The organism is Rhizobium sp. BR 314 (genome assembly GCF_047445805.1).
GTDB classification, from domain to species: Bacteria; Pseudomonadota; Alphaproteobacteria; order Rhizobiales; family Rhizobiaceae; genus Rhizobium; species Rhizobium lusitanum_B.
This window is the reverse complement of record NZ_JARWLA010000019.1, coordinates 1-111,975: the sequence shown is the minus strand read 5'-3', so window position 1 is coordinate 111,975 and position 111,975 is coordinate 1. Positions and strand designations below refer to the sequence as shown.

Annotated in this window: 109 protein-coding genes, 3 tRNA genes and 1 riboswitch (1 of these 113 only partly in view); of the genes, 59 read left to right on the top strand and 53 right to left on the bottom strand. The window is 60.6% G+C overall.

Annotated features, from left to right (window positions below; all coding sequences use genetic code 11):
- The 3 genes from QD461_RS22245 to dapD all read right to left on the bottom strand — a co-directional run.
- On the bottom strand, nt 1-63 hold the start of the coding sequence (locus tag QD461_RS22245; RefSeq protein ID WP_414089693.1) for a hypothetical protein. The gene continues 537 nt to the left of window position 1, outside the view; the window shows 63 of its 600 coding nt (coding positions 1-63); its start codon is at nt 61-63; its stop codon lies beyond the left edge, outside the window.
- A complete protein-coding gene (gene dapE / locus QD461_RS22240; protein ID WP_414089692.1) occupies nt 50-1,243 on the bottom strand; it encodes a succinyl-diaminopimelate desuccinylase in 1,194 nt (397 codons plus the stop codon). Before dapE ends, QD461_RS22245 begins: the two co-directional genes overlap by 14 nt.
- Before the next feature lie 158 nt (nt 1,244-1,401).
- On the bottom strand, nt 1,402-2,259 hold the full coding sequence (dapD, locus tag QD461_RS22235; protein WP_414089691.1) for a 2,3,4,5-tetrahydropyridine-2,6-dicarboxylate N-succinyltransferase: 858 nt from the start codon (nt 2,257-2,259) through the stop codon (nt 1,402-1,404).
- A gap of 215 nt (nt 2,260-2,474) precedes the next feature.
- Here dapD and QD461_RS22230 point away from each other — a divergent pair, with 215 nt between their 5' ends.
- A complete protein-coding gene (locus tag QD461_RS22230; protein WP_184706552.1) occupies nt 2,475-3,362 on the top strand; it encodes an LOG family protein in 888 nt (295 codons plus the stop codon).
- 116 nt (nt 3,363-3,478) lie between these two features.
- Here QD461_RS22230 and QD461_RS22225 read toward each other — a convergent pair whose 3' ends face one another.
- Nucleotides 3,479-4,123: a calcium-binding protein gene (locus tag QD461_RS22225; protein WP_414089690.1), complete on the bottom strand. Its 645-nt coding sequence runs from the start codon at nt 4,121-4,123 to the stop codon at nt 3,479-3,481.
- 113 nt (nt 4,124-4,236) lie between these two features.
- A complete protein-coding gene (locus tag QD461_RS22220) occupies nt 4,237-4,941 on the bottom strand; it encodes a pyrimidine 5'-nucleotidase (RefSeq protein WP_414089689.1) in 705 nt (234 codons plus the stop codon).
- A gap of 216 nt (nt 4,942-5,157) precedes the next feature.
- Here QD461_RS22220 and QD461_RS22215 point away from each other — a divergent pair, with 216 nt between their 5' ends.
- Nucleotides 5,158-5,928, top strand: coding sequence for an isocitrate lyase/PEP mutase family protein (locus QD461_RS22215; RefSeq protein WP_414089688.1), 771 nt, complete (start codon nt 5,158-5,160; stop codon nt 5,926-5,928).
- Here the strand turns inward: QD461_RS22215 and QD461_RS22210 are convergent, their stop codons facing one another.
- Complete coding sequence (locus QD461_RS22210) at nt 5,929-6,825, bottom strand: LysR family transcriptional regulator (RefSeq protein ID WP_414089687.1); 897 nt, start codon at nt 6,823-6,825, stop codon at nt 5,929-5,931.
- A 145-nt stretch (nt 6,826-6,970) separates the two neighbouring features.
- Here QD461_RS22210 and QD461_RS22205 point away from each other — a divergent pair, with 145 nt between their 5' ends.
- Nucleotides 6,971-7,813 (top strand): oxidoreductase, encoded by an 843-nt coding sequence (locus tag QD461_RS22205; RefSeq protein ID WP_414089686.1) that lies wholly within the window; start codon nt 6,971-6,973, stop codon nt 7,811-7,813.
- A gap of 62 nt (nt 7,814-7,875) precedes the next feature.
- On the opposite strand, the gene argB is transcribed toward QD461_RS22205, so the two are convergent.
- Entirely contained in the window at nt 7,876-8,763 is an 888-nt protein-coding gene (gene argB / locus QD461_RS22200) for an acetylglutamate kinase (RefSeq protein WP_004120889.1), read from the bottom strand.
- 179 nt (nt 8,764-8,942) lie between these two features.
- Here argB and QD461_RS22195 point away from each other — a divergent pair, with 179 nt between their 5' ends.
- The 3 genes from QD461_RS22195 to QD461_RS22185 all read left to right on the top strand — a co-directional run bounded on the left by QD461_RS22195 (nt 8,943) and on the right by QD461_RS22185 (nt 10,859).
- Complete coding sequence (locus QD461_RS22195) at nt 8,943-9,485, top strand: sigma-70 family RNA polymerase sigma factor (RefSeq protein WP_414089685.1); 543 nt, start codon at nt 8,943-8,945, stop codon at nt 9,483-9,485.
- Nucleotides 9,482-10,195 (top strand): anti-sigma factor domain-containing protein, encoded by a 714-nt coding sequence (locus tag QD461_RS22190; RefSeq protein WP_414089684.1) that lies wholly within the window; start codon nt 9,482-9,484, stop codon nt 10,193-10,195. Before QD461_RS22195 ends, QD461_RS22190 begins: the two co-directional genes overlap by 4 nt.
- Before the next feature lie 106 nt (nt 10,196-10,301).
- Nucleotides 10,302-10,859 carry a fasciclin domain-containing protein gene (locus tag QD461_RS22185; protein WP_414089683.1) on the top strand — a complete coding sequence of 186 codons (558 nt, stop codon included), beginning with the start codon at nt 10,302-10,304 and terminating at the stop codon, nt 10,857-10,859.
- 79 nt (nt 10,860-10,938) lie between these two features.
- Here the strand turns inward: QD461_RS22185 and yihA are convergent, their stop codons facing one another.
- Nucleotides 10,939-11,598 carry a ribosome biogenesis GTP-binding protein YihA/YsxC gene (yihA, locus tag QD461_RS22180; RefSeq protein WP_184706570.1) on the bottom strand — a complete coding sequence of 220 codons (660 nt, stop codon included), beginning with the start codon at nt 11,596-11,598 and terminating at the stop codon, nt 10,939-10,941.
- 172 nt (nt 11,599-11,770) lie between these two features.
- On the opposite strand from yihA, the gene QD461_RS22175 reads away from it, so the two are divergent.
- Nucleotides 11,771-12,601, top strand: coding sequence for an AraC family transcriptional regulator (locus tag QD461_RS22175; protein WP_414089682.1), 831 nt, complete (start codon nt 11,771-11,773; stop codon nt 12,599-12,601).
- Between the two features lie 105 nt (nt 12,602-12,706).
- Entirely contained in the window at nt 12,707-13,663 is a 957-nt protein-coding gene (locus tag QD461_RS22170; protein WP_414089681.1) for an alpha/beta hydrolase family protein, read from the top strand.
- 99 nt (nt 13,664-13,762) lie between these two features.
- Here the strand turns inward: QD461_RS22170 and yidC are convergent, their stop codons facing one another.
- From yidC to rpmH, 3 genes are read right to left on the bottom strand one after another with little or no spacing between them, the layout of a single operon-like run.
- Nucleotides 13,763-15,565: a membrane protein insertase YidC gene (gene yidC / locus QD461_RS22165; protein WP_184706704.1), complete on the bottom strand. Its 1,803-nt coding sequence runs from the start codon at nt 15,563-15,565 to the stop codon at nt 13,763-13,765.
- Entirely contained in the window at nt 15,565-15,966 is a 402-nt protein-coding gene (gene rnpA / locus QD461_RS22160) for a ribonuclease P protein component (RefSeq protein WP_414089680.1), read from the bottom strand. The genes yidC and rnpA overlap by 1 nt, the downstream gene beginning before the upstream one ends.
- A 25-nt stretch (nt 15,967-15,991) precedes the next feature.
- A complete protein-coding gene (gene rpmH / locus QD461_RS22155; protein ID WP_041677194.1) occupies nt 15,992-16,126 on the bottom strand; it encodes a 50S ribosomal protein L34 in 135 nt (44 codons plus the stop codon).
- Nucleotides 16,127-16,528: 402 nt separating this feature from the next.
- Between rpmH and QD461_RS22150 the strand changes: the two genes are divergently transcribed.
- The 3 genes from QD461_RS22150 (at nt 16,529) to QD461_RS22140 (ending at nt 20,431) form a co-directional block, all read left to right on the top strand.
- Nucleotides 16,529-18,538: a methyl-accepting chemotaxis protein gene (locus QD461_RS22150; RefSeq protein ID WP_414089679.1), complete on the top strand. Its 2,010-nt coding sequence runs from the start codon at nt 16,529-16,531 to the stop codon at nt 18,536-18,538.
- Between the two features lie 170 nt (nt 18,539-18,708).
- A complete protein-coding gene (locus tag QD461_RS22145; protein ID WP_414089678.1) occupies nt 18,709-20,229 on the top strand; it encodes an ATP-binding protein in 1,521 nt (506 codons plus the stop codon).
- A gap of 125 nt (nt 20,230-20,354) precedes the next feature.
- Nucleotides 20,355-20,431: transfer RNA gene (locus tag QD461_RS22140), tRNA-Arg, on the top strand.
- A 108-nt stretch (nt 20,432-20,539) separates the two neighbouring features.
- Here the strand turns inward: QD461_RS22140 and QD461_RS22135 are convergent.
- From QD461_RS22135 to QD461_RS22125, 3 genes are all read right to left on the bottom strand, one after another.
- The gene (locus QD461_RS22135) at nt 20,540-20,881 is read right to left on the bottom strand and encodes a YciI family protein (protein WP_414089677.1); all 342 of its coding nucleotides are present in this window, start codon (nt 20,879-20,881) and stop codon (nt 20,540-20,542) included.
- Nucleotides 20,882-21,016: 135 nt separating this feature from the next.
- Nucleotides 21,017-22,573 (bottom strand): MDR family MFS transporter, encoded by a 1,557-nt coding sequence (locus QD461_RS22130; RefSeq protein ID WP_414089676.1) that lies wholly within the window; start codon nt 22,571-22,573, stop codon nt 21,017-21,019.
- Nucleotides 22,570-23,019, bottom strand: coding sequence for a MarR family winged helix-turn-helix transcriptional regulator (locus QD461_RS22125; protein ID WP_414089675.1), 450 nt, complete (start codon nt 23,017-23,019; stop codon nt 22,570-22,572). Before QD461_RS22125 ends, QD461_RS22130 begins: the two co-directional genes overlap by 4 nt.
- Nucleotides 23,020-23,158: 139 nt before the next feature.
- Between QD461_RS22125 and QD461_RS22120 the strand changes: the two genes are divergently transcribed.
- Nucleotides 23,159-23,623 (top strand): BA14K family protein, encoded by a 465-nt coding sequence (locus QD461_RS22120; protein WP_414089674.1) that lies wholly within the window; start codon nt 23,159-23,161, stop codon nt 23,621-23,623.
- Nucleotides 23,624-23,679: 56 nt separating this feature from the next.
- Here the strand turns inward: QD461_RS22120 and QD461_RS22115 are convergent, their stop codons facing one another.
- Nucleotides 23,680-23,832, bottom strand: a complete 153-nt coding sequence (locus QD461_RS22115) for a hypothetical protein (protein ID WP_414089673.1) — start codon at nt 23,830-23,832, stop codon at nt 23,680-23,682.
- Between the two features lie 190 nt (nt 23,833-24,022).
- Nucleotides 24,023-24,625, bottom strand: coding sequence for an SDR family NAD(P)-dependent oxidoreductase (locus QD461_RS22110; RefSeq protein ID WP_414089672.1), 603 nt, complete (start codon nt 24,623-24,625; stop codon nt 24,023-24,025).
- 227 nt (nt 24,626-24,852) lie between these two features.
- Between QD461_RS22110 and QD461_RS22105 the strand changes: the two genes are divergently transcribed.
- From QD461_RS22105 to QD461_RS22085, 5 genes are all read left to right on the top strand, one after another.
- Nucleotides 24,853-25,551 carry a class I SAM-dependent methyltransferase gene (locus QD461_RS22105; protein WP_184706596.1) on the top strand — a complete coding sequence of 233 codons (699 nt, stop codon included), beginning with the start codon at nt 24,853-24,855 and terminating at the stop codon, nt 25,549-25,551.
- Between the two features lie 11 nt (nt 25,552-25,562).
- Nucleotides 25,563-26,216, top strand: coding sequence for a TetR family transcriptional regulator (locus QD461_RS22100; protein WP_414089671.1), 654 nt, complete (start codon nt 25,563-25,565; stop codon nt 26,214-26,216).
- 232 nt (nt 26,217-26,448) lie between these two features.
- On the top strand, nt 26,449-27,330 hold the full coding sequence (locus QD461_RS22095; protein ID WP_414089670.1) for an aldo/keto reductase: 882 nt from the start codon (nt 26,449-26,451) through the stop codon (nt 27,328-27,330).
- Between the two features lie 591 nt (nt 27,331-27,921).
- Nucleotides 27,922-29,226 (top strand): alpha/beta hydrolase, encoded by a 1,305-nt coding sequence (locus tag QD461_RS22090; RefSeq protein ID WP_414089669.1) that lies wholly within the window; start codon nt 27,922-27,924, stop codon nt 29,224-29,226.
- 275 nt (nt 29,227-29,501) lie between these two features.
- A complete protein-coding gene (locus tag QD461_RS22085) occupies nt 29,502-30,539 on the top strand; it encodes a 4-hydroxyproline epimerase (protein ID WP_414089668.1) in 1,038 nt (345 codons plus the stop codon).
- Nucleotides 30,540-30,745: 206 nt separating this feature from the next.
- Here QD461_RS22085 and QD461_RS22080 read toward each other — a convergent pair whose 3' ends face one another.
- Both QD461_RS22080 and QD461_RS22075 read right to left on the bottom strand, forming a co-directional pair.
- The gene (locus tag QD461_RS22080) at nt 30,746-31,180 is read right to left on the bottom strand and encodes an RbsD/FucU family protein (protein ID WP_414089667.1); all 435 of its coding nucleotides are present in this window, start codon (nt 31,178-31,180) and stop codon (nt 30,746-30,748) included.
- Nucleotides 31,164-32,411, bottom strand: coding sequence for an ROK family transcriptional regulator (locus tag QD461_RS22075; protein ID WP_414089666.1), 1,248 nt, complete (start codon nt 32,409-32,411; stop codon nt 31,164-31,166). Before QD461_RS22075 ends, QD461_RS22080 begins: the two co-directional genes overlap by 17 nt.
- 246 nt (nt 32,412-32,657) lie before the next feature.
- Here QD461_RS22075 and QD461_RS22070 point away from each other — a divergent pair, with 246 nt between their 5' ends.
- The 6 genes from QD461_RS22070 (at nt 32,658) to QD461_RS22045 (ending at nt 38,866) form a co-directional block, all read left to right on the top strand.
- Nucleotides 32,658-33,683 carry a sugar ABC transporter substrate-binding protein gene (locus tag QD461_RS22070; RefSeq protein ID WP_184706610.1) on the top strand — a complete coding sequence of 342 codons (1,026 nt, stop codon included), beginning with the start codon at nt 32,658-32,660 and terminating at the stop codon, nt 33,681-33,683.
- A gap of 172 nt (nt 33,684-33,855) precedes the next feature.
- A complete protein-coding gene (locus tag QD461_RS22065) occupies nt 33,856-34,920 on the top strand; it encodes an ABC transporter permease (RefSeq protein WP_184706612.1) in 1,065 nt (354 codons plus the stop codon).
- A complete protein-coding gene (locus QD461_RS22060) occupies nt 34,896-35,705 on the top strand; it encodes an ATP-binding cassette domain-containing protein (RefSeq protein ID WP_414089665.1) in 810 nt (269 codons plus the stop codon). Before QD461_RS22065 ends, QD461_RS22060 begins: the two co-directional genes overlap by 25 nt.
- On the top strand, nt 35,702-36,334 hold the full coding sequence (locus tag QD461_RS22055; RefSeq protein WP_414089664.1) for a nucleoside triphosphate hydrolase: 633 nt from the start codon (nt 35,702-35,704) through the stop codon (nt 36,332-36,334). The genes QD461_RS22060 and QD461_RS22055 overlap by 4 nt, the downstream gene beginning before the upstream one ends.
- A 142-nt stretch (nt 36,335-36,476) precedes the next feature.
- A complete protein-coding gene (pyrC, locus tag QD461_RS22050; protein WP_414089663.1) occupies nt 36,477-37,517 on the top strand; it encodes a dihydroorotase in 1,041 nt (346 codons plus the stop codon).
- Nucleotides 37,518-37,714: 197 nt separating this feature from the next.
- Nucleotides 37,715-38,866, top strand: coding sequence for a GGDEF domain-containing protein (locus tag QD461_RS22045; protein ID WP_414089702.1), 1,152 nt, complete (start codon nt 37,715-37,717; stop codon nt 38,864-38,866).
- A gap of 46 nt (nt 38,867-38,912) precedes the next feature.
- On the opposite strand, the gene QD461_RS22040 is transcribed toward QD461_RS22045, so the two are convergent.
- Both QD461_RS22040 and QD461_RS22035 read right to left on the bottom strand, forming a co-directional pair.
- Entirely contained in the window at nt 38,913-39,392 is a 480-nt protein-coding gene (locus QD461_RS22040) for a DUF1772 domain-containing protein (RefSeq protein WP_184706619.1), read from the bottom strand.
- Nucleotides 39,389-40,219, bottom strand: a complete 831-nt coding sequence (locus tag QD461_RS22035) for an NmrA family NAD(P)-binding protein (protein WP_414089701.1) — start codon at nt 40,217-40,219, stop codon at nt 39,389-39,391. Before QD461_RS22035 ends, QD461_RS22040 begins: the two co-directional genes overlap by 4 nt.
- Before the next feature lie 105 nt (nt 40,220-40,324).
- Here QD461_RS22035 and QD461_RS22030 point away from each other — a divergent pair, with 105 nt between their 5' ends.
- The 3 genes from QD461_RS22030 to QD461_RS22020 all read left to right on the top strand — a co-directional run bounded on the left by QD461_RS22030 (nt 40,325) and on the right by QD461_RS22020 (nt 42,793).
- Entirely contained in the window at nt 40,325-40,975 is a 651-nt protein-coding gene (locus QD461_RS22030; protein ID WP_414089662.1) for a TetR family transcriptional regulator, read from the top strand.
- 115 nt (nt 40,976-41,090) lie between these two features.
- Entirely contained in the window at nt 41,091-41,789 is a 699-nt protein-coding gene (locus QD461_RS22025) for an orotate phosphoribosyltransferase (protein ID WP_184706622.1), read from the top strand.
- 77 nt (nt 41,790-41,866) lie between these two features.
- Nucleotides 41,867-42,793 carry a carbohydrate kinase family protein gene (locus QD461_RS22020; RefSeq protein WP_414089661.1) on the top strand — a complete coding sequence of 309 codons (927 nt, stop codon included), beginning with the start codon at nt 41,867-41,869 and terminating at the stop codon, nt 42,791-42,793.
- A gap of 79 nt (nt 42,794-42,872) precedes the next feature.
- Here QD461_RS22020 and pgi read toward each other — a convergent pair whose 3' ends face one another.
- Both pgi and QD461_RS22010 read right to left on the bottom strand, forming a co-directional pair.
- Complete coding sequence (pgi, locus tag QD461_RS22015) at nt 42,873-44,498, bottom strand: glucose-6-phosphate isomerase (protein WP_414089660.1); 1,626 nt, start codon at nt 44,496-44,498, stop codon at nt 42,873-42,875.
- A gap of 174 nt (nt 44,499-44,672) precedes the next feature.
- Entirely contained in the window at nt 44,673-46,370 is a 1,698-nt protein-coding gene (locus QD461_RS22010; RefSeq protein ID WP_414089659.1) for a long-chain fatty acid--CoA ligase, read from the bottom strand.
- A 348-nt stretch (nt 46,371-46,718) separates the two neighbouring features.
- Here QD461_RS22010 and QD461_RS22005 point away from each other — a divergent pair, with 348 nt between their 5' ends.
- Nucleotides 46,719-47,111, top strand: coding sequence for a PRC-barrel domain-containing protein (locus QD461_RS22005; RefSeq protein WP_184706630.1), 393 nt, complete (start codon nt 46,719-46,721; stop codon nt 47,109-47,111).
- A gap of 60 nt (nt 47,112-47,171) precedes the next feature.
- Here QD461_RS22005 and QD461_RS22000 read toward each other — a convergent pair whose 3' ends face one another.
- Nucleotides 47,172-47,567 (bottom strand): VOC family protein, encoded by a 396-nt coding sequence (locus QD461_RS22000; protein ID WP_414089658.1) that lies wholly within the window; start codon nt 47,565-47,567, stop codon nt 47,172-47,174.
- Nucleotides 47,568-47,779: 212 nt separating this feature from the next.
- Here QD461_RS22000 and QD461_RS21995 point away from each other — a divergent pair, with 212 nt between their 5' ends.
- Nucleotides 47,780-48,163 (top strand): YciI family protein, encoded by a 384-nt coding sequence (locus tag QD461_RS21995; protein ID WP_184706634.1) that lies wholly within the window; start codon nt 47,780-47,782, stop codon nt 48,161-48,163.
- Nucleotides 48,164-48,212: 49 nt separating this feature from the next.
- Here the strand turns inward: QD461_RS21995 and QD461_RS21990 are convergent, their stop codons facing one another.
- The 4 genes from QD461_RS21990 to QD461_RS21975 form a co-directional block, all read right to left on the bottom strand.
- On the bottom strand, nt 48,213-48,962 hold the full coding sequence (locus tag QD461_RS21990) for an ABC transporter permease (RefSeq protein WP_414089657.1): 750 nt from the start codon (nt 48,960-48,962) through the stop codon (nt 48,213-48,215).
- Nucleotides 48,959-49,897: an ABC transporter ATP-binding protein gene (locus QD461_RS21985; RefSeq protein WP_414089700.1), complete on the bottom strand. Its 939-nt coding sequence runs from the start codon at nt 49,895-49,897 to the stop codon at nt 48,959-48,961. Before QD461_RS21985 ends, QD461_RS21990 begins: the two co-directional genes overlap by 4 nt.
- A 5-nt stretch (nt 49,898-49,902) precedes the next feature.
- Complete coding sequence (locus tag QD461_RS21980; RefSeq protein WP_414089656.1) at nt 49,903-51,069, bottom strand: ABC transporter permease; 1,167 nt, start codon at nt 51,067-51,069, stop codon at nt 49,903-49,905.
- 123 nt (nt 51,070-51,192) lie between these two features.
- The gene (locus tag QD461_RS21975; protein WP_414089655.1) at nt 51,193-52,101 is read right to left on the bottom strand and encodes an ABC transporter substrate-binding protein; all 909 of its coding nucleotides are present in this window, start codon (nt 52,099-52,101) and stop codon (nt 51,193-51,195) included.
- Between the two features lie 171 nt (nt 52,102-52,272).
- Here QD461_RS21975 and QD461_RS21970 point away from each other — a divergent pair, with 171 nt between their 5' ends.
- The 3 genes from QD461_RS21970 (at nt 52,273) to QD461_RS21960 (ending at nt 54,370) form a co-directional block, all read left to right on the top strand.
- Nucleotides 52,273-52,575: a hypothetical protein gene (locus QD461_RS21970; RefSeq protein WP_414089654.1), complete on the top strand. Its 303-nt coding sequence runs from the start codon at nt 52,273-52,275 to the stop codon at nt 52,573-52,575.
- Complete coding sequence (locus QD461_RS21965; RefSeq protein ID WP_414089653.1) at nt 52,551-53,777, top strand: LysR family transcriptional regulator; 1,227 nt, start codon at nt 52,551-52,553, stop codon at nt 53,775-53,777. Before QD461_RS21970 ends, QD461_RS21965 begins: the two co-directional genes overlap by 25 nt.
- Before the next feature lie 215 nt (nt 53,778-53,992).
- Complete coding sequence (locus QD461_RS21960; RefSeq protein WP_414089652.1) at nt 53,993-54,370, top strand: hypothetical protein; 378 nt, start codon at nt 53,993-53,995, stop codon at nt 54,368-54,370.
- Between the two features lie 82 nt (nt 54,371-54,452).
- Here the strand turns inward: QD461_RS21960 and QD461_RS21955 are convergent, their stop codons facing one another.
- Nucleotides 54,453-54,752: a putative quinol monooxygenase gene (locus QD461_RS21955; protein ID WP_414089651.1), complete on the bottom strand. Its 300-nt coding sequence runs from the start codon at nt 54,750-54,752 to the stop codon at nt 54,453-54,455.
- Between QD461_RS21955 and QD461_RS21950 the strand changes: the two genes are divergently transcribed.
- Nucleotides 54,744-55,031, top strand: a complete 288-nt coding sequence (locus QD461_RS21950; RefSeq protein WP_414089650.1) for a hypothetical protein — start codon at nt 54,744-54,746, stop codon at nt 55,029-55,031. The genes QD461_RS21955 and QD461_RS21950 overlap by 9 nt on opposite strands.
- A gap of 559 nt (nt 55,032-55,590) precedes the next feature.
- Here QD461_RS21950 and QD461_RS21945 read toward each other — a convergent pair.
- From QD461_RS21945 to QD461_RS21935, 3 genes are all read right to left on the bottom strand, one after another.
- Complete coding sequence (locus QD461_RS21945; RefSeq protein WP_414089649.1) at nt 55,591-55,911, bottom strand: GCG_CRPN prefix-to-repeats domain-containing protein; 321 nt, start codon at nt 55,909-55,911, stop codon at nt 55,591-55,593.
- A 341-nt stretch (nt 55,912-56,252) separates the two neighbouring features.
- Nucleotides 56,253-56,328 (bottom strand) — tRNA-Thr (locus QD461_RS21940).
- A gap of 137 nt (nt 56,329-56,465) precedes the next feature.
- Entirely contained in the window at nt 56,466-57,425 is a 960-nt protein-coding gene (locus QD461_RS21935) for an NAD(P)H-dependent flavin oxidoreductase (RefSeq protein WP_414089648.1), read from the bottom strand.
- A 313-nt stretch (nt 57,426-57,738) separates the two neighbouring features.
- Between QD461_RS21935 and QD461_RS21930 the strand changes: the two genes are divergently transcribed.
- Nucleotides 57,739-58,989, top strand: a complete 1,251-nt coding sequence (locus QD461_RS21930; protein WP_414089647.1) for a hypothetical protein — start codon at nt 57,739-57,741, stop codon at nt 58,987-58,989.
- 26 nt (nt 58,990-59,015) lie between these two features.
- Here QD461_RS21930 and ppk2 read toward each other — a convergent pair whose 3' ends face one another.
- On the bottom strand, nt 59,016-59,897 hold the full coding sequence (gene ppk2, locus QD461_RS21925; RefSeq protein ID WP_414089646.1) for a polyphosphate kinase 2: 882 nt from the start codon (nt 59,895-59,897) through the stop codon (nt 59,016-59,018).
- A 277-nt stretch (nt 59,898-60,174) separates the two neighbouring features.
- Between ppk2 and phoR the strand changes: the two genes are divergently transcribed.
- The 7 genes from phoR (at nt 60,175) to phoB (ending at nt 67,800) form a co-directional block, all read left to right on the top strand.
- Entirely contained in the window at nt 60,175-61,395 is a 1,221-nt protein-coding gene (gene phoR / locus QD461_RS21920) for a phosphate regulon sensor histidine kinase PhoR (RefSeq protein ID WP_414089699.1), read from the top strand.
- Between the two features lie 185 nt (nt 61,396-61,580).
- Nucleotides 61,581-62,615, top strand: a complete 1,035-nt coding sequence (locus QD461_RS21915) for a substrate-binding domain-containing protein (protein WP_414089645.1) — start codon at nt 61,581-61,583, stop codon at nt 62,613-62,615.
- Nucleotides 62,616-62,677: 62 nt separating this feature from the next.
- On the top strand, nt 62,678-64,159 hold the full coding sequence (gene pstC, locus QD461_RS21910; protein WP_414089644.1) for a phosphate ABC transporter permease subunit PstC: 1,482 nt from the start codon (nt 62,678-62,680) through the stop codon (nt 64,157-64,159).
- Nucleotides 64,156-65,490, top strand: a complete 1,335-nt coding sequence (gene pstA, locus QD461_RS21905; RefSeq protein WP_414089643.1) for a phosphate ABC transporter permease PstA — start codon at nt 64,156-64,158, stop codon at nt 65,488-65,490. Before pstC ends, pstA begins: the two co-directional genes overlap by 4 nt.
- 14 nt (nt 65,491-65,504) lie before the next feature.
- Nucleotides 65,505-66,320: a phosphate ABC transporter ATP-binding protein PstB gene (gene pstB, locus QD461_RS21900; RefSeq protein ID WP_184706671.1), complete on the top strand. Its 816-nt coding sequence runs from the start codon at nt 65,505-65,507 to the stop codon at nt 66,318-66,320.
- Nucleotides 66,321-66,371: 51 nt separating this feature from the next.
- Nucleotides 66,372-67,085: a phosphate signaling complex protein PhoU gene (phoU, locus tag QD461_RS21895; protein ID WP_184706673.1), complete on the top strand. Its 714-nt coding sequence runs from the start codon at nt 66,372-66,374 to the stop codon at nt 67,083-67,085.
- 31 nt (nt 67,086-67,116) lie between these two features.
- Complete coding sequence (phoB, locus tag QD461_RS21890) at nt 67,117-67,800, top strand: phosphate regulon transcriptional regulator PhoB (RefSeq protein ID WP_004128368.1); 684 nt, start codon at nt 67,117-67,119, stop codon at nt 67,798-67,800.
- Nucleotides 67,801-67,892: 92 nt separating this feature from the next.
- On the opposite strand, the gene QD461_RS21885 is transcribed toward phoB, so the two are convergent.
- Nucleotides 67,893-68,417 (bottom strand): GcrA family cell cycle regulator, encoded by a 525-nt coding sequence (locus QD461_RS21885; protein ID WP_184706675.1) that lies wholly within the window; start codon nt 68,415-68,417, stop codon nt 67,893-67,895.
- 425 nt (nt 68,418-68,842) lie between these two features.
- Here QD461_RS21885 and QD461_RS21880 point away from each other — a divergent pair, with 425 nt between their 5' ends.
- The 3 genes from QD461_RS21880 (at nt 68,843) to QD461_RS21870 (ending at nt 72,168) form a co-directional block, all read left to right on the top strand.
- Nucleotides 68,843-70,042: an aspartate aminotransferase family protein gene (locus tag QD461_RS21880; RefSeq protein WP_414089642.1), complete on the top strand. Its 1,200-nt coding sequence runs from the start codon at nt 68,843-68,845 to the stop codon at nt 70,040-70,042.
- A gap of 171 nt (nt 70,043-70,213) precedes the next feature.
- Nucleotides 70,214-71,131: an ornithine carbamoyltransferase gene (gene argF / locus QD461_RS21875; RefSeq protein WP_414089641.1), complete on the top strand. Its 918-nt coding sequence runs from the start codon at nt 70,214-70,216 to the stop codon at nt 71,129-71,131.
- A 47-nt stretch (nt 71,132-71,178) separates the two neighbouring features.
- Nucleotides 71,179-72,168: an Hsp33 family molecular chaperone gene (locus QD461_RS21870; protein ID WP_414089640.1), complete on the top strand. Its 990-nt coding sequence runs from the start codon at nt 71,179-71,181 to the stop codon at nt 72,166-72,168.
- 82 nt (nt 72,169-72,250) lie between these two features.
- Here QD461_RS21870 and apaG read toward each other — a convergent pair whose 3' ends face one another.
- The gene (gene apaG / locus QD461_RS21865) at nt 72,251-72,643 is read right to left on the bottom strand and encodes a Co2+/Mg2+ efflux protein ApaG (RefSeq protein WP_092843006.1); all 393 of its coding nucleotides are present in this window, start codon (nt 72,641-72,643) and stop codon (nt 72,251-72,253) included.
- A 611-nt stretch (nt 72,644-73,254) separates the two neighbouring features.
- Between apaG and QD461_RS21860 the strand changes: the two genes are divergently transcribed.
- Complete coding sequence (locus QD461_RS21860; RefSeq protein WP_414089639.1) at nt 73,255-73,968, top strand: DNA helicase; 714 nt, start codon at nt 73,255-73,257, stop codon at nt 73,966-73,968.
- Between the two features lie 80 nt (nt 73,969-74,048).
- Here the strand turns inward: QD461_RS21860 and QD461_RS21855 are convergent, their stop codons facing one another.
- On the bottom strand, nt 74,049-75,236 hold the full coding sequence (locus QD461_RS21855) for an O-succinylhomoserine sulfhydrylase (RefSeq protein ID WP_184706685.1): 1,188 nt from the start codon (nt 75,234-75,236) through the stop codon (nt 74,049-74,051).
- Between the two features lie 42 nt (nt 75,237-75,278).
- A riboswitch (SAM riboswitch) is annotated at nt 75,279-75,357 on the bottom strand.
- A gap of 171 nt (nt 75,358-75,528) precedes the next feature.
- Here QD461_RS21855 and QD461_RS21850 point away from each other — a divergent pair.
- Together QD461_RS21850 and QD461_RS21845 are read left to right on the top strand one after the other, a co-directional pair.
- Nucleotides 75,529-76,623, top strand: coding sequence for a 2'-deoxycytidine 5'-triphosphate deaminase (locus QD461_RS21850; protein WP_184706687.1), 1,095 nt, complete (start codon nt 75,529-75,531; stop codon nt 76,621-76,623).
- A 57-nt stretch (nt 76,624-76,680) separates the two neighbouring features.
- A tRNA-Gly gene (locus QD461_RS21845) sits at nt 76,681-76,754 on the top strand.
- A 44-nt stretch (nt 76,755-76,798) separates the two neighbouring features.
- Here QD461_RS21845 and QD461_RS21840 read toward each other — a convergent pair.
- A complete protein-coding gene (locus QD461_RS21840) occupies nt 76,799-77,986 on the bottom strand; it encodes an IS481 family transposase (protein WP_414089638.1) in 1,188 nt (395 codons plus the stop codon).
- A gap of 186 nt (nt 77,987-78,172) precedes the next feature.
- The gene (locus tag QD461_RS21835) at nt 78,173-79,081 is read right to left on the bottom strand and encodes a LysR family transcriptional regulator (RefSeq protein ID WP_414089637.1); all 909 of its coding nucleotides are present in this window, start codon (nt 79,079-79,081) and stop codon (nt 78,173-78,175) included.
- 101 nt (nt 79,082-79,182) lie between these two features.
- Between QD461_RS21835 and QD461_RS21830 the strand changes: the two genes are divergently transcribed.
- Entirely contained in the window at nt 79,183-80,406 is a 1,224-nt protein-coding gene (locus QD461_RS21830; RefSeq protein ID WP_414089636.1) for an MFS transporter, read from the top strand.
- 159 nt (nt 80,407-80,565) lie between these two features.
- On the opposite strand, the gene QD461_RS21825 is transcribed toward QD461_RS21830, so the two are convergent.
- A complete protein-coding gene (locus QD461_RS21825; RefSeq protein WP_414089635.1) occupies nt 80,566-82,569 on the bottom strand; it encodes a methyl-accepting chemotaxis protein in 2,004 nt (667 codons plus the stop codon).
- Nucleotides 82,570-82,993: 424 nt separating this feature from the next.
- On the opposite strand from QD461_RS21825, the gene QD461_RS21820 reads away from it, so the two are divergent.
- A complete protein-coding gene (locus tag QD461_RS21820) occupies nt 82,994-83,869 on the top strand; it encodes a transporter substrate-binding domain-containing protein (protein ID WP_414089634.1) in 876 nt (291 codons plus the stop codon).
- A 50-nt stretch (nt 83,870-83,919) separates the two neighbouring features.
- Here QD461_RS21820 and QD461_RS21815 read toward each other — a convergent pair whose 3' ends face one another.
- The 4 genes from QD461_RS21815 to QD461_RS21800 all read right to left on the bottom strand — a co-directional run bounded on the left by QD461_RS21815 (nt 83,920) and on the right by QD461_RS21800 (nt 87,100).
- Nucleotides 83,920-84,333 carry a tellurite resistance TerB family protein gene (locus QD461_RS21815; protein WP_414089633.1) on the bottom strand — a complete coding sequence of 138 codons (414 nt, stop codon included), beginning with the start codon at nt 84,331-84,333 and terminating at the stop codon, nt 83,920-83,922.
- A 77-nt stretch (nt 84,334-84,410) separates the two neighbouring features.
- Nucleotides 84,411-85,763, bottom strand: coding sequence for a hypothetical protein (locus tag QD461_RS21810; protein WP_414089632.1), 1,353 nt, complete (start codon nt 85,761-85,763; stop codon nt 84,411-84,413).
- Nucleotides 85,764-85,778: 15 nt separating this feature from the next.
- Entirely contained in the window at nt 85,779-86,444 is a 666-nt protein-coding gene (locus QD461_RS21805) for a helix-turn-helix transcriptional regulator (protein WP_184709310.1), read from the bottom strand.
- A 227-nt stretch (nt 86,445-86,671) separates the two neighbouring features.
- Nucleotides 86,672-87,100 carry a hypothetical protein gene (locus QD461_RS21800; RefSeq protein ID WP_414089631.1) on the bottom strand — a complete coding sequence of 143 codons (429 nt, stop codon included), beginning with the start codon at nt 87,098-87,100 and terminating at the stop codon, nt 86,672-86,674.
- 105 nt (nt 87,101-87,205) lie between these two features.
- Between QD461_RS21800 and QD461_RS21795 the strand changes: the two genes are divergently transcribed.
- Together QD461_RS21795 and QD461_RS21790 are read left to right on the top strand one after the other, a co-directional pair.
- On the top strand, nt 87,206-87,562 hold the full coding sequence (locus tag QD461_RS21795) for a DUF952 domain-containing protein (RefSeq protein WP_414089630.1): 357 nt from the start codon (nt 87,206-87,208) through the stop codon (nt 87,560-87,562).
- Nucleotides 87,559-88,647 carry a quinone-dependent dihydroorotate dehydrogenase gene (locus QD461_RS21790; RefSeq protein WP_414089629.1) on the top strand — a complete coding sequence of 363 codons (1,089 nt, stop codon included), beginning with the start codon at nt 87,559-87,561 and terminating at the stop codon, nt 88,645-88,647. The genes QD461_RS21795 and QD461_RS21790 overlap by 4 nt, the downstream gene beginning before the upstream one ends.
- Here QD461_RS21790 and QD461_RS21785 read toward each other — a convergent pair.
- From QD461_RS21785 to QD461_RS21775, 3 genes are read right to left on the bottom strand one after another with little or no spacing between them, the layout of a single operon-like run.
- Nucleotides 88,623-89,972, bottom strand: coding sequence for an MATE family efflux transporter (locus tag QD461_RS21785; protein WP_414089628.1), 1,350 nt, complete (start codon nt 89,970-89,972; stop codon nt 88,623-88,625). The two genes, QD461_RS21790 and QD461_RS21785, sit on opposite strands and share 25 nt — an antisense overlap.
- Nucleotides 89,973-89,989: 17 nt before the next feature.
- Nucleotides 89,990-90,493, bottom strand: a complete 504-nt coding sequence (locus QD461_RS21780; protein WP_414089627.1) for a CAP domain-containing protein — start codon at nt 90,491-90,493, stop codon at nt 89,990-89,992.
- Nucleotide 90,494: 1 nt separating this feature from the next.
- Entirely contained in the window at nt 90,495-90,761 is a 267-nt protein-coding gene (locus QD461_RS21775; protein ID WP_184709320.1) for a DUF6460 domain-containing protein, read from the bottom strand.
- Between the two features lie 266 nt (nt 90,762-91,027).
- Here QD461_RS21775 and QD461_RS21770 point away from each other — a divergent pair, with 266 nt between their 5' ends.
- Both QD461_RS21770 and QD461_RS21765 read left to right on the top strand, forming a co-directional pair.
- A complete protein-coding gene (locus QD461_RS21770) occupies nt 91,028-91,972 on the top strand; it encodes a methyltransferase domain-containing protein (protein WP_414089626.1) in 945 nt (314 codons plus the stop codon).
- 107 nt (nt 91,973-92,079) lie between these two features.
- Nucleotides 92,080-92,715, top strand: a complete 636-nt coding sequence (locus QD461_RS21765; RefSeq protein ID WP_414089625.1) for a YitT family protein — start codon at nt 92,080-92,082, stop codon at nt 92,713-92,715.
- Between the two features lie 25 nt (nt 92,716-92,740).
- On the opposite strand, the gene QD461_RS21760 is transcribed toward QD461_RS21765, so the two are convergent.
- Entirely contained in the window at nt 92,741-92,932 is a 192-nt protein-coding gene (locus tag QD461_RS21760; RefSeq protein ID WP_184709326.1) for a DUF2735 domain-containing protein, read from the bottom strand.
- A gap of 439 nt (nt 92,933-93,371) precedes the next feature.
- Here QD461_RS21760 and QD461_RS21755 point away from each other — a divergent pair, with 439 nt between their 5' ends.
- Nucleotides 93,372-94,412, top strand: coding sequence for a glutamine synthetase beta-grasp domain-containing protein (locus QD461_RS21755; RefSeq protein ID WP_184709328.1), 1,041 nt, complete (start codon nt 93,372-93,374; stop codon nt 94,410-94,412).
- An 85-nt stretch (nt 94,413-94,497) separates the two neighbouring features.
- Here the strand turns inward: QD461_RS21755 and QD461_RS21750 are convergent, their stop codons facing one another.
- Together QD461_RS21750 and QD461_RS21745 are read right to left on the bottom strand one after the other, a co-directional pair.
- Entirely contained in the window at nt 94,498-94,959 is a 462-nt protein-coding gene (locus QD461_RS21750) for a carboxymuconolactone decarboxylase family protein (RefSeq protein WP_184709330.1), read from the bottom strand.
- A gap of 30 nt (nt 94,960-94,989) precedes the next feature.
- On the bottom strand, nt 94,990-95,493 hold the full coding sequence (locus QD461_RS21745; RefSeq protein ID WP_184709331.1) for an RrF2 family transcriptional regulator: 504 nt from the start codon (nt 95,491-95,493) through the stop codon (nt 94,990-94,992).
- 95 nt (nt 95,494-95,588) lie between these two features.
- Between QD461_RS21745 and QD461_RS21740 the strand changes: the two genes are divergently transcribed.
- Nucleotides 95,589-98,099 carry a ligase-associated DNA damage response DEXH box helicase gene (locus tag QD461_RS21740; RefSeq protein ID WP_414089624.1) on the top strand — a complete coding sequence of 837 codons (2,511 nt, stop codon included), beginning with the start codon at nt 95,589-95,591 and terminating at the stop codon, nt 98,097-98,099.
- A gap of 20 nt (nt 98,100-98,119) precedes the next feature.
- A complete protein-coding gene (gene pdeM, locus QD461_RS21735) occupies nt 98,120-98,863 on the top strand; it encodes a ligase-associated DNA damage response endonuclease PdeM (RefSeq protein ID WP_414089623.1) in 744 nt (247 codons plus the stop codon).
- On the opposite strand, the gene QD461_RS21730 is transcribed toward pdeM, so the two are convergent.
- Nucleotides 98,860-99,420, bottom strand: coding sequence for a dihydrofolate reductase family protein (locus tag QD461_RS21730; RefSeq protein ID WP_414089622.1), 561 nt, complete (start codon nt 99,418-99,420; stop codon nt 98,860-98,862). The two genes, pdeM and QD461_RS21730, sit on opposite strands and share 4 nt — an antisense overlap.
- A 109-nt stretch (nt 99,421-99,529) precedes the next feature.
- Here QD461_RS21730 and QD461_RS21725 point away from each other — a divergent pair, with 109 nt between their 5' ends.
- Nucleotides 99,530-100,033, top strand: a complete 504-nt coding sequence (locus QD461_RS21725; RefSeq protein ID WP_414089621.1) for a winged helix-turn-helix transcriptional regulator — start codon at nt 99,530-99,532, stop codon at nt 100,031-100,033.
- Here QD461_RS21725 and QD461_RS21720 read toward each other — a convergent pair whose 3' ends face one another.
- The 3 genes from QD461_RS21720 to QD461_RS21710 form a co-directional block, all read right to left on the bottom strand.
- A complete protein-coding gene (locus tag QD461_RS21720; protein WP_414089620.1) occupies nt 100,034-100,843 on the bottom strand; it encodes a TIGR02186 family protein in 810 nt (269 codons plus the stop codon).
- Entirely contained in the window at nt 100,840-101,763 is a 924-nt protein-coding gene (locus QD461_RS21715) for a sulfite exporter TauE/SafE family protein (protein ID WP_184709343.1), read from the bottom strand. The genes QD461_RS21720 and QD461_RS21715 overlap by 4 nt, the downstream gene beginning before the upstream one ends.
- Nucleotides 101,764-102,055: 292 nt before the next feature.
- Nucleotides 102,056-105,724 (bottom strand): peptidoglycan-binding protein, encoded by a 3,669-nt coding sequence (locus QD461_RS21710; RefSeq protein ID WP_414089619.1) that lies wholly within the window; start codon nt 105,722-105,724, stop codon nt 102,056-102,058.
- Between the two features lie 480 nt (nt 105,725-106,204).
- Here QD461_RS21710 and QD461_RS21705 point away from each other — a divergent pair, with 480 nt between their 5' ends.
- The 3 genes from QD461_RS21705 to QD461_RS21695 are packed head-to-tail and all read left to right on the top strand — an operon-like array spanning nt 106,205 to nt 111,468.
- Nucleotides 106,205-108,001 (top strand): acyl-CoA dehydrogenase C-terminal domain-containing protein, encoded by a 1,797-nt coding sequence (locus tag QD461_RS21705; RefSeq protein ID WP_414089618.1) that lies wholly within the window; start codon nt 106,205-106,207, stop codon nt 107,999-108,001.
- 35 nt (nt 108,002-108,036) lie between these two features.
- Complete coding sequence (locus tag QD461_RS21700; RefSeq protein WP_414089617.1) at nt 108,037-109,245, top strand: acetyl-CoA C-acetyltransferase; 1,209 nt, start codon at nt 108,037-108,039, stop codon at nt 109,243-109,245.
- Between the two features lie 12 nt (nt 109,246-109,257).
- Nucleotides 109,258-111,468, top strand: coding sequence for a 3-hydroxyacyl-CoA dehydrogenase NAD-binding domain-containing protein (locus tag QD461_RS21695; protein ID WP_414089616.1), 2,211 nt, complete (start codon nt 109,258-109,260; stop codon nt 111,466-111,468).
- Between the two features lie 108 nt (nt 111,469-111,576).
- Here QD461_RS21695 and QD461_RS21690 read toward each other — a convergent pair.
- On the bottom strand, nt 111,577-111,975 hold a 399-nt coding region (locus QD461_RS21690; protein ID WP_414089615.1), incomplete at its 5' end, for a transposase.

The window sequence follows — 111,975 nt, the reverse complement described above, 5'->3', positions numbered from 1 at the left end:
ATCCATGCGGATCAGCAGCCATAGGCCGGACAGGTAGTATTGGACTTCCTTAAAGGTCGGCATTCTCGAACCAGCGCTTGATGAAGGTCTGGTAGATCTCGGTCAGCGTTTCGAGATCCGAGACTGCGACGCGTTCGTCCACCATATGCATGGTCTTGCCGACCAGGCCGAATTCCACGACCGGGCAATAGTCCTTGATGAAGCGGGCGTCCGAGGTGCCTCCCGTCGTCGAAAGCACAGGCCTTTGACCTGTTGTGTTTTCGATGGCGGAAGAGAGCGAGGCGATCAGCGCATTGTTGCGAGTCAGGAAGACGTGGCTGGGCCGTTCCGACCAGGTAATGTCGTACTTTGCCGGCGCCCGCCCGGGCCGCAGCGTTTCATCGGCGGCTGCCGCGTCGAGACGGGCGACAATCGCGGCCTTCAGCGCCTCGGCCGTCCAGGTGTCGTTGAAACGGATGTTGAAAGCAGCGGTCGCCCTGGCGGGGATAACGTTGGTCGCGGCGTTGCCGACATCGATCGTCGTCACTTCGAGGTTGGACGGCTGGAAATTATCGGTGCCGGCATCGAAGGGCGGGTCGAGCAGCGCCTCGGTCAGCTTGACGATGCTGCGCACCGGATTGTCGGCAAGGTGCGGATAGGCCGCATGGCCCTGAACGCCGTGAACCGTAATGAAACCGGAGATCGAGCCTCGGCGGCCGATCTTGATCATGTCGCCCAGCCGGTCCGGATTGGTCGGTTCGCCGACGAGCGATGCATCCCAGGTCTCGCCGCGTTCGGCGGCCCATTGCAGCAGCTTGACCGTGCCGTTGATCGCCGGCCCTTCTTCATCGCCTGTTATCAAAAAGGAAATCGAGCCGGCGGGCTTGCCGTGCTTTTCGATATGACGCGCCACGGCGGCCACGAAGCAGGCGATACCGCCCTTCATGTCGACAGCGCCGCGGCCGAAAAGCTCTCCGTCTGCGATGTCGGCGGCAAAGGGCGGATGGCTCCAGGAGGCGGCATCACCGACCGGGACGACATCCGTATGCCCGGCAAACATCAGATGCGGCCCGTCCGTGCCGAGGCGTGCATAGAGGTTTTCGATATCGGGCGTTCCCGGTTCGGTCGCCGTCATGCGGTCGACCTTGAAGCCGAGCGGCGACAGCATGTCAGCAAGTGCGGTCAGCGCCCCGCCTTCGGCAGGCGTGACGGAAGCACAGCGAATGAGGGTCTGCAGATTGGTGACGGGATCGGTAACGGTCATCGGGGACAATTTATCCGGCGGGAAATGGCAAAGCGATGGCAAAGGGTCGACGACGAGCCGAAATTCTTTGCTGCGATTCCAGCAATCGCACAGGCATGCTTACCCGGCAAGCATAAGGGAAGCGCGATGTGGCAACCGCGCTTCCAAAAGTTTCAAGATCAGTCGCGCAGCAGCTCGTTGATGCCGGTCTTCGAGCGGGTCTTTTCATCAACGCGCTTGACGATGACGGCGCAATAGAGGCTCGGGGCCGGTTGGCCGTTTGCCATGGTGTTACTGCTCGGCAGCGAGCCGGCGACGACCACCGAGTAAGGCGGAACTTCGCCATAGGTGATCTCGCCGGTAGCACGATCGACGATCTTGGTGGACTTGCCGATGAAGACGCCCATACCGAGCACCGAACCTTCGCGGACGATGCAGCCTTCGACGACTTCCGAGCGGGCGCCGATGAAGCAATTATCTTCAATGATCGTCGGGCCTGCCTGCATCGGCTCCAGAACGCCGCCGATGCCGACGCCGCCGGAGAGATGAACATGCTTGCCGATCTGCGCGCAGGAGCCGACGGTTGCCCAGGTGTCGACCATGGTACCTTCACCGACATAGGCGCCGAGATTGACGAAGGACGGCATCAGGATGGCGTTTGGAGCGATATAGGCGGAGTGACGCACGACTGCGTTCGGCACGGCACGGAAGCCGGCTTCGCGGAAGCGATTCTCGCCCCAGCCTTCAAACTTTGAGGGAACCTTGTCCCACCAGGTGGCATTGCCCGGGCCGCCTTCGACGACCTTCATGTCGTTAAGGCGGAAGGAGAGCAGAACCGCTTTCTTGAGCCACTGATTGACGGTCCAGTTGCCGTCTGCACCGCGCTCGGCGACGCGAACCTTGCCGCTATCGAGGAGGTTGAGTGCTGTCTCGACGGCGTCGCGGACTTCGCCGCGCGTCGCGGTGTTCACATTGTCGCGATTGTCGAAGGCAGCCTCGATGGACTTTTCGAGGGAGGCGAGATCGTTAGCGCTCATGGGAATTCCTTAAAACGTCAGTGCCTATCGTGTTTTCCGGCAGCGGCTCCGGATATGGTCGATTGGTCCTATAGCATGGAGCCTGAAAATGGAATGTCTTTTCGGCGCCGATTGAGCTTGGAATCAAGGCGTTGTAGGGGCATATGCAAGAGCTTGGCTATTCGCGCCTTCGCGCGAGAATGGCTCGTCACGATCGATTCGAAAGGCATGAATAGATGAGCAAGTCGAAGAACGGCAGGCTGCGGCGCAAGGATGGGGTATGGGACCCCTTGAAGACGAGCTCGGCGGACAAGAAGCGCGCAGAATCCGTGCCGCGCACGCCACAGTCGATGTCGCCCTCCTACCGGCTTGCCTATGCCGATGAGGATTTTCTGTGTCGCGAGGAGTTGCGGCCGATCCGTCTGCAGCTGGAATTGCTGAAGACCGAGATGTCTTTGACCGAGAAGGGCATCAAGTCGACCGTCGTGATGTTCGGCGGCGCCCGTATCCCTGCACCCGGCACCAATGCCTGGGCCGCGCGCAACGACGTGCAGCGCGCCAATCTCGAGGCCGCATCGGTCTATTACGAAGAGGCGCGCAAGTTCGCGCGGCTTTGCTCCCGCTATTCGGCTGGCTTCGATTTCCATGAATATGTCGTCGTCACCGGCGGCGGCCCGGGCGTGATGGAAGCCGGCAATCGCGGCGCAGCCGAAGAGGGCGCCCCTTCGATCGGCCTCAACATCGTCCTGCCGCACGAGCAGGCGCCGAATGTCTACGTGACGCCGGAACTGAGTTTCAATTTCCACTATTTCGCGATCCGCAAGATGCATTTCATGGTGCGCGCCAAGGCGATCGCGGTGTTCCCGGGCGGCTTCGGCACGATGGACGAGCTGTTCGAATGCCTGACGCTCATCCAGACCGGCCGGATGGAGCGCCTGCCGCTCATTCTCTTCGGCGAAAAATTCTGGCGCAGCATCATCAATTTCGATGCGCTTGCCGAATTCGGCACCATCGCCCCCGACGACGTCAACCTAATCAGCTTCGTCGATACCGCGGAAGAAGCCTGGAAGATCGTCGCGGATTTCTACGAGCACGACAACGGCCACAACGAAAACGGCCATTGAAAACGAAAGGCCCGCCGTCGCATGAGCGAGGGCGGGCTTTTGCTATGACATTTCGGTCAAAGCGCGAGCCGTGAAATGCGATGGCATTCATTCCGGATCGCTAGAGATCAGTCGGCCTACAGCAGCGGCCGGTTCGGCATATCGTCCAGCGAGATCACACCGTCATGGTTGCGGTCCATTCGGTCGAAGAGCTTGTTGGCCGCATCTTCGGCCTCCTGCTTGCTGATCTGGCCGTTTTCATCCTTGTCGACGCGGTGGAACATCATCAAACCGCGCATCATGCCTGCTTCGTGCATAAAGCGGCCGCGCGGCCGGTGGTGATGCCGTCCGCCGTCGTTGTCCTTGTTGCCGGCATCCGCCTGGTCGCCGTTTGCCTGATCCGGCTTGGTTTGATCGGTCTTGGCCTGATCGTTGCCGTCGGCCTTGGCGCGTTCGGCCTTCCATTCCTTGAAGCGTTCCTGGCGATAGGCGCGCAGTTCGCCGGGCGTAATCTGGCCATCGTGGTTGGTGTCGATCTGGTCGAAGAGCTTGTCGACGCCGGCTTTGACCTCATCCCGCGTGACCTTGGTGTCGCCGGGTTGGCCGAATTGTTTCAGCATGCGCACATAGACGATTTCCGGTGAAAAGCGGGGGCCATGCCAGTGCCTGCCGTGATGACCGCCTCTTGCTTCATCGCCTTGGGCAGCGAAGCTAGCCTGAGCGGCACCGCCCACCAGAAGGGCTGCGGAAAGCCCTGCAAGAAGAATTTGTTTCCCGTTCATCGTTTTTCCTTTCGTGTCGAGGAATGGTCAAACGATACGGCCGGCCGTCAAAAACGACCAATTAAACCTCTGTAACGCTGATGAAACTTTCGTAACCCCAGCCTTATGAATGGTTAGATCAGCGCTTTGAGGAAGGCCGTGAGGTCGTCGGTCACATAGTCGATGTGGTCGTCTTCGCCGGTCGTGCGCTCCCACCATTCGACATTGGTCGCCTCGATGTTTTGAGGCACGAGCAGCACCGTCTTCATACCGAGCGCCTTAGGCACGGTGAGGTTGCGCGGCAGGTCCTCGAACATCGCCGCCTTCTTGGTGTCGACACGATTGAGACTCATGAACTTGTCATAGGTGCTGCCAGCGGGTTTCGGCACGTAATCGGCAGCGACTATATCGAAGATGCCGTCGAAATTGTCGAGAATGCCCAGCGCGCCGGCGGTTGTCTCGGCATGCTTCACGCTGCCGTTGGTGAAGATGAATTTGCGCCCCGGCAGCGCCTTGATGGCGGCGGCCAGCTCGGGCTGCGGCGTCAGTGCCGAATAGTCGATCGCATGTGCCCGCTCGAGAAAATCAATGGGGTCGATGCCGTGATGGATCATCAGCCCCTGCAGGGTCGTGCCATGCTCAAGATAATATTGTTTCTGCAGCTTGCGCGCATCTTCCCGCTCCATCTGCAGCAGGGCCGAGACATAGGCGGTCATGTTCAAGTCGATCTGCGCGAAGAGATCGACATGATGCGGATAGAGAGTGTTGTCGAGATCGAACACCCAATCGCGGATGTCTGAGAAATCTGACGGCTCAGATAGCGTTTTTGGCTGGCTCATGGTCGCGGTTATGACACGCCGCCTCGGCCAAGGAAAAGGAAAAATATTCATGCTGCCGCATATAGGCCTTGCGGACATTGCCGGTTGATCCAATGCCGGCTATGATTCCACCATTGATTTCCGGGGTTTTGCTCTATTTGCTGGTGAGGGAGGGCTTGAGCCCTTTCGGGTGATGGAGAGGAAATTGCCCGGCCGGGCTTTTCGGAAGGGGATGCGATGAGTCAGGTGGAAAAGGCGCAGGAGTTTGCGCGGCTGCACAAGAAGGGCGAGCCGCTGATCCTTTTCAATATTTGGGATGCCGGTTCGGCCAAGGCGGTTACGGAGGCGGGTGCGAAAGCGCTGGCCACGGGCAGCTGGGCAGTTGCTGCGGCCAACGGCTTCGGGGACGGGCAGGCTATTCCGCTCTCGCTGCTGGCGGTCACTGCCAAGCTGATTTCGGTGACGAGCCACTTGCCTCTGTCGGTCGATTTCGAGGGCGGATATGCCGTCGAACCCGAGGAAGTCGCCACCAATGTCGAAAAGATCGTCGATCATGGCGCCATCGGCATCAATTTCGAGGACCAGGTCATCGGCGGGCACGGCGTTCATCCGATCGAGGCTCAGGTCGCCCGCATTCGCGCTATCAGGGAGATGGCTGATCGGCGCGAACTTCCCTTGTTCATTAACGCCCGCACTGATCTTTTCCTTCAGGAAAGCGATACGGCCCACCATCAGATCCTGCTCGACGATGCCTTCAAGCGCGCCGATGCTTTTGCGGAGGCGGGAGCCAGCGGCTTCTTCGCGCCGGGTCTTGTCGATCCGGAATTGATCGGAGCTCTCTGCGAGCGTTCCCCCCTGCCGGTCAACATCATGGTCCGGCCGACGACGCCGGATAACCAGACCATGGCTGATCTGGGTGTCAGCCGCATCAGCTATGGCGCTGCGCCTTATCGCTCCATCATGGGAATGCTGAAGAGCGAAGCCGAGGCGGTCTATCGGCAAGACTGATCACGCAAGCACGACCTTGGTTGCCAGAGCGCGTGCAATGAAATTCTGCACAGCGGCCGAGCGTTCGTCGCGACGTGTCGCGAGTGTCAGCCGTGCGATCGGTCCATTGTCCGAGATGGGAACATAGGCAACGCCCGGAACTCGGATTTGAGCAATTGCCGCCGGTACCAGCGAAACGCCGAGTTCCACGGCAATCAGATTGGCGATCGACGTGATCTGCGGTGCGATCTGTCCGAGGATCGGTTCAAAGCCCGCTTGTCGGCAGGCGGCGATGATCCCGTCGAACAAGCTCGGGCCGGCAGCGCGCGGAAACAGCACGAAGATTTCTTCGGACAGGGCAGAGAGAGGCAGGCTTTCCTTCGCTGCCAGCGGATGGCCCGAGGGCAGGGCGATCATCATGGCTTCGTCGGCAAGTGCGTGTGACCGGAAAGCGGGCGGGTCGGTGTCGCCCGGCCGAATGAAGGCCGCATCCAATTCCTCCGCCTCAAGCCGTTCCAGCAATCGGGTCGTGTGTGCCTCCTCCAACGTCAGGTCAATTTCCGGATAGGCGCGGCGAAAGCTGCGTACGGATGACGGTACGATCGGACTGAAGGCCGCCGAACCGGTGAACCCGATCCGTAGTCGCCCGAGTTCGCCGCGCGCCGCCTTCAACGCCAGTCCTTTGGCTTGCTCGGCCCTTGCCACGATCACCTGCGCTTCAGTTAGAAAGACCTCGCCCGCCTGGGTCAGTTCGACTCCATGCGGCAGGCGGCGAAACAGCGGTGCGCCGATTTCCTCCTCCAGATCGCGGATCTGATTGCTGAGCGGCGGTTGACCGATACCTACCCGTCGCGCCGCCCGCGTGAAATTCAGCTCCTCGGCGACGGCTAGAAAATATTTGAGGTGGCGCAGTTCCATTCATAGCTCTCCAGGTCAGCGGTGGCATATCTTTAAAATATGAACAAAGCCACAGCAATATATTGGACTGGCAGTCATGCCGTCTCCACCTAGGCGAAGTGCGACCACTATCGAGCGTGGGCACGCCAACAAGCAAGGAGACCCCATGAGTTCGAAAGACAGCAAGTTATTCCTGATCACCGGCGTCAGTTCCGGTTTCGGTCGAGCCTTCGCCGAGGCGGCGCTTGTCGCTGGCCATTGCGTTGCCGGCACGGTTCGCGATGCGGATGGCAAGGCGCGATTCGAAGCGATCTCTCCGGAGCGGGCCAAGGCCGTGTTGCTCGATGTCACCGATTTCGGCGCGATCGAGCCCGCGGTCGCCGGCATCGAGGCGGAGATTGGACCGATCGACGTGCTCATAAACAATGCCGGTTACGGCCATGAGGGCACACTGGAGGAATCGCCGCTCGACGAGATGCGGCGCCAGTTCGATGTCAATGTCTTCGGAGCCGTCGCCATGATCAAGGCGGTATTGCCCTTCATGCGCCGCCGTGGTGTCGGGCACATCATCAATATCACTTCGATGGGCGGTTTCATCACCATGCCCGGCATTGCCTATTACTGCGGCAGCAAATTCGCGCTGGAGGGCATCAGCGAGGTGTTGGCGAAAGAGGTGAAGGGCTTCGGCATCGACGTGACCGCTGTCGCGCCCGGATCGTTCCGCACCGATTGGGCTGGGCGCTCCATGGTGCGCTCCGGCCGCAGCATCGCCGACTACGATGAGCTGTTCGATCCGATCCGGAAGGCACGCGAGCAAAAGAGCGGCAATCAGGCCGGCGACCCGCATAAGGCAGCTGCCGCCATATTGGCGCTGGTCGCGTCCAAAAACCCGCCCGTCCATCTGCTGCTCGGGACCGACGCGCTGAATTTGGTGCGGGAGAAGCTCGCCGTCTTCAGCGAGGAGATCGCTGTCTGGGAAGATCTGACCCGCTCAACCGATTTCGGTTGAGCGCATCGCATCGGGCAATGAAAAGATACGCCCTTACCCCGCTCGGGGAGGGCGCATTGTCCCTAAGGAACGATCAGCGTGCCGGCGCCGCGCTCGGTGAAGATTTCGAGCAGTACCGAGTGAGCCGTCTTGCCGTTGAGGATGACGACGCCCTGAACACCGGCCTTGATGGCGTCGATGCAGGTCTCGACCTTCGGGATCATGCCGCCGGAAATCGTGCCGTCAGCGATCAGGGCATGTGCCTGGGCGACGGACAATTCCTTGATCAGCTGGCCCTGCTTGTCGAGGACACCCGGAACGTCTGTAAGGAACAGCAGGCGCGTGGCGCTGAGCGCACCGGCGATCGCACCGGCAAAGGTATCGGCGTTGATGTTGTAGGTGGCGCCGTCGCGGCCTGGAGCGACCGGAGCGATGACGGGGATCATCTCCGACTTGGCAAGCAGGTCGAGCAGCGTGCGGTCGACTTCGACCACTTCGCCGACGAAGCCGAGATCGAGCACGCGCTCGATGTTGGAATCCGGATCCTTGATGGTTTTGTGCGCCTTTTCGGCGAAGACCATGTTGCCGTCCTTGCCGCAAAGGCCGATCGCCCATTCGCCGGTCTGGTTGATCAGCGCGACGATTTCCTTGTTGATCGAACCGGCAAGCACCATTTCGACGATCTCGACCGTCTTGGCGTCGGTGACGCGCAACCCGCCTTCGAACTTCGACTCGATGCCCATCTTCGTCAGCATGGCGCCGATCTGCGGGCCGCCGCCGTGGACGACGATCGGGTTGACACCCGATTGCTTTAACAGGGCGATGTCGGCTGCAAATGCCTTGCCGAGCTCGACGTTGCCCATGGCGTGACCACCGTATTTCACAACGATGGTTTTGTTTTCGTAACGCTGCATGTAGGGCAGCGCCTGCGCGAGTAGGCTGGCTTGAAGTTCGCTGTGGGCTTCGGACATGGTGCACCCTTCGAAAATGTTCGCGGCCTTTTATCTCAAGTTTTTGACAGAGGGAATAATGATGTCGGCATAAGTTGATGCTGTGTCACAATAGCGCTGTCAAAATTGATCGCGTCGGCGAGGTTGCCTGGGCGCACTTTTGTCTTAATGTTGGGCCAGGCGTCTGAGTGGGGTGTTGGATGGCGGCGAGCGAGGAGACGGAAGCGCTGATCGGCCATGTCGCCATGCGCGACCAAAAGGCCTTCGCGGCGCTCTACAAACGCACCAGCCCGAAACTCTATGGTGTTTGCCTGCGTATCATAGGCAATAGAACAGACGCGGAAGAGGTCTTGCAGGAAGTCTACGTCAGGATATGGCAGCGTGCCGAGCAGTTTGCCCCTTCCCAGGGGTCGGCTATGCCCTGGCTGGCGGCGATTGCGCGCAATCGATCCATCGATTTCGTTCGTGCCCGTAAGCCTGTTGCCGACGAATTCGACAGCGCATACGATCTCGCCGATACAGAACCAGACCCGGAAGAGCAAGCAATCGCGAAGGGAGAAGGCAGGCGGATTGACAGGTGCATGGAAGAGTTGGAAGCTGATCGCGCCCGGGCTGTTCGCAGCGCCTATGTCGAGGGTTTGAGCTACCAGGAACTCGCCGATCAACACTCGGTACCTTTGAATACCATGCGCACCTGGCTGCGCCGGAGCCTGATCAGACTAAGAGAGTGCATGGACCGATGAGTACGCCCGATCAAAGCAAGGGAGGCCGCTCCCGCGACGAAGTCCTGGCCGGAGAATACGTGCTTGGCGTGCTCTCGCTGGAGGATCGGCAGAAGGTCGAGAGACGCATGCGCAGCGACCGCCAGTTCGCGGCCATCGTCAGCCGCTGGGAGCAGAATCTCTCGGAATTCAACGAGGAATACGAATCGGCAACGCCCGCGAAAGCGGTGTTTCCGAAGATCGAAAAGCGGATTTTTGGGGAAGCCGCGCTTGGCGCCCATCTTTGGAAGTCGCTCGTACTCTGGCGCTCGGTCGCCTTCGGTTCGCTGTTTCTGGCGGCCGGTGTTCTGGTCTTTGCTATCACGAATGAAGCGAGTCTCCGTCCCGCCCCCGGCAAGCAGCTCACCGCATCCCTTTCCGGCCAGAACAGCGCCGTCAATCTTCTTGCCAATTACGATGTCGCCAATGGCCGCTTGAAAGTGACGCCGGTCGCTGCCGGCAAGCCGGATGAGAAGTCGCTGGAACTCTGGCTGATTCGCGGCAGCGATCCCGCCGAGGCTCTGGGTATCCTGCCGCAGACCGGTGAGGGCGAGATCAGCCTGCCGCCGGAGCTTCACAGCAAATTGACCGAAGGCGCCATCATCGCCATCAGCGTCGAGCCTTTCGGGGGCTCGCCGACAGGCAAGCCAACAGGCAACGTGGTTGCCTCCGGCACGATCCAAGTGCCCTGACGAATTCCTCTTCAGAAAACGTCATCGGCTGAAACTCTTCTCCATACGCCTGCGTACCTTCCTTTGACCCCGACTGATCGGGGCAAAAAGAGGAAGAGGACAAGTCATGATCAAGACCGTGATTCGCATCGGCGCGTTGGCAGCAATGGTTTCGGCCGGAGCGAGCCTGGCCTACGCCAAGGACCCCATGGTGGGCGGGGCGGCGATGTACGCAAGCAAGAATATCATTCAGAATGCCGTGAATTCAAAAGACCACACGACGCTGGTCGCTGCCGTGAAGGCAGCAGGGCTTGTGGACACGCTCGAAGGCAAAGGCCCCTTCACCGTCTTCGCGCCGACCAATGAAGCCTTCAAGCAGCTGCCTCCGGGCACGGTCGACAACCTGCTGAAGCCGGAGAACAAGGCAACGCTGGTCAAGGTGCTGACTTGCCATGTCGTCGCCGGTGACGATATGGCCGCCGCTCTCAAGAAATGGGCGATGAGCAAGGGTGGCGAGTACGATTTGAAAACAGTCGGCGGCTGCACCATCAAGGCCATGGAAAAAGGCGGCAAGCTGACGTTGATCGATGAGGCCGGCGGCACCGCTCACGTCACCATCGCCGACGTCAAGCAGTCGAACGGCGTGATCCATGTCGTCGACAAGGTGTTGTTGCCGAAGACGTGATCCTCCGCGGCAACACGGCCGCCGCTCTCGCCAAGCGGCATAGAGCGGCGGCCTCATCGCATGGATTCGAATGAATTGTTCAGACGTCGATGCCGACCGTGAGCCCAATGGCCTCGCGCAGTTCCTGAAGGCCGGCGCCCTTTTCCGAGGAAGTGGCGAGAATGCCGGGATAGGCGGCCGGGCGCTTGCGGATTTTCTCCGCTGTGTCGGCGAGCAGTTTCGGCAGGCCCGCTTCCTTGATCTTGTCGGTCTTGGTGAGCACGATCTGATAGGACACGGCGGCCTTGTCGAGTAGGTCCAGAACCTCCGCATCGTTCTTCTTGATGCCGTGGCGGCTGTCGATCAGCACGTAGACGCGCTTCAGCGTCGTGCGCCCGCGCAGATAGTCGAACACCAGCTTCGTCCAGGCATCGACCTGATCCTTCGGCGCTTCTGCATAGCCGTAGCCGGGCATGTCGACCAGTGCCATCGGCGGCAGGTCGCCGCCTTCGCCGGAAAAGCCGTCTGGAACGAAATAGTTGAGCTCCTGGGTGCGCCCCGGCGTATTCGAGGTGCGCGCCAGGCCCTTATGTCCGACCAGCGCATTGATCAGCGACGACTTGCCGACATTCGAGCGTCCGGCGAAGGCCACTTCGAACGGCCCTTCCGGCGGCAGGAACTTCATCGACGGCACGCCGCGGATGAAGATCCACGGGCGCCCGAAAAGCGGCTTGTCGTCTTTTGTCGTCTGGTCGGCCATGCTCTCGGTCTTTTGCTTGAATGAGTGCATTGGCTTCGGGGTTTTATCCGCGAAAGTCAAGTTTTGATCGCCGAACGAAATCCAGTCGGCACGACGATGCTTGCCGAATTCGATCCAAAATCCGCAATTGCTGCACCGCACGGCCGCGAAAGCCGTGCTAAGGCTCGACGTCATGAAGACTGCAACGGAACATAGCTATCGCCGCCGCATCGCAAGGGTCATCGAAGCGATCATGCTTGATCCTTCGGCGCCGCATTCCATCGAAAGTCTGGCCGCGGTTGCCCATTTCTCACCGTTTCACTTTCATCGGCTCTACCGGGCGATGACGGGTGAAAGCGTTGCGGCCACGATCCGGCGCGTGCGGCTTGCTCAGGCGGCATATCAGCTGGTTGCAAACCCGGTCTCGATCACGGAGGCGGCGCTGGAGGCCGGCTACGATAGCTCACAGAGTTTCGCACGCGCCTTTCGCAGCTTGACGGGCCTCAGCCCGACGGAGTTTCAGATGCAGCAGCAGTCGATTGCGGCAAATCTGCCATCGGTCATGGTTGGCGATCGGCCGCATGTCACAGTACTCGGCCTGTCGCATGAAGGCCCGGCTCAGACGATCCCGCACACCTACCGCCGTCTTGCGCTGAAATTATCGGAGCGAGGACTGGTTTGGAGCGATCTGACGCGGATCGGCATCGGTTCCGGCGATCCAGAGCAGGATGAAGGGTTTCGTTATTTTGCGGGAGTGGTGCTTCCGGCCGATAGTGAGGTGACGGAAGGGCTCGAGCGATACGAGGTGCCGGGTGGCCGTTATGCCTGCTACCGGCTCGTCGGACCCTATGCGCTCATTTCCTCGACCTTCCAAACACTGTTCGGCAGCTGGTTGCCGCAAAGCGGCTTCGAGCCAGATGATCGCCCGGTCATCGAGCTCTATCTCAATCATCCGACCAAGGTGATGGAGCATGAAATCACCACCGATCTGCTGATCCCCATCCGCACCGTCGGCGTCGCCTAGCCACTCTCTATCGCTGACATCTCAGTCCCGAGCGAACGGAAGGCCGTGAGACGGTTCGCCGATGCTTGTTCTTTTGACTTTCATCATCATGTCCGGAGAAGAAAAATGCGCTTTTCGAAAATCGGGTTTCTCATCGTCTTCGCCTTAGCCTCAGTATCGGCTCAAGCCGCGGGCCTGGCGTCGATCAACGTGCCCGCCAGTGACGGTGGCCCGGCTTTGAGCGGTTTCGTCTGGTCGCCCTGCGCGACACCGCCTGGCGAGGTGCAACTGGGACCAGTTGCGCTGCCTGCGGTGCGCGACTGCCCGATCGTGGGCGAGAAACTGCCGTTGGTGATCGTGTCGCATGGACATGGCGGCGGCTCTCTCAATCATCACGATACAGCAGAGATGCTGGCAGATGCGGGTTTTCTGGTGGTCGCGTTGAACCATCCCGGCGACAACTTCTCCGATCTCAGCCGGGCGGGCGATATTTCGATCATGTTCCAGCGACCGGCGGACGTTAAGCGCCTGCTCGATTTCATCCTCGGCAAATGGTACGGCGCCGCAAAGGTCGATCCCGATCGCATCGGTTTCTTCGGCTTCTCGCGAGGCGGCTATACCGGTCTCGTGCTTGCCGGAGCAATGCCTGACTTTCGCGATCCCACGGTGTCTTGTCCTGAACCTGCTCCCATCTGTGGTGAAATTCGCCGCAATGAAATGCCGGCCGAACCGCTTGCCCGCGACGGGCGCATAAAGGCGCTCGTGCTTGCCGACCCGTTGAGCTTCTTTACGGACAAGAAGAGCTTGAAGTCCGTCGCCGCGCCCATTCAGCTCTGGAGTTCCGAGCATGGCGGTGATGGGGTGCTGCCTGAGAGCGTCGCGGCACTGGCCGCCAATCTGCCTGAAAAGCCCGACTTCCATGTCGTGTCGGCCTCAGCACATTTTGTTTTCCTGGCGCCATGTCCGCCTGCCTTGACCGCATTGCAGCCGGAGATCTGCACGGATCAGGAGGAGTTCGACAGGATCTCGTTTCACAAATCGTTCGATGGTGAGGTGCTGGCCTTCTTCCGTCGGCATCTCTGAGCAGGTCAGCATCCCAAGCGCTGTCGCGAACCTGCGCCTCATCTCGACAGCAAGCCGGTTGCGAAAAAGAAAAGCCCCGCCGAAGCGGGGCTTTTGCATTTATTTCGATGGCGCCGGTTTTCGTTTGAAGAGACCCTTCAGATTGTCGAAGAGCTCCACCTTCACGCCATGACGCTTCATGATGATCGACTGCTGGATCACCGAGAGAGTGTTGTTCCAGGCCCAATAGATCACGAGGCCGGCCGGGAAGCTTGCCAGCATGAACATGAATACCAGCGGCATCCAGTTGAAGATCATCGCCTGGGTTGGGTCCGGCGGCGTCGGGTTCATCCGCATCTGGAAGAACATGGTAACGCCCATGATCAGCGGCCAGACGCCGAGATGCAGGAAGGTCGGAGCCGCAAAGGGCAGCAGGCCGAAGAGATTGACGATCGAGGTGGGATCCGGAGCGGAAAGATCCTGAATCCAGCCGAAGAACGCCGCGTGACGCATCTCGATGGTGATGTAGATCACCTTGTAGAGCGAGAAGAAGATCGGGATCTGCAGGAGCACAGGCCAGCAGCCCGCGATCGGATTGATCTTCTCTTCCTTGTAGAGCTGCATGGTCGCCTGCTGCAGGCCCATGCGGTCGTCGCCGAACTTCGCCTTCAGCTCTTCCATCTTCGGCTGCATGCGCTTCATGTTCGCCATGGAGGCATATTGCCGGCTGGCGAGCGGGAAGAAGAGCGCCTTGACGACGATGGTCGTGCAGAGGATGGCGACGCCGAAATTGCCGAAGAAGCGGAAGAAGAAATCCATCAGCTTGAACATCGGCTTGGTGATGAAATAGAACCAGCCCCAGTCGATCAGGCGGTCGAAGCGCGGGATCGAATAGCTGGTTTCATAGCGATCGATGACCGGAACTTCCTTGGCGCCGGCGAAGACGAGATTTTTCAGCTCGATCGACTGGCTGGGAGCGACCGTGATCGCATCCTGCTTGTAATCGGCCTGATAACGCGGCGTGCCGTCGGCGAAATGCGAGAAGCGGGCGTCATAGGCCGTCGACTGCGGCGGCACGACGGTTGCGGCCCAGTACTTGTCGGTCATGCCGAGCCAGCCGCCGGTCGACTTTGCCGGTGTCGTGGCTTCCTTCTCGGTCGAAGCATATTTGGTCTCGATCAGGCCGTCATCGCCGATAACGCCGATGAAGCCTTCGTGCAGAACGTATGCGGAGGGCGTCTCAGGCTTGTTGTAGCGCGTAACGCGGCCATAGCTCGACAGAGAAACCGGAGCCTGGCTGCTGTTGGCGATCTTGTCGGTGATCGTGAACATATAGCGATCGTCGACGGAGATCGTGCGCGAGAAGGTGACGCCCTTGTCGTTGGTATAGGACAGCGTGACCGGCGTCTTGTCCGTCAGCTTGTCGCCGCCTGCGAGCTTCCACACGGTCGAAGGACCGGGAACCGCGCCGGTCGCGTCGTTGCCGACATAGCCGAGTTCGGTGAAGTAGCCGTCCTTGGTGTCGGCAGGGCTGAACAGCGTGATGATCGGGCTGCTCTTGTCGACGGTCTCGTGATAGCTCTTCAGACGCAGGTCATCGAGGCGAGCGCCTTCCAGGTTGATGGAACCGGCAAGCGCGGGCGTATCGATGACAACGCGCGAGGCTGCAGTCTTTTCGACCGACTGTTCGCGGGTAAGGACCGTCGACGTCGTCTGGCCGTTCGCCGGCAGCGCACCGTTCACTGCGGTCCCTGCGGCCGGAGACTGTGTCGTCTGAGCCTGCTGGGTCTGCTGATGCTGCTTGGCGGCCTGCTCGGCCTGGCGCTGCGCCTCGAGGCGCGGGTTCATATAGAAAAACTGCCAGCCGAGAACAATCAGCACGGACAGTGCAATTGCTATGAAGTAATTGCGGTTGTTTTCCATCATACTTTCCTGGAGCGGTCCGTTTCCGACCGCCGATGTTTCGGCCTGTTTTCGATGCGGCTTACGAGTTCGCTTGCCAGTTTTTCGAAAGGTGCGGTCAGCACATCGCGCCGCGCGACAACCACATAGTCGTGTCCGGGCTGCATTGCAAACCCGGCATGAAGACGCACGGCTTCTTTCAGCCTGCGCCGCATGCGATTGCGCTCCACTGCGTTGCCATGTTTTTTGGTAACGGTAAAACCAACGCGGGGTTCGGCGTCGGCAAGCTTGCGGTCCAGCATCTCTAGGAGAAAGAAGCCGCCCTTGCGCTTCTCGCCTTCACGGACTGCAAGAAACTGCGGCCGGCTTTTCAGCCGCCCGACAGTCCTTCTGGGTCGTTCATTCGTCAATTTGCCCGCCATCCTGGATCATCGGGCACTTCGGCCGTTAGGCCGAAAGACGCTTGCGGCCGCGGTTACGGCGAGCGGAAAGAACCGCACGGCCGCCCTTGGTAGCCATACGGGCACGGAAGCCGTGACGACGCTTGCGGACAAGCTTGGATGGTTGATAGGTACGCTTCATTTATTTAAACACCGCGGAGTGCGGCCCTTCTTGAGCTTTGCTTCAATAGCAAGGAGCGTTGTTGATTATGACGAACGGACTTGGCCCGCAAATACAGGCTCCATGACCGAACGTGCGCGGGCTTATAAGGATCAGGACCCCTAAAGTCAATTATACCGGCGCAGATTCCTTGAAATCCGGGATTCCCGCCTGTTGACGCAGGATCCCGGCGGCGTAGGGTCGATTGACGGCGCGCCACAACAATATTCGTAACTGCTGAAATACGACGAAGGAACAAGTATTGATCCACGCATTTTGACTAAAATTGCAGCAAGATAACATTAATGAATTTGGCCGATATCTGGATCCTACTGGCAAAACTCGTCCATTTCTGGCGATGCTGCCGGCCTTTGGGGGGATATCTTGAAAATACGCGGCAAAGTAAATCTGCTTGTACTCGTCATGACTGGGGCGGCGCTGCTGATCGGCGCCACCACTCTTTATGCTTTGCGTCAATACGACCAGAGACTGCAGAGTTACGAGCAGACTGCCAGCCGCGCCTATATGGGCGAGCATCTCAACCGCTATGTAACCGCGGTGGTCATGGAGGCGCGCGGCATTTATGCGGCCGCTTCGGCCAAAGATTCCAAGAGCTTCGCCGATGGGTTGCTGTCCGATCTCGACGAAATCGACAAGGTCCTGGCCTCCTGGTCACCCCTGGTGCCGGAAGCGCAGAAAGCCGACTTCGCCAAATTGCAGGCCCGCGCCCAGGAGTTTCGCGGCTTTCGCACGGAAACCGCCCGTCTTGGTGTGACCGAGGGTCCGGACGCTGCCGGCAAGCAGGGCAACAACGAGGCCAACCGCGCCAATCGCAAAGCCTTCCAAGCTGAGATCGACGCCGTCGTTCAGGCCGACAAGGCGGAACTTGCAAAGGCGGAAGCCGAGATCGCCGTCTTCCACAAGAACATCCTGTGGGTCGTTCTCAGCATCATGGTCGTCGGCATCGGCGCCGGCGTCGGTCTAGGCGCCTATATCGGTACAGTTCACCTGAGCCGCCCGATCCGCAAGGTCACTGACGCGATCAAGAAGGTGGCCGACGGCCAGTTCGATATCGAAGTGCCATTTGCGGGACGCGGCGACGAAATCGGTGAGATGGCCGCCGCCGTCGACGTCTTCAAGGAAAACGGCAATGCCGTGCGCCGCATGAATGCCGAAGAAATGGCGATGCGCGCCAGAAGCGACGAACTACAGTCCAGCATGTCGCTCGCCGTTTCGGCTGCAGCGGCCGGCGATTTCAGCCGCCGCATCGACAAGGATTACGGCGACGCCAATCTCAATCGCTTCGCCACCAATGTGAACGAGCTGCTTGTCAGCGTTGATGTCGGCATCGGCGAAGTCCGCCGCGTCATCGCAAGCCTGGCCGAGGGCGATCTGACCCAATCGATGAAGGGTGAATTCCAGGGCGCCTTTGCGGAGCTGCAGCAGAACGTCAATGCGACGCTTGCTACGTTGAAGAGCACGATGCGCGAAGTGCGCGAGACCACCGGCTCGATCAACTCCAACACCAACGAGCTGCGTCACGCCAGCGACGACCTCTCCAAGCGCACCGAACAGCAAGCGGCAGCGCTCGAGGAAACCTCGGCAGCGCTCGATCAGATCACTTCCGTCGTTCAGAATTCGACCGAGCGGGCACGCGAGGCGAGCGTCATGGTGGGCGAGGCCAAGGACGATGCCGCCCGTTCCGGCACCGTCGTTCGCAACGCGATTGATGCCATGGGCCGCATCGAGCAGGCGTCGGGCGAAATCAGCCAGATCATCGGCGTCATCGACGACATCGCCTTCCAGACCAACCTGCTGGCGCTCAACGCTGGCGTTGAGGCTGCGCGCGCCGGTGAGGCGGGCAAGGGCTTTGCCGTCGTCGCTCAGGAAGTGCGCGAGCTTGCCCAGCGTTCCGCCACGGCCGCCAAGGATATCAAGGCGCTGATCGGCAAATCCGGTGGCGAGGTGCAGGCCGGCGTCAAGCTGGTGCAGGCGACCGGCGAGGCGCTCTCGACCATCGAGGCGCGCGTGCTGAAGATCAACGATCACATCCACTCCATCGCGACGGCTGCACGCGAGCAGGCGACCGGCCTGTCGGAAGTCAACAATGCCGTGAACCAGATGGACGAAGTCACGCAGCGCAATGCCGCCATGGTCGAAGAGACCTCTGCTGCGACCCACCGCCTGGCAGGCGAGGCTGATGGCCTCGTACGGCTGGTCTCCCGCTTCAAGGTCGATGGAGGCAATGTTGCCGCTCCGATGGCGGCTCGCGCCGAAACGCATCGTCCGGCACCATCGCCGGCGCGCCGGATGATCGACAAGGTCGCAACGGCCTTCGGCGGCGGCGCTGGCCGCGCCACGGCCGCCGCCGCGCAGAATTGGGAAGAATTCTGATCTCGTTGCGATAGATGAGAGACGCGGTTGCGCCGGGCGCAGCCGCACTTGCCGTTGGCGCTATAGGGTCCCTTGATCGCGACTCGATTGGAAAAAAACCCACAATCGCCTATTATGCCATTTCGACAAGTCGCCATCAGGTCGCTTTGCGGCGAAGCGGGACATTTGAAATGGACAGTGAGCAGGGCGGAAACGTCGCAAGGGAGGGCAAGGCCGACAAGGTCGGCCTAGCCAGGCTTTGCAGGCCGACCGGCATCTTTGGCGGCCTCTCGGGCAAGCTCCTCATTCTCACGGTCGTTTTCATGTCTTTGGCCGAGGTTCTCATCTTCGTGCCCTCCGTCGCCAATATGCGGCTGCGCTGGTTGGAAGACCGGCTGAGCACGGCTGCTGCTGCTGCCATCGCCATCGACGGCCTGCAGACCGCCGAATTGCCTCGCGCGCTGCAGAAGGAAACACTGATGGCCACCGGCACGCGGGCCATCGTTCTGCGCAAGGACGGCACCTCGCGTCTGCTGGCGACAGCGGAAATGCCGGCCTCGGTCGACGACATGTACGATCTGAGCGATGTATCGCAGCTGACGGCCATCAAGGATGCGCTTCACACGCTCATCTTCGGTGGTAACCGCATCATTCGCGTCTTCGGACCCGTTGGCGGCGATGCCGGCACCGGCATCGAAGTGGTGCTGAAGGACACGCGCCTGCGCAACGCCATGCTTGCCTATTCGCGCAGCGTCTTCCTCGTTTCCATCCTGATTTCGCTCTTCACCGCTACGCTGATCTTCTTTGCGATCAACCGCATCATGATCCGCCCCATCCGCCGTCTCACCGACAGCATGCAGGCCTATTCCGACGACCCCGAAGATCCCGGCCGTATCCTCGTGCCCGATCGGGGACGCGATGAGCTTGCGGTCGCGGGCCGCCATCTCGCCGCCATGCAGACGCAGCTGCAGAAAACGCTGAAGCAGCAGAAGAACCTCGCCGCCCTCGGGCTTGCCGTTTCGAAGATCAACCACGACATGCGCAATATCCTCTCAGCCGCACAGCTGATGTCCGACAGGCTTGTCGATGTCGACGACCCGATGGTGAAGCGATTTGCACCCAAGCTGCTGCGCACCATCGATCGCGCCGTCGGCTATACGACCGAGGTGCTGTCCTATGGCCAGACGTCCGAATCGGCGCCGCGCCGGCGCAAGCTTCATCTCGTGGAGCTGATTGCCGAGGTTCGGGACATTCTGGCGATCGACCCGGAAAGCGGCGTCGAGTTCGTCGAGCAGCTCAATTCTGATCTTGAAGTCGATGCCGATAGCGAACAGCTGTTCCGCGTCATCCATAATCTCTGCCGCAACGCCCATCAGGCGCTGATTGCCTTTAGCGATGCAGAGCCGGGGAGCGTCAAGCGCATCACTGTGTCGGCGCATCGGATAGGAAGCGTCGTCAGCATCACCGTCGACGACACCGGCCCGGGCATGCCTCAGAAGGCGCGGGAGAATCTTTTCACCGCATTTCGCGGTTCCGCTCGTTCTGGAGGCACCGGCCTTGGCCTGGCAATCGCCCGCGAGCTGGTTCTTGCCCATGGCGGCACCATTGCGTTGGTGGAAAAACCGGTTGCGGGAACGCAATTCCGCATCGAGATTCCCGACCGCCCGGTATCTCTCGACGATTACCGCAGCAAAAGCTTGCAAGAAAGCTGATTGTTTTCAAACGCTTGTCACTATCTTGAACAAAAATGGCGATCTTTTTCACAAATCCGCTTGCATTCCCTCAAGGGACCCTTTAGAGAACCGCCCACACCGAACGGTTTCTTCCGTTTCGGCACGCACCCGTAGCTCAGCTGGATAGAGCACCAGACTACGAATCTGGGGGTCAGGAGTTCGAATCTCTTCGGGTGCGCCATTTCTTTCTTTGCAGATTTCTGATGATCGTGAGCGCCAGGTGTGGTCGCTCAAGCGTGCCGCCGGTACGGCTTTGCAGGTCTCATATCGGCGCGACCTTTCTCGGCAATCAGTGAAACTGGCGGACTTCTACCGGCGCGCGGCAGGCAGCCGCGGCCTTGCGTCCCCAGACCAGAGCTTCGTCCTTGTCAGCGCATTCCAGTACCCAGAAGCCGCCCACATGTTCCTTGGTCTTGAGATACGGTCCATCCATCACCAGCACATCGCCATTGGGCTGAGGGCATAGCGACGTCGCGGCGCTTGCCGGGTGCATGCCGCCGACGAAAATCCTGATGCCGGCAGCCTTCATCTCGTCATTGAGTCTGTCGATATCGCTGTGCATCGCTTCGTCCTCCATCACGGATGGGTCGTAGTCGTCCGGATGGTGGATGGCGACCAGATATTGGGTCATGACGTCTCCTATCGAGGTGTCCGAGCAGACCGATTGCCGGCCTTCACCATATGACGAATGCCGGAGCCGTGATCCGACAAGCTGTCGGTCAGATTTTCACGCGCGGACAAAAGCTATACCGCCACGGGAGTCGGTTCAGCCGGGTCGCGGTGCTTCTTGCCGATGATCCGTCGCTAATGGCAATTCCGGCAGGAAGAGCAGCACAATCAGCGCCAGCGCCACAATCGCCGTTCCCGTCGCGAAGGTCATAGCGATGGCGTGGCGGTAAAGTGCGATAGCGGCGGCATGCGCCTCCGGAGAGGCGGTGGCGAGCTGCCTCATGCCGGCTTCGGTGAGTGACGACACATGCACGCCATCCAGCAGTCCGCCGGCGTTCTGTACGCGATAGGCCAGGATGGCTCCCGAGCCGGTAACGCCGATGAGGCCGCCAAGCGAGCGAAAGAAAGCGAGTGTCGCCGTGCCGACGCCGCGATGCGAAAACGGCAGCGCGTTCTGCACCGCAATCGTCATTGTGGGCATAACGAGCCCAAGCCCCAGACCAAGAGCGAAGACGGCGGGCTCGATGATCCAGAAACCCTGGCTGCTGGCGGCGGCCCAGGAAAGGATCGCGAAGGCAACCGTCGCAAGGCAGAGGCCGCAGATCTGTGCGGGCTTGTATCGCCCGAAGCGATGCAGCAGTACGCGGCCGTTGACCATGGAGGAGATAACGACGCCGATCATCAGCGGCCCTGTCAGCAGGCCGGAATGCGAAGCGCTGACGCCCATGACCATCTGGAAGAACAACGGAAAGAACAGGCTCGCGCCGAGCATGCCCATGAAGGTTAATGACAGCACGATGCAGGCGACGACGAACAACCGATTGCGGAAAAGGTCCGGCGGCAGCACCGGTTCGGGTTCGCGCCGGATGTGAAGGATGAAGAGGCCGCAAAGTACCAGGGCGACGGCGGACAGGCCGAAAATCTCCGGCGAATTCCAGGCCCATTCATTGCCACCGAGTGCCAGCACCAGCAGGAAGCTCGTCGTGCAACCCGTCAGCAGCACGGCGCCGAGATAGTCGATGCGGCGGCTCCGAGACTGGTGCGGCCGCTTGAGCGCGCGGCCGATCATGACGAGGGCGAAGGCGCCAATCGGCAGGTTGACGTAGAAGATCCAGTGCCAGGACAGAAGATCGGTGATGATGCCGCCAGCGATCGGGCCGACAACGCTGCAGACGGCGAAGACTGCGGCGATCGAGCCCTGGTTGCGCCCGCGTCTAGCGGGCGGCACGATATCGCCGATGATGATTTGCGCAAGCGGCATCAATCCGCCGGCGCCGATGCCCTGGATCGCCCTGAAGATGATCAGCTGCATCAGCGTCTGCGCCATGCCGCTGAGGACGGAGCCAAGCAGGAAGATCAGGATCGCCGCATAGATCATCGGCTTGCGGCCGTATTGGTCGCTGAGCTTGCCGTAGAGCGGCATTGTGCTGGTGGAGGCGAGCACATAGGCGCTGACGACCCAGGAGAGATGGGTGAGGCCGCCAAGGTCGCTGACGATGCGGGGCAGGGCGGTCGCGACGATGCTTTGGTCGATGGCGCCGAGGCCAAGCACGATCATCAGGCCGAGAATGACTGCGCGGATCTCGCGGCGGTCGGGTGGATCTCCCGCTGCAGGCGTCGCCGGCGGCGCTGCTTGCTGACGCTCTCCGCTCATTGGCCGATCTCCTCAAGCGGTGCGATCGCTGCCCGAATGGCAGCGCGCTGGTCTGCTGACAGTTTGACCAGTTCGGATGCGAGCCAGTCCGTTCGTTTTTGCTTCAGACTTTTTATGAGCTCCTGACCCTTTTCGGTTGCGATCAGGCCGTTGCGCCGGCGATCGCTGGGGTCGGGCGCCGAGCGTATGATGAGACCGTCACGCTCCATCGCCTTCACATGCCCTGATATTGTCGGGCCGCGCAGCTTTTCCATCCGGGCAAGTTCGGCAACACCGATGCCTGGCTGTCGCGTGACGGCGACGAGCAGCAAGGCATGCAGCGGCGACAAGCCTGGATCGTCGCTTTCGCGGCGCAATTGCCGGTAAAGGCGGTGCAGGGCAGGGCGCAGTGCTTCGGCAAGCGCATGGGCTTCTTCCAGCCCGTGATGGCGGTCAGTGTCGATCATGGGCTTCTTGCCTTAATTAAATAGGTAGGCTTCCTATCTATATTCCTGCTATGCATACTTGCGCAAGCGATAATATTATGAAACATTTTCAATCATTACGCGCCGTTCAACAGTAGTACGACTCGAGAGGAGAAGAGCTGTGAAACGACTTCTGACAACGGTAACTGTGACCGCATTGAGTGCCTTGCTGGCGATGTCGTCTTTCGATCCGGCCGTTGCGGGACCGATCCAGCCGATGGTCCAGCCGCTGGTTGCGCAAGGCGGCGGTCAACCCACTGGTCTCATCGTTGCGCAGTATCGCCATCAAAACAGGCATCTTCGCCCCCATTATCGTCCGCACCACCGCCCGCATCATCGGCCGGGCTACTGGCACGGCTATCGCGGCTACAATCATGCCCGACCGGGCTATCGCCGTTACAATGACGGCTGGTGGTATCCGATGGCTGCCTTTACTGCAGGTGCAATCATTGGCGGGGCGGTTGCGCAGCCGCCGCGTGGCAGTGCGCATGTTCGCTGGTGCGCCAGCCGCTACAAGACCTATCGCGCTTCCGATAACACCTATCAGCCGACCAACGGTCCTCGCCGCCAGTGCGTGAGCCCGTAAGCTGCGTCTGAACTGAGTTGCGTGGCCTTCTCCGTATTCGCGGCGAGGGCCTTGTTTTATGCTGCTGAGGGTAGCGGCAGCGTCAATCCGGTCAACTGTTCCGAGATATCCCAAAGTCTGCGCCAAACGACCTGGTCGTGAGCGTGTGGGGCAATCCATGCCTGGACGGGCGGCCCCTTCAGCTCGTAGAAGCCCTTCGGCCCATACATGACGCTGCCTTCCGCCTGCGGCGAGCTGGCAGCAAAGAGCGTCGGCAGTGCGCCTGCCGCGGCTCATTGCGAGAAGAGAGGCTCCACCACTTGTCCGAAGCGCTCGAGAAGCCCGGGGCGGTTGCGGCCCATGCGCGGTCCTGCGCCCTGCACGCCGTGACGGCATAGCCAGGGTGGGCGGCAACGCATTTCAATCTCCAGCCCTCGGCGCTCGCGATGCGGTCGAGTTCCAGACCGAACAGCAGCGTCGCGAGCTTCGATTGGCAATAGGCGCGCCAAGGCCCGTAGTTCCGACGCCACTGCAGGTCGTCGAAATTGATCCTGCCGCTACGATGCGCCAGGCTACTGACGGTGACGACGCGTGGCGCATCGGCGCGGAAGATCTTGGGCAGCAGCCGCATCGTCCAGGCGAAATGGCCGACATAATTTGCCCCATCTGCATTTCGAAGCCGTCTTCGGTCTCGTGCCGATCGGGAATTGCCATGACGCCGGCATTGTTGATCAGGAGGTCGATGCGCGGCACGGCGGCGGCGATGCGCCCAGCCGTGCGCGCGACGGAATCGAGGCTGGCGAAGTCGAGAGGCTCAAACGCAATGTCTGCATTGGGTGTTGCAGCCCGGATTGACGCCATCGCCTCGGCGCCTCTTCTTTCGTTGCGCGAGGCGATGATCACTTTCGCGCCTGCCCCGGTCAGGGCCTTGGCTGCCTCATAGCCGATGCCGCTATTGGGTCCGGTAATGACGGCTATTCGACCTGTCTTCGGCGGAATGTCTTTCACTGTCCAATCTGGCATGGCGACCTCCTGTCGAGAGATTTGGCATCACCCATTGTAGTTGGTAATTTATTGCACTAAATGCAAGTTTGTAATTAGTGAAAATATGCAATCGAAAAATCATGCGTTAGCCCTTGCATATCAACGCTTTTCGGCTGCCTAATGGCGTGGCACGCCTTTGAAATGCCACGCTGCTCGGTCCTCATCGCATACTCATTCGAATCGCAGCCGGAGATTGGATTCGCGGAATGACCACAAAGACATCATGTGCCGATTTCGTGCGGTTTTTCCGCTCCTGGGTCAGCGATCCCATGCGGGTCGCGGCAGTCGCGCCTTCGGGCGAACGGCTGGCGAAGCTAATGACGCAGGAGATCGATCCGTTGGGCGGTCCCGTGCTCGAACTTGGCCCTGGCACGGGTGTTTTCACCCACGCCTTGCTCGCCCGCGGCATTCCGGAAAATGCCCTTACGCTGGTCGAGTTCGGCGAGGAGTTTGCGGTTCGTTTGCGCGGCCGCTTTCCGGAGGCGCGGGTAGTGCGGATGGACGCGGCGCAGCTCGGCGATTGCGGCCTCTTCGATGACGCCCCTTTCGGCGCCGTCGTCAGCGGCTTGCCGCTCTTGTCCATGCCGCCTTCGAAGGTTGCGGCCATTGTCGGCGGTGCCTTCGAATCGATGAAGCCCGGCGGGGCCTTCTATCAGTTCACTTATGGTCCTCGCTGTCCTATTCCGCGGACGATTCTGGAAAGTCTCGGCTTGAAGGGCACCCGCATCGGCGGCACCGTTCGCAACATTCCGCCCGCCGGCGTCTACAGGATATCGCGGCAGAATCCGATGGAGCTCTCGATTAGCGGCTCCAAATATCGTAGCACGGAGGGGAATGTCGGCGTCGGGGCATTTGCGCAGGAAGCCGGCAAGGCCGATACGGGACGGCCCGAAGCCAATGCATAGCGGGGAAACGAATGGCGGATCTGCCTGGCAGCGATAGCGCGGTGAGGGAAGGCCGGCGCGAACGGAAGCGCCGCCGGACCCGCGAGCGCATCGAAACCACGGCATTGAAACTCTTCCTCGCACGCGGCTTTGACGGCACCACCATCGAAGATATCACCGAGGCCGCTGACGTCTCCAAGCGCAGCTTCTTCGACTATTTCCCGAGCAAGGAAGATGTCGTCGCCGCCTGGCAGGATGGCTTTTCGGATGCATTGATCGCAGTTGTCGCTGCCCAACCGGCAGAGGCGTCGCTCGCTGAAGTCATCGAGGCGGCCATCAATGCGGCTCTGCACGCCGCCATTTCCGATCCGCAGCACCTTGCCATTGCGGTCTTGATCCACAACACGCCGGCGCTTCGTGCGCGCGATCAGCTGAAATATTCAAAGCTTGAGAGAAAGCTCGTGGATGCTCTGCAAGCCCGCAGTCGCGGTGGTGACGAGGAGCGGTTTCGGTTGAGCGTGCTTGCCGCTGCCGTCGTCAGCATGCTTCGCATCGGCGGCGAGCGTTGGAATGGCGGGCGGCAAGAGATTTCGCTGGAGCGGTTCGCGCCTGAGATGTTTCGCGAACTTTGGACCACGCTTGCCGATCTTGGCGTACTGGCACGGCAGCATTTGCCCGCCGATTGATCCCCGGAAAAGCCTCTGATCGACCGCTCGTTGCGGCTGCATCGATGGAGGCATGCCGAAAAGATCAGGTCATCAAGCGGCCGTGCATTGCATATGCCGGATAGCAGACCCATCTAGTCTGTGGTCGCGACCTCAATCCCCCCTTCGCGAACAGCTCGATTTTCTCGACAAATCCCGGCCGCTTCGACGCCGGGAACTCCATCTATATTCAGATCAGTAAAGGGACAGAACCATGTCAGATTTCGACGCAGCCAAGTCCGGTCAGTTCAAGATCGGCGGCGACCTTCCCGTCCATCGTCTTGGCTTCGGCGCCATGCGCATCACCGGTGCCGGCATATGGGGTGAGCCGGACGATCATGACGAAGCCGTCCGAACCCTGAAGCGCCTGCCGCAGCTCGGCATCAACTTCATCGACACGGCTGATTCCTATGGTCCGGACGTTTCCGAGCGCCTGATCAAGGAAGCGCTTCACCCCTATGGCAAGGATCTCGTCGTCGCCACCAAAGGTGGCCTGACGCGAACCGGTCCGAATGTCTGGGTGCCGTTGGGTCGTCCTGAATATCTTATCCAGCAGGCACATAAGAGCTTGCGCAATCTCGGTGTCGACCGGATCGACCTCTGGCAGCTTCATCGTATCGATTCCAAGGTGCCGGCCGCCGAGCAGTTTGATGCCGTGAAGTCGCTGCTCGACGATGGCATCATCCGCCATGCGGGCTTGAGCGAAGTCTCCGTTGCCGAGATCGAGGCCGCTTCCAGGCACTTCAAGGTGGTCACCGTACAGAACCGCTACAATCTGGTCGATCGCACCAGTGAAGATGTGCTCGACTACTGCGAAAAGCACGGCATCGGCTTCATTCCGTGGTTCCCGCTTGCTGCGGGCGATCTCGCCAAGGAAGGTTCACTTCTCGACACCATTGCCAAGAGGCATGGCGCCGCACCGAGCCAGATCGCACTTGCCTGGGTGCTGAAGCGCAGCCCGGTCATGCTCCCGATCCCCGGAACGGGCAAGGTCAAGCATCTCGAAGAAAACACGGCAGCCGTCAACATTGTGCTTTCGGATGAGGAGTTCGCGGCGTTGGATGCCGAAGGAAAGAAAGCCTTCAAGGCGGCGTAGAGCGCGTCGCTCCGGCAGACGGAGCTAAAGCAACAAACTGGAGGCGCGGCGCGGAGCACATCTGCGCCGCTTCGTGTATCGACGCGGGATCGAGCCAAGGCTGGCGATCACGCTTATGTGAATCTCCGATCTTCAGTCCGTAGCGGCTTTAAAATAGGCGGCGACGGGCCTGGTTTGCCGGTGCTATGCGGAATTTTCAGTATAGGTGGGTAAAAGCAATGCGTTGGGTGCAATGCTGCATTGCGAAAGATAGTCTATTCACGACTCTCCGGGCGTTATATCTACCCCTTCGAAGGCAGCGCATCTCCTCCTCCCAGCGCGCCTTCATTGATTGGCAACACTCCTCCTCCCAGTTGCCAATCCGGATCAAAGAGCCTGACGCATCCTCCTCCCGCGTCGGGCTCTTTTTTTATCCAGCACCTCCCACTTTCTTCCTGTATCGCATGCTTTCCGTTCGACCATGGCGTTGCGCCTTTGCAATGCTGGTGCGAATTAGCGTTGTTTCATGTGGCCTGGGATCGGTCTCTTTGCTTGCGCCATGGACGCCGATGCGTAGAGTGGCGCGGTAGTAAGGCGTTAAAGAAAGGTTGCATGATGCAGCGTATGGCGAGTTCGGGCCGACGGGGAAGAGTCTTTTTCCGAGCTGTTGCCATTGTCGTGACGCTGTCGCTGGCGGCCTGCGGCCGTCCCGTCGGGGTCATGCGGCCAGTCAGTGAAAACGTGCCTGGAACCTCGAAGGTCGATTTGCTGGTCGCTACAACACGCTTGCCGGACAAGGATCCGGCGATCCTGTTTTCGGGCGAACGCGGTCAGGGGCTGAAGATCGACGCCGTCAGCATCTCTATTCCGCCGGAAGCCAACCGTAAGGTCGGCCAGGTGCAATGGCCGAGCCGCTTGCCCGGCAACCCCTTGAAGAACTTCGTCACCCTTGCGGTCAAGCCGCTCGCGACCGAAGCGGACGGCCGCGGCTGGCTGCATGCGGAATTGCCGAAAAACAAGCGCGTGCTGATCTTCGTACATGGCTTCAACAATCGGTATGAGGATGCTGTCTACCGTTTTGCGCAGATCGTGCACGATTCCCACGCCGAGGTCGCACCGATCGTCTTCACTTGGCCGTCGCGGGCGAGCATCTTCGACTACGCCTATGACAAGGAAAGCACGAACTATTCCCGTGACTCGCTCGAAGAGCTGCTCCGCCGGGTCGCCGCCGATCCCGCTGTCGGCGATATCACGGTCATGGCGCACTCGATGGGGAGTTGGCTCGCCGTCGAATCTATCCGCCAGATGGCGATCCGCAACGGCAGCGTTACGCCGAAGATCAAGAACGTTATCCTGGCTTCGCCCGATCTCGATGTCGACGTCTTCGGGCGGCAGTTCGCGGCGCTCGGTAAGGACAAGCCGCATTTCACCCTGTTCGTCTCGCGTGACGACCGGGCCCTTTCCCTGTCGCGTCGCATCTCCGGCAATGTCGACCGTCTCGGCCAGATCGATCCGGCGGCCGAGCCCTATCGCAGCGAGTTGGAAAAGCAGGGCATCACGGTGCTCGATCTCACCAAGCTCAAGACAGGCGATGGTCTGAACCACGGCAAGTTTGCCGAGAGCCCGGAAGTGGTGAAGCTCATCGGTGCCCGGCTGATTGCCGGCCAGACGATCACCGATTCTGATGTCGGCATCGGCGATGCCGTCGGTGCGGTTGCGCTTGGCGCGGCGCAGACCGTCGGCAGCGTTGCCGGCGCCGCCGTCAGCGCCCCGATCGCTATCTTCGATCCTCGCACGCGTGAGAATTACGGAGAGCAGTGGCGCCGTGTCGGCGCCTCGGCGGGCAATACGGTCGGCTCTCTCGGCGATAGCGTCGAGGCGACGGGCAACAATGTCGGCGAGACATTGCGGCAATAGAGTTCCGATCGCGCATCGGATTCGTTCTCCAAAAGCCGATAGCCAGTCCGCTCAAACTGATATATCACAGAGTCGCGCCATATCGGACATGGCGACACTTTGCGGGCGGGCTTCGGCATGGGCGAAAACAAGCGTACGGTTCTGATGGTCGGCAGCAATACCGCACCGGGCCGGCATCGCGTTGCCGCCGCGAGGAGTCGAGACCCGCAACACAAGGCATTTGTCTTGCTGGTCGATGGCAACATTACGCGACAGGTTTGATTGGAGTAGATGAGATGAGATGGAAGCGCACGATCCAGTTGCTGGATGTCCATTGCGAAGGCGAAATCGGTAAGGTTGCCATCGGCGGCGTGCCGAAGATCCCCGGCAACACCATCGCCGAGCAGCTGCATTGGCTGAACACCGACCCGAAGGGTCAGGAACTGCGTCGCTTCCTCGTGTTGGAGCCACGCGGCGCGCCGATTGGCTCCGTCAACCTGCTGCTGCCGGCCAAGCATCCCGACGCCGATGCCGGTTTCATCATCCTGCAGCCCGACCAGGCGCATGCAAGCTCCGGCTCGAATTCCATCTGCGTGACTACGGCACTGCTCGAATCTGGTATCGTCGAGATGAAGGAGCCGGAAACGGTCGTCACGCTCGATACGGCAGCTGGCCTCGTTCGTGCCACGGCGACGTGCCGCGACGGCCGTTGTGAGAAGGTGCGGTTGACTATGGTGCCGTCCTTCGTTCACGAGCTCGATGTCGAGCTCGACACGCCGCAATGGGGCAAGATCAAGCTCGACCTTTGCTACGGCGGCATCTTCTATGGTCTGGTCGATGTCGGCCAGATTGGCCTAAAGATCGAAAAGGCCAATGCGGCCGCCCTCGTTCAGGCGGGCATGGTCATCAAGGATGCGATCAACCGGGCGATGACGGTGGTTCATCCGGAAATTCCGGCGATCTCGGGCGTTGCCTATGTGATGTTCCGCGACATCGATTCCGATGGCGCCATCCGCACCTGCACGACCATGTGGCCCGGCCGTGCAGACCGCTCACCCTGCGGCACCGGCAATTCCGCCAATCTGGCGACACTGCATGCCCGCGGCAAGGCCAAGGTCGGCGATGTCTTCAAGTCCCGCTCGATCATTGGTTCCGAATTCGAAGTCGGCCTGCAGGCGGAGACCGAAGTTGCCGGCAAGCCGGCCATCATTCCCACGATCACCGGTCGCGGTTTCACCTTCGGTCTCAGTCAGGTGGCGCTGGATCCCTTCGACCCGATGGCGGAAGGCTTTGCCATGACGGATGTCTGGGGGCCTTCGGCCGGCGATATTTGAGGGGATTGGGCCATCGGCTCCTATCGTCTGGCGAGTTCTGCCCCTCACCTAACCCTCTCCCCGCACGCGGGGAGAGGGGATTAACTCCGCATTCTCGTCTAAGCAATTGGCTGGAAAGAAGGCCCAGGTGCGCCCACCCCCTTCGTCCCGCAAGAGGGGAGAAGGTGGCCGACGGCCGGATGAGGGGCTTTTCGGTGCGGTCCCGTCTACACCTCCGGATAAATCACGCCCTTGCGCAAAATGATATTGCCATAGAGCTGCGGCTCGCTGGTCTGGATCAGCGCATGCGCCTGCTTCACCCGCTCATAGAATTCCGCTGGTAGCAGCGGCACGACCATGATGTTGGGCACGTGTCGGGCGCAGCACTCGATCATCTCTGCGTGAACGGGATCGACCGCATCCCGGTCCTGGCGGACCGTCGCTCGGAAAATCGCCTGCGGCACGAAGTCGTCGATCGGCAGCACGCTGAGTACCGCATCGAGCACGCGGATCACGCCATGGCCGTCGAGGCGGATGAGGCGACGTGCGTGTTCGAGACCGGGATAATTGCCGTCCACGAGGGCGATTTCGTCGCCATGGCCCATGGCGCGCAGGGTCGCCAGCAAATCCGGGCTCAATAGCGGGTCAATGCCCTTCAGCATGCTCTATCTCCTTGAAAAGAACGTTCTGGTCGATCAGGTAGCGCGCGAAGATCGGCAGACTGGCGCCGCCGATGGCGCGGGCTTGTGGTCCCACTGCACCCTCGACAATTTCGGGCATGACGACACCCTGCAGATCGAGTTCGGCCGCCGCCTTGATGGTCGCCCGCACCACGCGCTCGCGCACCCAGTCGGGGAAACCGCCATCGATGACGGCAGCGCTGAAATCGATGACCGAGGCGGCCGCGACAATCGCCTGAGCCAGGGCCTTTGCCGTGTCCTGGATCCAGATTTCCAACGGCTCGCCGAAATCGACCCAGTTATCCGCCGAGTACCACAGGGGGCGCGGATCGAAGCCGTGATCCCTCAACAGATTCTCCAGCACGAAGATCGAGGCAATCTCCAGAAGCTGGCGGTTCTCGCCGTTGCGGCCGCGCACGGGCAGGGGGCCGAGCGCCCCGGCCGTTCCCGTCCGACCGACAAAGATTGACGAATTGAGGACGATGCCGCCGCCGATAAACGAGCCGATGAAGAAATAGACGAAATCGGGGTAGTGCGAGCCGACGCCGAAGACGAGTTCTGCGCCGCAGGCGCTGGTGGCGTCGTTCTGCAGGAACACAGGATGGGCAACGCGCGCGGCGATTTCGGCCCGCAGGTCAAATCCGCGCCAGACATCCATGGCTCCCGGCGGGGCGCCCACCTGCTCGGCCCAGTTCCACAGTTCGAACGGCGCTGCGACCCCCATGCCGGCGATCTTGCCGCGTTGCTCTTCGCTGAGCCTGCTCTCCAGCTCTTTGATGCCGGCAATGATGAAGGCGATGATGTCCTGCGGCAGCGGGTAGGGATAGGTCTGATGCAGCTGCATCCGGATGCCGCCGACGAAATCCATCAGCACCAGATCGGCGCTGCGCCGCCCGATCTTCACACCGAAAGAGAGAACGGCGTCGGGATTGAGCCGCATCGGAATGGATGGCTGGCCGACGCGTCCGCGCACCGGAGCATCGCGGGACAGCAGCCCATCCTTCTCCAGCGCCCGCATGATGACGGAGACCGTCTGCGCTGACAGCCCGCTGCGTCGAGCGATATCGGCCTTCGACAAGGCGCTGTGACGGCGCACGAGCGACAGCACGAGCCGTTCGTTATGGGCGCGCACGCCAAGTTGGTTCGCGCCCCCGCTGGGGTCGAGAATCGCTGGCGTTGTGGGTGTGTCCTCCGGGTCGTGCACGAGAGACATGGGCCTGCTCCTTCCATCATGGCCATGCCTGATATTTTTCCAGAATGCCACATCGAATTAATAATTCAATCCGATTTATTTATTGACAGCTGGAAATCTTTAGGCTCAGATATAGGGGTCGAGGATGCGAACATGGCCTTGGAGGAGGTCCAACGGAAACAATCTGACAAGCATTTCGCATCTCTACGCCGGGCTTCGGCCCGTGACTGCCGGGGGATCCGGCTTTTCAAACATCGGGAGGATTGAATGAAGAAATCTGTTATTTCCGCAGCGATCGCCGCTCTGGCGCTCGGCGTCGCCTTCGCAGCCCCTGCCAAGGCCGCCGGCGTATCCGCCTGCCTCATCACCAAGACCGATACCAATCCCTTCTTCGTCAAGATGAAGGAAGGCGCGACCGCCAAGGCCAAGGAACTCGGCGTGACGCTGAAGTCCTATGCCGGCAAGATCGATGGCGACAGCGAAAGCCAGGTTGCGGCGATCGAGAGCTGCATTGCTGATGGTGCCAAGGGCATCCTGATCACTGCATCCGACACCAAGGGCATCGTTCCTTCGGTCAAGAAGGCACGCGACGCCGGCCTGCTGGTCATCGCGCTCGACACGCCGCTGGAGCCGGCCAATGCGGCTGACGCGACCTTCGCAACCGACAACCTGCTCGCCGGTAAGCTCGTCGGCCAGTGGGCCAAGGAAACGCTGGGCGACAAGGTCAAGGACGCCAAGGTCGGCTTCCTGGATCTGACGCCGTCACAGCCGTCCGTCGACGTTCTGCGCGACCAGGGCTTCATGATCGGCTTCGGCATCGACCCGAAGGATCCGAACAAGATCGGTGACGAAACCGATAAGCGCATCGTCGGCCATGACGTCACCAACGGCAATGAAGAAGGCGGCCGCAAGGCCATGGAAAACCTTCTGCAGAAGGACTCCGGCATCAACGTCATCCACACGATCAACGAACCGGCAGCAAGCGGCGCCTATCAGGCTCTGAAGGCCGTCGGCCTCGAAAAACAGGTGCTCATCGTCTCCATCGACGGTGGTTGCCCGGGTGTGAAGTCGGTCAAGGATGGCACCATTGGTGCAACGGCTCAGCAATATCCGCTGATGATGGCCGCTCTCGGCGTCGAGGCGATCAAGAAGTTCGCGGACTCGGGTGAAAAGCCGAAGCCGACCGAAGGCAAGACGTTCTTCGACACCGGCGTCTCCCTGGTGACGGACAAGCCGGTTCCCGGCCTGAAGTCCATCGACACCAAGGAAGGCCTCGCAAAGTGCTGGGGCTAAGCCCTTCACGCTTGTGATATAGTCCCTTGGGGAGCCGCGTCATGCGCCTGCTGGCGCGGCTCTTCACAAAGGGAGCAGACAATCGCAACAGTCATGTCGGTCGGGTTCAGATCCTGGCCGGCTCCAACAGCCGGCGGTTTCCGCGCGTCCGGCGCGGTGGCGGAGGAACAAAATGTCCGGAGCACAAGAATTCGAACGTGTTCTCGACGGCAGCGACAAGAAGGTCGCGTCGTTCGAGGATAATAGGGTCTCTCTTCTGAAGCGCGTGCAGCATTTTCTGCACTCGACGCCAGCGGCGGTGCCGTTGATCGTCCTGGTGATGGCGATCGTGATCTTCGGCATCGCCATCGGCGGGAAGTTCTTCTCCGCCTACACGCTGACGCTCATCCTGCAGCAGATCGCCATCGTCGGTATTCTCGGCGCGGCACAAACGCTGGTCATCCTGACCGCCGGCATCGATCTCTCCATCGGCGTCATCATGGTCATCTCCTCGGTTGTTATGGGCAATGTCGCCGTGACCTACGGCCTGCCGACACCCATCGCCGTTGTCGCCGGCCTGATCGTCGGTGGCATCTGCGGATTGCTCAACGGCTTCCTCGTCGCCAACATGAAGCTGCCGCCTTTCATCGTGACGCTCGGCACGTGGAATATCGTCATGGCGACGAACTTCATCTATTCCGCCAATGAAACCATCCGCGACACTGACGTCGATGAGAAGGCGCCTCTGCTGCATCTTTTCGCCACCAGCTTCCGTGTCGGCGGCGCGGTGCTCACCCTTGGCGTCATCGCCATGGTACTCCTGGTCATCGGCCTCTGGTACGTTCTCAATCACACCGCCTGGGGCAGGCATGTCTATGCCGTCGGCGACGATCCGGAAGCGGCGAAACTCGCCGGCATCCAGACCAAGAAGGTGCTCCTTGCGGTCTACGGCGTTTCGGGATTGATTGCCGCTCTTGCCGCCTGGGTCTCGATCGGCCGCAACGGCTCGGTGTCGCCGTCCTCCGCCGTGACCGATTTCAATCTTCAGGCAATCACTGCAACCGTCATCGGCGGTATCTCGCTCTTCGGCGGCCGCGGCTCGATCCTCGGTACGCTGTTCGGCGCCATGATCGTCGGTGTTGTCTCGATGGGCCTCAACATGCTTGGAGCCGACCCGCAGTGGAAGGTGCTTCTGACCGGCGTTCTCATCATCGGCGCCGTCGCGATCGATCAATGGATCAGAAAGGTATCGGCATGACCACGAGCGTCGAACCCATTCTCACTGCCCGCGGTCTCGTCAAGCGTTATGGCCGTGTGACCGCCCTCGATAATGCCGATTTCGACCTCTATCCCGGCGAGATCCTCGCCGTGATCGGCGACAACGGTGCCGGGAAATCCTCGCTGATCAAGGCGATTTCCGGTGCGGTCATTCCCGACGAAGGCGAAATCAAGCTCGAGGGCAAGGCCGTTCACTTCCGCTCTCCGATGGAAGCACGCGAAGCCGGCATCGAGACAGTCTATCAGAACCTCGCTTTGTCGCCGGCGCTCTCCATCGCCGACAATATGTTCCTCGGCCGCGAAGTGCGTAAACCCGGTATTCTCGGCTCGGTATTCCGCATGCTCGACCGGCCGGCAATGGAAAAGCGCGCGCGCGACAAGCTTTCCGAACTCGGCCTTATGACGATCCAGAACATCAATCAGGCGGTGGAAACGCTCTCCGGTGGTCAGCGTCAGGGCGTGGCCGTGGCACGCGCCGCAGCCTTTGGGTCCAAGGTCGTCATCATGGACGAGCCGACGGCCGCCCTCGGCGTCAAGGAAAGCCGTAAGGTTCTCGAACTCATCCTCGATGTTCGCGCTCGCGGCTTGCCGATCGTGCTGATCTCGCACAATATGCCGCACGTTTTCGAGGTGGCGGACCGAATTCATATCCATCGCCTTGGACGACGCCTGACCGTCATCAATCCCAAGGATTACACCATGTCCGATGCCGTCGCCTTCATGACCGGCGCCAAGGCGCCGCCGGTGGAGAACGTCGCCGCATGAGTATTTCTCTCGAGACGGTCGCCGGCGAGATCATTGCTCGCGCCGGCGACACCAGGCGGTTTCTGGTGGCGATTGCCGGGCCGCCCGGCGCCGGCAAGTCGACACTGGCGGAGAATGTCGCAAAGGCGCTGCAGGCCAGAGGCGAAAGCGCCGAGGTCTTGCCTATGGACGGCTTCCATATGGACAATGCCGTCCTCATCGAAAAAGGCCTTTTGAAGCGGAAGGGCGTGCCTGAGAGTTTCGACGTGCGCGCTTTCCTCGACATCGTCAAGGCCGTGCGCGCTGCCGATCAGGAGGTGCTGGTGCCGGTCTTCGACCGCTCGCGCGAGCTTGCCATCGCATCGGCCCGCATCGTCTCGCCCGAGCATCGCTTCATCGTGATCGAGGGCAATTACCTGCTGTTCAGCCAGGGGAAATGGGCGGAGCTTGAGGGCGTTTTCGATTATTCGATCATGCTTGCGCCGCCGATCGAAGTGCTGGAAGAGCGGCTCTGGGCGCGCTGGCGGGGCTATGACCTCGACGAAGAGGCAGCCGGCGCCAAGGTCTATGGCAACGATCTGCCGAACGGCCGGCTGATTCTCGAAAATCGCCGCCAGGCGGACGTCACCATCGATATCGTTCAGGACTGACCTCACGATCATTTAACTGCCGTCGCGGATTGTTTTGCGATGCTGGTTGGTGCTATCGAAGCGCGATATCATCAAGCATGATCCCGAAGGCCATGAAATCGCCCTCGGATGAGTTCGTGCTCACATTCCAGAGGTCGCGCCCATGCAAAAGCTCACCATCCGCCGTCCTGACGACTGGCATCTGCACCTGCGTGATGGCGCCATGATGGAAGGCGTGATCGGCGACACGTCCAGGCATTTTGCCCGCGCCATCATCATGCCCAATCTCGTGCCGCCCGTGGTGACGACAGCGGACGCGACAGCCTATCGCGAACGCATCATGAAGGCATTGCCGGCAGGCGATCGCTTCCAGCCGTTGATGACGCTCTACCTCACCGAACACACAAACCCCGACGATGTCGAAGAAGGCAGGAAGAGCGGCCTGATCACCGCCGTCAAGCTCTATCCAGCCGGCGCGACGACCAATTCCCATGGCGGCGTGCGCGATCTGAACAAGGCAATGCCGGTGCTGGAGCGCATGGCGAAGATCGGCCTGCCGCTCTGCGTGCACGGCGAGGTCACGACGCCTGAGGTGGATATTTTCGATCGCGAGGCGGTCTTCATCGAAACCGTTCTCGATCCGCTGCGTCAACGCCTGCCTGAGCTGAAGGTGACGATGGAGCATGTGACCACGTCGGACGGCGTGGACTACATCAGGTCGGCAAAGGCCAATCTGGCAGGCTCGATCACGACGCACCACCTGATCATCAACCGCAATGCCATCCTCGTCGGCGGCATTCGCCCGCACTATTATTGCCTGCCGGTCGCAAAGCGCGAGAGCCATCGCCTGGCGCTGCGCGCAGCGGCAACCAGCGGCGACGCCGGGTTCTTCCTCGGCACGGATTCCGCCCCACATGTCGATCCGCTGAAGGAGTGTGCCTGCGGTTGCGCCGGCATCTACACCTCGATCAACACCATGAGCTGCCTGGCGCATGTCTTCGAGGAGGAGGGCGCGCTGGACAAGCTCGAGGCTTTCGCATCCCTGAACGGGCCGGCCTGGTACGGGCTGCCTGTCAACGACGACAGCATCACTTTGGTGCGTCGCGCCGAGGCTGTGACATTCCCGGCGAAGATCGAGACCGGAGCTGGTCCGGTGACCGTTTTTGACCCCATGTTCCCGCTATATTGGGATGTTGAAATCTAATTTAGTGTTTAATTATATAAATAATTCTGAGTGATGCGCAGTATTGGCGGTAAAATATTCGTGTTTTKCCGCCAAATGGCACGTATATTTTGTTGAAATCTATTTTCTTTATTAATTGCTGTAACCAATTTGATACCTGTTGAGGACTAGCGTGGCATCGATCCCTACGGTCATGATGAAACCGTTGAAAGAGCATGATGCTGGTTGATTATAATTCACTCCTTCTCGCTCTTGGCGTTTCCGCATCCTGCCTTGCGGTTACCTTGGTGGGAAGCTGGTTTTCTCGCCGGCCCGATACCTTTCTTCTGACATGCTCTGCCGGCCTGGTGCCGCTGGTGGGCGGCATTTTCATTTACGGCCACTATGTCGACAAGCCTCGCCCCATCTTTGCCATCCTGACGTTTGTCCTGTTTTTCATCGGCTTTTCGACGATATGGGTAGCCGGCTATCAATTTCGCACGCGCCGTCTGTCCGCGCGGCGGTTTTTTCTCGGATGCCTGATCGGTATAGCTGCGTCGGTTGGACCGATGCTCGCCGGCTATGATGGGTTGGCCTTCATCGGCGACAACCTCGTGATCGCGGCATTGCTGCTCCTGACTGCGCGCGAGTACTGGCTAAGCCGGCGTGAGGCGCCGACGCCGCTTTACGGCATTACCGCGCTCTATACGTTGACCGCAATCTCCTTCTGCCTTTGTGCGGCGGTGCTCATTGCCGATGGCAAGCTTGTGCTCGGCCGCGCGCCAGACAATTGGGCGGAGGATTTCAGCCTTGCAGTGTGCATCGCGGGGATGACCGGCATCGGTGCGCTCTCGCTCGCCTTGCATCAATGGCGTCAGGCGGCATTGCATCGCCAGGAGGCGATTACCGATTCCCTGACGGGATTGCTGAATCGCCGCGCGCTTTTCGATCTTCACGGGCGACGTACGTTCGGCCCATCCATGGCCGTCATCGTCTTCGACATCGATCGTTTCAAGACGATCAACGACCAGTATGGCCATTCTACCGGCGATCTCGTGCTCAAGCTTTTCGGCCAGGAATTGTCCGTGGGGCTGCGCTCTTCCGATACCGTTGCCCGGCTCGGCGGCGAAGAGTTCGCCCTGGTGCTCGACAATACGTTGCCCGGCCGGGCCGAGCAGGTTGCCGAGCGGGTGAGGGACGCTTTTGCCGCGCGATCGATCGAGGTCGACGACAAGATCGTGACCTGCACCGTCAGTGCAGGCGTTGCCACCGGTACCGTCAAGGGGATCGGTTTCGACGATGTTCTTCGCGCCGCCGACAAGGCGCTCTATGAGGCAAAGAGAAACGGCCGCAACCGTGTCGAGGTCGCGGCCTATCTGCACGCCGTCTAGCCGATAAAATCGCTCGGACTGGCTGGCGACCATTGTCTCCAGATGTTCAGAACAGGGCCTTTACGAAAGCGCAGGCGGCCAGAAGAGAAGCGACCGTGCGGACATGGTTCCACTGGGTCCAGTCGCTGAGATAGGTCGCCCACAGCTGCGCGGCTTCGGCGGTATGTCCGTCTGCCTTGGCGAGGGCGTCATTGAGCGGCACGTTGAACACGATGGTCGACAGGAAGCTTGCGACGATGTAGAGCACAGCGCCCGTCAGCATCATGACGCTGGCGGTGCCCCGCCAGTTGAGAAAGGCCATGACGGCGATGAAAAGCGACAGCGCCGCGGCCAGCAGGAACACTGCAATGAAGGGCGAGCGGACGATCGTGACGTTGATCGATTGCATCGCGGCGATCCCCTGGTCGACGGGGAGGCGTGCGAAGGACTGCATGACGAAGGTCGAGAAGGCGAAGTAGACGCCGGCGAGAAGGCCGCTGCTGAGCGCCGCGATGATGAGGGCGATATTCGTGATCGGAAAGGTCATGACTGGGCACTCCAGATGCCGGTAGCGGCGGTTTCGTGGGCATAAGTGGAAAAGTCTTTTGCTGGCCTGCCGAGGATTTGGCTGACGCCATCCATGACAGGTGAGTTGCGGCCATCGAGTACCTGTGTGAAAAGCTCATGCAGGAGATCGGTGACCTCTTGCGGCAGGCCGTAGGCAGTCATTTCGGCAATGAAGGCATCGATGGGAACAGTTTCGTAGCCGATATGTCTGCCCGATGCCAAGGCGGTTTCGGCAACCGCTTGGCGAAATGTGAGGGCGCGCGGCCCGGTCATCTCGTACGTCTGGTTGCGGTGGCGCGGATCGACAAAACACTCCACGGCAGCGTCAGCAAGATCATCGGCATCGACGAAAGGCTCCGCGACATTGTCCGCCGGCAAGGCCAGCTTTCCCTGGAGAAGCCCGTCAACGAAAGCGCCTTCACTGAAATTCTGGTTGAACCAGCTGGCGCGCAACACCGTGTAGTCTATTCCGGCCGCTTTTAATCTCTCTTCACTACGGATCGCGCCATCTTCGCCACGGCCCGAGAGCAGAACGATGTGCTTCACGCCGGCTTCGATCGCCGTCTTCGCAAAAGCCGCGATCGCATCCGCCGCCCAGGCGACGGCAAGGTCCGGCTGGAATGTGACGTAGGCGGCGGAAGCGCCTTCCAGAGCCTGATGCCAAGTGCTGCGATCCTGCCAATCGAAGGAAGGCGTCGTCGAACGCGAGGCGGCCCGAACCTTGATGCCGCGCTTTTCCAGTCGCTCGGCGACGCGACCGCCGGTCTTTCCCAACCCACCGATAATGGCAACAGTCGAGTTCTGCATCTGCATTTCAAACTCCTCCTGGGTAAAATGTGATAAATTCTCTCATTTGCGAAATGTGATAAACTCTCTTATATTGCTTGTCAACAGCCACAGGCAGGGAATGACATGACGCAAGAACCGATCGCGAGACGCAGGCGCAGCAAGGAGGAGGCAGGCACACCGAGGCGCATACCCAGCCAGCAACGCGGTCGCGAGCGAGTGGATCTCATCCTTTCGGTGGCATCCGAGCTCATTGCGAAAAATGGCAGCGATGCGCTGCGCATGGGCGAGATCGTCGAGAAGGCCGGCGTATCCTTCGGCTCGCTCTATCAATATTTCCCGGACAAGACGGCGATAATCCGCGTGCTGGCCGAACGCTATAATGATCAGGGGCGGCAATGCGTCGATGATGAGCTGGCTGCGATCACAAGCCGGGATCAGCTCCAGGCTGCGCTCGGACGCATCGTCGATGGCTACTACGCCATGTTTCTGGATGAGCCTGTCATGTGCGACATCTGGCATGCCACCCACGCCGATAAGCTGCTGCAACAAATCGATGCCGAGGATATGGAGTGGCATTCCCAGGCCTTCCTGACGGTTCTCGAACGTCTCTGGCCGGAGCGCGATCATTCCGAACTGGCAAGAACCGCCCGGCTGACGATGCAACTGGTCGCCGCCGCCGTCCGCTATGCGATCTCGATCGAAAGGGAGGAGGGCGACAAGGTGATCGCGCTGTTCAAGACCATGCTCCCCGCCGATCTCGGTATTGATCGATAAGGGTACGGGTCGCCTCTCGCGCGCGGATGTTGGCAAAAGCGTCTATTCGTCTGGAAACCCGGGCCGCTTGCTGCTATTGCCGCTGGAACATTAGCGCTGCGAAGGAGGCCCCCGCATGACCCAGATGACATTTACCGATCGCGCCGTCATGGCTGAGTTGGTGGCAAAGATGCTTTGGGAGATCAAGGCGGTCCATTTCAGCGCCGACAAGCCCTATAAATTCGCCTCCGGCATGGCGAGCCCGGTCTATATCGATTGCCGCAAGCTGATCTCCTATCCGCGCATCCGCTCGACGGTCATGGACTTTGCCGCCAGCACCATCGTTCGCAATGTCGGCTTCGAGCAGTTCGACTGCGTGGCCGGCGGCGAGACGGCGGGCATCCCCTTTGCCGCTTTCCTGGCCGAGCGCTTGAACCTGCCGATGATCTATGTGCGCAAGCAGCCGAAGGGCCACGGCCGCAATGCTCAGATCGAAGGCGATATGAAAGACGGTGCGCGCGTGCTCGTCATCGAGGATCTGACGACGGCCGGTGGTAGCATGTTCACCTTCGTCGATGCCATTCGCGCAGCCGGCGGCATCGTCGACCATGGCATGGCGCTGTTCTACTACGGCATCTTCCCCGAGGCTGTGGAACGCTTTGCCAATAAAAAGGTCCGCCTTCAGCATCTCGCTACCTGGCGCGATGTGCTTGCCGTCGCCAAGGAACAAAAGTTGTTCGATGACAAAACGCTCGGCGAAGTCGAGGCTTTTCTCAATGCGCCGCTCGCCTGGTCGGGCCGCAACGGCGGTATTTCGGAGCTGCCCACAAACTGACGCTTTGCTTTTGCAGTGAATCTATCTAATCGATTTATGTGACTGGATAAGACAGACGCGCTCTTTGGGAGGCCGGAATGATTTTGTGCTGTGGCGAAGCTTTGATCGACATGCTGCCGCGGGATACGACGCTGGGTGAAAAGGGTTTTGCGCCCTATGCCGGCGGCGCCATCTTCAACACCGCGATAGCGCTCGGGCGTCTCGGCATCCCCACGGGCTTCTTCACCGGCATCGCCGATGACATGATGGGCGAGATCCTGCGCGAGACTCTGTCGGCCTCCAAGGTCGATTTCAGCTATTGCGCCATCACACCGCGTCCGAGCACGATCGCTTTCGTCAAGCTCGTCAACGGCCAGGCGACCTATGCCTTCTACGATGAAGGCACGGCTGGCCGCATGATCACCGAGGCCGATCTCCCGACCCTCGGCGACGATTGCGAAGCGCTTCATTTCGGTGCGATCAGCCTGATCCCCGATCCCTGCGGCGCGACCTATGAGGCGCTGATGAAGCGCGAGCATCAGAGCCGCGTCATCTCGCTCGACCCGAACATCCGTCCCGGCTTCATCAAGGACAAGGCCGCCCATATGGGCCGCATCAACCGGATGGCAGCCATGTCCGACATTCTCAAGTTCTCGGATGAGGATCTGGAATGGTTCGGCATTGCAGGCAATCACGATGAACTCGCCGCTTATTGGCTGAACCAGGGCGCCAAGCTCGTCGTCGTCACCAAGGGTGCGGAAGGCGCGACCGGCTACACAAAGTCGTTGAAGGTCTCTGTCCCGAGCGAGCGCGTCACCGTCGTCGATACGGTCGGGGCTGGCGATACCTTCGATGCCGGCATTCTGGCGTCGCTGAAGATGAACAATCTGCTGACCAAGGCACAGGTGGCTTCACTCAACGAGAAAGCATTGCAGGATGCACTGGCTCTGGGCGCCAAGGCTGCGGCAGTCACCGTGTCGCGCGCCGGTGCCAACCCGCCCTGGGCGCATGAGATCGGGCTCTAAGCAGCTCGACTTTCAAAGCTTCCAATAAAAGAGCCCGCCTGATGCTGCAGGCGGGCTCTTCTGTTTCCGATGAGGATATTTACTTCGCGCGGCTTGCCAGCGCAGCCACCAGCCCCTGCGTCGAGGAATCGTGGCCGGCAGCGCTTTCCTTGCCTTCGATGACCGGAAGCAGGCCCGTTGCCAGTTCCTTGCCGAGCTCGACGCCCCACTGGTCGAAGGAGTTGATGCGGAAGAGCACGCCTTCGACGAAGACGCGATGCTCGTAGAGGGCGATCAGGCGGCCAAGCGCATAGGGCGTCAGCTTATCGTAGACGAAGGTGATCGACGGACGGTTGCCGGTGAAGACGCGGTGCGGCGCGATGAAATCGGCCTTTTTGTCGTCCATGCCCTTTGAGGTGAGCTGAGCCTTGGCTTCCTCAAAGGTGCGGCCCTTCATCAGCGCTTCCGACTGCGCCAGGCAGTTGGCCATCAGAAGCTGGTGCTGGTGACGCAGGTTCGGCTCGAAGCCGTTGGCGGCGATCATGAATTCGGCCGGGATGACGCTCGTGCCCTGGTGGATGAGCTGATAGAAGGCGTGCTGGCCGTTGGTGCCGGGCTCGCCCCAGACGACCGGGCCGGAATTGCCTTCAACCGGCGTGCCATCGATGGTGACGCCCTTGCCGTTCGATTCCATATCGAGCTGCTGCAGATAGGCCGGGAAGCGCGACAGGCGCTGGTCATAGGGTAGGATTGCGCGCGTCGGATAGCCGAGCACGTTGCGGTGATAGAAGCCGATGGTGCCAAGCAGCATCGGCAGGTTTTCCTTGAACGGTGCCTTGCGGAAATGGGTGTCCATCGCATGCGCGCCGTCCAGGAATTTGCCGAAGTTTTCCGGGCCGATGGCGATCATCAGCGGCAGGCCGATGGCCGACCAGATCGAGTAGCGGCCGCCGACCCAATCCCAGAAGCCGAAGACGCGCTGGCTGTCGATGCCGAAGGCGGCAACCTTGTCGAGCGCCGTCGAGACGGCGGCGAAATGATGCTGCACGGCAGCTTCACCGAGTGCGTCGGCGATGAACTTGCGTGCGGTCTGAGCGTTCGTCATCGTTTCGATGGTCGTGAAGGTCTTCGAAGCGACGACGAACAGCGTTGTTTCAGGCTTAACGAGCTTCAGGATATCGGCGATATGCGCGCCGTCGATGTTGGAGACGAAATGCGAGCGCGGACCGTCATGGAAGGGAGCAAGCGCCAGGGTCGTCATGACCGGGCCGAGATCGGAGCCGCCGATGCCGATATTGATGACGTCGGTGATTGCCTTGCCCGTGGAGCCCTTTAGCGCGCCGGAGCGGATGCCGTCGGCAAACTTGCCCATGGCGGCGAGAACGCCGTTGACGTCAGGCATCACGTCCTTGCCGTCGACGAGCACCGGCGTGTTGGAGCGGTTGCGCAACGCGGTGTGCAGCACGGCGCGGTTTTCGGTGAAGTTGATGGCGACACCCGAGAACATTTCCTCGCACTTGGCCGCGACGCCACCTTCGGCTGCAAGCTTTTCGAGAAGGGCGAGAATATCGTCATTCACCGCCGTCTTGGAGTAATCCATCAGCAGGTCGTCGAAGGAGGCGCTGAAGCGGGAAAAGCGTTTGGGATCGGCGGCGAAGGCGGCGCGGATATCCGTGGCCTTCGTTGCCGACGCAGTGCTCTTCAGTTGATCGACGAGGGCGTTCATGGGAGGCTCCTTGCGGTTCGCGTAGCCGGCTGTCAGACATGGCCGGACGCTTTGAGTTTGGTCGCGGAAACTATTCCCTATGTAGGGCGTAAATCAAGTTCACCTATCGTCCAAAAAGAAAAAAGGCCGCTCGCGGATTAAGACGAGCAGCCCCTTGAATGTCATGGAATTATGTCAGCTGCGCAACTCCTTACGCAGGATCTTGCCGACATTCGATTTCGGCAGTTCAGTGCGGAATTCGATGAAGCGGGGGCGCTTGTAGTTGGTGAGGTTTTCCGCGCAATGAGCCTTCACATCCGCTTCCGTTAGGGCGGGATCCTTCTTGACGATGAAGAGCTTAACCGCTTCGCCGGAATGCGGATCGGGCACGCCGATCGCAGCCGCCTCCAGAACGCCCGGATGCATGGCGGCGACTTCCTCGATCTCGTTGGGATAGACGTTGAAGCCCGACACCAGGATCATGTCCTTCTTGCGGTCGACGATCTTGGTATAGCCGCGCTCGTCCATGAAGCCCATGTCGCCGCTGCGGAAGAAGCCATCCGGTGTCATCACGCGCGCCGTCTCTGCCGGCTGCTTCCAGTAGCCTGCCATGACCTGCGGGCCGCGGATGCAGATTTCTCCGACCTCGCCGAGCGGCAACGAATTGCCGTTCTCGTCGCGAATGTCGAAATCCGTGCCTGACAGCGGCAGGCCGATCGTACCGGTAAATTCCGGGCTGTCGAAACGATTGGCGCTTGCGACCGGTGACGTCTCGGAAAGGCCGTAGCCTTCGGTGATCCAGGCGCCCGTCAACTTCTGCCAGCGCTCGGCGACCGGCCGTTGCACCGCCATGCCGCCGGCGAGCGTCGCCGTATTGGACAAATCGAGCTTGGCGAATTCCGGATTGTTCATCAGGGCGTTGAACAGGGTGTTAAGGCCGGGGAACATGTCGAACTTGTATTTGCCAAGTTCCTTGATGAAGGCCGGTATATCGCGCGGGTTGGCGATCAGCACATTATGGCCGCCGAGCGACATGCCCATCAGCGAGTTCACGGTCAGCGCAAAGATGTGATAGAGCGGCAGCGCGCAGACGAAGGTCAGCTGCTCGGGGCGCGGCTTGCTGATGTAGGCCGATTCCAACCAGAGAAGCAGTTGCTGCTGGTTGGCGAGCAGATTGGAATGGGTGAGGATCGCACCCTTTGCAACACCCGTCGTGCCGCCCGTATATTGTAGGAACGCGATGTCGCTGCCCGTCAGCTCGGATGGCTTCAGCGGCAGGCGCGCGCCCTCGGCGATCACGGCCTTGAAGCTGCGATGGCCGGGTATGGACCAGGCCGGCACCAGCTTCTTCACCTTTCGGACGATGAAGTTGACGATGTGACCCTTGAGGCCAAGCATGTCGCCAAGCGAGGTGACGACGACATGGCGAACATCCGTATGCGCCAGAACCTGCTCCACCGTATGAGCGAAGTTTTCCAGGACGAAGATCGCCTTGGCGCCGCAATCGCGCAGCTGGTGCTCAAGCTCGCGTGGCGTATAGAGCGGGTTCACGTTGACGACGACAAGGCCGGCGCGAATGATGCCATAGGTGGTAGCGGGATTTTGCAACACGTTCGGCATCATCACGGCGACACGGTCGCCCTTCTTGAGGCCGAGGCTTTGCAGCCATGCGGCGATCTTGCGCGTTTGCGTATCGAGATCGCGATAGGTGATCGGTTTGCCCATGCTGGTGAAGGCGGGGCGACCGGCGTAGCGGGCGCAGCTCCCCTCCAGCAATTCGACGAGTGATGCATGCTCCAGCGGCGGCAGTTCTGCCGGTACGATATCCGGATAGGACGCCAGCCAAATCTTCTTGACCTGCGGTCTATCCGAAGGAGCGGAGATTGAATTCATGCGCACTTCCTCCTTTACGCATCATCACCACGCCCCGCCATGTTCAACGGCGGTTAGGTAGAGTGTCATCGTGCGACTGAAAAGTCTCCCGCTTTTCATGGCGCTGCAGCTCTCGCTCTCAACTAAATCACTCGAGCGCTTCGAAAGCTACAATAACCTTGACGTAAACGTCAATATTTCTCGTGCGCTCACGTTTTTTTACGGTTTTGAAAAAAATGCTGGAACTTTTACCATAACGGAGCGTTAATGCTCCCGTGGGCGTAAACCCATCGGAGCATCGTGCTGCCTCAAAGAGCAGATCGGACGCTCCAAAGTTTATGTGAAGCGTATCCAAAAGGAGGTGCGCACATGCATAAAGAGAGTGCCGATATCCATGGCCGTGACCTTTACATCAAGGACATGTCGATGCTGGTTGCTTGCGACCGCGTCGAAGGCTCCCGGGTATTCGGCTCCGACGGCAAGCAGATTGGTCATATTGAACGCCTGATGCTTGAGAAGAGCGATGGACGCATTGCTTTTGTCATTCTGAGCTTCGGCGGCTTTTTTGGCATCGGTCAGGATCACTACCGGCTGCCTTGGGAAAAGCTGCGCTATGATGCCCGCATAGACGGCTATCGGGTCAGCATGACCAAGAACGACATCGAAAAGGCGCGCCGCTTCGCCAGCAAGGATGAACACGACCACAAGGATCATGGCCACAAGAGCCACGATTATTTTGGCGTGCCCCCCTATTGGATGTGAGTGCGTTGACGGAGCTGACAAGTTAAGCCCCGCCGAAGCGGGGCTGTGTTTTGTCTGGCTCTATAAAAACCGACCATGCCGTTGCACGACCTCGATCTTGTAACCGTCGGGGTCGGTGACGAAGAAAAGCAACGCAAAAAGTTTCCCATCGCGATTGAGCTCGACGATCTTGCCGGGATTTAGCCCGAGCTTCGTCATGCGCCCATGCTCGTCCTTCAATTCGTCGACGGAGACGGCAAGGTGGCCGTAGGCGTCACCCAGCGCGTAGGGTTCCATGCGGCCCTGGTTGACGGTCAGCTCCAGCTCGAAGCCGGTCTCGGCATTGCTGAGATAGATCAGGGTAAAGGTTTCGAACGCGACGCGGTCGGCAATCTTCAGACCGAAGGCCTTGCCGTAGAAATCGACGGAGCGCGCTTCATCGAGCACGCGGATCATCGAGTGAATTATCTTGGCCATCAGGATCTCCATCGGTTGCATCAATTTTCCACCAGAAGCCAATGCCACCGGCGCCCGTTGAAGGCAAGCGCGGGGAAAACCGTCCCGCCTCACTAAGAGCCTTTCCAACTTCCGGACGGAAAACCGCTGCGCCTGGTGATCGGGGGTTTCTGGATGCCGTTCCGTCTGCTTTACTCCGCAGCGCTCAGACATAGGCTCAATGGGGAGACGCCATGTACTACGCTATTCTGGCCTATCACGAAGAAGGCATCGTTGAATCATGGAGCGAGGAGGAAGATGCCGCGCTCATGACGGACTTGCTTGAGGTCAATGATCGTCTGGTCGCTCAAAAATCGCTCGGTCCCGCCGCGCGGCTCGGCTCGACGCAAAACGCCGTCACCTTGCGTGGCAAGGGCCCGGGGATTGTCATTGATGGCCCGTTTGCCGAAACCAAGGAAGAGTTGCTCGGTTTCTACGTGGTCGACTTCCCGTCGATAGAGCGGGCGGTCGAGGCCGCACGTGAATTGCGCCGTGCCAATCCGACCGCTGTCTATGAGATCAGACCGATCTCGCTCTACGTGCCCGGCGCGTCCTTGCCATCAGGCGAAGGCAACTGACGGGGTTTGAATGAACCGAGGGCAGTGCCGCGGGATGACGCCTTCGATCCTAATGGGATTGAAGGCCGATCTTGCTTGTCACGGACCGCTCGATCATCTCCATTGCGTCATAGATCAATACGGCCATCAGGCCAACGATCAGGCCGCCCTGCAGGATGAAGGCGGTGTTGTCGTTGACCAGGCCGGCAATGATGACTTCGCCGAGCGACTTGGCGGCCACGGTCGAACCGATGGTCGCGGTGCCGATATTGATCACGGTGGCGATCTTCAGACCCTCGATAATCAGGGGCAGCGCAAGCGGCAGCTCGACGCGAAACAGGCGCTGCCAGCCATTCATACCCATGCCGTCGGCGGCATCGAGCACCGAGGTCGGCACCTGCTGCAATCCGGCAACCGTGTTCTCGAAGATCGGCAGCAATGCATAGAGGAAGAGCGCGATCAGGGTCGGGACCGCGCCAAAGCCCGTGGTCGAGATGGCAAGCGCCAGCACGGCGACAGGCGGAAAGGTCTGGCCGGCATTGGCGATTGCTCGCGACAGCGGCAGAAAGTCGGCGCCGATGGGCCGCGTCACGAAGATCCCGCCGAGTACGGCCAGAACGCCGCTTGCGGCGATCGAGGCAAAAATCAGTTCCAGATGGCTGAGCGCCAGGCTCGGCAGGCTATTCTGTGTGTAGATCGGCGACGCCCCGAACTTGGTGAGCGGCGCCAGAACCGGCGTCAGCCATTCCGGGCGGAACAGCATGACAAGCAGCAACGCCAGCGCAAAAAGGCGAAAGAGGTTGGCGAAGAGAAGCTTCATGCTTTGCGGCCCAGCTCGATGAGATGCTGGATCGAGATCGAGCCAACGGGCATTTTGCGTTCGTCTTCGACCGTCGCTTCGTCGGCACCCTGCCAGATCAGCTCGGCCAGCGCATCGCGCAGATTGAGCGTCTGCGGCAGGCGGTACTCGAGACCGGGCCTTGGCGGCTGCATGCTCTCCTTGAGCGGCAGCAGCGACATCAGTTTCAATGCGCGGTCGGAGGTGCCGGTCAGCTGCTGTACGAAGGGATCGGCAGGCTCCGTCAGGATCTTCTCGGGTTCGGAGCATTGCAGCAGCTTGCCGCCGCTCATGACTGCGATCCTGTCACCTAAGTGGAAGGCCTCGTCCATGTCGTGGGTGACGAGGATGACGGTCGTGCCGAACTGCTTCTGGATGGCAAGCAGGTCGTCCTGCGCCTTGCCGCGGATGACGGGGTCGAGCGCGCCGAAGGGTTCGTCCATCAGCAGCACTTCGGGTTCGGCTGCGAGGGCGCGCGCTACGCCGACGCGCTGCTGCTGGCCACCGGAAAGCTGGCTTGGATATTTGCCGGCAAAGGTGCCGGGATCGAGATGGAAGAGGTCGAGGAGTTCTTCGACGCGCCTGTCGATGCGCGACTTCTCCCAGCCGACCAGTTCGGGCACGGTGGCGATGTTCTGCGCGACCGTGCGGTGAGGAAATAATCCGTGCCCCTGGATGGCATAGCCGATGCGGCGACGAAGCTCCGTCGCGGGCACGTTCATGATGTCCTCGCCGCCGACGGAAATATGCCCTTCGGTGATCGGCACCAGCCGGTTGATCATGCGCATCAACGTCGACTTGCCGGAACCGGAGGTGCCAACGATGACGGTAATCGTGCCCTTCTCCATGCTCATGGTCACGTCGTCGACGACGGTTGCGCTGCCATAGCGCTTGGTGACGCCCTTGAGCTCGATCATGTTGGTCATGCGCGTTGTCCTCGAATGCTGTCGATGACCGCATCGAGGATGACGGCCGATGAGAAGGCGAGAAAGACCGTCGGCACGGCGCCGAGCAGGACGAGGTCATTGGCCGTCTGGCCGATGCCCTGGAAGATGAAGAGGCCGAAGCCGCCGCCGCCGATCAGCGCCGCCACCGTGACGAGGCCGATTGCCTGCACCAACACGATACGGATGCCGGTGAGGATGACGGGAAAGGCAAGCGGCAGGTCGATGCCGGTCAGGATCTGCCGGCGCGTCAGGCCCATGCCGGCGGCGGAATCGCGCACGGAGGGATCGACGCCGGCAAGACCGACGACGGTATTGGCGACGATCGGCAACAGCGAATAGATGACGAGCGCCACCAGCGCCGGCGCGACGCCGATCCCCTTAATGCCGATCTCTGCGGCCAGGGGCACATTGGTGGCGATATAACCGAGCGGTAGCATGAGGATGCCAAACAATGCCAGGCTTGGAATGGTTTGCACGAGGCTCAGCGCCCGCAATACCACGGCACGGATGCGTGGCTGCCAATAGCAGAAGATACCGAGCGGCAGGGCAAGCACGATGGCGATGGCGACGGAGCCGAGAGACAGGAATACGTGGCCGACCGCTTCATGCCAGAACTTGTCGGCATTATTGGCGTATTCCTTCATGATCGAGAGATTGTCGAGCAGGCCCGAGCGCAGCACCGCGGCAAGCAGGGCGGCGTAGACCGCAAGCGCCGCCACGCGCAGCCAAGGCGTCAGCCGCAGTTTCACCAGCGCGTCCGAGATCATCAGCCCCACGACGGCGAGCAAAACCCAGAAAGAACCGCCGGGCGTAATACGCGCCACGGTGCTGCCCGCTGGCGTCGCAGCGGTTGAAACGAAGCCGAGCGTGACAATGAGCATGGCGATCGCAAGCGTCGCGATGCCAAGGCGGACGACCTGGCTTTGCAGGAAAAGAGCAGCCAGGGCTGTCATGGCCAGAAGTGTGAGCAGGATCAGGGCCATCGGCTGGCCAAGAAGCTGTGTGAGCAATTGCGGCTTACCGGCCGCGATGCGGTTTGCCTTGACGATGATGAATGGCATCCAGGCTACTGCGATCAAGCCGCCTGCCACCAATACCACTCCGAGACGATCCAGTCTGCGGACCGCTAGCGCATCTTCCATCAGGCAAGCTCCGTCAACGCATGAGCCCAAAATTCAAGGCGGGTTCGGACAAGATCATGCCCATAGAAAAGTCTCCCGCGGCTCCACTCTATCAAAATGGAGCCGCAAGAGCAGCGGCAAGGCTTACTTCAGGAAGCCCTTGTCCTTGAGGTAGGATTCGGCAACAGCCTTAGCCGGCTCGCCATCGACCTGGATGCGGCCGTTCAGCTTGCGCAGCACGTCGGCGGTCAGGCCCTTGAAGATCGGAGCGAGAACTTCTTCAATCTTCGGATTGGCCTTGAGCACGGCCTCTCGGATGATCGGCGTCGGTGCATAGACCGGCTGCACGCCCTTGTCGTCTTCGAGAACGGTCAATTCAGCAGCTTCGATTGCGCCATCGGTGCCGTAGACCATCGCGGTGTTGACGCCGTTGGTCTGGTCGGCAGCAGCCTTGATCGTCGCTGCGGTATCGCCGCCCGAGAGCACGACTTCCTGCTCCGGCTTCAGCTTGAAGGCGTAGGTGGTCTCGAAAGCGGGCAGGGCGGCCGGCGAATTGACGAATTCGGAGGAGGCCGCAAGCTTGACCGAACCGCCACCGGCGACCCACTTGCCGAAGTCGGACATGGTCTTCAGCTTGGCAGGGCCGGCGACATCGCTGCGCACGCCGAGTGCCCAGGTGTTGTTGGCCGGCGAGGGCGTGAGCCAGACGATCTTGTTGGCGTCATAGTCCAGCTTCTTGGCAAGGTCATAACCCTGCTGAAGGTTCTTCCAGGCCGCGTCGTCGGCCTTGTTGAAGAAGAAGCCGGCATTGCCGGTATATTCGGCATAGATGTCGATCTCGCCGGCGGTGATCGCCTTGCGTACGACCGGCGTCGTGCCGAGCGCGATGCGATCCTGCGCCTTGATGCCGTTGGCATTGAGAGCGGCGAGGATGATGTTGCCGAGCAGCGTACCTTCGGTATCGATCTTGGAGGAGACGACGACATCAGCGGCGCTGGCGCCGCTAGCGAGGAAGGCCGTCAGCGTGGCGGCAAGTGCAAGCTTCTTGAGCATGATGTTTCCCTTTGTACCCCGTTAAACCTTTGTCTTGCTTATCCGCGTCGCCTCAAGGCCACTGTGCGGACGCGCAAGCTTCGAGTGGGCCGGCGGCCCACTGGCGAATTCGTGGCTGCTTCGGGCACGTAGCGCTCATCGCGGAAAAGTCGATGTCGCTCCGGATTCCCGTTGCAGTCGCGCGATTATGACGAGCGTACTCGACATTCGCGCGAAATTGGATTTCTTTTTTCGGGGGCAAGTGCGTTTGTTTTTGTTCCCCTTACCCGTTTTGGCGCTGTTCCGATCTCATTTTTGCGGCTGGATCAGTTAGGCGACGAAGTGACGATAGCCATCGCCCTTCCGCTTAGGGATATCTTTTTTCAAGAACACATCGTATCGTCGGGATATCGCAGGCGCCGCCACGGCTTGGAGGGCGGTGTCGTGTTTGGCTTGGAAGGAAAAAGAGCGTGTATCTCGGCGCATTGGTCATAGCCGACATGGTGTTCTCCGTCGGCTCGGTCAGGGAGACGGCACGCCGGCTCTCTTTTTCCGCCTCGACGGTCTCGAGCGCACTTCGCCGGCTGGAAACGGAGCTCGCTCTGAAGCTCGTCGAACGCGCATCCGGCGAACTGGCGACGCTGCTTGCCAGCTCGAAAGTACAAAAAGGGCTGCAGCCGGTTCTAGCCGGCATTCGCCAGCTCTCTGTCCTGATGAAAGAGCCGCCGGCGCCGGAGGATTATGCGCAATGGGCGGCACGCCTGTCGCTGAAGATCGCCACCATAGAGCGCTTCCTCGAAGTCGCCGACCAGGGCAGCATTAATCGCGCCGCCCGCCGCCTGCGGCTTGGACAGCCGCAGCTTTCCCTGCAGATCGCCAATCTGGAGGAGTTGTTTGGCTTCCGCCTGTTCGAACGGCAGGCACAGGGGTCCGTGCTGACGGAGGCGGGCCAGGAGGTGCACACCATTCTGGCCGGGATCGCGCAGGCATGGGACGAGATGAAGGCGGCTGCGGACGAGCGCTTTCAGCGGACCGCGCGTGCCGTGCGCATCGGCTCCATCATCCCGACTGGTGCCGAAAGCTGGGTTGCCCGCTCGCTGGCAAGCCTCGTGTCGCGATGGAATATCGGCGGCAACCGCAACATGCTGTCGCTGATGCTGATGACCGCAGACGATCTGCGCGAGGCGCTCCGCTCCGGCCGCATCGATGTCGCCATCGTCGATTCCGTCTTCGGCCTTGACGCTTTCGACCATCTGGAACTGGTGGCGACGGACATGGTGGCGATAGCCCCGCCCGACAGCACGGAAGAGACGCTTGCAGCGCTCGTGGAAAATCATCCGCTTTGCGTGCCAAGCCCCCGCACCGGTATCGGCAACGCCGCAACCGCCTTCGGCTACGACAGCCGCGACAGGCGCCGGTTTCGCGGCCGCGACATCACCTCGGCAGATTCGCTGCCTGTCATCGTCGACCTGGTGGCCAATCACGGCTACGTTTCGTTTCTTGGCCGTGTCAGCGCCTTGCCGATTGCCGATAAGGTGAGGATCGTCGATCCGGAGGAAGTCCTGCCCTTGTCCTATCATCTCGCCCATAATGGCCGCAAAGCCTCGGTCGAGGCCTGCCGATTGATTCAGCAGGCGGTTGGCGAATTGGTGGGCGATATGGGCACGACGCGAAAATGCCTGCCGTCCCGCAGTTGACGGAATTATCGCGCCGTATTCGCGCTAAGGCGGGTTAGGTTCGTCCGGGCGTACACAGCCGGGGCTCGTTCGGCACCCGAGGAGGCCGTGCCGCGAAACCGCTTGCAATGCAGTGGTTAGCGGAACTTTTGAGGGTGTAATCGCGTTTATCTTGTGGTCCGGGCGACACGAATGATCCGAGTCGCGTCTGCGTCCGGCATTCAAGGAGGCTGGATATGAAAATTCTGGCAACAGCGCTCATAGCGCTAGGCATGCTCGCGCTGCCTGCAACCCATGCCGAAGCGCGTCGTCACTATCATCATTGGCACCACCATCACCACCGCGTAATGGTCTACAGGCACTACTATTACCATCGCTACTACTATCGCCCCTATTATCGCCCCTATCCCTATTACTACCGGCCTTATTATGGCTACGACGAGCCCTACTATGGCGGCTATCAGCCATTCTACTCGTTCGGTTTCTTTGGCGGATTTGGTGGACACCATCACCATCATGGCTGGGACGGCGATCGCGGATACTATCATGGCGGGTGGCGCGGTGGTCACGGATACTGGCGGTATCCGAGCGGGCCGCATTTCTCGCACAACTGACGACCATGCCGATAGCAAAACGGCGCCCTTCGGCGCCGCTCACTGAGGACGTTACCGCCCGGGACGCCGGGCAGTAACAGGCTTATGCCGGGTTCAGCACATGAACCGCGCGCTCGGCCATCAGGTGTTTCACCTTCTCGCCATAGGCTGCCATGTGTGCAGAGGCAGCATGCGCCTTGAGCGCATCCATGCTTGCCCACTTCTCGACCACGACGAATGTGTCAGGCCCAAATGCCGGATCGGCTCCTTCGACATCCACGACAGCAGTATATTCGATGCAGCCGTCTTCGGCGTGAACGGCCGGAACATTGGCCAGAAAAGCTTCGAGCACTTCGGCACGCTTGCCGGGCAGCGCGGTCAGAATGGCGAGAACGTGGATCATGACGATATCCTTGGAACCATAAGTAATTCGGATGAAATAGCTGTCGCCGCCGAATCCGCGGCCACGGGTGTCAATCATTATCACGGAATGGCGATATCGAAACGGCCATCACAGGTGGTGCCATTGATGAGCAGGCAAGCCCTTGAAGCGCGGCGAAGGCATATCGGCGCGGCTTTTGGCGATTTTACCGGCAAGATCCTCGAAGAGAATGCGCCACGCGAGCCATACCCAGTCGATGCTTGGGATACGCCCGTTCTCAAGACGGCATGCAGCAGATAAAGACGAAGTACCGAGGCGCACTGGAAAATGATCGGCTGCGGATCGTGTAGGGCCATTTATCCGTCCGGTCAGCGGAGTTTCTCAACGGCTTCTTTGACTGGGTCTATATCGATACCAACCATGGTTTTGAGACGACCTGGGAAGAGTTGGTGATCAGCAACAGCAAGGTGAGGCCGCAAGGGCGAAGCGTCGGTCATGACTTCTGCTGCGGCAATGCGGTGGATGCCGTCCCCATGGCGTAGTCGAAGCCTGCACGAAATTCTGCAAGGACTTCCATTGGCAATTCGAATACCTCGCCCCGGAATCTCACGAGCATTTCTCGCTTACCCTGAAGCGGCTGTGAGCGCGCCTCATCCGGAAATGCTGCGGGGACGTCCATTATCGGGCGGCTAGCCAAGCGGCCTGAAACGCAGTCGAGTTCGTTGTCGATCCACACCATTTCGTGGCAAAGGGCATGTAGGCTGCCTGGCTATTTCCTTGGGCTCCGGTCACAAGACCGTTTCTCGGCGACACTGATAGGAGCGAATGCCGAGAAACAGGTTGTTGCCGAAAGCTTCAGTCAGTCGTCGTCGCCCTCATCGTCGTCGTTTTCATGATGATGATGGCGCCAGCCGGGTGGGGGGGCACGGTCGCGCCAGCCGGGAGGTCCGTACCAGCCATAGTAGCCGCGGCGGTAGCCATACCCGGGCGACGGCTGCCAATAGTTCCGGCGACAATTGCCCCATCGTGTCAAGTGCCAGCCGGGACCGCAGGCATAGTCGACGAGGACAGGCTTCTGCTCAGTTGCTACCATACCGGCTTCAAGCGCCGGCATTGCATTCGCTGTTCCGCCGAGAAGGCAACCAGCGAGCAGCGTCGATGTGATCAAGATCCTATTCATTTCGCTCTCCATCCAGCCCCTCTGATCGCATTAGATTCCGTGCCGCCTGAACGCCGGCTGAACCAAAAATGATCATTTCAAGGCGGTCGCTTCATGGGGCGAAAAGGCCAACATCAACCCAATAAAACTCTTCACTCTTATTCGAAGTCGGCTCGCGATTGTCGAAGGGCCGTCGTCGAGGTCGGAGCTCTAGCCGCCAAGCATGGCGGCGTGGTGATCCGCGAGCGAATTTTAGAAGGCGACGGGGATCATTTTTCGGCCTGCACCGAATTAACGAAGGCGGACAGGAACCATTGGGGCAGGTAAACCTGTTTTCTTATCAGTTGCCTGGCGGAGAAAAGTGGTGCCGCTTACGTGACTCGAACACGTGACCCCATCATTACGAATGATGTGCTCTACCGACTGAGCTAAAGCGGCATTCCGGGGGCATTCGGTTCGGCCCCGCGATTTGCATGGCGCTGATACAGTCTATGCGACCAGATTTCAAGCGTCCAAATTGCCATTTGGTAAAAAAGCGAGCGGGCTTGTGAAAAACAAGCCCGCTTCTGACGTATTCAAAGGGCGAGCCGAGCCCGCGCCTGACGGTATTCCACCTCAAGCCGGTCGACGAGTTTTGCGACGGGCTCAATGGATTTGACCGCGCCGATGCCCTGACCAGAGCCCCAGATGTCCTTCCAGGCCTTCACACCGGTCGTGGCTGCCTCGAAGTCCATCTTGGATGGGTCGGCTTCAGGCAGATTGTCGGGGTCGAGACCGGCGGCGAGGATGGAAGACTTCAGATAGTTGCCGTGTACGCCGGTGAAATAGTTGGAATAGACGATATCGCTCGCATTTCCCTCGACGATCGCCTGCTTGTAGCCATCGATGGCACGGGCCTCCTCCGTTGCGATGAAGGGCGAGCCGATATAGGCCAGGTCGGCGCCGGCAGCCTGGGCTGCCAGCACGGCGCCGCCTGTCGCAATAGCTCCGGCAAGAAGCAGAGGCCCGTCGAACCATTCGCGGATTTCCTGCACGAGCGCGAAGGGCGAGAGACGGCCGGCGTGACCGCCCGCACCGGCGGCGACCGCGATCAACCCGTCCGCGCCCTTGCGGATAGCCGAATTGGCGTGGCGGTTGTTGATGATGTCATGCAGCACGATGCCGCCATAGGAATGCACGGCGGCATTCACCTCCGGCACTGCACCGAGCGAGGAGATGACGATCGGCACCTTGTATTTCACGCAGAGCATCAGATCGTGTTCCAGGCGCTTGTTTGACGCATGGACGATCTGATTGACCGCAAATGGAGCTGCCGGACGATCCGGATTTGCGGCATTGTAGGCGGCGAGATCCTCGGTGATCATGGCCAGCCATTCATCGAGCTGGCTTTCCGGGCGCGCGTTCAACGCCGGGAAGGAGCCGACCACGCCGGCCTTGCATTGAGCCAGCGTCAGTGCCGGATGGGAAATGATGAAAAGCGGCGAGGCCACCACCGGGAGCCGCAGACATTCGGTCAGGATCGAGGGGAGGGCCATGAACATCATCCCTTTTTTGACGTTTACGAAAACGTCAAAGGCATAGCAGATGTCCTGCAGGGTGGGAAGTGGCGCGGCACGGAATGCCCGCGGCCTGCAATCCAGGCGCCACGGCCCGCCGGATCGGCCAGCCGGCCATCGCAAAACTGTCGTCTTTGGCATTTATCCCCGCCCGAGTGCTCGCCGCACTTGTCGAAGGCTTGCGTATTGACAAGCGTGGCGTTACCGAATCCGGTTAACGAATGCTGAAGACCATGGCCGCCTTGCCAGCAGAGTATGCGCGTATGTTGCGAGTGAGAGTAAAGGACCTGATGTGAGCGGATTAGAAACGGCTATAAGAAGCGCGTTGGATCGGTCCGATCGCGCCAATCCGGAAATCCGGGCTCGCATCTATCAGTCGGCACGACAGGCATTGGAGGCCGGTCTCCGTAAACAGGACATTACCGACGTCAACGTCGTCGCGGCCCAGCGCCAGCGGCTGGAGGCGACCATACGCGAGATCGAGACCGAGGAACGCCTCCGCCCCGCGCAAGCGACGCCCCCTTCGCCGGAGCTTGGTGCCCCACATGTTTCCCCCGCTGCTCCGCGCTCCGCGCCCGGGCAGCCGGCACAGCGATCCGAACCGGTCATGAGCGTGCGCGGCGAAACTCGAGACAACGATCTGCCTTTCTCGCGCAATGCCGGCCCGGCAGCGGCCCCGTCGGTCGAGCCTGCCGATCCGCAGGCCGATTTCGGCGATATGCGGGCGGGGCCTGCCGATCATCTCGGCGCCGACAGCGACGTGCGGCCAGCCGCCGCCGCACCGGCATCGGCACGGACGATGAATTTCAAGCCGGAGCGCGCCGCGGTTCGCCGCAAGCCGCGCAAGTTCTTCTCGCGCTTGCTGGTGTTTTGTATCCTGCTGGCCTTTCTCGGTGTCGGTGCGTGGTGGATCAAGACCTCTGGCGTCTTCATGTCGGCAGCGCAGAGAGATACCAGCGTCCGCAATCCGCCGGCGCATGTGGACTCGCAGGATTTCAGCGGCAACAACAGCGAAGATGACACAGCCGACGAGGACGACAACAGCGGCCCCGCCAATCCCGGGCTGGCGGTCATCGACCCCCAAAACCGTTTCTCCGAAGAGTGGATCGAAGTTCTGAAGCCGACGGATGCGGCGAAGGTGAAGGCCGGAGCGCAGGCGAAGGCCGAGAATGTTTCGGAGAATGAGGGGCCGGCGGTGCGAATTACCTCCCTCAGCAGCGGGCCGGATGGCAGTGCCTCCGTGGAAATACCGACCAATGTGCTGCAGCAGGTGGTCGGCAAACCTTCGACGATCGCGTTGACCTTGCAGTCGACATCGGACGCGCCGACACAGATCACGGTGGAGTGCGATTTCGGCACGCTCGGTCGTTGCGGTCGTCATCGCTTCACCGCCAGCCGCCAGAAAACGGACGCGTTGTTCCAGCTTCGCTTCGATGGTGCGAAAGCGCCGACGGCTTCCGGTCGACTGATCATCAACAGCGATGTCGATGGCAAGGCGCGCGGCATCAATGTCTACGCTATCCGTGTCTTGCCCGGGCAATAAGTCCGGGTCGCGCGTATTCCCTGCGCCTATTTGAAGCCGGCCGAGCCCAGGCTTAGGATCTTGTTGTCGATTTCGCCGATGGCCTTCTCGTCCTTGCCGTCGTAGTCGAGCGTCAGCAGGATGTGACGGATAAGGTTCAGGCGCGCGCGCCGCTTGTCGTTGGCGCGCATGACGGTCCATGGCGCATAGTCCGTATGCGTATCCTTCAGCATGCGGTCCCGCTTTTCGCTATAGTCCTTCCATCTGGGAAGGGCGGCGATATCCATCGAGGAGAGCTTCCAGACGGCGCGGGGATCGTGGCATCGGTCATGGAAGCGCTTCAGCTGCATTTCCCGGCCGATGTCGAGATAGAATTTGAAGAAGTAGATGCCGTCCTGGACGATCAGCTTTTCCATCTGTGGCGCCTGCTTCAGGAACTGCTCGTATTGTTTCGGCGTGCAGAAGCCCATGATCGGCTCGACACCGGCGCGGTTGTACCAGGAACGGTCGAACAGCACGAATTCGCCTGATGTCGGGAATTGCGCGACATAGCGCTGGAAATACCATTGCCCGGCCTCCCGGTCCGTCGGCTTGGTCAGTGCCACGACACGCGCCAGGCGAGGGTTCATATGTGCCGACGTCGCCGCGATCGAACCTCCCTTGCCGGCGGCGTCACGCCCTTCGAACAGAGCCATTACCCGCTTGCCCGTCGCCTGCAGCCAGAACTGCACCTTGATGAGCTCGATCTGCAGCGCCTCCAGCTCGTCGAGATATTCTTCCTCCTTGAGCTTCTTCTTGTAGGGATAGTTGCCTGAGGTCAGCGCTTCGTCATCGATCCAGCTCGGCAGCGCGGGGTCGTCGACATCGAATATCCGCTTTATCCCACGGATATCCAGCTCTACAGCGCGGCTTTTGACTTCCTCTCCCATATGTCCCGGCTCCTCGGTCGTTTACGCTTTGCTAATCCTGCCGCGGCAAGGCGGCAAAAAGTTCCTCGGGCAAATTGGCGCTTTTATTCAATGGTTTCAACCCCTTTGCCCTCGCGCCCTTTTGCCGGCTACATTTATTGTTGTCAGTTTCCGCCTTCTGTGGATACAGCCGAATACTTCTGTCATGAATCATGGATAAGACGCGTGATCCAGCATTCCATGGTGGCAGGTAAAGGGACGGGCGCAGTTGGAAGACGAATGGTCAATTTTCAGGAAGTTGGCGGTGCGGCTGCGGCAGGAGAGCGCCATCCTGGTTCTTGCGACGCTGATTGCGGTGCTTGCGCTTGTTGAAGGTATCCATACCGGCGTCGTGTTCTGGATCTGGGCCATTGCGGTCATCGTCGCGTTGATCCGCCCGCCGCTGGTGGAGCGGGTCGCAGTGCCCGCGCCGACCACGCCGGCGCCTGTCGATCCCGAAGCTCTGCTGCATACCGCTTTCGCGGGCCTTTCTGCTCTCGACGCGCCGGTCCTGATCATCGATCGCGAGGCATCGGTGCTGGTGCAGAATGCCGCGGTTGAAAAGGCCTTCGGCGCCTTCCCGATCGGAGCGCATATTTCATCGAAGCTGCGCTCTCCCGGCCTGCTCGATATGGTCCGCGAGACAATCGCGACCAACACTCCGAACCAGATCGAACACTCCGAGCGGCTGCCTTCCGAGCGCGTCTACATCGTGCGCATCGCGCCGATCGATCTGCCTCAAGCCGAGGCCGGCACCTTTTTCCTGCTGTCGTTCAGGGACATTTCCGAGCTGCGCCATATCGATCGCATGCGCTCCGACTTCGTCGCCAATGCCAGCCACGAGCTACGCACGCCGCTGGCATCGCTGAGAGGTTTCATCGAAACCATTCAGGGCCCAGCCAAGTCGGATCCGAAGGCGCAGCAGCGTTTTCTCGCCATCATGTTCGATCAGGCGACCCGCATGAGCCGGCTGGTCGACGATCTCCTGTCGCTCTCTCGGCTGGAGCTGAAGTCGCATATAGCGCCGGATCAGAAGGTCGATCTGGTGCCGCTGCTCGGCCATGTGCGGGACTCGCTGCTGCCGCTTGCAGGCGATCTCGACGTGACGATCAACCTGCAAGTCCCGGCCGGCAAGGTAGAGGTGCTGGGTGATCGCGACGAGTTGGTGCAAGTTTTCGAAAATCTGATCGAGAATGCCTGCAAGTATGGCCAGGAAGGCAAGTCCGTCGAGGTTTCGCTGATGAACGAGCCTGGACAGGCGGTCGCGGTGGTCATTTCCGACAAGGGGCCGGGCATACCGGCCGAGCATGTGCCCCGCCTGACCGAGCGCTTTTATCGCGTCAACGTTGAGGACAGCCGCTCGAAGAAAGGCACCGGTCTCGGGCTCGCCATCGTCAAGCATATTCTCACCCGGCACCGTGCAAGGTTGATCGTCAAGTCGGAAGTTGGAAAGGGAACGGACTTTACCGTCCGCTTCTGAAGTTGCTAGAGACAGGCGATTTTTGGTGAGAATTAGCCTATAAGTTTCAAAAGGATAGACTGTCATAATTGTTTCACTCGCCTGACATAAAAGGGCGGTGCTTTGGCCGGTAAGAAAGAAGCGCTGAAACTGGTGGGTGTGCCGCCCACCGTCGTGCTCTTTTAGCCCGTCAGGGAGGATTCATTATGAACGCGTTGAAATTGTCTATTCTCGCGCTGGTCGCATCCGCCGCTTTTGCCGGCGCTGCCGTGGCCCGCGACCAGATTCAGATTTCCGGTTCCTCTACCGTATTCCCCTATGCCAAGATCGTTGCCGAAAACTTCGGCGAAACTCATACCAACTTCAAGACGCCGATCGTCGAATCCGGCGGCTCTGGCGCCGGCCTCAAGGAATTCTGCAAGGGCGTCGGCACCGACTCCATCGATATCGCCAATGCATCGCGTCCGATCAAGGATAGCGAGATCGGCGCCTGCAAGGCAGCTGGTGTCGCCGATATCCAGCAGGTCAAGATCGGCTACGACGGCATCGTCTTTGCGTTCGACAAGAGCAATCCGGACATCAAGTTCGTGCCCGCTGATCTCTACAAGGCGCTTGCAGCCGAAGTCGTCGTCGATGGCAAGCTGGTTGCCAACCCCTACAGGAAATGGTCCGAGATCAATAAGTCTCTGCCGGATTTCGAGATCGCTGCTTATATTCCGGGCGAAAAGCACGGCACGCGCGAGGTTTTCGAGGAGCGGGTTCTCTCCGCTGGATGCAAGGCCTCGGGTGCGCTCGACGTCATCAAGGCCGCGATCAAGGATGCCGATCAGCAGGCGAAGAAGTGCATTGCCGTGCGCAAGGATGGCCTGGCTGTCGATATCGACGGCGATTATCCTGAGACGCTGGGGCGCATCAACGCCAACAAGCACGGCATCGGCGTTTTCGGCCTGTATTTCTACCAGAACAACGCCGACAAGCTGAAGGTCGCCACCGTCAGCGGTATCGTGCCCTCGGGCGAGACCATCGCCGACGGCACCTATCCGGTCTCGCGTCCCTTGTTCTTCTACGTCAAGAAGGCACATCTGGGTGTTATCCCGGGCCTCAAGGAATATGTCGATTTCTTCACCAGCGATCAGATGATCGGGCCGGATAGCCCGCTGGCCGAATACGGCCTCGTGCCCGCGCCGGATGCTGAGCGCGACCAGATCCGCAAAGATTTTGCGGACGGAAAGATCATGTAAGTGCGTAAGGACTGCACGTCGGCGCGAAATTCCATCGCGCCGACGCTGGCCGGGGAATTGGAATGAGTGTGTCATTGCTGCTGTTATGCGTGTCGGTCATCGGCGCCTTTGCCTTCGTGCTGGGGCGGGTGAGGGCTGCTGCATTGTCGGGCGGCAGGCCCTCTTCTATGCATTCCAGGCTCGGCTATCACGGTGCCTATGCCGCCATATGGGCTGTGCTGCCCGCTTTGGCGCTCGTCTGCGTCTGGTCGATCGCCAGCTCGGAAGTGATCGACCGCTTCGTGATCAAATCCTTCCCGGAAGAGGTGCAAGCTCTTCCGCGCGCGGAACTCAATCTCAGCTACGGCATGGTGCGCAGCATCGCCCATGGCGTGCGCCTTCTCGATGGCCAGGAGCTTGCCGACGTCGCGGGCGGCACGGCGGATCTGCAATTGTTGCTGGCGCAGAGGGGCGTGCCCCTGGCGGTCCGCCCGACCGGCTACATGGTCGATGCGGCAAACAAATATAATGGCATGCGCGAAATCAGCCGGATCGTCATGAGCGTGGCGGCGATCCTGCTGTCGCTCTTGTGTGCGGCCTATGGCCTGCGCGTCATCGCGCCACGCTTTCGCGCGCGCAATCGTGTCGAGCAGGTCATTCTCGGGGCGCTCATCATCGCGTCTTCCATCGCCGTGCTGACGACGGTCGGGATTGTCGTCTCGATGTTGTCGGAAGCTGCGCGCTTCTTCAGCATGGTGCCTGCAGGTGAATTCTTCTTCGGCACCGTTTGGGATCCGCGCTTCACGGGCGCAGGCACGCAGACATCGGGAACCTTCGGCTTGATCCCGTTGCTGGCGGGCACGATCTATATCGGTCTGGTCGCCATGCTCTTTGCCGTGCCGATCGGCTTGTTCGCGGCGATCTACATGGCCGAATACGCCTCGGCACGCGTGCGCTCCATCGCCAAGCCGATGCTCGAGGTGCTGGCCGGCATTCCGACGATCGTTTACGGCTTCTTCGCCCTCGTCACGGTCGGACCTTTCCTCAGGGATATTTCGGCAGAGATCAACGGCCTGATGACCGGAAGCTTCACAAGCTTCATCGAGGCGCAGAGCGTGCTGACAGCTGGCTTCGTCATGGGCGTGATGTTGATCCCCTACGTCTCGTCGCTATCGGACGACATCATCATGGCGGTCCCGCGCTCGCTGCGTGACGGTTCACTCGGGCTTGGCGCAACGCGCTCCGAAACCGTCAAGCGCGTTCTGCTGCCGGCAGCGCTTCCCGGTATCGTCGGTGCACTCCTGATGACGGCTTCGCGCGCGGTCGGAGAAACGATGATCGTCGTGCTGGCGGCCGGCGTGGCGGCGCGCATGCAGTTCGATCCCTTCGAGCCGATGACGACGGTGACGGTAAAGATCGTCAACCAGCTGACCGGCGATCTGGAGTTCACCTCGCCGCAGACGCTCGTCGCCTTCGCGCTCGGCATCACTCTGTTCTGCGTGACGCTCTGCCTGAACGTCTATGCGCTCTATATCGTCCGCCGATACCGGGAGCAGTACGAATGAGCGATATCGTGTCCTCCTCGTCACAGAAAAATCCGCGCGGGCTTGCACCCGACGCCCCGGTGCGTCGCGATATCGGCATCGCCAGGCGCTATGCCGCCGAGCGCCGCTTTCGCGCCTATGGAATTGCCGCCGTCATTTTCGGCGTCGTCTTCCTCGCTATCCTGGTGTCGACCGTGGTCCGCAACGGCTATACGGCTTTCGTCCAGACATCACTCGTCTTGCCGATCGAGTTCTCCGAGAAAGTCATCGATCCAACGGGCAAGCGTTCCAGCGATCCCAAGGTGCTGATATCGGCCAATTATCCCGTACTTGTGCGTGACGCAGTGGTGAAGATGCTTGGTATTGATCCCGCCAATCGCGCGCTCGTTCGCGAGGCGACGGCCATGGTGTCGGACAGCGCCCGGATCGCACTGCGCGACAAGGTCGTTGCCAACCCCGCTATCATCGGCACGACCGCAAACGTGGTGCTTCTTGCCAGCGCGAATATCGACTCCGCCAACAAGGGGCAGATCGATTTGACGGCCGACGAGAAGGACCGCAAGGTGTCGGATCGGCAGGTCGCATGGATGAAGCAGCTCCGCGATAGCGGCGCACTCTACAAGGCCTTCAACAGCGGCCTGTTCCTTTCAGGCAATTCGAGCCGGCCGGAAGCTGCAGGCCTCGGTGTTGCCCTGATCGGCTCGCTCTATCTGATGTTGACCGTGCTTGTGCTCGCCTTGCCCGTCGGCGTCGCCGCTTCGATCTATCTCGAGGAATTTGCACCGAAAAATCGGCTTACGGATCTGATAGAGGTCAACATCAACAACCTCGCAGCCGTGCCATCGATCGTATACGGCCTGCTCGGCCTCTCGGTCTTCATCAACATGATGGGACTGCCGCGCTCGGCCTCGCTGGTCGGCGGTCTCGTGTTGAGCCTGATGACGCTGCCGATGATCATCATCGCCACGCGCTCGGCGCTGCGCGCGGTACCGCCATCGATCCGCAGTGCCGCACTTGGCCTCGGCGCGTCGCGCATGCAGATGGTCTTCCACCATGTCCTGCCGCTCGCCATGCCCGGTATTTTGACTGGCACGATCCTTGGGCTTGCCCATGCGCTCGGGGAGACGGCGCCGCTGCTTCTGATCGGCATGGTCGCCTTCGTCGCCAATTATCCCGCTTCGCCGCTCGATCCTTCGACGGCGCTGCCGGTGCAGATCTACATGTGGGCGAGCGAAGCGGAGCGTGCCTTCGTTGAGAGAACCTCCGGGGCCATCATCGTCCTGCTCTTCTTCCTCGTTGCGATGAATATCGGGGCAATCCTGCTGCGCCGTCGCTTCGAGCGGCGCTGGTAGGGGAGGAGCACGAAATGAACATGATGACGGAAGCCGGAAGCGAACGAGCATTGGCCAAGAAGATGATGACGATCCCCTACAAGATGATCGGCCAGGACGTTTCGGTCTACTACGGCGAAAAGCGCGCGCTCTTCGACGTCAATCTGAATATCCGCGCCAATACGGTCACGGCGTTGATCGGCCCGTCTGGCTGCGGCAAGTCCACCTTCCTGCGTTGCCTCAACCGCATGAACGATACGATCGAGACCTGCCGTATCACCGGCAAGATCACGCTCGACGATCAGGATGTCTACGACAACAGTATCGATGTGGTGGAGCTGCGCGCGCGCGTCGGCATGGTCTTCCAGAAGCCCAATCCGTTTCCGAAATCGATCTACGAGAACGTCGCCTATGGTCCGCGCATACACGGCCTGCATCGTTCGAAGGCCGATCTCGAGCACATCGTCGAAACCAGCCTGCAGAAGGCTGGTCTCTGGGGCGAAGTGAAGGACCGGCTCCACGATGCCGGCACCAGCCTTTCTGGCGGACAGCAGCAGCGCCTGTGCATCGCGCGCGCCGTTGCAGTCAGCCCGGAGGTGATCCTGATGGACGAGCCCTGTTCGGCGCTCGATCCGATTGCGACGGCAAAAGTCGAGGATCTCATTCACGAGCTGCGGGAGAATTTTACGATCGTTATCGTGACGCATTCCATGCAGCAGGCTGCCCGCGTTTCACAGCGCACCGCAATGTTCCATCTCGGCCATCTGGTCGAGGAGAACGACACCGATAAGATGTTCACCAATCCCGACGATTTCCGCACGCAGGATTACATCATGGGCCGTTTTGGTTGATGATGTCAGGTGCGCGGCTCCCTTCACACAGTTCACCTTAAGGAAAGAAAAATGGTCTCCACTCACATTCTCTCTGCCTATGACGAAGACCTGAAGTTCCTGACGCGCCGTATTGCCGAAATGGGCGGTCTGGCCGAACAGATGGTCAGCGACAGCGTTCGCGCATTGGTTCATAGCGATGCCGCTCTCGCACAGAAGGTCATCTCCGACGACGTCGTTCTCGACCATGCCGAACGCGAAGTCGGCGACAAGGCGATCGTCACCATCGCACGTCGTCAGCCGATGGCGGCTGACCTGCGCGAGATCATGGGTTCCATCCGCATCGCCTCCGATCTGGAGCGTGTCGGCGACCTTGGCAAGAACACGGCAAAGCGCGTCATCGCCGTGCAGGGCACCGGAGTTCCGCGGAAGCTTGCCCGCGGCATCGAACATCTTTCCGAACTGGCGCTCGGCCAGCTCAAGGAAGTCCTTGACGTCTACGCCACGCGGTCGCCAGACAAGGCTGTTTCGATCCGCGAACGCGACGAGGAAATCGACGCGATGTACACCTCGCTCTTTCGCGAGATGCTGACCTACATGATGGAAGATCCGCGCAACATCACCACCTGCACGCATCTTCTCTTCTGCGCCAAGAACATCGAGCGCATCGGCGACCATGCCACCAATATCGCCGAGACGATCTATTACATGGCGACAGGCGCACAGCCGGAAGGCGAACGTCCGAAGGACGACACTGCAAACACCGTTGGCGCGGTGACGGAATAATCTGGAAGAGAAGAAAGGAGACCAAAGGCGCATGGTTCCGAGAGTTGCTGTTGTAGAAGACGAGGAAGCGCTGAGCGTTCTGCTGCGCTATAATCTTGAGGCCGAAGGCTTCGAGGTCGACACGATCCTCAGAGGCGATGAAGCCGAGTTGCGTCTCCAGGAGCGCATCCCCGATCTTCTGATCCTCGACTGGATGCTCCCCGGCGTGTCCGGCATCGAGCTTTGCCGCCGGCTGCGTATGCGGCCGGAGACGGAGCGCCTGCCGATTATCATGTTGACGGCCCGCGGCGAGGAAAGCGAGCGCGTGCGCGGCCTTTCCACCGGCGCGGACGATTACGTCGTCAAGCCGTTCTCGACGCCGGAGCTGATGGCGCGCGTCAAGGCGATGCTACGGCGTGCCCGTCCGGAGGTTCTCTCTACGGTGCTGCGTTGCGGCGATATCGAGCTGGACCGCGAAACCCATCGCGTTCATCGCAAGAGCCGCGAAGTGCGGCTGGGTCCGACGGAATTCCGTCTGCTGGAATTCCTGATGTCCTCGCCGGGCCGCGTCTTCTCCCGCTCGCAGCTGCTGGACGGCGTCTGGGGGCACGATATCTATGTCGACGAACGCACCGTCGACGTTCATGTCGGCCGCCTGCGCAAGGCGCTAAACTTCTCCAATATGCAGGATGTCATCCGCACCGTTCGCGGCGCGGGCTATTCCATGGAGGCCTGAGCGGTCAACCGCTCAGGCATCAACATTGCGGCGGAAACAGAAAACGGGCCTCGAGGGGCCCGTTTCGTTGTCTGAATTCTTGAATTCGCTGCTTAGCCGTTGTTGCGACGGCGATCATGCACCGGCTGGTAGGCCATGCGCTGATGATAGGTGCAGTACGGCGAGGAATCCGGGCTGTCATTGCCGCAGAAGTGGAAATCGTCCTTCAACGGATCACCGACGGGCCACTTGCAGGTGCGTTCCGTCAGTTCCGTCAGGCCGAGGCGGCGCGAAATCGGAACGACGACATTGGCCGCGGGACGGTAGGTGATCTCGTTGACCGCATCGACCTCGATCTCTTCCTTCAGCATGGTTGCACCCTGCTGGCGGGCAACCGTACGGGTCGCGACGCGCGAGGTGTAAGCCGGAGCCCTTGGCGCCGAGGCAGTGCGCTTCGGCGTGCGAGCAGCCGTCGCCGTGCCACCCGCCTTCGCTCGGCCGGGAAGGTTCAGGCGATGCACCTTGCCGATGACGGCATTACGGCTCACGCCACCCAGTTGCGCCGCGATCTGGCTGGCGCTCAACCCTTCGGACCATAGCTTTTTCAGCTTCTCGACGCGTTCGTCTGTCCAATTCATGCCCTGTCTCCGCTGTCGCGTTTCCGGTGGCAGAATCCTTCACCATTGCCTCGCATGGGATCGAGGCACGAAACGCTTTAAAATTGTGGTGACTAGTTCCGCCGCATGCAGTCTAGCAATTGCTTTTTAACCTAGTGTGAGGCTGACTCCGTGACAAGAGTCGCGAGAATCTTGAGGAATCGATTTCGGGGTTTTCCCCAACTTGCTGCCCCGGCGTGGCATTTCTGCAATATGCCGTGCCGAACGCGATCCATTTGCGCGCAAGCGCTTTCTCGCACTTGCTAAATCGCCAGTTTTGTTGACATCGCGGTGCAAAACATCAATAGTGCCCAGGCCGCCGCAAGGCGGCATTTTTGATTTTTTCGGACCCGTTTCATCAAGCGGAAGCGATTGGTCCTTAAAGTTGTGATCGAGGAGATATGGCCATGGCCGAGACCGCGCCGCTTTATGATACATACCTGCGTGCTCCGCTGCGGTTCGAGCGAGGCGAGGGCGTCTGGCTGGTGACGGAAAGTGGCGAACGCTACCTCGATTTCGCAGCTGGTGTGGCGGTCAATTCGCTTGGCCATGCCCATCCCCATCTTGTGGCCGAACTGAAGGCGCAGGTAGACAAGGTGTGGCACCTGTCGAACCTCTATGAAGTGCCCGGTCAGGAAAAGCTGTCGAAGCGGCTGACGGATGTCACCTTCGCCGACAAGGTGTTCTTCACGAATTCCGGCGCGGAGGCGCTGGAATGCGCCATCAAGACGGCGCGGCGCTATCACTTCGCCAAGGGGCATCCCGAGAAGTTTCATGTGATCACTTTCGAGGGCGCCTTCCACGGCCGCACCATCGCGACGATCGCAGCCGGTGGTCAGGAAAAGTACATCGAAGGTTTCGGCCCAAAGGCTCCGGGCTTCGATCAGGTGCCGTTCGGTGATCTCGACGCCGTCCGCGCAGCAGTTACCGATGCGACGGCGGCGATCCTGATCGAGCCGGTGCAGGGCGAGGGTGGTATTCGCCCAGCCACCAATGAGTTCATGCGCGGCCTGCGCCAGATCTGCGATGAGCATGGCTTGCTGTTGATCCTGGATGAAGTCCAGTGCGGCGTTGGCCGCACGGGCAAGCTCTTCGCTTACGAATGGGCCGGCATTAAGCCTGACATCATGGCTGTGGCCAAGGGGATTGGCGGCGGTTTCCCGCTCGGTGCGTGCCTTGCGACGGCTGAAGCCGCCTCCGGCATGAAGGCCGGCACGCACGGCTCGACCTATGGCGGCAATCCGCTTGCCATGGCCGTTGGCAATGCGGTGCTCGACATCGTGCTTGCTGATGGCTTCCTGCAGCATGTTTGCGATGTCGCGCTGGTCTTCCGCCAGGGTCTTGCCTCGCTGAAAGACCGCTTCCCTGATATCATCGAGGATGTACGCGGCGAAGGCTTGATGCTCGGCATCAAGGCGGCCATTCCGCAGGCGGATCTGCTGCAGGCTATCCGAGCCGAGCATCTGCTGGGTGTGCCCGCCGGCGACAACGTCATCCGCCTGCTGCCGCCGCTCGTCGTCACCGCCGAGGAAGCACGCGAAGGCCTTGCCCGCATCGAGCGTGCGGCCGAACGTGCGCGCGCTGCCCGCACCAAGAAATCGGCTTAAGTTTAACGCCTGCAGTCGGGGCGATTACTGCGCCGCGCGTCGAGACGACGCGCAAAGGACGCAGTAACATTTAGGAATCGCATAAGCTTTCTATAAATCGGTGCCGATTTAAGGGGGCTTATGCGTGTCCCACGCGGGCATTATTGTTTTTTCTGGAGCACAGGTAAGGACATGGCTTCTCCGAAACACTTTCTCGATCTCTCAGCCGTTCCGGCTGCCGATCTGCGTCACATCATCGATGATGCGATCGTGCGAAAGAAGCAGCTGAAGGCGGGCGCGGCCGACAAGCCGCTTGCGGGCAAGATGCTGGCGATGATTTTCGAGAAGCCGTCCACCCGTACCCGCGTTTCCTTCGATGTCGGCATGCGCCAGCTCGGCGGCGAGACGCTGTTCCTCTCCGGCACCGAAATGCAGCTTGGCCGCGCCGAGACGATCGGCGATACCGCCAAGGTCCTGTCGCGCTACGTCGACGCGATCATGATCCGCACCACGGATCATGCGCGCATGCTCGAACTGGCGGAACATGCGACCGTTCCGGTTATCAATGCGCTGACGGACGACACGCATCCCTGCCAGATCATGGCCGACATCATGACCTTCGAGGAGCATCGCGGCCCGATCAAGGGCAAGACTGTCGCCTGGACCGGCGACGGCAATAACGTGCTGCATTCATTGATCGAAGGCGCCGCACGCTTCGGCTATCGCATGAACATGGCGGTACCCCTTGGTTCCGAGCCAAAGGATCACTATCTGAACTGGGCCCGCAACGAGGGCGCCGAAATCCTGCTCTCGCATGATGCCGACCGTGCGGTCGCCGGCGCCGATTGTGTGGTAACCGATACCTGGGTTTCCATGAATCAGGAACACCGGGCCCGCGGTCACAACGTCTTCCAGCCCTATCAAGTCAACAAGGCTTTGATGGCACAGGCCGACAAAGACGCGTTGTTCATGCATTGCCTGCCCGCCCATCGCGGGGAGGAGGTGACGGACGAAGTGATCGATGGTCCGCAATCCGTTGTTTTCGATGAGGCGGAAAACCGCCTTCATGCGCAAAAGTCGATTCTTGCTTGGTGCCTGGGCGCGATCTGAGGATATAAAGCCGCGCTTGAGAGCGCGGGCGCAGTAGGAGTAAAGCAATGGCCGAAAATGCAGCCTCGCTGGGCCAATTCGATTTCGCCGGTGACGATCACGTCGTACCCTTTCAGGTGGAGGGCCTCGATGTGCGCGGCCGTGCCGTGCAGCTTGGTCCGCTGCTGGATGCGATCCTTGCCCGGCACGATTATCCGACCCCGGTGGCCCGCCTCCTGGCCGAGGCCATCGTTCTGACGGTTCTGCTCGGCACGTCGCTGAAGTTCGAAGGCAAGTTCACCGTGCAGACCAAGGGCGACGGTCCCGTCGATCTGCTGGTGGCCGATTTCTCGACGCCGGAAAATGTCCGTGCCTATGCCCGCTTCAACGAGGAAGCGCTGGCAAAGGCTGTAGCGGAAGGCCGGACGGAGCCGGAGCAGCTGCTCGGCAAGGGCGTTCTCGCTTTCACGATCGACCAGGGCCGGTTCAGCCAGCCCTATCAGGGTATCGTCGCTCTCGACGGCGCGTCGCTCGAGGAGATCGCCGGCACCTATTTCCGCCAGTCGGAACAGATTCCGACGCGCGTTCGCCTGGGCGCTGCCGAGCTTTTTGATCGTGACGAGAACGGCAAGCCACGCCACCGCTGGCGGGCAGGGGGCTTGATCGCCCAGTTCCTGCCGGAAGCGCCCGAACGCATGCGCCAGCCGGACCTGCATGGCGGCGACGGCGATACCGGTGTGCGCCACCATGCCGAGGACGATGCCTGGTCGGAAGCGCGCAGTCTGGTCGAGACCATTGACGCCGATGAGCTCACGGATCCGCAAGTCGGCACTGAGCGTCTGCTCTATCGCCTCTTCCACGAGCGCGGCGTGCGCGTCTACGAACCGAAGGCCGTCTACGACCGCTGTTCGTGCTCGCGTGACAAGCTGAAGGGCGTGCTGAAGGGCTTTTCGGCTGAGGAAATCCAGGCCAGCGAAGAGAATGGTGAAATCGCGGTGACCTGCGAGTTCTGCTCGACGACCTATCGGTTCGAAGTATCCGAGATAGAAGCGGCCTGAGGCCGCTTCAGAGCATCTCCGCGCAGAATGCGTAAAAATCAAATAGAGCGACCGTTGCACTTCCGAAAGGAAGCGCGGCGCTTTAATTCAGCGTCCGCAGCAGGTTGGGCGTGTCGAGCGAGAAGGCGGGGATCTTGACATGGAATTGCTCCCCGTCATCCGTCTCCATCTGATAATGGCCGAACATCATGCCTGATGGTGTATCCAGTGGGCAGCCCGAGGAATATTCATAGGTGTCGCCGGGCTTCAGATGCGGCTGTTCGCCGACGACGCCGGGGCCTGTCACCTCGTCGACGATGCCGTTCATGTCGGTGATGTGCCAGTAGCGCGTCACCAGCTTGACCGCCATTTTCGAGTGGTTGGAGATGACGATACGGTATCCCCAGACATAGCGATCGTCATCCGGATCGGATTGCTCCTCCAGATAAAACGGTTCCACGACCACTTCTATGTCGCGTGTTAAGGCGCGATACATGCCTGTTACCTTGCCACTGCCCTGAACCGTCGAGCGCTTATTCAAGCCTCATCGCCGCTTCAGCATTTCCAAGTCTGCGGCATATTATCCGCTTTCTGTCACTCCCGCAAAGTGCGGGATATCTAGCGGTATCCTATAACCGATCCAATCCGTCAAGGAACGGCGTGATGAAATCTGGCGCCTCGAGGTCAGCCGTTCCTAATTTCAGCTATTATGACTGATAAAACAAGTTAGTAAGGCGTACTAAAAGTATCTCGCGCCGCTTGTCATTTGGGCTTGTCTACCGCAATTCGCGCTGGCCGGCGCCGTGACAGATATATACGCTTGCAGCGGCTGATGGCACACTTCGGTTTTCCTGCTCTGCGCTGTCGGTACGTCGTCAAAATCTTGATACGCGTAATGCCCGACTTCATGGAATGTTTCTTCGCCAGGCGTTTGCTTGAGATTTTCCGGCAACCGGTTTTCGGCTATCATCTGATTCTGGCACGGCCCGCGCCTCCCCCCTCCACTCGGGAAAGCATTTTTCATGCGGGGTTTTCGATCTCCAAACCGACTGTTTGAGCGCTGGCATAAGGAGGGGTTGCGATGATTGCTCGCAATAGGAGGTTTAGATGAGGCTTTCCGCCCCTGTTTACCATTTGAAACGCAAGGCAAGGCTGCTGTCCCGTCAGCAGAATATCCCGTTGCATGCCGCGCTGGATCGCATCGCGGCCAGCGAAGGGTTTGAAGGCTGGAGCTTGCTCTCGGCCAGAACCAACACCGACGTGTCGGTCAGCGAGCTGTATTCGCGTCTGAAGCCGGGGGATCTGGTGCTGGTCGGCGCACGGCCCGGTCACGGCAAGACCCTCATGAGCCTGAGACTTGCCGTGGAGGCCATGAAGCTTGGCAACCGCGGCGTGTTTTTCACGCTCGAGGATACAGAGACGGTCGTCCTGGATCGTTTCCGGATGATCGATGCCGACCACGCGGAATTTGCGCCATTGTTCGCGTTCGACAATTCCGACGCCATCAGCGCCGATTACATCATCGCAAAGCTGGCGATGGCGCCCAGTGGCACCCTAGCTGTGGTCGATTATCTGCAGCTGCTGGATCAGAAGCGCGAAAAGCCGGAGCTGATGGCCCAGGTTCAGACATTGAAGGTGTTTGCGCGTGAAAGGGGTGCAATCATCGTCTTCATTTCGCAGATCGACCGCTCATACGATACTGCGCTGAAGCCCGTCCCTGATCTGGAGGACGTTCGGCTGCCGAACCCTCTGGATCTGAAGCTGTTCGACAAGATGTTCTTCCTGCACGACGGTCAGGTTCAAATCAGGGCGGCGAGCTGAAAGGCAGGTAGTCCCTGAAGCATTGCCCCGGAGGGGTAGATCGAGCCGCCCGGAAAAGCACCCGGGCGGCTCGATTGATATCAGGCGGAGACCTGCTCCAGCGCACGGGCAAAATCTTCGACCAGATCGTCGCTGTCCTCGATGCCCGCGGAGAAGCGCACGGTGCCCGGCGAAATGCCGAGCTCTGCACGTGCCTCGTCGGTGAGGTTCTTGTGCGTCGTGGTAGCAGGATGGGTGATCAGGCTCTTGCTGTCGCCGAGATTGTTGGAAATCTTGACGATCTCCAGGGCGTTCTGCAGCTTGAAGGCCGCTTCCTTGCCGCCCTTGAGTTCGAAGGCGATCAGGGTCGAGCCGCCGCTCATCTGCTTGGCGATGATATCGGCTTGCGGGTGGTCCTTGCGGCCCGGATAGATCACGCGGGCGACCTTGTTGGTCTGCTCGGCGAGGAAATCGGCCACCTTGGCGGCGTTCTTCGTCTGCTGGGCAACGCGTAGCGGCAAGGTCTCGATGCCCTTCAGCAGCGTCCATGCGGTGAAGGGGGACATGGCCGGTCCGGTATGGCGGAAATAGTCCTGCAGCTTCTCGTCGATCCACTGCTTGTCGGAGAGGATAATGCCGCCGAGCGAACGGCCCTGACCGTCAATATGCTTGGTGGCGGAATAGACGACGATATGGGCGCCGAGCTCCAGCGGCTTCTGGAAGAGCGGCGTCGCGAAGACGTTGTCGACGACGACCTTGGCGCCGATCTGGTTGGCGAGCTTGGCGACGGCTGCGATATCGACCACTTCGAGTGTCGGATTGGTCGGGCTTTCCAGGAAGAACAGCTTGGTGTTCGGGCGGATGGCCTTTTCCCAGTTCTCGGTAAAGCGTCCGTCGACGAGGGTGCACTCGATGCCGTATTTCGGAGCCAGTGTCTCTACGACCCAGCGGCAGGAGCCGAAGAGCGCGCGGGCGGCGACGATGTGGTCGCCAGCCTGCAGCTGGCAGAGGATGGCGGCGGAAACGGCGGCCATGCCCGAAGCGGTGGCGCGTGCGTCTTCAGCGCCTTCCAGCGCACACATGCGCTTTTCAAACATGTCATTGGTCGGGCTGCCGTAACGGGCGTAGATGAAACCTTCGGTCTCGCCCTTGAAGCGGGCTTCCGCCGCTTCAGAGGTATCGTAGACGAAGCCCTGGGTCAGATAGATCGCTTCGGAGGTCTCGCCGAATTGCGAACGAAGCGTTCCGTTGTGTACGAGCTGGGTTGCGGGGCGCCAAGTCTTGCTCATGCCATCACCACTTTCAAACAAAAAAACCGGTCGCAAAAGCAGACCGGTTCAACCCCGGTCTTTTTAGCCATTTGTTTAACGTGGCTGCAAGCCGACCGGCCAAATCACCACGGGATAAGTTGCAATACTGCCGTTGACGGCTTGCGTCAATTCCCTGAGTTTGGTTTTGTCGGCGACAAATTACTGCCTCTGTGTCCGTTAGGATGGGTCAAGGGTCGCAGCAACATTTTCAATCGGCGCACAAGCCTGCGGGTCGCTTTCGACCGGAGGGATCGTGGGCTGAAGAAAGGGCATGATGGCTCGCAATACTGGAATTCTGGCGGACCGCGCCATAGCAGCGCTCTTTGAAACAGGGCGGCTAACGAGCGAGAGAGAACTGGACGTCGATCAGATCCAGCCTGCAAGTCTTGACCTGCGGCTCAGTTCGCACGCCTTCCGCGTCCGCGCCAGCTTCATGCCAGGGCCTTCGCATCTCGTTGCCGACAAGCTCGATCGGCTGAAGCTGCATGTCATCGACCTCTCGGAAGGCGCGGTGCTGGAAACCGGCTGCGTCTATATCGTACCGCTGATGGAGCGGCTGGACCTGCCGGAAGACATGTCGGCCTCGGCCAACCCGAAGAGTTCGACAGGTCGCCTCGACATCTTCACCCGCGTCATCACCGACCGGGCGCAGGAGTTCGACAAGATCCCAGCCGGCTATTCCGGCCCGCTCTATCTTGAAATCAGCCCGCGCACCTTTCCCATCGTCGTGCGTCGTGGCTCGCGCCTGTCACAAATCCGCTTCCGAGTCGGCCAGGCCTTGCTGACCGAGCCGGAACTCTTGGCGCTGCACGAAACCGAGACGCTGGTCGCCAGCAAGAAGCCTAACATCACCGGCGGCGGCATCGCGCTGTCGATCGATCTCGCCGGCGACAAGGAAGGACTGATCGGCTATCGCGGCAAGCATCACACCGCTGTCGTCGATGTCGACAAAAAAGCCCAACACGACATCTTCGATTTCTGGGAGCCGCTTTATAGCCGCGGCCGCACCGAAATCATCCTTGACCCCGACGAATTTTACATCCTTGTTTCGCGCGAAGCGGTGCATGTGCCGCCGCATTATGCCGCCGAAATGACGCCGTTCGATCCGCTGGTCGGCGAATTCCGCGTCCACTATGCCGGCTTCTTCGACCCGGGCTTCGGCCATGCGCCGGCCGGCGGTCGCGGCAGCCGCGCCGTGCTCGAGGTGCGCAGCCATGAAGTGCCCTTCATTCTCGAAGATGGGCAGATCGTCGGTCGCCTCATCTATGAACACATGCTGGAACAGCCGAGCAGCCTCTACGGCTCCGGCCTCGGCTCGAACTATCAGGCGCAGGGCCTGAAGCTCTCGAAGCACTTCCGGCTTTGATCGCATAGCGGCGGCCTTGACAGAGGCCGCCAACTGTTGGACATCTCACGGTGTCAGGCGGGTGTAGCTCAATGGTAGAGCAGCAGCTTCCCAAGCTGAATACGAGGGTTCGATTCCCTTCACCCGCTCCAGTCTCTCCCCTGTCCGCCCCGGAGACATAGGTAACAGTTTGTCCCTAAGACATGGGTGACAACCTCGTGCCGAACGGGTTGTCGATGGTTTGCAAGGTCCTCTGCTCCAGGTCGATATATCCGAGATCATAGWGCATGAAGCTGACGAGCCAAATACCGTCGTCGACCTCCTTGATTCCCAGTTTCTGTCCKGCCAGCACKGTCGAGATATTGATCTTCTTGCGGTAGATGCAGATGCGGCCGCAATGGGTCACCAGTGCGTCACGGTCGTGGAACGGATAATCGATCTCCGGCAGCCCATTATATCGGCGCGCCGATGGCGCGTAGAGATCGACCGGCACCTTCATCGCCAGGGCTTCATGCGGCCGCTCGGTATTGAATTCGCTGACGAACGCGTCGAAGCGGGCCTGTTGCTGCAGGATATTTCTGCCAGGTGGCCTGGTCGCCTCTTTCTTCAGCGTCAGGTGCATGCGCTCATGCCGGCCATTCTCTTGCGGATGGCCCGGCCTGATGCGCTCGAGCGCGATGCCGAGCCGCAGCCACCAGACCGACAGCTTCGACAGATTATAGAGGCCGTTGGGGCTGGCGAATGGCAGGCCGTTGTCACTGCGGATCGCGCTTGGCAGGCCATGTTCGGCAAACAATCGGCGGAACGCCTCGAACACCCCCACCTCCTTTGTCGATTCGAAGGCTTCACAGGCAAGCAGGTAGCGTGACGCCTGGTCGGTGACCGTCAGCGGGTAACAGTATCGGCCATCGCCGAGTTTGAACTCGCCCTTGAAGTCGGCGCACCACAGATCGTTCGGCAGCAATGCCTGAGACAATTGCGTTCCCTCGGCCCGATGGCGTTGCCGCTTACGGGCATGGGCGACCAGCCCGTGCCGGTCAAGAACGGCATGCACCGTGCTCTTCGACGGCACGCGCACATCGCCGGCAAGCCTCCTGACCAGCAGTTCTCTGATCTTCCTGGCACCCCAATGCGGCTTCTCTTGTCTGAGCCGCACGATCATTGCCTCCACCGGCTCGGGCAACTGATTGGCGTAACGCACCGGCCGTCGAGACCGATCCGTCAGCGCCTCCAGGCCGTCGTCCTTGTAGCGATTGAAGATTTTGTAGCCGGTCTTGCGCGAGATGCCGAACTCCCGGCACACATCGCTCATCCCTTCGCCCTCCAGCAGGCGGGCGACAAATCGTAGACGTTCCTCCATCACTGAAGTCTCTCTCCACGGCATCAACACCTCCCGCCAAAAGCGAAAAGTGTTACCCATGTCTCCGGTACAATTCGTCACCTATCTCTCAGGTCGGGCACCCGTCTCTCTGCAATTGGTTAGACCGCCCCACGGTCGCTTTGCATGAGAAATTCAGGCCTAAAGCGCTGGATGCTCGCTCGAAGGATCGCGATGGGCACTAGACACGGTTCAGGTCAGAAACGGTCTCTTCGATTTCAATGTTTCCGTCAGCGCTTCGCCGAAAATTGCGATCGGGCGGGCGAGCCGGCCCGCCGGCGGCCGGTGCAGCAGCCAGTTGACCACCTTCGGACGAAAATCCGGGGCCTCGACAATCTCGACGTCATTGCGCCAGCGGCTGTCTGCTAGTGCCGCCGGCGTCAGCACTCCGATGCCGAGGCCGCGTGCAACGAGCGACATACGCAGATCGGCACTCATGGCCTCGACGCCGACATCGAAGGGAAGCCGTTCCGCTTCGAAGCGATGCTGAATGAAGGCGCGGAAGCCACAGCCGCTCTGGTTCATGATCCAGGGAAAACGCGAAAGCTCTTCAAGCTTGGGTGTCTTCGGAACACCGAGCGACGGTGCGGCGACAAGAATGACGCTGTGAACGCCGAGCACCTCGCCGACAACATTCTCCGGCGGTTCCACGCCCTCGGCCAAGCAGACGGTCGCCGCGTCCAGCTGGCTATGGGCAACCTGTTCGATCAGCTGTGGCGACCATCCGGATGCGATCCGCAGCGTCAATTGTGGAAACTGGCTGCGTAGCGCATCGAGCGGAGCCGATAGAGCGGCCTCGGAGAGATAGGGCATAATACCAAGGCGAAACTCCCCGCCGATCGCGCCTCCCGGCGACACGCCTGCTTTCAGGTCATCGAGCGAGCGCAGGACGCGGCGTCCATGCTCATAGGCCTCCCGCCCGGCGGCTGTCGGCTTGAGCGGCTTGGATTGCCGGTCGAGCAGCGCGATGCCGAGACTATCCTCGAGGTTCTGGATGCGTCGCGTGATGCCCGGCTGCGTGAGATTGATGCGCGCGGAAGCGGCGACGATCGAGCCTGTCTCGACCACGGCGACGAAAGCCTCGAGATCATGGATGTTCATGAAAGTCTCGCATAATCATTATTAGTTCAATTCAATTGCCGCATTATGCGACAAGGCGATAAACATGGTCATCTTTATTATCAGAAATTATTGGAGAGTCCATGTCACAGGCCCCCGAACGTATAGCGACCGAGCCGGCGGACGATCTGTCCGAAGCCGGCGTCCCTTCGACATTGCTGTTTGCCACGGCCACCGGCATCATCATTCTCAATCTCTTTGCACCGCAGACGCTCGTCGGCATCATAGGCCCGTCGCTCGGCTTTTCCGAGAGCGGCGCGGGCCTTGTCGCGATGGCATCGCTGCTTGGTTACGCCGCCGGGCTGTTCTTCCTCGTGCCTCTGGCGGACTTGATGGAAAATCGGCAGCTGGTGCTGCGCATGCTCCTATCGGCCTTGGTGATGGCTATAGCCGCTGCCTTTGCGCCAACGGGATGGAGCCTGCTCATTTTCCTGTTCTTCTTGGGAGCAGCCTGTTCCGCCATTCAGATCCTGGTGCCGATCGCTGCGGCCATGACGCCGCCGGAGCATCGCGGCAGAGTGATCGGTAACGTCATGAGCGGCGTGATGGTCGGCATATTGGTGTCTCGCCCGTTGGCGAGCCTGATTGCCGACTACTGGGGGTGGAGGAGCTTCTATGCTGTCAGTGCAGCAGCACTTGCGCTTCTTACCGCCGTATTGGCCTTGCGGCTTCCGCAGCGCCGCCCCCTGGCGACCGTTAGCTATGGTGCTCTCATCGGTTCGCTTTTCCAGTTGCTTCGCGATGAGCCGGTGCTGCGGCTGCGATCTTTCACCGCCGCCTTGCTGATGGCGAGCTTCAGCCTGTTCTGGACGACCGTCGCTCTACGCCTGGCGCAGCCTCCCTTTTCGCTCACTCAATCCGGTATCGCTCTGTTTGCGCTTGTCGGGGCTGGCGGCGCCGCGGCCACCTCTCCCTTCGGCCGTATGGGCGACAGAGGATGGACGCGGATGGCGACCATGGCGTCGCATCTGATCCTGCTTGCCGCCATGGCTCTCGCAGCCTGGGTTGGCGAAATAAGATCCGGCCATCCGCTGGCCTTGCTGATCCTGCTCGGCCTCAGCGCCGTGATGCTCGACGTTGGCGTAACCGGCGATCAAACCCTGGGAAGACGGGCCGTAAATCTCCTGCATCCGGAAGCACGCGGGCGCATCAACGGTCTCTTTGTCGGCATATTCTTTCTCGGCGGAGCGCTGGGATCGGCGCTGGCCGGGACGGTTTGGGATCTCGGTGGCTGGGTTGCAGTCTGCACAGTTGCCGCCGGTTTCGGGGCCGTCGCTCTGGTGACGGCGCTTTCCGTGCGGAGGTAAATGAAACGGGGCGGCCAACATCGACCGCCCCTGTTTTTGGAGTAGAGAATTTTCAGGAAAAGGGCGCGGCAGCTTGCCCTTTGGAATACGGAAACGCTCCAGGCGCCGGGTCGCGTCGCTGCCATCTGTTTGGCCGTGACGCGGGACTGCGAAGCGATCTCAGAATTCCGTCCAGTCCGCATCCTTGCTTGTTGACGCCTGGCCCGCGCCGAATGCGCTCAGCAACTTCTGGCCGAGCGCCCGTGCCGGTGAGGGGGTTGCGCGCACTTTGGCTCCATCGACCGAGCGGATGGCCGGTGCTGCGACAGGTCGCGGTGCAGGGCGGGCCGACGCGCGCGACGTGGTGCCTGCAACTGGCGCCGTAGAGAGATGGGCGGCTTCGTTGCAGCTCGTGCGGAATTGGCCGAGCAAGGCTGCCAGCGAGGCAGCTTCCGTCGCCAGGCCATGGCTCGCGGCCGTGCTCTCCTCGACCATCGCCGCATTCTGCTGGGTGCCGTGATCCATCGCGTTGACGGCGGTGTTGATCTCTTGCAGGCCGGCCGACTGCTCGCGCGAGGCCTCGGCGATCGCGTGCACATGGCGATTGATTTCTTGCACTTCGGAAACGATGGCGGCAAGCGCCTTGCCGGTCTCGCCGACCAGGTCCACACCGGTGCGCACATGCGTTTCCGAGGTGGCGATCAGCGTTTTTATTTCCTTGGCTGCATTGGCGGAACGCTGGGCCAGCTCGCGCACTTCCTGGGCGACGACGGCAAAGCCCTTGCCGGCTTCGCCGGCGCGTGCCGCCTCGACGCCTGCATTCAGCGCCAGAAGGTTGGTCTGGAAGGCGATGTCGTCGATGACGCTGATGATGTTGTTGATCTCTCCCGAGGACTTCTCGATCTGCTCCATGGCGCCGATGGCGTTTCGTACGATTTCGCCCGACCGTTCAGCGCCGGTGCGCGTATGGGCGACAAGTTGGCTTGCTTCCTGCGCGCGCCGAGCCGCATCCTTGACCGTCGTGGTGATCTGCTCCAGCGCAGCGGCGGTTTGTTCGACGGCTGCAGCCTGCTGTTCCGTCCGCTTGGAAAGCTCGTCGGCTGCGCCGCGCACTTCGTTGGCGCCGGCGCTGATGGCGCGGGCGTTGACGCCCACCGCCTGCATGGTTCCGTTGAGCTTCACGAGCGAGCTGTTGAAGTCCTGTCGCAACTGATCGAGATGCGCGATGAACTGAGTGTCGATATGCGTGACGAGATCGCCCTCGGCCAGTCGCTTCAAGCCGTCGCCGACGGCCTGGACGGCCTGCTGCAAGTGGGCAGCTTCGGCGGCCTGCCGGGCTTCGCGCTGAGCGCGCTCGCTGTCGCTCAGCGTGCGATCGGCTTCGGCCTGTGCCTCTAGGCGAGCCCGTTCGATGGCATTGTCACGGAAGACCGCTACGGCGGATGCCATCTGGCCGATCTCGTCGCGACGGTCGCGGCCTTCGATCTCGTTGGTCGTATCGCCATCGGCGAGTGCCGTCATGCGCCGATGCAGGCGCATCAGCGGTGCAGCGATGCCGCTCTGCGCGACATAGATACCCAGGGCCAGCGCAAGCAATGTCAGGCCGCTGAGGGTAACGAGCGTGTAGTTGACGGCGCTGTTGACGTCGGCGGACAAGGCGTCCGCACCGTTGTTCATGCGGTTGCTCAGGGCGGAATCGTTGGCGATCATGATGGCGACGATCTTGCCCAGCTTGTTGTTGACCAGGGCCATGGTTGCTTCAGCGCCCTTGTGGTCGCCGTCCGCGCGCTGCCGCACAGCCTTGTTCGTCAGCGTTTGCAGCTCGTCCAGGCCGGTCAAAAGATCTTCGATCGACTGCTTCTCGTCGGGAACGAGGCTCAGAGCATGCCGGAGCCGGGTCCGCGCCTCGTCGAAGTGATTTTCACTCGATGCAACGGCCTTGAACGCATCGCTGGCGGGATCGAAATTCAGCATCAAGCTTGCCTGCAGCACTGACGCCAATGAAGCAGCGCTGGCACGTGCAGATTCGGTCGCCGCAACGGCTTCGTTGTCGAGGAAGGCGCTGTAGGCGCGGTCTGCCCGGCGGAACTCGCCGGCGATATGCAACAGGCCGGCAATGGAGATGACGCCGAGGAGCAGGATCACCGCGAGCATCTTGGTCTTGATTTTCAGATTCTTGAACATGGCTGTCCGTCTGCGAATGCCGCCGGCATCAAGGAAACATGCTGAGCGCCGCTTGCCCGAAGGGATCAACGGCGATGTTGCTTGATGGTTGCGGTTGGAGGTCGATTTGCTTGATACCTTGCGAGGAAGGTTTGGACGACCTGCTTCATGCGATCGGCCCGGCCGATGTCGTCGATGCCAGCGAGTACAATCAACAGAGTTTAATCGACTGCTAACGACGAGGCATTGGAGGCGGAATTCCCGTGTTAAATTTGCCGTTGGCCGAAGTTGTGCAACTGGTCGATGTATGAGGGAATGGTTCATTCAGCCTGTAGGCGCCGCTGCAGGTAACCCGAGACGCATTATTCCCCCTTCGGCGTGACTCTGCTAAATCGGATTCGTGAACCAGGAATATGCAGCCACGATCGGAGACGGGATCAAGACCATGCGTGTTTGCCTTTCGTCGCTCATCTCTGTGGCCCGGCTTCTGACGCATGTGGCGCTGATTGCGGTTTCATGTGCTTTGCCGCTTGCCGCTCAGGAGGCAAAGCCTTCCAGCCTGCCTATTCTGTTCGATGCCCGCGAGCGGCTGCCGAAACCTGACCTGTCTTCCCTGGTCAGATTGCGGTTCCTGACCTCGACGGATTTTCCGCCTTTCAATTTCCTCGACCAGAATGGCAAGCTCGCCGGCTTTCATGTCGAACTTGCCCGCAAGATCTGCGATGAACTCGCCATAGCGGACAAGTGCCAGATCCAGGCTCTGCCGTTCAACGATCTGCAGGGCGCCCTTGCGGCATCGCAGGGCGACGCAGTGATCGCCGGCATCGCGGTCCGGCCCGAGCTACGCAATAGCTTCGCCTTTTCCCGCCCATTCCTGATGTTGCCGGCGCGCTTCGTGCGCAATCTCAAGGCCAAGATCAATGGCACGACCGCAGCTTCGCTTGCCGGCCATCCGGTCGGCGTGGTCAAGGGAACGGCACATGAGGCGATGTTGGCGTCATTCTTTCCGACGATCAAGCTGGTGCCGTTCGACGACAAGGATGCTCTTCTGGCCGCCGTCAAGGACGGAAAGGTCGATGCTGCCTTTGCGGATGGTCTGCAGCTGTCCTTCTGGGTACCGTCGCCGGCGGCCGAGAAATGCTGTGCATTTTTCGACGGCCCCTATCTGTCGCAGCAGTTTCTCGGCGAGGGCCTGACCATCATGCTGCGCCAGCAGGACGTCGATCTGACGGCAGCGATCAATCATTCGCTCGCCACCCTATCGCGCGATGGCAGGCTGCAGGAAATCTATCTGCGGTATTTCCCTTACGGGCTCTATTGACGAGAGCCCGTCAGGAGACGTGCGAAGCGGCTTTCCGTTCGGAACGCGGTTCAGGCCTTGCGGTAACGCGCGATCGCACTGCGCTCGATGGCGGCGCAGGTCAGTTTGTCGAGGCCGAGGCGGTCGCGAAGCAGGCTGAGCAGACGCAGTTCCTCAGCCTTCACCGACAGGTCGGCTGAGGCGACTTCGACGGCCAGCGCATAAGCGGTGTCGTAAAGCCGGGCCGGGAGGGTATCGCGTACCGTTTCAAGCACGATGTCGAGCCCTTCTCTGCCCGATAGCAGCTTGGCGCAATCGCGCGAAACCGCGATCAGCTTCTCGTCGTCGAAGCCTTTGAACACCGGCAGGGCGTGAATGAGTTCTCCGATACGGCTAAGCTCCCGGTCGTTCATAGTGCGGTCGACAGCCGAGGCCAGTACCATGACGTAGATCAGGGCCTCATGAGCGGAAAGCGGCTTGTTCATGACAGAAGAAGTCCTTTGATTTGGCAGACTGAAATGTCGCGCGTCTCATGCCAAAAGCTGGTGGCGGAAGCAAGGCGTCAGATCGGGTTGAGCGGATCTTCCTTGGGCAGGGCGGGGGCGAGGGTCGATTTTCCGTTCTTGCGCGGATCGTCACCGTACATGCCGCGCTTTTTCTCCTTCGCCTCGTCGACAAGCGCTTCGAGTGGCGAACCAGGCTCAGGATCGGCCCAGCCGAAGCGAACCAGCCAGGCGCTCAGATCGACGCGAACATAGCGGCATGCGGCCTTGACGGTGCCTTTCCACGAGGCGTCCGGCACGTCGCAATCAATGGAACGCCCACGCAGATACATTCGAAATGCGGAGCGCGCCGCCTGGCCGCAAGGCCAGCTCTTGCCGCTGGGACCGGTACACATCCGCTCGACATCGGTCGGAATGATCCCGTCAAGCTGAACGCTCCTGCCGCCGACGGTCAATGTGCCAGCCTGCTCAGCAAAAGGACGGACAAGCTCGACGGTCGTCGTCTGTCTATCCGGCTTGGCGGCCGGATCGATGGAAGTCTGATCCGAGGTGGCGCTTGGCTGGGGCTGAGGAAGGGCGGGCTGCGGCTGTTCGAGAAGGGTGCGATGCTCCGTTGCTGCCGTTTGCCGGTCGATCTGGTCCGCTGGCATCCGACTGTCCGGCAACGGATCTGCTTTCGCTTGGTCCGTGGGAGCAGGCTGTGATGATGTCGATACGGCAGCGGGCTTATTCGCCGCCGTTTCAGTGGGCTTCGATGCTTCGGCAGGTCCCGCCACAGTGTTTTTTTCAGCATCGAGTATGGCAGGAGCCGGCTGTATCGGCTGCGCTTCGACGGGCTTTGCCGGCGCATTATTTGTCTGGGCGGTTTCGGTGGCGGCCTTGCTTTCCTGCGGCGTCGCGGATGCGGGCATCACGGACGTCTTGCCCTCGGCCTTCGCCGCTTCAGTGGTCTGGGCCTTATCGGTACTGTCGGCGGCCGGTATTGGCGGCACGGTAACGGCGGCCATTGCTGCGGCGTCCGAGGGCTGGATAGCGCTGTCAGGCGTGGTGGTTGCCGATGCGGGTTCTGCGGCTGGCGGTCCCGCTTTATCTGGCGTCGCCTCGGGGGCTGGCTTGGTGGGTTCCGTCTTTGTCTGTTCCTCCGGTTTCGGCTTGCCGGTAGCGGCAGTGTCCGGCCTGGTCGTTTCGGCGGGCTTCGGCGCCTCGATGTTCTTCGGAGGAGCGAGATCGATCTTGGACGCTGCTGCGGGAGTGGAGGCTGCGGAGGTAGCCGGGTGATTGTCTGCTACCGGGACGTTGCTGCCGCGGCCGGGCAGGCTGAAACCATGCCCACTGAACTGGACCGCGATCAGGGTCAACCAGGAACCGACGATCGCGCCTGCCACACCTGCAAGCAAATTATTGCGACGCATAACGAGAAAACTTTCCTATTGGCTAGCCCATATGATCCGGGCAATCCATTCCACCTCCGACAGATCGAAGCTGCGATTGGGGTGTTCGGGGTTGAGCGACAAGAGTTCTATCGACTTCGCGCTCTGCCGCAGCAGGACCTTGGCCATGACTTCACCCTCGCGGGTCTTCACAACGACACGATCATTCTTCCTAATCTGAGCCCCTGGCTCGACAATCAGAATATCCCCGTCGCGATAGAGCGGCAACATGCTTTCGCCCTGCACCTCAAGCGCATAAACGCCAGTGTTGTGGCCGGTCGCGGCGGGAAACTCCACGATATCCCAGCCCTGACCGGCGGGAAAGCCGCCATCATCGAAGAAGCCGCCGGCACCCGCCTGGGCAAAACCGATGAGGGGGATAGCGTTTTCGCCGTGCTGAGCAAGGTGGGACAAACCTGGGCCATGCGGCTCACCGGGGCGGATGAAGCTCAGAAACTGCTCCAGGCTGGCGCCTGTGGCCTCCAGCACTTTGGCGATCGATTCCGTTGACGGCCAGCGTAGCCGGCCATCCTGGCTCAATCGCTTCGACTTGTTGAAGGAGGTCGCATCAAGCCCGGCGCGGCGTGCGAGGCCGGAGGGTGTCAAAGCATGCCGTTCGGCAAGCCGGTCGATCGCCCCCCAAATTTGCTCATGTGACAGCATCGCCGCTCAGCATCTGTGTGCCGGCTTGCCCGGCGCTCAACTCTTTAAAAAACGTTAACCGAGGCCTCTGGGCGAGTAAAGCCCGGCATAGGAATAGGATCCTTTATCTCTGTGCTTTCCCCCGTTGGTTTCAACGGCCCAAGCGCACTTCAAGAAAGAGCGTATCCAGAAACCGCCGCAGCGACCCTCTGGTCCAGAATGCCGAAATAAACAGGAGGGCCGGCGCCTTAAGTCTTCTGCGGCAACGGTTTGGTATTAGGTTCCTCGTTCTGGAATTCCTTCGCCATGCCCATGAAGCCGCGCATGAATTTCTGCATGATGCCCAGTGTGCGGTCGACTTCAGCATCGCTCGGAAGGTCCGAGCCCTTGTTTGCGGCAACAGCTTTTTCCAGCTTCGCCACTCGGTCGGATAGCCGGTCCAGCTCGTCGTCATAGGCGGTGCGCACGTCGGCGGCCATGCGGCAGACGAGATTGCCGTTCTGATCCTGGCATATGGCCATCGCACCCGTCTGCCGATCGAGGCGGACGAAATGATCACCACTGCGCTCGAGCTGGAAGCGCCCGGCATCCTGCTCGGCGGCCCCGCCCGGGGATGCGAGGAGAAGAGCGGCAGGCAAGAACAAGGCCGAAAGGCCGATTCCGATTTCCTTCGTCATGTCATCCTCCGGATTTTCTGCGTTAAAATCTCGAATCCACCACGGAAACCGTGGCATTGGCTGTCATTTTCGTGCAAAGCCCTATCACGACAGCTTTACATAGGGATGATGACCGCCATGTCAGTGGTTTACAAGATCGTGCCGGGTGCTCTCTGGGAGCCAGCCAGACAAACCGGCGTTTTTCATGGCGCGCCGATCGACTTCACGGATGGTTATATCCATCTGTCCACCGGCAAGCAGGTGAAGCAAACGGCGGCGCTCTACTTTGCCGGCCAGACGGATCTGCTGCTTGTCGCGATCGATGGCGATGCGCTGGGCGAGAAGCTGGTATTCGAAGTCTCGCGCGGCGGCGATCTCTTCCCGCATCACTACGCATCTTTGCCGCTTTCGGCCGTGCTGTGGGAAAAGCCCCTGCCGCTCGGGCCTGATGGCGTGCATATCTTTCCGGACCTGGCGGAATGATCGGCGCCTTTCTCGATCTCGGCCGGCGCGGCCTGCTTCTGTTCGATCCCGAAACGGCGCACGGTATGTCCATATCGGCGCTGAAGTCCGGTCTCGTGCCTGCCTGCCGCGTCAATGCCGATCCGCGCCTGCGCCAGACTGTGGCGGGGCTGGAATTTGCCAATCCCATCGGTATGGCGGCTGGATTCGACAAGAATGCCGAAGTGCCAGAAGCGCTCTTGAAACTCGGCTTCGGCTTCACGGAGATCGGCACGGTGACGCCGAAGGCACAGCCAGGCAATCCGCGCCCACGCATCTTCCGCCTGGTCGAGGACGAAGGCGTCATCAATCGCCTCGGCTTTAACAATGAAGGCCATGAAGCGGCATTCCAGCGGCTCAAGGCCATTCGCGGCAACGGCATCATCGGCGTCAATATTGGCGCCAACAAGGATAGTGCCGACCGCATCGCCGACTACGTCGCCGGCATCCGCGGCTTCTACTCCGTGGCGCGCTATTTCACCGCCAATATCTCCTCGCCGAACACGCCGGGCTTGCGTGACCTGCAGGCGCGCGAAAGTCTATCGGTATTGCTGTCGGCCGTGCTCGCCGCTCGCGATGAGGAGGCGGCGAAAGCCAGCAAACACATTCCCGTCTTCCTCAAGATCGCGCCCGATCTGACCGAGGAGGGCATGGACGATATTGCCGCCGAAGTGCTGGCGCATAAGCTGGATGGCCTGATCGTCTCCAACACCACGTTGTCACGCGACGGCTTGAAGGATCAGCGCCAGGCAAAGGAAGCGGGCGGTCTTTCCGGCAAGCCGGTCTTTGAAAAGTCGACCGTCGTGCTCGCCAAGATGCGCCGCCGCGTAGGCGCTTCCCTGCCGATCATCGGCGTCGGCGGCGTGTCGTCGGCGGAGACGGCGCTGGAAAAGATCAAGGCTGGAGCCGATCTCGTCCAGCTCTATTCCTGCATGGTCTATGAGGGGCCTGGTCTGCCTAGCCAGATCGTTTCCGGTCTGTCGAAGCTGCTCGACCGAGCGCGCGCCGGCTCGATCCGCGATCTGCGCGATGCCAAGCTCGATTACTGGGCGAACCGGAACGTCTGATTCGCGCGCTTCTTCAGGCCCATGGCCAGGAAGATGCCGCGAAACAGCAGAAAGGCGTTCATGGCCATCCAGAGGCCATGATTACCGAGCGTCGGCACGAACACGGCGAGCGCCAAGAGGTAGCCGCCGAAGGAAAGCAGCATCTTGTTGCGCATCTCGCGTGACCATGTGGCGCCGATGAAGACGCCGTCCATCAGGAAGGCGAGGGCGCCGGTGAGGCCGGTTATCGCCGCCCAGGGCAGGTAAGTTCCGGCCGCAGCGCGAACCTCCTCGGAGGTCGTCAGCAGGCGGATCAGAGCTGGCCCAACTGTGAAGAAGAAGATGGCGGCAGCCAGCGCCAGCCCGAAGGACCAAAGCCCGGTCAGCCTCAAGCCACGCTCGAAGGCGGGCCGATAGTTTGCGCCGATCGAGCGGCCGGTGATCTGCTCGGCGGCATTCGCCAGTCCGTCGAGATAATAGCCTGACAGCAGGAAGAAGTTCATCAGCACGGCATTGGCGGCCAGCATCACGGCGCCGAAGCTGTTGCCGATGCGCGTCATCAGCGTGAAAGCGCCGATGAGCACGAAGGTCCGGATCAGAATATCGCGATTGAGCGCGAAGAGCTGCGTCAACTTGGTGCGTGAGAGCAACTCCGACCGTGGCGGACGTTCCTCGCCGGCGAAGCTGCGCAGCACGATCGCCAACCCCAGCAGCATGCCACATGCCTCGCCGATCAGCGTGCCCCAGGCAACCCCGGCGACACTCCAGCCAAGATAGAGGCCGAGCAGGATGGCAAGCACGATGTTGACGCCATTGATGACGGTTTGCAACAAGAGCCCGATGCGGCCCTGGCCGCGTCCGAGCACGAAACCGAGCAGGGCGTAGTTGGCAAGAGCCGCCGGACCGGACAGCATGCGGATGGAGAAATAGGTTCGCGTCGCGTCGGCAATGCCGCCCTCCGGTCCCATCAGCTTGATGCCGATCCAAAGTAGGAGTGGCGACAGAACGACGATCAGGACGCCGCAGCCGAGCGCCGAGATCAGCGCCCGCCAGAAGACGGCCTGCTGTTCGCGCCGATCATGCCGGCCAAAGGCCTGGGCGGTAAGGCCGGTCGTCGAGGCGCGCAGGAAGTTGAAGCTTGCGAAGAGGAGGTCGAACAGCACGGCGCCGATGGCCAGTCCCGCCAAGGCATCCGGCTGGCCCATGTGGCCGACCACGGCGGTGTCGACAAGGCCGAGCAGCGGCGTCGTCATGAAACCGAGCGTCATCGGGATCGCGATCGACAGCACGAGCCGATGCGTCACGTCGAAGGGCAGAACCTTCCGGTTCCCCTGTTGGACATCCATTTTTACCTTACGCCTCCTCAGATCGAGGAAAGCACCATGGACCAATATGGCCTGCCACCGGAAGAGGGAGCATAGGCAAGAGCGACGCCGAGACCGTCATATTTGCCGAGCATGTTGTGCAAATGCTTCGGCGAATTGATCCATGCAATCACAGCAGCGTTCACGTCGCGCTGTCCTTCGGCGATGTTCTCGGCTGCCGGCAGCTTGACGCCGCTGGCCTTGACGCGCTTGCCGAAATCATCGCCGATACCGATCAGGTGCTCCATCTTGCCGGCATCCGCCATGCGCCGCGCCTGGTAGACGGCGGCGGCCCCGGCGGCGGTGTCGATTTTGAGCGGCGGCAGGCCGTTCTTGGCGCGCAGTGCATTGACGAGCGGCAAGGCGGAAGCGGTCTGGTCGCTTGCGGGCGTATTGGAAACGCGAGCGGGCGGCGTGGCGCAGCTTGCAACGGATGCGGTGAGCGCAAGGGCGGCGAGGCGCAGCGCATCGCGGCGCGAATAGTTCAGTGTCTGGGAGGTCATGTCAGCTGCGATAGTTGAATAGGCGGAGGATGATGAAGATGGGAATGACGATGCTGGCGCCGACGAGCACATAATCGCCGAACTCGCCGAGTGCGGCAAAGCCGCTGTGCCAGAGGTCGAGCAGGAAGCGCCGGACACCATAGAAGAAATCGAGCGGCCGCCAGCCGAAGAACTTCATCACGAAGCCGACGACGAGCGACACGATGGCGAGCTTCACCAGCGTGCGACCGGGCGAGTCGCCAAGGAATCTGTTCACCTGATCGGACATGCTGACGTCTCCATAATGGCAATCTGTGGCTGTTGAGATAGGGCCGGCGCCTGCGACTCGCAAGCATTTTTGCCCGGTGGACACCTCAAACTGAAGCACTTCCGGGAAAAGTGCGTAGCGGTTTTCCGTCCGGAATGCGGAAAGAAACAAGCCAGAGGGCTTTCGCGATTCGAAGAAAAGCGGAAGCGCTCTTGCGTCTGCCTGAAATAGGACTTGAGTTTTTTTATGGCCGCGTTCAAAGCCGAGCGTCAAACAGGAAAAAATCCATGCTGCCAAGCCAGCTTTCCTCCGGCGATGTTATTGCCGACCGCCGGGCCGACTATGCGAAGATGCTTGCCGAAAGCGGAGAGCTGCAGAGCGCCGCCGAACTGATGGAGCAGGCGCTGGAGCTCGTGCCGCGCTGGGCGGCGGGATGGTTCACGCTTGCGACCTATCGCGAGAAGGTCGGCGATGTGAAAGGTGCAATTGCTGCGCTGAACGAAGTGCTGACGCTCGATGCGGGCGATGTCTTCGGTGCGCGTTTGAAGCTTGCGGTTCTCGGAGGAGCCGAGCTGCCGGACCGGCCGCCGAGCCTCTACGTTGAGCGGCTGTTCGACGACTATGCCGATCGCTTCGAGACTTCGTTGGTCGAGAAGCTCTCTTATAGCGTGCCCGGCAAGCTTGCGGCCCTGATTGCTGAAACCGCTGGGATCCCGAAGCATTTCCGCCTAGCCGTCGATCTCGGCTGCGGCACCGGCCTGTTCGGGCCGGAAATCCGGGACCGCGTCGATCGGCTCGAAGGCTACGACCTGTCGAAGGGCATGCTCGCCAAGGCGGCGGAGAAGAATGTCTACGATCATCTCGGCCAGGCCGATTTGTCGGCGGAGCCGGATCTCTCAGGTGTTTTCGATGCAGGCTTTGCTGCGGGGCGTGCGGATCTGATCACCGCCGCCGATGTGCTGATGTATCTCGGTAATCTGCAAGACGTGATGACCATCGCTTGCCAGCTCGCAGCCGATGGCTCCATCTTTGCCTTTTCGGTGGAGGATGCGCAGCAGCCAGACGGCTATGTGCTGCGCGATTCCCTGCGCTTTGCACATTCCGAAGCTTATGTGCGGGAGATATTGGCTGATCACGGCTTTGCGGTGCAGGATCTTGCCCGCAGCGTCATTCGTATGGATGCCGGAAAACCGGTCCACGGCATTCTGTTCATTGCCCGCAAATCGGCCTGATTATTCGAATCTTGCGAATTTGAAATAGGTCAGCATTGCTTACGTATTTTTGCTTGATTGTCGCCTGAGCTTTCAGCAGAAAGCCCCGGAAACATGAGGGTACGCACATGGCGAACGCGAAGAGTGCATTTGGTGTCTGGAACACATCCGCGACCCGGCATTCATGGGCCGAGGACGTTCAGGGCATCATTTCGGGCAGCCTGATTTCGTCGCTCGGGCTGTTCTGTCTTTCAAGCGCGGGGCTCCTGACCGGCAGTACCGCCGGTATCGCCTTCCTGCTGCATTACGCGATCGGCGTGAACTTCGGTCTGGCCTTCTTCGTGGTCAACCTGCCGTTCTTCTATCTGTCGCTGAAGCAACTCGGCCCGGTCTTCACCATCAAGACCTTCATCGCCATTGCGCTGACCTCGCTGCTGACCAATCTGCAGCCGTTTCTGTTCGATATTGCGCACATCAATGCGTTGTGGTCGGGAATCCTCGGCGGCATCCTGCTCGGCTTCGGGCTGCTCGCGCTCTATCGCCACCGCGCCAGCCTTGGCGGCGTCGGCATTCTGGGGATTTATGTGCAGGAGCGTTTCGGCATCAGGGCAGGGTTGGTGCAGCTTGCGATCGATCTATGCGTGCTCGCCGTTGCCTTTGCGGTTACCACGCCGACGGTCGTCCTCTGCTCGGTGATTGGCGCAATCGCGCTCAATCTCTTTGTCGCGATCAATCACCGTTCGGATCGCTACATCGCCCTTTAATTCGGGCTTGCGAGTTGCAGTCGGCTTACTGTTTGCGGCTTGGATCGGTGTCGACGATCGCGTCTTCGTGATACCAGCTGTCGAAGGCAGCCGTTGCAATGCTCGGACCGATATCGGGAGTAAGGTTCACCTTCGGGCGCTGGCTTACTGCCGTCGGGCGGGCCGCGACCGGGAACTGATAAATTTTTGCCGTCTCATGCCGAGCACTGGTTGCCATTCGCCGTCTCTCCCTTTTGGTTTTCAAGCGGTGCGCTTGAAGAGACGGCTCATATATAGCAAAGCCGAAGGCGAATATCATCATTCCGCTTAAAAAAAATGCTAAATGACTAAATTATGGGCAATTTGACGATAATTGAGATGCTGCCGCTTCTTTGAACTCTCGGTTTTCCAATCTGTTCCTGGAGGATGCGAGCCTGCGACATCTTGGCAGTTCGATTGGAGCGGCGCTGGCGACTTGAAAAGATTCCAAGGCTTAAAGCCCGGAAATCCGGCTCCTAAAATCCTAGATCTAAAAATTTTCATCCGCTGGGCGACGTGCTTGAGGAAACTGGCACGGCAAATGCATCTTCCTTGGCAGCCGTTCGTAGCAAGGAATTACTCCGGCGGGCGCCGGGCAAGTTTCCTGCTTTGCCTGATTAACTGTTATGAGGTGCGTAATGACGAAATATAAGCTCGAGTACATCTGGCTCGATGGGTACACTCCGGTGCCGAACCTGCGTGGCAAAACGCAGATCAAGGAATTCGACGCTTTTCCGGCGCTCGAGCAGCTTCCGCTTTGGGGCTTTGACGGCTCCTCGACGATGCAGGCCGAAGGCCGCAGCTCTGATTGCGTGCTGAAGCCGGTTGCCATTTATCCCGATCCGGCTCGTACAAACGGCGCTCTCGTCATGTGCGAAGTCATGATGCCGGACGGCGTAACCCCGCATCCCTCCAACAGCCGTGCAACGATCCTCGACGACGAAGACGCATGGTTCGGCTTCGAGCAGGAGTACTTCTTCTACAAGGACGGCCGTCCGCTCGGCTTCCCGGAATCCGGCTATCCGGCTCCGCAGGGCCCGTACTACACCGGCGTCGGCTACAAGAACGTCGGCGATATCGCTCGCGAAATCGTTGAAGAGCACCTCGACCTGTGCCTGGAAGCAGGCATCAACCACGAAGGCATCAACGCCGAAGTGGCCAAGGGTCAGTGGGAATTCCAGATTTTCGGCAAGGGCTCCAAGAAGGCCGCCGACCAGATCTGGATGGCACGCTACCTGCTGCTGCGCCTGTGCGAAAAGTACGGCATCGACATCGAGTTCCATTGCAAGCCGCTCGGCGACACCGACTGGAACGGCTCGGGCATGCACTGCAACTTCTCGACCAAGTTCATGCGCGAAGTCGGCGGCAAGGCCTATTTCGAAGCGCTCATGGCGCAGTTCGACAAGAACCTTGAAGCTCACATCGCTGTTTACGGCCCGGACAACCACCTGCGCCTGACCGGCAAGCATGAAACGGCTCCGTGGAACAAGTTCAGCTATGGCGTTGCCGACCGCGGCGCCTCGATCCGCGTACCGCATTCCTTCATCAAGAACGATTATCGCGGCTACCTCGAAGATCGCCGTCCGAACTCGCAGGGCTGCCCCTACCAGATCGCTTCGCAGGTTCTGACGACCATCTCTGAAGTGCCGACGGCCGGCTTCGGCTCGGTTGCTGCCTGATTTTTCTGATCTCGGTTGCCGGGGTCAGCATAAATGAAAAGCGCGGGATTTCGGTCCCGCGCTTTTTGCATTTCGAGAGCTTGCTTCAAGCAGCCTTGCTGGCAGCGTCGATCGGATGCTGCGAGCGGAAGCCGACGGCGAGACGGTTCCAGACGTTGATCGTGGCAATCGCTACCGTGATCTTGACGATCTCTTCCTCGGTGAAATGTTCCCGCAGCGGCTCGTAGTCGGAATCCGGTATGCCGGTCTGGGCGATCTTCGTCACGGAGTCGACCCAGCGAAGCAGGGCGCGCTCGCGATCGTCATAGACGGGCGATTCCCACCAGACGCACATGAGGTTGATCCACTGCTCGCTGAGACCGTCATGGCGGGATTCTTTGACATGCATGTCGACGCAGTAGGCACAGCCATTGATCTGCGAGGCGCGGAGCTTGATCAGGTGAATGAAGCGGCGCTCGAGGCCGCTGTTCTGAACGAAGTTCTCGAGTGCGACGACGGCCTTGTAGGATTCCGGGGAGGCCTTGGCGGGGTTGAAACGCGGATGCATGGTCTTCTCCTTGGGTTTTGATCTTGAGGTTCAGTTTCTGGTCTTGCGTTCATGCAGCTCGAGAAAGGCGCAGCCCCTCGCGGCTATTCCACCATCCGTGTCCGTCTGCCTGAGATCGGTCAGCACGTCGGCGATACTCGTCTTGGCCAATTCGGCCCGGTAAACACGCTCCGCCGCCAGCATGGCAGCATTGATGCCGCATGGCTTGGCGAAGTAACGCCCTTCCAGCGGGTTCGGGCCGCGCTGGCGGATTTCGGCGCATCTGAAGGCCGGCGCCGGACCTTCCGCTGCCAGCACGATGTCAAGCAGAGTGATGTCCTCCGGCTTGCGCGCCAGCCGATAGCCACCTTTCGGCCCAGGCACGGTATCGAGAATGCCGGCGCCCGAAAGCGCCTGCAGATGCTTCAGCAGATAGCTGACGGAGACGCCGTGAAACTCCGCAAGCGCCGCCGCCGAGAGTACGCCGCCATCAGAAAGGCCAGCCAGCATGCCAACGCAATGAATGGATTGTTCGACGCCGTCTCCAAGCTTCATCACTCTGTCCTCATAATCATGGATATTTTTTATCCGTGATTATGATGGCCGTCAAGCCCTTTCTTTTTTCCGCGATTTGTCGCTAGGGTTGAGGCGTGGACCAGATCGAGCCGAAGCATCCTCTTGCCTTGCCTGCCCCCTTTAGCCGCTGGTTTGCGGAAAAGGGCTGGCAGCCGCGTGCCCATCAGCTGGAGCTGCTTGCCCGTGCTGAAGCCGGCGAAAGCACGCTGCTGATTGCGCCGACCGGAGCGGGCAAGACGCTCGCCGGCTTCCTGCCGTCGCTGACGGATCTCACCCGGCGCGGCAAGATCGCACCGGGCTCGGCCTTCACCGGCATCCACACGCTCTACATTTCGCCGCTGAAGGCGCTTGCGGTTGATATCGAGCGCAACCTCATGAAGCCCGTTTCGGAGATGGGCCTGCCCGTATCCGTCGAAAACCGCACCGGCGATACGCCAAGCGGCAAGCGCCAGCGGCAGAAGCTCAATCCGCCCGATATCCTGTTGACGACGCCGGAGCAGGTCGCGCTGCTGCTCGCCAATCGCGAGGCCGGGCGTTTCTTCAAGGACTTGAAATACATCGTCTTCGACGAGCTGCATTCCCTCGTCACCTCCAAGCGCGGCCACATGCTATCGCTTGGCCTTGCCCGTATCCGCAAGCTGGCGCCGCATGTGCAGACCATCGGCCTTTCGGCGACCGTCGCCGACCCGATGGACCTGCAGAAATGGCTGGTGGCGCAAGAGCCGGGGGAGGAGCGCCATGCCGGCCTCGTCATCGTCGAGGGCGGCGCCAAGCCGGATATCTCGATCCTGTCGACGGAAGAGCGCATCCCCTGGTCCGGCCACTCCGCCAAATATGCGATCCCTGATATCTATCGCGAGCTGAAGGCGCATCGCACGACGCTGCTCTTCGTCAATACGCGCTCGCAGGCCGAAATGCTGTTTCAGGAGCTATGGTCGGCCAATGACGACAATCTGCCGATCGCCCTACATCACGGCTCGCTCGATGTCGGCCAGCGCCGCAAAGTGGAGGCGGCGATGGCGGAAAATCGGCTGCGTGCCGTCGTTGCCACCTCGACGCTCGATCTCGGCATCGACTGGGGTGATGTCGATCTCGTCATCCATGTCGGGGCACCCAAGGGCGCGAGCCGCCTTGCCCAGCGCATCGGCCGCGCCAATCACCGTATGGACGAGCCGTCGAAGGCGATCCTGGTGCCGGCCAATCGCTTCGAAGTCATGGAATGCCAGGCAGCACTCGATGCCAACTATATCGGCGCGCAGGATACGCCGCCGATCGGCGCCGGCGCGCTTGATGTTCTCGCCCAGCACATTCTCGGCATGGCCTGCGCCGAGCCCTTCGACATGCTCGAGCTTTATGATGAGGTGCAGAGTGCGGCTCCCTATGCCGAGCTTCCCTGGGAGACCTTCGAACGTATCGTCGATTTCGTCGCCACCGGCGGCTATGCGCTCAGAACCTATGAGCGCTATGCCCGCATCCGTAAGACCCCGGAAGGGCGCTGGCGTGTGTCCAACCCTCAGGTCGCCCAGCAATATCGCCTGAACCTCGGCACGATCGTCGAAGAGGCGATGCTGAATATCCGGCTGGTGAAGCGCAATGCGCTCGGTTCTCTAGGGCGAGGGGGAGCGCCGCTCGGCAAGGTCGAGGAATATTTTGTCGAGCAGCTTGCGCCCGGCGACACTTTTCTCTTTTCCGGCAAGGTGCTGCGCTTCGAAGGCATCCGCGAGAGTGAATGTCTGGCGTCGCAAGCTTTCTCGCTCGACCCGAAAATCCCTTCCTATGCGGGCGGCAAGTTTCCACTCTCGACCTATCTCGCCGATCAGGTGCGGGCGATGATTGCTGATCCCGACCGGCGTCACCGCCTGCCGGATCAGGTGCGCGACTGGCTGGAAATTCAAAAAGAGAAGTCGCTACTGCCGAAGCGCGACGAGTTCCTCATCGAGACTTTCCCGCGCGGCAGCCGCGCCTACCTCGTCGCCTATCCCTTCGAGGGCAGGTTGGCGCACCAGACGCTAGGCATGCTGCTCACCCGAAGGCTGGAGCGCGCCGGCGCAAAGCCCATGGGTTTCGTCGCGACCGATTATTCGCTCGGCATCTGGGGGCTGGAGGATATGGGGCTGATGATCGCCAACCGGCGCCTTAGCCTTTCCGATCTCTTCGATGAGGATATGCTGGGCGACGATCTCGAGGCCTGGCTCGACGAATCCTTCCTGCTCAAGCGCACCTTCCGCAATTGCGCCGTGATTGCCGGTTTGATCGAGCGCCGGCATCCGGGGAAGGAAAAGACCGGGCGGCAGGTGACGGTGTCGGCCGATCTGATCTATGACGTGCTGCGCAGCCATGAGCCCGACCATATCCTGCTGCAGGCAACGAGGCAGGATGCTGCGACCGGGCTTTTGGATATTGGCCGACTTGCGGATATGCTGAAGCGAATCAAGGGCCATATCACCCATCGCGCACTGGACCATATTTCCCCGCTCGCCGTGCCGGTGATGCTGGAAATCGGCAAGGTGCCGGTGCCGGGCGAGGCGCACGATTCCCTGCTTGCGGAAGCGGCCGACGACCTGATCCGCGAGGCGATGGGTTGAACGAACAAGGATGAACTGACGTGATCAACCGGCTGGCGCTGGCACGGAGCTTGAACTGTCAAGACAGCGGCGAATCTGCGCCGGCTGCGGGCGTCGAGACCGTTGTTCATGGCATTGCTGCCGTCTGCGATCCGCTGGGTGCGCTCTATCTGCCTGAGGCCGGTATTCTCGTCGTCTCCGACCTGCATCTGGAAAAGGGTGCGGCCTTCGCCCGCCGAGGCATGATGCTGCCGCCATACGATACCTTGGCGACGCTGACCGTTCTCTCCGCCGTCATCTCCCGCTACGATCCGAAGCTGGTCGTTTCGCTTGGCGACAATTTCCATGATCGCGTCGGTTCACAGCATCTGCCGGAAGAATTTCGCAGCCTCATCGTCAGCATGGCCCGCGGCCGTGAGTGGATCTGGATCAACGGCAATCACGATCCGGATGGCACGGTCGATCTGCCCGGTCATTCGGTCGACGAGATGCATTATGGCGGCTTGACCTTCCGCCACGAGCCGAAGGCGGGGCGGCAGGTAGGCGAGATCGCCGGCCATTTACATCCCTCCGCTACTGTTCGACGCCGCGACAAATCGGTGCGCCGACCGTGCTTTGCAACGGATGGCGCCCGCCTGCTGATGCCGGCCTTTGGCGTCATGACCGGTGGTCTCGATCTTCGCCATAAGGCCATGGCGGGCCTCTTCGAGCGGGAGAGCCTGATCGCCCACCTGCTCGGCCGCGACCGCATCTATTCCGTGCGCTTCGGCAATCTCTCGGCCTAAGCCGCGTTCGCGGGCTCGTAACGCAGGACCACTGCACCGGTCTTCAGAGCTTTGGATTCGAGCAGCTTCATCGGCCGCTGTTCGGATGCCGGCTTGAAATGCGGATTGCCGGAGCCCAGCACGACGGGAACGAGGCAGATGCGGATCTCGTCCACCAGCCCCGCCTTGAGCAGCACATCCGTCACCTCGGCACTGCCGAACACGAACATGGTCTTGCCAGGTTCTTCCTTCAGCTTCTTCACTTCAGCGACAATGTCGCCGACGACGCGGGTGTTGTTCCTGTCCGCTTTGTCGAGCGTCCGCGACGCGGCGATTTTGGCGATACCGTTCATATAGGCAGCGATATCGGACGTTTCCGTCGCGGTCGGCCAATAAGCGGCCATGCCTTCATAAGTCTTGCGGCCGAAGATCAGCAGATCGCCTTCCTTGCCGAGGTCCTTCGAATAACTGTCCAGTTCGTCGCCCCAGGCGAGCATGTGAAATCCGAGGTCCCAAGGCTTGGCTCCCTCGAAATAGCCGTCAAGCGTCATGAGATTCCAGACAGCAAGTTTTCTCATCACTTCCTCCACGATGACAACTGTTTCATAAATGAAACTGGTTGCTAAAAACAATTGGTTGAAAGCTAGTCGCACTGATGGCAAAATGCAAGCAGTTTTGGAGACCACCATGGACGCATCACATCGCTCCGGCTGCCCGATCAATCTGACGCTGGAAATCCTCGGTGACCGCTGGAGCCTGATCGTCATCAGGGACATCATGTTCGGCAACCGCCGGCACTTTCGTGAATTGCTGCAGAATTCGGAGGAGGGAATAGCGTCCAATATTCTTGCCGACCGCCTGAAGCGGCTGGTCGAGCGCGGCCTCCTGACCCGCGCAGATGACCCCACCCACAAGCAGAAGGCGGTTTACAGCCTGACCGAAATGGCGATCGACCTTGTGCCGCTCTTTGCCCATATGGGCGCCTGGGGCCGCAAGCATCTACCGGTATCCGAGGAGCTGTCGATCCGGGCCGAACTGCTGGAGAACGGCGGCGCGACGCTCTGGGAAGATTTCATGGAGGAGCTGCGCGCCAAGCATCTCGGCAAGGTGTTGCCGCCGGGCACACCCTCGGTGCTCGGCCGATTGACCGACGCCTATCTCGAAGTCGTCGATCGCCGCAAGGAAGGCTGATCAGTTCTTTCGGAACATGAAGCTCGCGCCCCAACCCGTGACCAAGGCCAGCAATACGGAAAAAACGCCATAGGCGATCGGCTGCTGATGCGCCGCATCCGTGATCATCTGCTCTATGCCGGTCTTGATGACACGTAGCGGCAGCGCCTTTTCGCCGATGAACTTGCCGCTCTTGAAGAGATAGGCGCGAACTGTATGCACGCCGTTCGGCACATCGGCGGGGATCCTGAGCGTTGCCTTGAACAGCGAGGAACTGACGAAGCGCACGCCGGCCGGGTCGCTTTCGTAAAGTCCGCCTGCCGACTGCAGCCGCCGGAAAGCCTGCCGGAATTCCGGAACGTCGCCGACATTGCCGACGAAGCCGACTGGGGTGAGGGGGATGTGGTCGACGCCGATGCCGCGATCGCTGAGTTCAAGCGGCGCAGTGATGTAGTCGACAGCGCGCGTGCTCGACAGCGAATAGGCCTGCGGCACATGCTCGAACGTCATCGAGCGGGTGTTGACCCAGATGCCGAAGACGCGGTCCTTCCTGCGCACCGTCGCGTTTTCGCGCGGCCCTTCCAGCACGACGACGATGTCGTATTGGCCGATCGCCAAAAGCAGCTGATCGGTGTTGGAAAGTGCGCCGAAGATCGTCAGATCGGCGCCTGCGAAATCGGAGGTGATGGCGATCTCGCTCGTCGATGTACCTATTTCCATAGTTTCACGTGCCGTCGTCGATGTCGTCGGCTGGTCGAGCAGCACCTGCGCCTGCGCACCAAGCGGCGCAAGCAGCAGGATCGCGACAGCGAGGAGCCCGAAACCTCTCATCGGCTCACCCCTTCCATGATGACCGAGTAGACGTCCGCAGGCGTGACCACGAGTGCGATCGCCAGACGAAGCCCGACAGCAAGGACGAGAAGGCCAAGCAGGGCGCGGAGCTGCTCGCCGCGCAGCTTCTGGCCAACCCGCACGCCGTACTGCGCGCCGACGACGCCGGCCACCATCAGCATGAACGCCAGGATGATATCGACGGAATAGTTGGTGGCCGCCTGGACGATCGTGGTGAAGGCCGTGACGAAGATGACCTGGAACAGCGATGTGCCGACGACGACGTTCGTCGGCACGCGCAGAAGATAGATCATGGCCGGCACGAGAATGAAGCCGCCGCCGATACCCATCGGCGTCAGCATGCCCACGAAAAAGCCGAGGCCGATCACCGGAATGGCGCTGAGATAGAGCTTGGATTTCTTGAAACGCAGCTTGAGCGGCAGGCGCTGCACCCAGTTGTGATGGCGCAGCTTGGCGGTGGCGGGCGGCAGCTTGCCTGCAGCCCGCCGCATGGCGCGCACGCTTTCCCAAAGCATGAGCGTGCCCACTGTGCCGAGCAATAGCACGTAGATCAGTGAGATGATCAGGTCGATCTGTCCGAGCCGGCGCAACAGCACGAATAGCCACAGGCCGAAGGTCGCGCCCGCGAGACCGCCGGCGAGCAGGATCGTGCCCAGTTTCAGGTCGAGCGAACCTCGGCGAAAATGTGTAAGCGCTCCCGACACGGAAGACGCGACGACTTGGTTGGAGCCGGTGGCTACGGCGACGACGGGGGGAATGTTGTAGAAGATCAGCAGCGGCGTGATGAGGAAACCGCCGCCAACGCCAAACATGCCGGAGAGAAACCCTACGGCTGCGCCCATGCCGAGAATAATGAAGATATTCACCGACAGTTCTGCGATCGGCAGATAGATCGTCACGCGCTGTTCCCATTTGCAGGCTGTCCGGCACGGAAATCGGAGCCTGAGCCATTTTCCCCTTTTAAACGGCGAATTCTAACCTGAAATCGTTGCCAGAGCCTTAGGAAAGCTGGACACGACAGATTTGAATTGCCCGCGCCACCTTAGCGCGGCTTTTTTCGCTTTTCTGTGACGTGCGCGGCGGCCACCCGAGGGCGGCGTCGGGAGGGGTTTGGGGAGTATCCCGCAACAAAAATGCCGGCGTGGCTGCGCCCGCATTTTTGTTTGACTGCGTTCGACAGGTGCGGATCACCTACTTGTTGCGGGCGAGCAGCTCCTTGACGACCTGATCGGTCACCCGTCCATCGGACGGCAAGCCGACGGACTTCTGGAAGCTCTTCAGCGCCGCCACGGTCTTGTCGCCCATGCTGCCATCCGGCGCACCGGCATCGAAACCGTTCTTGTTGAGGATGGCCTGGATGTTGCGGATGGCCTTCTTCATGTCGATGGACGCGGTGTTCACGCCCTTGCCTGTGGTCCACTCGTCGGGAACAGCCGTGCCGTTGGCCTTGGGATCGGCCTGCTGCGCCTTCCAAAGATCGACTTTGGCGCGAGCGCCTTCGAGATCGGCCGGCTTCATGGCGTTGGCGACTTCGTCACGCTTTTGTGCGGCGTCCTTGTCGCCGCTCTTTGCGGCGATTGCGAACCACTTGTAGGATTCCTGCAGATCCTGCTTCACGCCGTTACCGCGAGCATAAAGGATCGCAAGGTTGAACTGGCTGTCGGACACGCCGAGATTGGCAGCGCGCGTAAACCAGTTCGCAGCCGAGTCGTAGTCCTGCTGTCCTGCCGTCCCAGATGCGTAGAGGACGGCAAGGTTGTGCATAGCGCTGGCATTGCCCTGATTGGCGGCCTGCTCATAATAACCCTTGGCCCTGACGAGGTCACGGTCGATGCCGTTGCCCTTCTCGTACATGCTCGCGAGCCGGTATTGTGCCGGAGCATAGCCCTTCGCCGCCGAAAGCTGATACCAGTTCGCTGCCTGCTTCAGATCCGCTGCGACATTGCGGCCGTCGGTATAGCGGGCGCCGATCTCGAAGAGTGCGACAGGGTCGCCCGATTTCGCGGCGGCGACAAGCGATGGCGGCTGAATGCCATCAGGCACCAGGATCTCTGCGGCTGCCGGAGCCGCGGCGGCGTTGTCGGTGGAAGTGCCAGCGCTCGCTTGCTGCCCAGGTGCTGTGCTGCCGCCAGAATTGTCGGCGGTGGCCGAGGGGACTTCGGCCGAAGGTGTTGCCGCAGGTTGGTCGCTTGTCGGTGCAAGTGCCGGGCTGGCAGATGCCGTCGCGAGCTGGACATTTGCCGTGTCCGCTGTTGTCGCCACCGGCGCTGCGGCCTGGTTTGCAGCCGGCTGCAGATCATTGACGACCGGGGCTACATTGGTGGCTACCCGGTTGGTCACCGCGCTATCTGCCGGCGCAACCATGGTCGAAATTTCAGCGGGCGCGGGTGCTTTCTGACCACGCGTCAGCGTGTTGACGAGCGGGAAGGCCATGATCGCCAGCAGGGCCGCGCCAATGGCGAGCAGGATCGGGCGGCGGAAGCGCGAGAACGCTCCGCCCTTCTTCGCATCCTTCTTGCCGGCGGGTGCTGTCCGCTGGACTTGATCGACTTCGATCGCCGCGGCCTGTGCGGCACGGCGGGCTGCAGCGATATAGTCTGCACGCTCGTTTTCGGTCGGCTGACGGCCGCCGCGGGCGGTGTTCTGGCTGGCGCGCACGCGCTCCAGGATCTTCTTGATATCGGGCGCGCCGGAGCCGGGCTCCAGCAGCTCGTTTGCCTCTTCCGTCGGCATCATGTCGGCCGGGTCGATGGAAGGTGCCTGTTCGATGACAGGGCGATCCGGCAGGAAGATCGGCTCGGCCTTCTCCGGCGTGAAGAAACGCTTGCCGAGGCCGGCGAGAAGGCCTGCCTTCGAACCGCTTTTCTTGGCGGCGGCCTTGATTTCCGCCTTGGTATTGGCATCGATTGCCTGCGCCACGGCGGTCTCGGACGCTGCGGCCGTTTCTGCGGGCGCAACCGTGCGGATGATCGGGCCGGCCTTCTGCTGTGCGGCCATCGGCGGCTTGATTGCCGGCGCATCCTCGTCGGCGAAGACGTCGCTTTCGAAGGCCGCTGCCGGCATGGCAGGTGCCGGTCGGCGATGTTCCATGTGGTCGAGCCGATCGGCGATCTGCAGCAGCGTGTCGTGCAGCGCTTCAAAGGTGCGATGCGTGCGCTCGTCGCTGGCGCGGCTAAGATCTTCGAGATGACGAAGGTCTTCGGCAAGAGCCGTCAGTGCGGCCATATCGCCATGCTGCGCGCTGCCGGCCATTCCGCCTTCGCGAGAATAGGCTTCAACGACGGTTTCCGCCGCATGGCGTGCGGCTTCGATGATGTATTCGTCGTTGGTCGCCATATAGTCTTCGATGGCGCTCATCCGCCGATCGAAATCGACAGGGAAATGCTCGCCTGACGGCGCCCGGGGCTCGCTGGTGAGAAGGGTGGACAGGTGGGCGATCTGCTCTTCGAGGCTGCGCAGGGCCTGCGTGTCTGTCGGCGGTGCGGCTGTGCTGGCTTCGAGCCGAGCCGCGATGTCGGAGAGGCGGCCTTCGAGCCGGCGGACCGCGCCGTCATCAATGTTTGCTGCCGGAGCCGACGGATGGAAATCGATTTCGTCGATGCGGCGAGCGAGATAGTCCAGCCGGTCCGCAAGCGCATTGCCGACCGAGCCGTGTTCCAGCGCATCGATCTTGTGCGAGATGTCGGCGAGGTAGGTGACGAGCTCCGGCTGCGGCGCCGCCTTCTGCGAGCGTTCCATCAAATGCGAAAGCTGATCCAGACGCTCCTCAAGGCGGGCGACGGCCTTGGCGCTACCCAGTTCGTCGATGCGCATGGCAAGCGCTTCGAGGCGACCGGAGAGATCGTCCGCGGGCTGGCGTCGTGCCGCATCGCGGCTCATGACGTCGATCTGGTCGGCAAGGCCGCTCAGTTGGCCTTCGAGCCGCTGCATTGCCTGATCCTGCGGTTGCATCATCGAGCCGAGGCTCTCCATGGCAGTCGCGATCGTCAGCAGCTTGTTTTCCAGCGCATGCACGGCGGGGCTGTCGTTCATGCCGCCGAGGTGCTGCTTGATGTCGTCGAGGCGGTAGGCAAGCGATACGAGCTCGTCCTGCAGGCCGGTCGTGTCGATCGCTTTTACCTGGCGTTCGACGTGGTGCAGGGATTCCTCGCGGGCAAGGCCGTCCATCAGCGAGCGCAGCTCGTCGAACTCGGCCTTGAGACCCGCCGTTTCCGGCTGGCCGGTGAGCTGGTTGATGCTGTCTGCAAGCCGCGCCATGTCCTCGCGAACATCGGCTGCGAAATGTTTGTCGTTGCTGTTCTCGCGGATATCGCGAATTTCAGCGCGCAGGGCGTTTACTTCGCGGGTCACGCTGTCGGCGATGTCGCGCTTCAGATCCTGGCGGAGATTGACGAGCGCCTGGGCGATGTCGACGGAGCTTTCGGCGACCGGCCGCTGCGGCTGGCGCGGGCTATAGGCATCGAGCGGACGCCGGGCCGGCTGCGGCTCGGCCTGCGAGATTTCTTCGCGGCGCGCAAGCAGCCGCTCGCGGTTCGCCTCGAGCGCGCGCTGGCGCTGGCGGATTTCTGCAAGCGGATCTGGGCGGACCTCATGCTGTTCCTGGCGTTCGGAGCGCAGCGGACGCTCATAGGGCCGGCTTGCGGGGTATTCGCGTTCGGGGCGCGGCGACATGCGCTCCGGGGATGCTGCCCGTTCGGGAACGGCGCCGTAGCCCGCTGCAACGCGCTGGCGCGTATCGCGCGAGGTTGCGGTGCCCATCAATCCCTCGATGCGCGCCTCCAGCCCCTCGATCGTGCGGCTCAGAGCATCCAGCGATGTCCAGTCGCCCGTGCTGGTAGGATTTGATCGCGATCCGCTCATATCTTTTGCTCGCCTCGAACTATGACCACCCAGGTCACCGTGTTGACGGAAGAAAGACGCTGCGCCATTGCCGCAATGTCCGGATCCCGCCGTTCGGAAAGGGATAAATCTATTGGCTTTCCTCAAACCGAGCCGCAAAGACACCGCGTCATTCAATGATAGATTGAAGAAGCGCGAAGCACTGCTGCTCAACTCGTACAATTTACGAAACGTGGTAAACAACTCGTTAAGTTTGACGGAAATCTTTAACCTTTTATTTCGGTTCTGCTGTCGGATGCCTCGATATTCTTCCGATGTTAGCTCGATAGAGACCACGGAAACGCGGATCTTCGTTTGCGCCGATCCAAATTCCCATCTGCAGATCCATAGAAAAAATCGGCGCGACAAAAACTTGACGTTTACGCAAACGTCAATATTTTATATGGGTAATCGCAGTGGCCGGAATCTGAGGTCCGGCGGCGAATTGGAGGAATTCGAGAGATGCCAGTCTACAAGGCCCCGGTGAACGATACGCTCTTCGTCCTGAACGATGTGCTTGGGTTGGAGCGCTACAACAATCTTCCGGGTTACGCCGATGCGACGCCTGACATGATCGAGGCGATCGTCGGCGAGGCGGCAAAGCTGTCGGAAGAGGTGCTTTTCCCGCTGAATTACTCGGGTGATCAGGAAGGCTGCTTACGCCACGACGACGGCACGGTCTCGACGCCGAAGGGCTTTAAGGAGGCCTATCGCGCCTATCGCGAAGGTGGTTGGCTGGGCCTCGCCGTGCCGGAGGAATTCGGCGGTCAGGGGCTTCCCTACGTACTCCACTGCGCCGTCGGCGAATATACCTCCGCCGCCAACATGTCGCTGATGATGTATCCGGGTCTGACACAGGGCGCGATCGCCGCCATCCTCGTGCATGGCTCTGACGCGCAGAAGCAGACCTATTTGCCTAACATGGTCGGGGGTACTTGGTCCGGCACCATGAACCTCACCGAGCCGCATTGCGGCACCGATCTCGGCCTCTTGCGCACCAAGGCGGTTCCGCAGGCTGATGGCAGCTACAAGATCTCCGGCCAGAAGATCTTCATCTCCGCCGGCGAGCATGACATGACGGATAATATCGTCCATCTCGTCCTTGCCCGCATCGAAGGTGCTCCCGAAGGCACCAAGGGTATCTCGCTGTTCATCGTGCCGAAGTTCCTCGTCAAGGAAGATGGCTCGCTCGGCGCGCGCAACCCCGTTTCCTGCGGCGCGATCGAGCGCAAGATGGGCATTCACGGTAACGCCACCTGCGTCATGAACTATGACGAGGCGACGGGCTTTTTGATCGGTGCCGAGAACAAGGGCCTCAACGCCATGTTCGTCATGATGAACGAGGCCCGTCTGGCCGTCGGCTTACAGGGCGTGTCGATCGCCGAAGTCGCCTATCAGAATGCCGCCAATTATGCCCGCGAGCGCATTCAGGGCCGCTCGCTTTCCGGCCCGAAGGCGCCGGACAAGAAGGCCGATCCGATCATCGTCCATCCCGATATCCGCCGCACGCTGATGACCATCCGCGCCTTCAACGAGGCCGGCCGCGCCTTCCTGCTGTGGACGGCGCTGAAATCCGATATCGCCCATCGCTCCCCGGACGAGAAGGACCGTCAGGCAGCCGACGATGTCCTTGGCCTCGCGACGCCGATCCTCAAGGGCGTCATGACCGACAAGGGCTTTGAGCACGCCGTCATGGCGCAGCAGGTCTTCGGCGGCCATGGCTATATCGAAGAACACGGCATGAGCCAGTATGTCCGCGATGCCCGCATCGCCATGATTTATGAAGGCGCCAATGGCATCCAGGCGCTTGATCTCGTCGGCCGCAAGCTGGCGCTGAATGGCGGCCGCGCCGTCATGGCCCTGTTCAAGGAAATCGGCGATTTCTGCGAGGAGAACCGCAACGACGAGCAGATGGGCTTCTTCACCAAACACCTGAAGAAGGGCTTGAACGATGTGCAGGCCTCAACCATGTGGTTCATGCAGAACGCCATGGCCAAGCCCGACAATGCCGGTGCCGGTTCGACCGATTACATGCACCTCTTCGGCCTCGTCGTCCTCGGCTATATGTGGGCGAAGATGGCGAAGGCGGCACAGACAGGCCTTGCGAGCGGCGACAGCGCGCGCGAGGATTATCTGAAGAACAAGCTTGTCACGGCGCGGTTCTACATGGAGCGCATCATGCCGGAAACGGCACTGCGCAAGGTCCGCATCGAAACCGGCGCCGACACGATGATGGAACTGGCGGCGGAAGCCTTTTGATCAAGGCGGCATCAGCCGCCGCAGGGAGATGAGACATGACCGAGGTTTTCATTTACGACCACGTGCGCACGCCGCGCGGGCGCGGCAAGAAGGATGGGTCGCTGCACGAAGTGCCTTCCGTTCGCCTCGCCGCCAAGACGCTGGAAGCGATCCGCGACCGCAACGGCCTTAACACCGAAACGGTTGACGACATCATCATGGGCTGCGTCGATCCTGTCATGGAAGCCGGCGCCGTCATCCCGAGGGGTGCTGCCTTCGAAGCAGGCTATTCCACCAAGGCGCCCGGCATGCAGATCTCCCGCTTCTGCGCCTCCGGTCTCGATGCCGTGAATTTTGGCGCGGCCAAGATCGCTCAAGGGGCCGACGATATCGTCATTGCCGGCGGCGTCGAAAGCATGTCGCGCGTCGGCTTGGGCATGTCCGGCGGTGCCTGGTTCATGGATCCCTCCGTCAACTTCCCGGCCTATTTCATGCCGCAGGGCGTATCGGCCGATCTCATCGCCACCAAATACGGCTTCTCGCGCGATGACGTCGATGCCTATGCCGTCGAAAGCCAGAAGCGCGCCGCCCATGCCTGGGAAAAGGGCTACTTCAAGAATTCCGTCATTCCGGTGAAGGACATCAACGGCCTAACCATTCTCGACCGCGACGAGCACATGCGCCCTGGCACGGATATGCAGGCGCTCGCTTCGCTCAATCCGTCCTTCCAGCTGCCCGGCGAAATGGGCGGCTTCGAGGCCGTCGGTATCCAGGCGCATCCGGAGGTGGAACGCATCAACTATGTCCATCATGCTGGCAATTCCTCCGGCATTGTCGATGGCGCCGCCGCCGTGCTGCTCGGCTCCAAGGCGGGCGGTGAGAGCATGGGGTTGAAGCCGCGCGGCCGCATCAAGGCCTTCGCCAATATCGGCTCCGATCCAGCGTTGATGCTGACCGGTCCGGTTGATGTCACCGAAAAGCTGTTGAAGCGCAGCGGCTTGACGCTTGCCGACATCGATCTGTTCGAGCTCAACGAAGCCTTCGCCGCCGTCGTGCTGCGCTACATGCAGGCCTTCGACATTCCCCATGACAAGATCAACGTCAATGGTGGCGCTATCGCCATGGGCCATCCGCTCGGCGCAACCGGCGCGATGATCCTCGGTACAGTGCTGGACGAGCTGGAGCGCCGCGACCTCAATACCGCGCTGGTGACGCTCTGCATCGGTGCCGGCATGGGTACCGCCACGATCATCGAACGCGTCTGAGGAGGGAAAGCAATGGCCTACACAAATTTCACCGTTGAGACCGACGCAGACGGCATCGCACTCGTCAGCTGGGATATGCCCGGCAAGTCCATGAATGTCTTCACTGCGGAGGTGATGGATGAGCTGAACGCCATCATCGACGCGACCGTTGCAGATACGGCCGTCAAGGGCGTGGTCTTCACCTCGGGCAAGTCCTCCTTCTCCGGCGGCGCCGATCTGTCGATGATCAAGTCGATGTTCTCGCTCTATCAGGATGAGAAGGCGAAAGACCCGGCTGCTGCCGCGCAGAAGCTCTTCAATCTCGTCGGGCGTATGACGGGCCTCTTCCGCAAGCTCGAAACCTGCGGCAAGCCGTGGGTCTCGGCCATCAACGGCACCTGCATGGGTGGTGCATTCGAGCTGTCACTTGCCTGCCACGGCCGTGTCGCGTCGAGCGCCAAAAGCGTCAAGATCGCGCTGCCGGAGGTCAAGGTCGGCCTCTTCCCGGGTGCCGGCGGCACGCAGCGCGTTTCGCGCCTGACGGACGCTCAGTCGGCCTTGCAGATGATGACGACAGGCCAGTCGCTGACGGCAGCACGCGCCAAGGCGATGAACCTCGTGCATCAGGTGGTCGAGCCGGATCAGCTGGTCCCGGCCGCCAAGCAGATGATCAAGGACGGTCTGAAGCCTGTGGCACCTTGGGATGAGAAGGGTTTCAAGGCGCCGGGCGGCGGTATCTGGACGCCAGCCGCAGCTCAGCTCTGGCCGGCAGCCCCCGCCATCCTGCGCCGCGAGACATCGGGCAATTATCCGGCAGCACTCGCCATCCTCAAATGCGTCTATGAAGGCCTGCAGGTGCCCTTCGATACCGGCCTGAAGATCGAGCAGCGCTATTTCACCCATGTGCTGCAGACCACCGAAGCCTATTCGATGATCCGCTCGCTGTTCATCTCCATGCAGGAACTTGGCAAGGGCGCTCGCCGTCCGGCAGGCCAGCCAAAGACGGAGCTGAAGAAGATCGGCGTCGTCGGCGCCGGTTTCATGGGCGCTTCTATCGCCTATGTCACGGCTGCCGCCGGCATTCCGGTCACGCTGATCGATCGCGATATCGAAGCTGCCACCAAGGGCAAGGGCGTCGGCGAGGGACTGGTCAAGGATTCAATTGGTAAGGGAAGACTAACGCAAGACGAAGGCGCTGCTCTGCTCTCGCGCATCACGCCATCGGCCGATTATGCCGATCTCAAGGATGCCGATCTCGTCATCGAAGCCGTGTTCGAAGATCGCGAAGTCAAGAAGGCCGTCATCGAGGCCGTCGAAGCCGTCCTGCCACCCACTGCCATCTTCGCTTCCAACACCTCGACGCTGCCGATCACCGGTCTTGCAAAGAATTCCAAGCGCCCGGCGGACTTCATCGGTGTCCATTTCTTCTCTCCGGTCGAGAAGATGATGCTGACGGAAGTCATCCTTGGCAAGGAAACGGGTGACCGTGCCATTGCCGTCGCGCTGGATTACGTCGCCGCCATCAAGAAGACGCCGATCGTCGTCAACGACACCCGCGGCTTCTTCGTCAATCGTTGCGTCTTCCGCTACATCCACGAAGCCTATGACATGCTGATCGAAGGCGTGCCCGCAGCCATGATCGAGAACGCCGCCAAGATGGCCGGCATGCCGGTGGGGCCGCTGGCGCTCAACGACGAAGTCGCCATCGACCTCTCCTACAAGATCCTGAAGGCAACCGTCGCCGATCTCGGCGAGAAGGCCGTCGATCCGCGTCACATGCAACTCGTCACCGGGCTTGTAGAAGGCGAGGGGCGTCTGGGCCGGAAGAACACCAAGGGCTTCTACGATTATCCCCCGAAGCCGGCCAAGAAGTCGCTCTGGCCGGGCCTTAGGGAACTCTACCCGCAGAAGAAGGCCGATGATGTCGACGTCAACGTGCTGAAGCAGCGCTTCCTCGTCACGATCGCGCTCGAGGCATCCCGCACCATCGAAGAGGGCATCGTCACCGATCCGCGCGAGGCGGATGTCGGCTCGATCCTCGGCTTCGGCTTTGCCCCCTATACCGGTGGCGCGCTGTCCTACATCGACGGCATGGGCGTCAAGGTTTTCGTAGACCTTTGCGAAAAGCTCGCCGCCGCCTACGGCCCGCATTTCCAGCCGACAGCGCTGCTGAAGGACATGGCCGCGAAGGGCGAAACCTTCTACGGGCGCTTCGATCCCTATCGCGTCGTGAAGGCAGCCTGAAGCGAGGCTCATCTTCGTGGGTAAAAATAATAGGCCGTCCTGAAAGGCAGCCCGTGTGGAAACGTTTGGAGGCTCCGGTTTGACCGGAGCCTCTTTTGGTTTCTGGGTCTATGCGGGCTTTGATGTCATGTTTATGGTGGGCATGATGTTGTATGCGAGCACGGAGAGGGCCATTTCGGTTCTGGTGCCCTTGAGGTTTCTGGTCAAGAAGCGTCCGCCTGCCATCATCCGTTTGATGGTGCCGAACGGATGTTCTGCCGTGCATCGACGCAATCGCATCATGTCGGGCGTTGCCCGGTGATGCATGCGGGCGAGTGCATCTTCATCGAGATGCCTTTGACCATATCTTCGGGTGGCTGTGGTGCATTTTTGCTTAAGCAGACAAGCGGCGCAATCGGCGGCCTGCGCAGCATAGAGCACGCTGCGCTCCGTGCTGATAACCTGCTTGCGCTCCAGCCCATTGCCTGCTGGACAGATGAAGCGGTCCGCCTCTGCATCGTATGAGAA

Bases quoted from the DNA above. Each gene is read 5' to 3' on its own strand.
- dapE (WP_414089692.1), bottom strand. From the start codon at position 1,243: ATGACCGTTACCGATCCCGTCACCAATCTGCAGACCCTCATTCGCTGT.
- dapD (WP_414089691.1), bottom strand. From the start codon at position 2,259: ATGAGCGCTAACGATCTCGCCTCCCTCGAAAAGTCCATCGAGGCTGCC.
- QD461_RS22230 (WP_184706552.1), top strand. From the start codon at position 2,475: ATGAGCAAGTCGAAGAACGGCAGGCTGCGGCGCAAGGATGGGGTATGG.
- QD461_RS22225 (WP_414089690.1), bottom strand. From the start codon at position 4,123: ATGAACGGGAAACAAATTCTTCTTGCAGGGCTTTCCGCAGCCCTTCTG.
- QD461_RS22220 (WP_414089689.1), bottom strand. From the start codon at position 4,941: ATGAGCCAGCCAAAAACGCTATCTGAGCCGTCAGATTTCTCAGACATC.
- QD461_RS22215 (WP_414089688.1), top strand. From the start codon at position 5,158: ATGAGTCAGGTGGAAAAGGCGCAGGAGTTTGCGCGGCTGCACAAGAAG.
- QD461_RS22210 (WP_414089687.1), bottom strand. From the start codon at position 6,825: ATGGAACTGCGCCACCTCAAATATTTTCTAGCCGTCGCCGAGGAGCTG.
- QD461_RS22205 (WP_414089686.1), top strand. From the start codon at position 6,971: ATGAGTTCGAAAGACAGCAAGTTATTCCTGATCACCGGCGTCAGTTCC.
- argB (WP_004120889.1), bottom strand. From the start codon at position 8,763: ATGTCCGAAGCCCACAGCGAACTTCAAGCCAGCCTACTCGCGCAGGCG.
- QD461_RS22195 (WP_414089685.1), top strand. From the start codon at position 8,943: ATGGCGGCGAGCGAGGAGACGGAAGCGCTGATCGGCCATGTCGCCATG.
- QD461_RS22190 (WP_414089684.1), top strand. From the start codon at position 9,482: ATGAGTACGCCCGATCAAAGCAAGGGAGGCCGCTCCCGCGACGAAGTC.
- QD461_RS22185 (WP_414089683.1), top strand. From the start codon at position 10,302: ATGATCAAGACCGTGATTCGCATCGGCGCGTTGGCAGCAATGGTTTCG.
- yihA (WP_184706570.1), bottom strand. From the start codon at position 11,598: ATGGCCGACCAGACGACAAAAGACGACAAGCCGCTTTTCGGGCGCCCG.
- QD461_RS22175 (WP_414089682.1), top strand. From the start codon at position 11,771: ATGAAGACTGCAACGGAACATAGCTATCGCCGCCGCATCGCAAGGGTC.
- QD461_RS22170 (WP_414089681.1), top strand. From the start codon at position 12,707: ATGCGCTTTTCGAAAATCGGGTTTCTCATCGTCTTCGCCTTAGCCTCA.
- yidC (WP_184706704.1), bottom strand. From the start codon at position 15,565: ATGGAAAACAACCGCAATTACTTCATAGCAATTGCACTGTCCGTGCTG.
- rnpA (WP_414089680.1), bottom strand. From the start codon at position 15,966: ATGGCGGGCAAATTGACGAATGAACGACCCAGAAGGACTGTCGGGCGG.
- rpmH (WP_041677194.1), bottom strand. From the start codon at position 16,126: ATGAAGCGTACCTATCAACCATCCAAGCTTGTCCGCAAGCGTCGTCAC.
- QD461_RS22145 (WP_414089678.1), top strand. From the start codon at position 18,709: ATGGACAGTGAGCAGGGCGGAAACGTCGCAAGGGAGGGCAAGGCCGAC.
- QD461_RS22135 (WP_414089677.1), bottom strand. From the start codon at position 20,881: ATGACCCAATATCTGGTCGCCATCCACCATCCGGACGACTACGACCCA.
- QD461_RS22130 (WP_414089676.1), bottom strand. From the start codon at position 22,573: ATGAGCGGAGAGCGTCAGCAAGCAGCGCCGCCGGCGACGCCTGCAGCG.
- QD461_RS22125 (WP_414089675.1), bottom strand. From the start codon at position 23,019: ATGATCGACACTGACCGCCATCACGGGCTGGAAGAAGCCCATGCGCTT.
- QD461_RS22115 (WP_414089673.1), bottom strand. From the start codon at position 23,832: ATGTATGGGCCGAAGGGCTTCTACGAGCTGAAGGGGCCGCCCGTCCAG.
- QD461_RS22110 (WP_414089672.1), bottom strand. From the start codon at position 24,625: ATGCCAGATTGGACAGTGAAAGACATTCCGCCGAAGACAGGTCGAATA.
- QD461_RS22105 (WP_184706596.1), top strand. From the start codon at position 24,853: ATGACCACAAAGACATCATGTGCCGATTTCGTGCGGTTTTTCCGCTCC.
- QD461_RS22100 (WP_414089671.1), top strand. From the start codon at position 25,563: ATGGCGGATCTGCCTGGCAGCGATAGCGCGGTGAGGGAAGGCCGGCGC.
- QD461_RS22095 (WP_414089670.1), top strand. From the start codon at position 26,449: ATGTCAGATTTCGACGCAGCCAAGTCCGGTCAGTTCAAGATCGGCGGC.
- QD461_RS22090 (WP_414089669.1), top strand. From the start codon at position 27,922: ATGATGCAGCGTATGGCGAGTTCGGGCCGACGGGGAAGAGTCTTTTTC.
- QD461_RS22085 (WP_414089668.1), top strand. From the start codon at position 29,502: ATGAGATGGAAGCGCACGATCCAGTTGCTGGATGTCCATTGCGAAGGC.
- QD461_RS22080 (WP_414089667.1), bottom strand. From the start codon at position 31,180: ATGCTGAAGGGCATTGACCCGCTATTGAGCCCGGATTTGCTGGCGACC.
- QD461_RS22075 (WP_414089666.1), bottom strand. From the start codon at position 32,411: ATGTCTCTCGTGCACGACCCGGAGGACACACCCACAACGCCAGCGATT.
- QD461_RS22070 (WP_184706610.1), top strand. From the start codon at position 32,658: ATGAAGAAATCTGTTATTTCCGCAGCGATCGCCGCTCTGGCGCTCGGC.
- QD461_RS22065 (WP_184706612.1), top strand. From the start codon at position 33,856: ATGTCCGGAGCACAAGAATTCGAACGTGTTCTCGACGGCAGCGACAAG.
- QD461_RS22060 (WP_414089665.1), top strand. From the start codon at position 34,896: ATGGATCAGAAAGGTATCGGCATGACCACGAGCGTCGAACCCATTCTC.
- QD461_RS22055 (WP_414089664.1), top strand. From the start codon at position 35,702: ATGAGTATTTCTCTCGAGACGGTCGCCGGCGAGATCATTGCTCGCGCC.
- pyrC (WP_414089663.1), top strand. From the start codon at position 36,477: ATGCAAAAGCTCACCATCCGCCGTCCTGACGACTGGCATCTGCACCTG.
- QD461_RS22045 (WP_414089702.1), top strand. From the start codon at position 37,715: ATGCTGGTTGATTATAATTCACTCCTTCTCGCTCTTGGCGTTTCCGCA.
- QD461_RS22040 (WP_184706619.1), bottom strand. From the start codon at position 39,392: ATGACCTTTCCGATCACGAATATCGCCCTCATCATCGCGGCGCTCAGC.
- QD461_RS22035 (WP_414089701.1), bottom strand. From the start codon at position 40,219: ATGCAGAACTCGACTGTTGCCATTATCGGTGGGTTGGGAAAGACCGGC.
- QD461_RS22030 (WP_414089662.1), top strand. From the start codon at position 40,325: ATGACGCAAGAACCGATCGCGAGACGCAGGCGCAGCAAGGAGGAGGCA.
- QD461_RS22025 (WP_184706622.1), top strand. From the start codon at position 41,091: ATGACCCAGATGACATTTACCGATCGCGCCGTCATGGCTGAGTTGGTG.
- QD461_RS22020 (WP_414089661.1), top strand. From the start codon at position 41,867: ATGATTTTGTGCTGTGGCGAAGCTTTGATCGACATGCTGCCGCGGGAT.
- pgi (WP_414089660.1), bottom strand. From the start codon at position 44,498: ATGAACGCCCTCGTCGATCAACTGAAGAGCACTGCGTCGGCAACGAAG.
- QD461_RS22010 (WP_414089659.1), bottom strand. From the start codon at position 46,370: ATGAATTCAATCTCCGCTCCTTCGGATAGACCGCAGGTCAAGAAGATT.
- QD461_RS22005 (WP_184706630.1), top strand. From the start codon at position 46,719: ATGCATAAAGAGAGTGCCGATATCCATGGCCGTGACCTTTACATCAAG.
- QD461_RS22000 (WP_414089658.1), bottom strand. From the start codon at position 47,567: ATGGCCAAGATAATTCACTCGATGATCCGCGTGCTCGATGAAGCGCGC.
- QD461_RS21995 (WP_184706634.1), top strand. From the start codon at position 47,780: ATGTACTACGCTATTCTGGCCTATCACGAAGAAGGCATCGTTGAATCA.
- QD461_RS21990 (WP_414089657.1), bottom strand. From the start codon at position 48,962: ATGAAGCTTCTCTTCGCCAACCTCTTTCGCCTTTTTGCGCTGGCGTTG.
- QD461_RS21985 (WP_414089700.1), bottom strand. From the start codon at position 49,897: ATGATCGAGCTCAAGGGCGTCACCAAGCGCTATGGCAGCGCAACCGTC.
- QD461_RS21980 (WP_414089656.1), bottom strand. From the start codon at position 51,069: ATGGAAGATGCGCTAGCGGTCCGCAGACTGGATCGTCTCGGAGTGGTA.
- QD461_RS21975 (WP_414089655.1), bottom strand. From the start codon at position 52,101: ATGCTCAAGAAGCTTGCACTTGCCGCCACGCTGACGGCCTTCCTCGCT.
- QD461_RS21960 (WP_414089652.1), top strand. From the start codon at position 53,993: ATGAAAATTCTGGCAACAGCGCTCATAGCGCTAGGCATGCTCGCGCTG.
- QD461_RS21955 (WP_414089651.1), bottom strand. From the start codon at position 54,752: ATGATCCACGTTCTCGCCATTCTGACCGCGCTGCCCGGCAAGCGTGCC.
- QD461_RS21945 (WP_414089649.1), bottom strand. From the start codon at position 55,911: ATGAATAGGATCTTGATCACATCGACGCTGCTCGCTGGTTGCCTTCTC.
- QD461_RS21935 (WP_414089648.1), bottom strand. From the start codon at position 57,425: ATGGCCCTCCCCTCGATCCTGACCGAATGTCTGCGGCTCCCGGTGGTG.
- ppk2 (WP_414089646.1), bottom strand. From the start codon at position 59,897: ATGGGAGAGGAAGTCAAAAGCCGCGCTGTAGAGCTGGATATCCGTGGG.
- QD461_RS21915 (WP_414089645.1), top strand. From the start codon at position 61,581: ATGAACGCGTTGAAATTGTCTATTCTCGCGCTGGTCGCATCCGCCGCT.
- pstC (WP_414089644.1), top strand. From the start codon at position 62,678: ATGAGTGTGTCATTGCTGCTGTTATGCGTGTCGGTCATCGGCGCCTTT.
- pstA (WP_414089643.1), top strand. From the start codon at position 64,156: ATGAGCGATATCGTGTCCTCCTCGTCACAGAAAAATCCGCGCGGGCTT.
- pstB (WP_184706671.1), top strand. From the start codon at position 65,505: ATGAACATGATGACGGAAGCCGGAAGCGAACGAGCATTGGCCAAGAAG.
- phoU (WP_184706673.1), top strand. From the start codon at position 66,372: ATGGTCTCCACTCACATTCTCTCTGCCTATGACGAAGACCTGAAGTTC.
- phoB (WP_004128368.1), top strand. From the start codon at position 67,117: ATGGTTCCGAGAGTTGCTGTTGTAGAAGACGAGGAAGCGCTGAGCGTT.
- QD461_RS21885 (WP_184706675.1), bottom strand. From the start codon at position 68,417: ATGAATTGGACAGACGAACGCGTCGAGAAGCTGAAAAAGCTATGGTCC.
- QD461_RS21880 (WP_414089642.1), top strand. From the start codon at position 68,843: ATGGCCGAGACCGCGCCGCTTTATGATACATACCTGCGTGCTCCGCTG.
- argF (WP_414089641.1), top strand. From the start codon at position 70,214: ATGGCTTCTCCGAAACACTTTCTCGATCTCTCAGCCGTTCCGGCTGCC.
- QD461_RS21870 (WP_414089640.1), top strand. From the start codon at position 71,179: ATGGCCGAAAATGCAGCCTCGCTGGGCCAATTCGATTTCGCCGGTGAC.
- apaG (WP_092843006.1), bottom strand. From the start codon at position 72,643: ATGTATCGCGCCTTAACACGCGACATAGAAGTGGTCGTGGAACCGTTT.
- QD461_RS21860 (WP_414089639.1), top strand. From the start codon at position 73,255: ATGAGGCTTTCCGCCCCTGTTTACCATTTGAAACGCAAGGCAAGGCTG.
- QD461_RS21855 (WP_184706685.1), bottom strand. From the start codon at position 75,236: ATGAGCAAGACTTGGCGCCCCGCAACCCAGCTCGTACACAACGGAACG.
- QD461_RS21850 (WP_184706687.1), top strand. From the start codon at position 75,529: ATGATGGCTCGCAATACTGGAATTCTGGCGGACCGCGCCATAGCAGCG.
- QD461_RS21835 (WP_414089637.1), bottom strand. From the start codon at position 79,081: ATGAACATCCATGATCTCGAGGCTTTCGTCGCCGTGGTCGAGACAGGC.
- QD461_RS21830 (WP_414089636.1), top strand. From the start codon at position 79,183: ATGTCACAGGCCCCCGAACGTATAGCGACCGAGCCGGCGGACGATCTG.
- QD461_RS21825 (WP_414089635.1), bottom strand. From the start codon at position 82,569: ATGTTCAAGAATCTGAAAATCAAGACCAAGATGCTCGCGGTGATCCTG.
- QD461_RS21820 (WP_414089634.1), top strand. From the start codon at position 82,994: ATGCGTGTTTGCCTTTCGTCGCTCATCTCTGTGGCCCGGCTTCTGACG.
- QD461_RS21815 (WP_414089633.1), bottom strand. From the start codon at position 84,333: ATGAACAAGCCGCTTTCCGCTCATGAGGCCCTGATCTACGTCATGGTA.
- QD461_RS21810 (WP_414089632.1), bottom strand. From the start codon at position 85,763: ATGCGTCGCAATAATTTGCTTGCAGGTGTGGCAGGCGCGATCGTCGGT.
- QD461_RS21805 (WP_184709310.1), bottom strand. From the start codon at position 86,444: ATGCTGTCACATGAGCAAATTTGGGGGGCGATCGACCGGCTTGCCGAA.
- QD461_RS21800 (WP_414089631.1), bottom strand. From the start codon at position 87,100: ATGACGAAGGAAATCGGAATCGGCCTTTCGGCCTTGTTCTTGCCTGCC.
- QD461_RS21795 (WP_414089630.1), top strand. From the start codon at position 87,206: ATGATGACCGCCATGTCAGTGGTTTACAAGATCGTGCCGGGTGCTCTC.
- QD461_RS21790 (WP_414089629.1), top strand. From the start codon at position 87,559: ATGATCGGCGCCTTTCTCGATCTCGGCCGGCGCGGCCTGCTTCTGTTC.
- QD461_RS21785 (WP_414089628.1), bottom strand. From the start codon at position 89,972: ATGGATGTCCAACAGGGGAACCGGAAGGTTCTGCCCTTCGACGTGACG.
- QD461_RS21780 (WP_414089627.1), bottom strand. From the start codon at position 90,493: ATGACCTCCCAGACACTGAACTATTCGCGCCGCGATGCGCTGCGCCTC.
- QD461_RS21775 (WP_184709320.1), bottom strand. From the start codon at position 90,761: ATGTCCGATCAGGTGAACAGATTCCTTGGCGACTCGCCCGGTCGCACG.
- QD461_RS21770 (WP_414089626.1), top strand. From the start codon at position 91,028: ATGCTGCCAAGCCAGCTTTCCTCCGGCGATGTTATTGCCGACCGCCGG.
- QD461_RS21765 (WP_414089625.1), top strand. From the start codon at position 92,080: ATGGCGAACGCGAAGAGTGCATTTGGTGTCTGGAACACATCCGCGACC.
- QD461_RS21760 (WP_184709326.1), bottom strand. From the start codon at position 92,932: ATGGCAACCAGTGCTCGGCATGAGACGGCAAAAATTTATCAGTTCCCG.
- QD461_RS21755 (WP_184709328.1), top strand. From the start codon at position 93,372: ATGACGAAATATAAGCTCGAGTACATCTGGCTCGATGGGTACACTCCG.
- QD461_RS21750 (WP_184709330.1), bottom strand. From the start codon at position 94,959: ATGCATCCGCGTTTCAACCCCGCCAAGGCCTCCCCGGAATCCTACAAG.
- QD461_RS21745 (WP_184709331.1), bottom strand. From the start codon at position 95,493: ATGAAGCTTGGAGACGGCGTCGAACAATCCATTCATTGCGTTGGCATG.
- QD461_RS21730 (WP_414089622.1), bottom strand. From the start codon at position 99,420: ATGAGAAAACTTGCTGTCTGGAATCTCATGACGCTTGACGGCTATTTC.
- QD461_RS21725 (WP_414089621.1), top strand. From the start codon at position 99,530: ATGGACGCATCACATCGCTCCGGCTGCCCGATCAATCTGACGCTGGAA.
- QD461_RS21720 (WP_414089620.1), bottom strand. From the start codon at position 100,843: ATGAGAGGTTTCGGGCTCCTCGCTGTCGCGATCCTGCTGCTTGCGCCG.
- QD461_RS21710 (WP_414089619.1), bottom strand. From the start codon at position 105,724: ATGAGCGGATCGCGATCAAATCCTACCAGCACGGGCGACTGGACATCG.
- QD461_RS21705 (WP_414089618.1), top strand. From the start codon at position 106,205: ATGCCAGTCTACAAGGCCCCGGTGAACGATACGCTCTTCGTCCTGAAC.
- QD461_RS21700 (WP_414089617.1), top strand. From the start codon at position 108,037: ATGACCGAGGTTTTCATTTACGACCACGTGCGCACGCCGCGCGGGCGC.
- QD461_RS21695 (WP_414089616.1), top strand. From the start codon at position 109,258: ATGGCCTACACAAATTTCACCGTTGAGACCGACGCAGACGGCATCGCA.